Genomic DNA, 112859 nt, shown 5'->3' on the forward strand with positions numbered 1-112859 from the left:
CAAAGACATTCTCCAGCACCTTGCGGTCGGCGGCGGCCGGCGCGATGCCGGCCAGGCAATTGACCTGCTGGCAGCCGAGCGCCTGCGCGTAGGTGATCGCCTTGGCGATGCCCTGGCGGAATTCCGGCACACGGTCCGGCAGCACCGCAATGCCGCGTTCGCCGTTGCCCCAGTCGCCGGCTGGAAGATTGAACAGCACCTGGGTCAGGCCGTTCTTCTTCAACCGGGCCGCGACGACATCGGGGGCATGGTCATAGGGGCCGATATATTCGACGGCCTTGAAGCCGGCGCGGGCGGCGGCATCGAAACGGTCGAGGAACTCATGCTCGCCAAAGAGCATCGACAGATTGGCTGAAAAACGCGGCATTCTTTTTCTCCTAATCCAACATCACAATCGCCGTCGGCGCATCTTCCTGATGTTCGGCAAGCTCCTCGAATTCAGTGATCTTGTCGATCTCGGTACCCATGGAGATGTTGGTGACGCGTTCGAGGATGAATTCGAGAACGACCGGAACCCGGTGCTCCTTCATCAGCCGCTGCGCTTCCTTGAAGGCACCGGCGAACTCTTCGGGCTTGCGCACCCTGACCGCCTTGCAGCCCATCGCCTCGGCGACGGCAACATGGTCGACGCCGTAGCCGGCCTCGGGATCGCCTGACCGGTTGATGTTCTCGAAGGCAAGGTCGACCTCGAAATCCATCGAAAAACCGCGCTGCGCCTGGCGGATCAGGCCCAGATAGGCGTTGTTCACGACGACATGCAGATAGGGCAATTTGTGCTGTGCGCCGACCGCCAGTTCCTCGATCATGAACTGGAAATCATAGTCGCCCGACAGCGCCACGATGGTGCGGTCCGGGTCGGCGGCGCGAACGCCAAGGGCAGCCGGCAAGGTCCAGCCGAGCGGGCCGGCCTGGCCGCAATTGATCCAGTTGCGCGGCTTGTAGACATGCAGGAACTGCGCGCCGGCAATCTGCGACAGGCCGATCGTGGTGACATAGGTGACGTCGCGGCCGAACGCCTTGTTCATCTCCTCATAGACGCGCTGCGGCTTCAGCGGCACCTGGTCGAAATGCGTCTTGCGCTTCATGGTCTTCTTGCGGGCCTGGCATTCCTTCGCCCAGCCGGACCAGTCGCGCAGCTTTCCAGCCGTCTTCCACTCGGTGGCCACGTCGAGCAGCATCTTCAGTGCGGCACCGGCATCCGAAACGACGCCGAGATCCGGCGCGAAGACACGGCCGATCTGCGTCGGCTCGATGTCGACATGGATGAATTTTTTGCCCTTGGTGTAGACATCAACGGAGCCGGTGTGGCGGTTGGCCCAGCGGTTGCCGATGCCGAAGACGAAGTCGGCTTCCAACATCGTCGCATTGCCATAGCGGTGCGAGGTCTGCAGTCCGCACATGCCGGCCATCAGCCGGTGATCGTCGGGGATCGCTCCCCAGCCCATCAAGGTCGGGATGACCGGCACGCCTGAAATCTCGGCGAATTCGATGAGCAGATCCGACGCATCGGCGTTTATGATGCCGCCGCCGGCGACGATCAGCGGCTTTTCGGCGGCGTTGAGCATCGTCAACGCCTTTTCGGCCTGGGTGCGCGTCATGGCCGGCTTGAACGGCGTCAACGGCTCATAGGCGTCGATGTCGAATTCGATTTCGGCGAGTTGCACGTCGACCGGCAGGTCGATCAGGACAGGGCCCGGCCGCGAGGAACGCATCAGATGAAAGGCCTTCTGCAGCGCCATCGGGACGAGATAGGGCTCCATGACGGTGACCGCCCATTTGGCGACCGGCGCGGCAATGGCTGATATGTCGACGGCCTGGAAATCCTCCTTGTTCAGCCGCGCCCTCGGCGCCTGACCAGTGATGCACAGGATCGGAATGGAATCCGCGGCGGCCGAATAGAGCCCGGTGATCATGTCGGTGCCGGCTGGACCCGAAGTGCCGATGCACAGGCCGATATTGCCCGCCTTGGCGCGCGTAAAACCTTCCGCCATGTGCGAGGCGCCCTCGACGTGACGGGCAAGCACATGGCGGATCGTGCCCCTCGCCTTCATTGCCGAATAGAACGGATTGATCGCCGCGCCCGGCACGCCGAAAGCGCAGGAAATGCCTTCCTTTTCGAGAACAAGAACCGCGGCATCGACAGCGCGCATCCTGGCCATTCTCCAGCCCTCCACGGGTTTGTCATTGTTGGATTGGCCAAGGATGTCAGCACGCCGGTTATTTTTCAATTTTTTCAGAATATTTTTTCATTTCTAGAAAACGGCGTCATTTTTTTGATTTTATTTGATTTTCTGTTTTCCAGGAATCCGACCCGCGAACGCAGTGAAAAACTTTTTCATTGTGCATTTGGCGAAACCGGCCGAGATTGACTGCATGGAAACCGAAAAACGCCAGCGCGGACGGCCGCGCGCTTTCAACGGGCCATCGGAGGCCAGCTCGGTGCAGTCGCTCGACCGGGCGCTGCGCATCTTGGCCATTGTCGCGGAAGGCAGCGGCCTGTCGCTGAGCGAGATCTCTGCGCAGAGCGGCCTTGCCGCCTCCACCGCCTACCGCATGCTGACGACGCTGCAAAACCACGGCATGGTGGAATTCGACACCAGCGACCAGCTGTGGTCGATCGGCGTCGAGACCTACCGCATGGGCGCGGCGTTCCTGCGCCGCCGCAAGCTGGTCGATCGCGCCCGCGTCGTCATGCAGGAACTGATGGAGAGGTCAGGCGAGACCGCCAATCTCGGCGTCGCCGAGGATGATTGCGTGGTCTTCGTCAGCCAGGTCGAGACGCATCAGGCGATCCGCGCCTTCTTCCGGCCGGGCACGCGCAGCCCCTTCCATGCGTCCGGCATCGGCAAGGCGGTGCTGGCCCATCTCGAGCCGGAGCGCGTCGGAACCATCCTGCGCAAGGCCGGGCTGCAGCGCTTCACCGACCGGACGTTGTCCGACATTTCGGCGCTTGCCCACGATCTGGCGCGGATCAAGCTGCGCGGCTGGTCGGTCGACGACGAGGAGCGGCATCCCGGCATGCGCTGCGTGGCAGCCGCCATCTTCAACGAATTCGGCGAGCCGATCGGTGGCGTCTCGGTGTCCGGGCCAACGGTGCGGGTGACGCCGGAGCGGCTGGCCGAGATAGGCCCGCTGGTGCGCGATGCCGCGGCCGAGGTGACCAGGATGATCGGCGGCATCAGGGCGACCTGACGGTCCGATCGTTTCAAGCACAGCGAGAAGAGGGGCTGCGGGGCGCCCCTCTTCTGGCTGATTGAAACGCCACCTCCTCTCAGAGACGGCAGTAGTGGCGATAGCCGTCGTGGCCGAGATAAGTGTCGGAGTCCGCATCATAGCTCTGGTAGCGGTCATAGCAGCGGCGGACGTGCCACGAGCCGCCGCCTTCGTCGACATAGACGGTACGCGGCTGGGCGAGCAGGCTGCCGAGGACGAAGCCGCCGACGCCGGCGGCAATGCCGATGCCGATTTCGCGGTTGTGGTGATGGCTGTGGGCGGCCGAGGGCTGGACGGTGCCGGCCAGCGTGGCGGCGGCGACGGCGGTGGCGATAAGGCCGGAAACGAGTGTGTTCTTGAACATGACGATCTCCTTGCTTCGTTGACCGAGGCGATCCATCCGCCTCTTGATCATCTGTCGTCGCGGCCAGGAAAAAGGTTCGAATCTTTTTTCGATTTTTCTGGAACGGGGAAATCGGATCGACCGATGCTGACGGCGACCTTGCGAGAGCTTGGCGAAGAAGTTGATGCGGCTGATCTCCTCTCTTGCGGGGGAGATGCCCGGCAGGGCAGAGGGGGGTGCTGTCCCGCCAGCTTGTCAACCAATCAGGGCGAGGCAACCGCACGGACAAAATAGAGAAAGTTCATGGGGAAGCCGGTGATCCTTCACACCCCCCTCTGTCCTGCCGGACATCTCCCCCGCAAAGGGGGAGATCGGCAGCTTTGCCGTCCCCACTTCACAAAGTGATCGCCCAACGCAAAAAGGGCGGCCGAAGCCGCCCTTTTGGGAAATTGGGTCCCTCCATCAAAGGAAAATGATCACCCTGCCATGCCTGTGGTGATGGTTGTGGTGATGGTTGTAGTGCTTCCACCAGTACTTCTTGAAGTGCTTCTTGTGATGGTTGTAGTTGTGGTGATGGCCGTGCATGCCGTGGGCTGACGACGTGCCGACAGTGCCGGCGAGCGCGCCGGTGGCGACGAAGATGGCGACGAGGCCTGAGGTAAGAGTGCGCTTGAACATGATGATCTCCTGGATCTTTTGATCGAGGCGACCCATTCGCCTCTGACCATCAGTCGGCGCGGCGCGGCAAAAGGTTCGAAAGGTTGAGAAGATTTTTGTGGGCCGCCATTGATGCCAGCGCGGCGACGGCAAGGACACCAATGACCCGTCGCCCCCTATTCCCCTATTCCCCTATTCCCCTATTCCCCTATTCCCCTATTCCCTCACCCCATGCCCGTCACATGGCGCAGCCAGAAGGCCAGCGCGATGAAGCCGATGATGGTGGTGACGCCGGTCCAGTCGACATTGGCCTTCTTCACATCGCTGATGATCTTCACCAGCAGCATCCAGGCCACGAAGATGATCGGGAGAATGATGACAAATCTGATCACGCGACACCCCGGCTCGAAGCGATCGCACCTTCCCTAGATGTAGGAAGCGATCCGGCGTTTTTCAGGATGCCCCTCGCCGACGGCCCATGCGGCATGCCGGGAAAAATGGAGTTTTGTCTTTACTGGCGCAACAAATATGCTAACCGGAGCGCCGTGCCCTTGTAGCTCAGCTGGTAGAGCAGCGGTTTTGTAAACCGAAGGTCGGCGGTTCGATTCCGTCCGGGGGCACCAGCCTGCCAAGCCATAACCATTAGCATTACCTGATGTTCCATCAAGTAGGCCCGGACCACTTGGGTGAGTACCGATGCGGGTCCGACCAAGGTTGCTTTTCTTCGATCAGCAGCGCGGGGCGCGCTGCCGCTAAGAACCCCTAAATCATCGGGCAGCCCTCATGTCCCTTCATTGGTAAGCGGTCTCGGCCGCACAATGTTCAAATCAAACTTGGTTGGCAGGTCGGGTCTCGTATTGTGAATGGCGGTGGTCGTCATTCGATGGACGGGCGGGATGATTACCATCCGGACGTTTCGTTCAGGCCAGAGCGGCTTTCCGAAGATCAGGAACGCGACTGCTATCAGGACGGCGACCAAACCCGCTGCAAATGCGTTCGCAATGATCTGGCCAAGCTGCATGCGCTCTCCGTGAATGATTACCCGCCACGCCAAGCGAGCCGTGGCGGGTAATCAACGAACCGGCGATGAAGGGACGATGATCGACGGCCACGTTCCAAATGTCGAAAAGGCTGTGTTGTTTCAGGGGTCAGACCTTTGCGCCTCGGCATCGGGCTTTAGTCGGACCCAAACAAGGCCTTGGCGGTTGCGTCATTGGCAGAGGGTTGGCGTAGCAGCGTCAACGCGAAGGCCCGTCACTGATCAGCAATGACGGGCCCTGCCTCGAGACCACTTGGCCGGGGGGCTAAGCCAAGCTAACAACCAAACTTCATTTTCAGAACCAGGTTCCCTTGACCAAAAATCGGAGTTTCAGTGGGGCCGCCCCCACTTCCGGGCAGAGGCGGACCGGCCGGGGCTTGGGTGCCTCGACCGGCAGCGGGCACGCTGCCGCTTTTTCCAACCCGCATTGGCAGTTCGTCGAGCTCCCGCCTCCTGTCCTGGATGACATCGCGCTAAGGGCGCCCATCCACAGCGGACCGGAACTATGCCGAGTCTGCCGCGTTGCCGGTCATGACTGACTACAACGAAACCACAAACCCGATCCTGACCGGTTTCAAGGGCCAGTGCCCACGGTGTCAGCAGGGACACCTGTTCGCAGGTTACCTGAAGCTTGCTCCACGTTGTGATGTCTGTGGGCTCGATTTTTCCTTTGCCGACCCGGCTGATGGGCCTGCATTTTTCTCAATGTCGATAGTTGCATTCCCGGCCCTTGCCTTTGCTCTTTGGCTTCAGTTGCGGTTCGAGCCACCTTTCTGGATACACATTCTCACAAGCCTGCCCCTGACCATCGGGGCATGCATATTGTTGCTTCGACCCCTTAAAGGCTGGCTCGTGTGTTCTCAATATTTCCACAAGGCAGCAGAAGGTTCGATTGACCGAGATTGGCATGCCGCTGAGGCCGACCGCCAAAGGTTGGAGCCGCACGGTAAATAGATGAGGCATTGGCCCCTGCCGCGTGATATCAATCACCCGCCCCGCAGCACGCGCCACATATCCGCCCAATAGGCTGTGACAAGCGAGGCCGGCGCCGCCGCAGCCATGCCAGTGACGCCCAAGGCCCCCAGGCCCATCAACTTCCAACGGGTGACCTCGGCAGTTACCGGCTTCACGCCCGTAATATCCCGTTGAGCTTGGTAACAGCGGATTCCATGAGCGAGCGCGAGTGCACGTCTTGTTTGAACAGCTTACTCACGCCCGAATGCTCGTTAGAGACGCCGCCGCGATCCGCGCCCATCTGCGCGCGGCCCTTGCGTATCAAACCGTACGTTGAATCCTTCTTGGGTCACGCGTGAGAAGAGAGTAAATAAATCCCTTCGCAGCAAGGGAGGCCGCGATGGTTGAAACGCATATGGAAGTCGCACGCGCGGCTATCGAAACCAGCTTTCGGTTGCGGCACCATTCCCTGGCCGGAACTGCCTCGTTTCGCCGTGATATGGATCACTCCCGGCGCGCAATCGAGGCCTCGCGCGAACTGCTCAAGCGCCTCCGCCAACGTCACCGCGATGACATGGCCCGAGGTTGGGAAGATCCGGACCCGGCTCCTGCTTCCGTCTCCGCCTTCGATGCTGATATTCTTCGCTCTGCATTTCGAGCCCTGGTCAGGGATATGAGCGTACCTGAATGTCAATGGCGCGATTTGGCAGAGAGCCTGGTCCGCGAATATGTCGGGTGCGAGCAGATCGATGTTGGCTTGTTGGATTGGATCACCCACAAGTAGTCACCAACGCAAAACAGCCCGTCCCGCCCACATTGCCGGTGACACGAAACGGGCTGCAGAAGCCGGCATGCGGTGCTTCCTGCAATCCAACTTTGTGCGCGCACGGTTGTTCCGTCAGCTTCTGCTGAAAAGCGGGTACATTCTGCTGCCGTGGCCATTCGACAGTCGCTGGTAGAGTAGACCCGCCGCTCCATTTGCGAAGCGACGGGCTCTCGCCCACCCCATACCTGTCAGAGCAATTTAGATGCCAAACTTTTTGACCCGTTATGGGGCACAGCCGTCGCCTTTGCAGTCGGTTCTACCCCGCCGTAGGAGGCACCGGCCCAGTAATGTTCCACCGGATGAACTCGACTTCCTTCCCGGTGACTTCCCGCAACGCGTTTAACAGCACCTCATGCAGGACGCGCGTCTGCCTGAATCCGATTCTGCCTGAATCCGATTCTGCCTGCCGATCACCGCGCGCAGTTCGGGTTCTCCCCCCTCGCGCTTCACGGATTCGATGAACATCAGTTCGCCGAGCCCGTGATGCTCCAAATATTCCAAGTTTGCTGTCTTTTATGACACGCTCGCGACCTGGGTGGATGCCCCAACCCCGGTGAACGTGTTCCGGACCCTGACGGACTTGTAGACGTAGGCGACCCAGAGCCCTGTCAGCACAAACGAGACTATGGGGGCCACCAGCGCGTCGCCTGCGAGCACCAGGCTCACCGGAACGCCCAGAACTGACGCAACCCAGATCGTGTCCAGGATGAAAACGACAGGGATCGCCAGCCACTGGAGCAGAAACAATTGCGGAAAGCGGCGGCTTCGCCGCAACATCGAAACGAGCACGACCAGCTGAAGCGCCAGAAATGCCAGATTGAGGGCAACCTCGCCATACACCGCCAGGGGTCCGTTCGGGAGGGTCATGAGTTGCTGGTAGCCGTCGGCCGAATTGGCGAAGTCGGCGAGTGTGCGCAGCGGTGACAATGTCTGACCGATAGCCAGCAGCATCAGCCAGCCGCCGAAGCCCACAAGAGCCTCAGGGTTCTGTGATGGCTTCGCGGCCGATCGAACCGCAAAGAAAACAGGCACGCCGATCAACAGCAGCAGTATCGCCCAATGCCAGATGGAAAACGCCCCCATTTACCCCTCCCCCGTTTTTGCTCCTATAAGTTGTATCAGGTTTTAAATTCAACTCAAGAGCCGACCTGCATCTGAACCAGGTCTTATGCGGAAGCAACGCTTCTCCTGCCCTTTCCTGCCACTCACACCGCAATCGCCGCCACCAGAATCCTGTTCTGCCTCCGTACCGCCGCCCGCAATTCCGCAATCCTCGCCGCGTCGCGCTTCACGAATTCGATGAACATCATGTTCATATTGTTGAAGATCAGTTCGCCGAGCGCCGCCCCGTCTATGTCCTGCCGCACAAGGCCGAGCGCTTGCAGGCGGACGATCAGGGCGCGGATCTGTTCCGTTAGCGCGCGGTCGAGCGCGGTGTAGGCTTGGCCGAATGGGCTATCGGGCAGTTGCGTTGAGATCGCCATCGCCTGCCGCCACATCTCCTTGCTGAGATAGTGCAGCGAGTGCTCGATATAGATGCCGATCAGCGTGTCCAGCGCATCCCCGACATTGGCCGGCGGCCTGGCGACGACGCCCTGCCCGGCATTGAGCACCTCGTTGACCTCCAGCGAGACGATGGCGCCGAGGATGTCGCCCTTGTTCTGGTAGTAATTGTAGATCGTGCCGACCGAGACCTCGGCCTGCGCGGCGATCGCCTCGATCTTGGCGCCCTCATAGCCGGCCTCGCGAAACAGTTCCGCCGCCGCCTCGATGATGCGCCTGTGCCGGTCCGCCTTTTGCCTTGCCCGCAATCCGCTCATATCAGCCTCTTGCCATAAAAACAGAATTGACTCAATTTTAGAATTGGTTCAATTTTTTGCAAGAAGCCACAAAGGCAAGGGAGAACACTCGATGTCCGCTAAACCTACATCCAGGAATCCGCTTTCCATCCTGAAGAGCCATCTGCATGCAGCGTGCGCCGCCACGACGCTGCTGCTCGGAGCCGGCAGCGCCGCCCGGGCCGCCGACCTCAACGCGCTGATCTGGTGCGATCATGCCGATCCGGCATTGCTGCAGCCGTTCGAGGAGGCCAATGGCGTCAAGGTCAACGTCAAGGAATTCGAGGGCACCGGCGCCGGGTTGGCCATCGTCGAACAGTCGCAGCCGGGCGACTGGGACGTGATGGTGATCGACAGCATCGACATACCGCGCGGCGTCGAAAAGGGCCTGTTCGAGCCGCTGCCGGAAGACAAGCTGCCACTGGCCGACCTGTTTGCGCAGGTGAAGATGGACGGCTCCACCGTCGTCGGCGGCAAGCGCTACGGCATCACCGAAAAGTTCGGCTACAACACGATCGGCTACAACAAGACCAAGGTTGACCCCGCCGACATGCAGTCGATGGCAGCACTCACCGGCGACAAGTACAAGGGCAAGGTCGCCATCTACGACTACTACCTGCCGGTCATCGGCATGGCCGCGCTGGCGATCGGCAAGAAGACGGCCGAGCTCACCGAAGCCGACCTGCCTGCCCTCAAGGAAGAGCTCTTGAAGATGAAGGCTAATGCCAAACTGGTCGGCGAAGTGACCGCCAGCCAGACGGCGCTGGCGACCGGCGAGGTCGACATACTGGTCGGCGGCGGCGAATGGGTGACGGCGGGCCTGGCCAAGGAAAACCCGGCGCTCGACTTCTCCATCCCCAAGGAGGGTGCGGTGCTGTGGTCGCAGTCGCTGGCCATGTTCAAGGATTCCAAGAACAAGGACATGGCGCTGAAGTTCATCCAGTACATTATGAGCCCGGAAGGCCAGGCGCGGCTTGCCACCTCGTCCTGCTACTGGGGCATGCCGGCGAACACCAAGGCAGCACTGACCGACGACCAGAAGAAGGTTTTGCGCTTCGACGAACAGCCAGGCTTCCTGGCGCGCGCCCAGGCCTATCCGGCGCCGAACGCCGATCTCGACAAGAAGATGCAGGACATGTGGACCGAAATGCTGCAGGCGAAATGAGCTGTAACCGCTCATGAGCACCTCGGCAAACAACCTCCCCAGGGCGGGCTCTGCTCTGCCCAGGGCGGGCCGTGCTCTGCCCCGGGCGAGTTCTACTCTGCCCTGGGCGCTGGTCACGCCGGCGCTCGGCTGGACGCTGCTGTTCTTCGTGCTGCCTTTCGTCGCCATGGGGCTTTCCAGCCTGACGGCGCATGAGGGCGGCGGCTTCACGCTGTCCAATTACAGCCAGTTCTTCACCAACCCCTCCTACTGGCAGGCAATGGTGAACTCGCTGCAGGTGACCGCCATCGTCACCGTGGTCTCGGTGCTGCTCGCCTATCCCTTTGCCTGGATCCTCGCCGAACAGGTGCCGGAGCGCTGGCAGCGGCTGGCGCTGATGCTGGCCGTGCTGCCGTTCTGGACATCCTATGTCGTGCGCTCCTACTCCTGGCTGCTGGTGCTGGCGCAGAACGGCGTCGTCAACCGGGCGCTGACCGGCTCTGGCCTGATCAGCGAGCCGCTGCAACTCGCGAACACGCGTTTCGCCACCGTCACCGGCTTCGTGCACTTCTTCGTCATGCTTTTGACGCTGACGATCTTTGCCAATCTCAAGCAGCTCAGCCCGAGCTACCGCAAGGCCGCCGCCGATCTCGGCGCCGGGCCTGTGCGCACCTTCCTGCATGTCGTCCTGCCGCTGACCTTGCCCGGCATCATGGTCGGCGCCTTCCTCACCTTCGTGCTGTGCATCGGCGACTACATCACGCCGCAGGTCCTGGGCGGCAACAACGAGCTTCTGATGCCGCAGTTGGTGATGATGCAGATCGGCCGGCGCGGCGACTTTCCGCTGGCCTCGGCGCTGTCGATCATCCTGATGGCGGTGGTCACCATCGCCTACCTCGCCTGCGCCCGCTGGCTGAAGATCGAGCGGGCCTGACCATGTCTCGGATTGTCCGCGTCATTTCCTGGCTCTACGCGATCGCCGTCTACGGCTTCATCTTCCTGCCGGTCGTCGTGCTGGTGCTATTTTCGCTGCAGGCGACGTCGTTTCCGATCCCGCCCTTCACCGGGCCATCGCTGCGCTGGTACGATGCGGTTCTTTCGGACACGCGGCTGACCTCGGCGCTGGTGAACTCGCTGCTGGTGGCGTCCATCTCCTCGCTCGCCGCCGTCACGCTCGGTTTCCTATCCGCCTGGGGCTTTGCCCGTTTCGTCCTGCCGGGCTCCGGCCTGCTGCGCGGGCTGATCACGCTGCCGCTGACGGTCAGCTATCTCATCATCGGCATGGGGCTGCTGGTGCTGTTCAACTGGGCCGGCGTGCCGAAATCGCTGCTTGCGGCAGGGATCGGCCATGTCGTGATCAACCTGCCGCTGTGCTTTGCCATCATCTACAGCCAGATGGGCGATCACCAGATCAACATCGAGCGCGCCGCGCGCGACCTCGGCGCGCCGGAATGGAGGGTGCTGCTGTTGATCACCGTGCCGGTCATGGCGCCGGCCATCTTCGCCGGCTTCTTCCTGTCGATGACCTTCTCCTGGGACGAGTTCGTGATCTCCTTCCTGCTCACCCGCTTCGACACCACGCTGCCGGTCGAAATCTGGAACCTGCTGCGTTCCGGCCTCAACCCGAAGACCAACGCCGTCGGCTCGCTGGTTTTCGCCGTTTCCATCGTGCTGGTCGTGCTGTTCGAATTGACATTGCTGCGCAGGAGAAAGGCATGACTGCGCCTTTGGTCGATATTCGCTCCGTCTCGCATCGCTTCGGCCAGCATACGGTGCTGAAGGACGTTTCGCTGCAGATCGAGCCCGGCAGCTACACGATCCTGCTCGGGCCCTCGGGCTCCGGCAAGACGACGCTGCTGTCCATTCTGGGCGGCTTCGTCACGCCCAGCGAAGGCAAGGTGTTCATCCGTGGCGAGGACTGCACGTCCGTGCCGCCGGCCAAGCGCCCGACGACGACGGTGTTCCAGGACTATGCGCTGTTCCCGCATATGAGCGTAGGCAGCAATGTCGGCTTCGGCCTGCGCATGCAGGGGGTCGATGGCGCGACGCGGGCGGCAAAGGCGCGCGCGGCGCTGGCCCTGGTTGGTCTCGCCGCTGCTTTCGACAAGAAACCGCACCAGCTTTCCGGCGGCCAGCGGCAGCGCGTGGCTCTGGCGCGGGCGCTGGTGATCGAGCCGGCGGTGCTTCTGCTCGACGAGCCGCTCGGCGCGCTCGATCTCAAATTACGCCGGCAGATGCAGGACGAGTTGAAAGCAATCCAGAAGCGCGTCGGCACCGCCTTCATCCACGTCACCCACGACCAGGAAGAAGCGATGGCGCTGGCCGACCATTGCGTGGTGATGAATGACGGGCGCATCGAGGACGAAGGCCCGCCCGAGCGCGTCTACGCACGGCCGGCGACACGCTTTTCGGCGACCTTCATGGGCGAAAGCACGATCCTTGCCGGCACGGTCACGGAGGCCGGGGACCGGACAGGCACTGTCGCGACGCCGGTCGGGCCGGTCTCGGTACCCGGCGCCTTGCCGGTGGGCTCTGGCGTTGTGCTGGCCATACGACCGGAGCATCTTGTGCTCGGCGCGGCTGCAGGCAGCGTCAAACTCGGTACTGCCAGAGTGAGCGACATCGTTTTCCAGGGCAGCTTCAAACGCGTGCTCGCCGTCTCCGTCGAAGACCCCTCGCTTCACTTCATCGCCAGGCTGCCCGCGATAGCTACCGTCCGGCCGGGCGACACGGTTGCCGTTTCGTGCGATACCGACCAGATCATTCTGCTGACGGATTGAAATGGGCACGCTCGCGGTCATCGAGGCACCAGACTGGTACGAGACCATCCGCATGAGCGATGGCGTGACCTTGATCCACGAGCCATGGATAAAACCGTTCTTCCGCTGCAACATGTGGCATGTGCGCGGCCGCGACCGCGATCTCCTCTTCGACACTGGGCTCGGCCATTTCAGCCTTCGGCGTCATGTGCCGCTGGTCAGCGAGCGCAAGCTGATTTGCGTCGCCAGCCATACGCATTTCGACCATATCGGCTGCCATCACGAATTTCCCGACCGCTGCGTACACGCCGCCGAGGCCGACATCCTCGCCGATCCGCGCAACGAATGGACGGCAGCCGGCACCTATGCGACCGACGAGATGTTCGATCGCATGCCGCAAGGCTGGGACACGGCGCGCTACGGCATTTTGCCCGCACCCGCCGGCCGTCTGCTCGACCATGGCGATATCGTCGATCTCGGCGACCGGGCCTTCGAGGTGATCCACACACCCGGCCACTCACCCGGCGGCATCGCGCTTTACGAAAACAGGACGGGCATCCTGTTATCCGGCGACATCATTTATGACGGCCCGCTGATCGACGACGTCTACCACTCGGTTGTCGATGACTATGTCGCCACGCTGCTGCGTATGCGCGATCTCGATGTCTCGGTCGTGCATGGCGGCCATTTTCCCAGCTTCGGCAAGGTGCGCTACCGCCAGCTCGTCGATGAATATCTGGAACAGAAGCGGCAGGCCGGCTGCCATCTGCGGCAGCCCTGAAGCAGTTAGCGCATCAGTTCGAAATGCCGCGGGAACGCCTGATGCAGCAGGAGCAGCATGGTCTTGCGCAGCACGTTGGTGTCACGGCTGGACGGATTGAGATGATCCCAATACCAGGCGCCATGAACCAGATAATTCAGGCTCTCCGACAAGGTGTCGATGTCGACGCCGGTATAACCGCCGCTGCGCGAAATCTCGATCAGCAGCTCGCGCGCCTCGGCGGTGTAGGCAAGGTCGCTCGGCAGGCCGATCTCGTTGTAGATCTGCATGCTCTTGCGGTCGCTGGAGAACACGACGAAGACCGAAACCCATTTGGGATGCTGTCGGGCGAAGTTTTGCGCGCAGTTGACCGCTCCGAGCAGGCGCTCGACCGGCGACAGGCCGGGCGCCCGCACCAGCGCAACCCACAGCTCATCATATCGATCGCTGAGATACTGCAGGACGGCGCGAAACAGGTTCTCCTTGCTGCGGAAATGGAAGACGACCAGGGCATTGGACGAGCCGACATGTCCGGCGATGCGCTGCATGGTGACGCTTGCCAGGCCCTCCTCCGCGATGAGCTCGATGGTGGCATCGATGATCCGCTGCACGCTGGCTTCGCCGCGTTCGCGCCGACGGTCCTTGGGCGGCGCGGCATCGTTTGCCGCACTTCCACTCTTCGCCATTGCGCCTTTGCGTTTTGCCGCCGCGGCCTTTTGTTGCACCATCTTCGTCCAGTTCCTTTCGGACCTTCTGGCGGCGATCGCCGGCGCCGCCACTGATCCGTTTATTCGAGATGTCCGGCGTCGGCTCACCACAACCGAGACCGCGGATCAAGCACCGGTGCGGCAAGGGCCGCAGCGCCCTGTTATAGCGACGGACGCGTTTCGGCGTTTGTGTACCACTGCCCCTTGGCCGTCTCATAGGCCATGGCCGCGCGGAAAACATCGGCATCGCAATAGGTGCGGCCGACGATCTGGATGCCTGTCGGCACGCCGCTTGCCGCCCGGCCCGAAGGGATGGACAGAACCGGACAACGGCTCATCATGTTGAACGGCGTCGTCATCACCCAGCCAAGCGACGGGTTCACCTGCTTGCCGTTGATCTCGACCGTGCCCGTGGTCTGATCGAACTCCGCCGGCACGGAGGGAAGCGCGTTGGTCGGGCAGATCAGCACATCATAGGTCTCCAGCAGCGGCCCCAGCGTCTGGTACATCCTGGCCGCCACATCGAGGGTTCCGACAAAGTCCGTCGCCCTCGACTTTTGCCCGTCCTCGGCGAACTGCCTGGCATAGCTCGTCATGTCCTTGCCGTGCTCCTTGAGCAGTTGCGACAGCGATGCGCCGAACAGATGCTCGAGATAGGCCATGCCCGCCCTGAGCACTTCGTCGCCCCAGCCCAGATCGACTTCCTCGACCGTGGCGCCAAGGGAGCGGAACACATCGCAGGCGGCAAGCGTGTTCTTGCGCACATCGGGATCCACTTCGAAAGAACCAAGGTCCATCGAGAAAGCAATCTTCCAGCCCTTGATCGGCTTGTAGTCGAGCGGCAGCCGCAGTTTCGGGCGCAGCGTAGCGATGTCAAGCGGGCTTGGTCCGGCCATCACATTCTGCAGCAGGATCGCATCTCCGACGTTTCGCGCCAGCGGTCCAGTGTGGCAATAAAAATCGAGGTTGAACGGCGGCTCGTCCGGATTGCGCCCGTAAGGCGGCTTGAAGCCGACGAGACCGCAGGCCGACGCGGGAATGCGGATCGACCCGGCAATGTCCGAACCGGTGGCGATCGACGACGTGCCGGACGCCAGCGTTGCCGCCGCACCGCCGGACGAACCGCCGGGCGTGAAATCCGGGTTCCACGGATTTCGCGTCACGCCCCAGCGTTTCGACCAGGTGTAGCCGGCGCAGCTGAATTCAGGCGTCGCCGTGCGGGCATGGACAATGCCTCCGGCCTTGATGATGCGCTCGTTCATCGTCGAGGTATGGCCGCCTATCGCATCCCCAGACAGCAGCGAGCCATGCGAGGTCGGCTTGCCCTTGATGTAGCTCTCGTCCTTGATGCCGATCGGCAACCCCTCGAGCGCCCCGGTCCGGGCGCCCCTGGCGTATTTCGCCTCGGCCTTCCCAGCCAGGTCCATCGCCTCGTCGAAATGCGTGAAGGTGAAGCAGTTGATCGTCGCCTTGGTTGCCTCTGCGCGGCGGATGGTGGCCTGCATCAGTTCGACAGGCGAAAGCTTCTTCGCCTTGAACAGCCGCAGCGCCTCGCCGGCCGGCATGTAGCAAAGGTCGAGATCGGTCATGGGAAGTCTCCTGCGATCTGCGCATCGCGTTTGGCATGGACGGGAGATGACCGCGCCGCGTGCAGCGGCGCGGAAAACGCGGGTCAGGTCATTTCTGCAGGTCGGTCCAGATCTTCGTGTAGAGCGCCTGCACATCCGGCGGGCAGGCCTGCATGAACTGGCCCTTGGTGGCGAACTCAGCGGGGATGTTCACTTCCGGCGCGGTCTTCATGTCGTCGGGCATGAAGGCTTCCGAGCCCTTGATGCCGTTCGAATAACGCGCAAAGGCTGAGATCAGCGCCGCATTCTGCGGATCCATGATGAAGTTCTGGAACAGCTTGGCGTTGTCGATATTCTTGGCGTCCTTGAGGACAGCGACATTGTCCATCCAGATCGGATAGCCTTCCTTGGGATAGCCATAGACGATCTTGTCGTTCTCAAGCCGCTCGCGCAGCGATATGCCGTTCCAGTTGACGCCCGCGGCGATGTCGCCCCTGCCCAGGCCATCGACGGCCGCATAATCGAGCGAAAGCCATTTCGCCTTCGCCTCCACCAGCTTGTCATGCACCTTCTTCAGCATCTGCATGTCGCTGCTGCAATATTTGCCACCCTCGTAGGCGATGGCGAGGAACATGATGTCACCCATTTCGGGTACGACATTGATCTTGCCGACGAGTTCGGGGGGTGGGTCGAGGAAGATCGCCGATGTGTTCGGGTCGCCGGCATAAACCGACTTGTTCACCGAAATGCCGGTCGTGCCCCACTGCCATGGAACGGTATATTTACGGCCTGGATCGAATGGAACATCGACCCATCTGGGATCGACGTTTTTGAAGTTTTCCATCTTGTTGGGATCGGTCTCCAAGAGCAGACCTTCGCTGATCCAGACCGGCACGACGCTCGCCGAGGGCACGACGATGTCATAGCCGGAGGCGCCCTGCCGGACCTTGGCCAAGGCGGTGTCGTTGGAATCATAGTCGGTGACGGTGACCTTGACCTTGTAGGTCTCTTCGAACTTCTTGATCAGGTCGGGGCTGGTGTAGTTGCCCCAATTGTAGATGTTGAGCTCGCCTTCGGCACGGGCCACGCCCGTGACAGTCAGCAACGACAGGCCGATGGCCGTCGCGGTCAGTTTCCAGTTCATGCTGCATGCTCCCATTGTTGGGACCGGCGGCACTACGGCCCCAAGTCCGTTTCCTGCTGACGAAAAGATGGCCGCGACAATGCCGATCGACGGCACGAGAAAGGCCGTCGACATCGCATTTGCGGCGCGCCGGCAACGGCAAGCCGCATATGGCAGTCAAGATATTCCCCCCTTTATTGTGGCCATTCACCGGCTGGAACCCGGCTGTCCAACTCAATTCTCGACCTCAGGAATAACTATGACTAAACATACAGTCAATATCTTATCGTGGATACGGCCATGGCTCGCCCATTGATGCGCCCGATGCGGTGGTGACTCAGTGAGCAGCCAGGAAAGAGGTTTAGCCGCGATGGCGGACGCGTCAGGCCGTTGAGGCCGAAATGCTCGCGGCCGCAATTCGCGGTGGCCGACCGGCCACTGCTTTTAAGGAGAGAAACTGCCGCGCGATGTCGCGCACCGAAGCGGCCGCCAATGCCGCCGGTCATCCGAAAGGATGATCAGGTTACAGCGCTACAGCGCCCTTTGCGGGCATGGCGCTCCGGCTGCATCGCCACAGCGCGACGCCGTGGGCTGCGGCCGGAAGCTCGTCTCTTCGGACTGGCGCACCAGTTCGGCAAAGAGCAGCGCGAAGCTTCCCAGCATCAGAAAGACGATGATCAGGCGTGTTACCGGCAATATGTCGGCCTCGACTGGCTAGCCCCCACGCCACCCATCCACTGCCGGCTAACATGACCGATCCGGCTTTACGAGACTTTAAGGCCGGTCTTAACCATCACATTCGCGTAGCCTTTGACATGATACGCGAACGGCGAGTCCGCATCCGCCGTCCCGCGGTCGCCTTGCCATCCAGATGGCGTTGCCATCCGGGATGTCGTTGCCATCCGGCATGGCGGCTCCCTTTGCAGACGTACCCCGCCCATGCTACCCCGACGCTGGCGCGGCCCTGCCGCTGCCAATTGGTCGTCATCGGGGAGCCATGAGCAAAGCCGCCAGCCGCATCGCCTTCGTCTCGTCCGACACCGCCGACGCCAAGACGGCGCTGGAAAGCCTGTCGGCGCGCTATGGCCAGTCTTCCGTCGAGGAGGCCGGGATCGTCGTCGCCCTTGGGGGTGACGGCTTCCTGCTGCAGACCCTGCGCGACACGATGGGGACGGGCAAGAAGGTCTACGGCATGAACCGTGGCACCATCGGCTTCCTGATGAACGAGTATCGTTCCGGTGGCCTGACGGAGCGTCTCGAAGCCGCCGTCGCCGAAACGATCCGCCCGCTGGAGATGCTGGCCGTGACCTCGGAAGGCGAAACGATTTCGGCACTGGCGATCAACGAAGTGGCGCTGTGGCGTCAATCGTACCAGACGGCCAAGATCCGCATCACCGTCGACGAACAGGTCCGGCTTGAGGAACTGAACTGCGACGGCGTCATGATCGCAACCCCGGCCGGGTCCACCGCCTACAATCTTTCGGCGCACGGACCGATCCTGCCGCTCGACGCGCCGCTGCTGGCGCTGACCCCAGTCAGCCCGTTTCGCCCGCGCCGATGGCGCGGCGCGCTGCTCTCCAACAAGGCCACCGTGCGCTTCGACATCCGCGAGCCGGAAAAGCGGCCAGTGAACGCCGCCGCTGACCATACCGAGGTCAAGGCCGTGACCTCGGTAACGGTGCGAGAATCACCCACGGCGACAGCAACGTTGCTGTTCGATCCCAATCATTCCTGGAACGAGCGTATTCTCGCCGAACAGTTCCGCTATTGAGCCGGCGCTGCGACCGACAGGTCGATTAAGCATCCCGATTAAGGTTACAACTTCACAATCGTGCCATTGCTGCCCGTTTCTGTTGACAAATCGAGGGCTTGCTCCTAATTGCAATACCAATCTTGCAGGCGCGTGGCGCTTGCCGCGACAGACGCCATTAGACGCCGTTGCGCTTCCCCGAACCAGCCAAAGACAACAACACTTGTCCTCAGACACCACGACCGCTCAAGAAGCGTTGACCTTCGCAGACCTCGGCCTGTCGCCGAAGGTCCTTTCCGCAGTCACCGACGCCGGCTATACCCAGCCGACGCCGATCCAGGCTGGTGCGATCCCACACGCCTTGCTCGGCAAGGATATTCTGGGCATCGCCCAGACCGGCACTGGCAAGACGGCTTCCTTCGTGCTGCCGATGCTGACCCGCCTCGAAAACGGCCGAGCCCGCGCCCGTATGCCGCGCACGCTGATCCTGGAGCCGACGCGCGAACTCGCCGCGCAGGTCGAAGAGAATTTCATCCGATACGGCAAGAACCACAAGCTCAACATCGCGCTCTTGATCGGCGGTGTCTCATTCAACGAACAGAACAAGAAGCTGGAGCGCGGCGTCGACGTGCTGATCGCGACGCCCGGCCGCCTGCTCGACCACCGCGAGCGCGGCAAGCTGTTGCTCAACGGTGTCGAGATCCTCGTCATCGACGAAGCAGACCGCATGCTCGACATGGGCTTCATCCCCGATATCGAGCGCATCTGCGAGATGATCCCGTTCACCAGGCAGACGCTGTTCTTCTCGGCGACGATGCCGCCGGAAATCACCAAGCTGACCGAGAAATTCCTGCACGCGCCGGTGCGCGTCGAGGTCTCGAAGGCAGCATCCGCGGCGACCAACATTATCCAGCGGCTGGTCAAATCAGGCTCCAAGCCATGGGACAAGCGCGAGACGCTGCGCAATCTGATCAAGGCCGAAGACGCGGAGCTGAAGAACGCCATCATCTTCTGCAACCGCAAGGTTGAAGTGGCGGAGCTGTTCCGCTCGCTGCTGAAATATGATTTCGACGCCGGTGCGCTGCATGGTGACATGGACCAGCGCGCGCGCATGCAGATGCTGGCCAATTTCCGCGACGGCAAGCTGCGCTACCTCGTCGCTTCCGACGTCGCCGCGCGCGGCTTGGACATCCCCGATGTCAGCCACGTCTTCAACTATGACGTGCCGATCCACGCCGAGGACTATGTCCACCGCATCGGCCGTACCGGCCGCGCCGGACGCTCCGGAAAATCCTTCACCATCGCGACCAAATCGGACACCAAATACATCGATGCCATCGAACGTCTGATCGGCAACAAGATCGAGTGGCATGACGGCGACTTGTCGACGGTTGTTGCCAGCGAAGGCGGCGAGGATGATGCTCCGCGCCGTGGCAAGGGCGCACCGCGCCGCGCCGGCCGCAAGGACGACGATCGCGGCAGGGAAAAGGGCGGCGAGCGCAAACCGCGCGAACGCCACGCCAAGCGCAGCGAAGACACGGCACCGGAAACAGTCCGCGAGGATCAGCCGGTGGCCGAGGCCGCAGCCGCCGACGTCGGCGAACGGCGCTCGCGCAAGGAAGCGATCCGTTCGGAAAACACCGAGCGCAAATCATCCGATCGCAATGAACAGCGCGCACCGGAACGCGGCGACACGAGGCCGCAGCGCGACAACAGCCGCCCTGCCCGCCAACGACACCAGGAAGACAACGATTCCACCGTCGGCTTCGGCGATGACATGCCGGCCTTCATGCGGATCGTCGCCAAGGTCTGATTCCCGACCGCTTCAAAGGCAAGCCAGCCATCCGGCTTGTCTTCTCGGCAAAGGTTCCTGCCTGACTCGCCCGTTACATCGGCCCAGGCATCATCTTGGTCGGTTTTTCCAGCATCGGAAACTCGGCCTTGTTGCATTTCACGTTCGGATTCGTCGGACTGAACATGCCGTTCGGATTGTCCCCGAGCCAGGCATGCAGGTCGTAGTGGACGAACTCCTTCGGGATGAGAGGGTAGTGCCCCTCCATAGGCCCCATGAAGGTCTGGCCAAACAGCTTCGGGGGTTCCTTGATGTCCGGCGTCAGAGGCACCAGCCATTCCACGCCCACCAGCCGCAAGCCCTTCTTGGTCGGTTCATAGATCAGCACATTGGGGTGCATCGGGTCGAGCTTCTGGCCGACACTCGGGACATTGACGAAGTGGATACCCATGGCGCCCTTCGGGTAGTCCATCGCACCCGCTATCTTTTCTCCGCTGTAGTAGACGCAGCCGACCGTCGACAGATAGAGGTCGCGGACGGCGACGGTGTAATCGTCATATTTGGCGAGCGATTTTTTCAAGGCTTCGATGTCGGCCTTGTTGGCGTCCTCGGCCCGAGCCGAAGCAACGTTCAGCCACGCGCCCACCAAACCTGTCAAAACGAGGACGCCGCAGCGCCCAAGGCTGGCTGTTCTTGTCATGCATTCCTCCCAGATTTCTGATCTGGCCGTGCAAGACCGAGGCGGAAAAATGCTGATTGCGCGGCCAGTGACACCGCCTCATCCCCTCAGGAACAGCGATGATGCTATTCCTTTCCATAGCTGCGGGAAAGCTATATTTTAGCAATAGCTAATCCAACAACGCCAGTATCCGTGCAAACAAAAACGGCCCCCCATGGGAGCCGTTTCGCATTGGTTTGCCGTGCAAATCAGGTGAGCGGCGACAGCTGGATCTCGACGCGGCGGTTCTGGGCGCGGCCTTCGGACGTGGCATTGGATGCGACCGGGCGCGTCTTGCCGAAGCCGGTGACTGCGAAGCGGCGCTGATCCACGCCCTGACCGGACAGATAGTTCGCGACCGCCAGAGCACGACGCTGCGACAGATCGAAATTGTGCTGGTCGCCACCGGTCGAATCGGTGTGGCCGAACACGTCGACCGTGGTCTGCTTGAACTTCTTCAGCACCAGCGCGACAGAGTTCAGGACCTGGTAGAAGCCGGGCTTCACCGCATCCTGATCCGAGTTGAAGGTGATGTCGGACGGCATGTTGAGAATGATCTGGTCGCCGCTGCGGGTGACGCTGACACCGGTGCCCTCGAGCTGCCGGCGCAGTTCGGCCTCGTTCTGGTCCATGGTGGCGCCGATGGCGCCGCCAGCCAGCGCGCCGATGCCGGCGCCGATCAGTGCGTTGCGGCGGTCATTGCCGCCGGCAAGCAGGCCAAGGCTGGCGCCCGCTAGGGCGCCAAGGCCGGCGCCGGCCGCCGTGTTGGAAATCTTCTGGTCGCCCGTATACGGATCGGTGGTGGTGCAGGCGCTCACGAGCACAGCCGTCGCCACGACGACGAGCACAGTCTTTTTCATAGGATGGTCCCTCTCCAAGTCACGCCTTGCGGTGGCGCCAAATCAGCCCTTCCCGCGACTTGTACCACGAATTGCGGCGAAAAGCGGAATGGCGAAAGCGCCGCTCACGGCTTTTCCCGAGAGATAATACCCGGCGGTGGCGCCGCATCGCCGTGCCGGAATGGTCTGGATCAGGCTACCAGAGGTTCTTGCCGTCTATGACAACCACTTCGACCTGGTCGAGATCGAAATCATCGAACAGCCGCGCATTGACGCTGATCTTGGGATTGTCAAAATCCGGCTCGCCGGTCGACCAGTCCGGCGTTTCGGTAAAGGTGCCGCAGCCGCAGGTGGCGCAAAAACCGTGCTTTACGGTTTTCGATCCCCAGCGGTAGAAAGAGACGTTCTCCATCGGGCTGGTGAGCTTGAATTGCGAAGGCACGTAGTAGGCCCAGAGCGAGCCGCGCTTCGAGCAGAAAGAACAAGTGCATTGCGTCACCGTCTGCGGTGCCTGCGAAACCTCGAATGTCGTCGCCTTGCAATGACAGCTTGCCTTGATGGTCATCAACGAACTCCTCCTGTCGCCCGCCACCCTATGCGACAAAGGCACCATAAAGAGGTGCTCCTGACAACTGTCTGTCAGCAGGCATCACCCGAACCGCGCAAACCCGGCCTGCGGCCCCGGTCACACGCGACCGCGGACGTCCGACCGCCGTCCTGTCGTCAATAAGAACGCGGCGGCACGAACAGGCAGATTGTCTTGCCGGCGTCGAGGCCCGCTTGGTGCGCGCACCAATGGAACTCGCCGTCCGGGCTGTCCTTGACACGCTTGTCGGTCATTGGAACGATCTCACCCGTGCCGGCGATGACATAGCCCTCGGGTTTCTCCAGCACTTCGCCTGTATGGGTCGTGCGACAATCATAGTTGGCGCAGCATGCGAACGGATAACTCCAGCCCTGTGGCTTTGCCGCCGTGGGCGTGGCGTCATGCGCGAAGGCAGGTGCCGTCAGCATTGCCATCGCGCCGATCGCGAACAGGGAAAACAAAAGTCGGCCAGCCGGTTGAACGGCATTGGCCGATCTGAGTGTGGCAGCAGACATGACGCGTTCCTTTCAAACGAGCTCAAGCGTTTCGCTTGCCCGTTCCCGGAACGTATCTTCCCAGTGGCCGGATCGTCGGGTCGCAGATATGCCGCGTCCGGCCATAAATGCTTTTTCTCTCCCAGCCCTTGGATGCTGGGCTGATTCCTTGGTCGGCGCAAGACGATGCATTCCCGACATCGTTCTATGGACGTCAGGTATCCGCTACCGCCGACGAGATGAGGCCAAGGTCAATTCCCGGCAAACGGGCGTCGGATAAACGGAATAGGCCCGCTGTGGTTCCAGCCTACTGCTGGTCAGAGCCGGCAATCACGTGCTCTTGATACTGCGGCAGGTCATCGGTGATGGTGAACCAGCCCGCCTTCGAACCGACGAAGATGTGCGCGGTCGGGCGGATGGATGGGTCGTCGACGAGGGTTCCCATGGCGACATGGACATAGGCCCCGTCGCGCACGAGCGAATAAAGCAAGGAGCCGCACCGGCCACAATGCGCGTTATGGCCGCTTTCGTCGCCGAAGATCAGGAGCTTGTCCTCGCCTTCGGTGAGGACAAGCTTTTCACGCTCGATACCGGCGAAAGGCTTGAAGGCCGAACCGGTGGTGCGCCGGCAGTCCGAACAATGGCAATTCGCGGCATAGATGAATTCGTCAGTGACCTCGTAGTGAACCGCACCGCAGAAGCACTTTCCGGTGAGCTTGCTCGGCAACACACTCCTCCGTCGCTGTGGTGCGCAGGGGTATGTTCAGATTGAGGTCAGCTAAACTCACCTGAACATGGACATATCCTAATCCAGGTCTGCTACGGCTTCGCCCGCGCCGCCCTCGATGCGCTGCGACAACGAGGCTTCCATGAAATCGTCGAGGTCGCCATCGAGCACGCTCGACGGGCTGGTGCTCTCGACGCCGGTGCGGAGATCCTTCACCAACTGGTAGGGCTGCAGCACATAGGAGCGGATCTGGTGACCCCAGCCTATATCGCTTTTCGACGCTTCGGTGGCGTTTGCAACCGCCTCGCGCTTTTTCAGCTCTTCCTCGTAAAGGCGCGAGCGCAGCATCTCCCAGGCCTTGGCCTTGTTCTTGTGCTGCGAACGTTCAGCCTGGCATGCGACCGCGATGCCGGTGGCCAGATGCGTGATGCGCACCGCCGAATCGGTGGTGTTGACGTGCTGGCCGCCCGAGCCTGACGAGCGATAAGTGTCGATGCGGACATCGGATTCGGAGACGTCGATCTCGATCGTGTCGTCGATGACTGGATAGACCCAGACGCTGGCGAAGGACGTATGCCGGCGCGCATTGCTGTCATAGGGCGAGATACGCACCAGGCGATGAACGCCCGATTCCGTCTTCATCCAGCCATAGGCATTGTGGCCTTTGATCATCAACGTTGCGGACTTGATGCCGGCCTCTTCGCCGTCATGCATTTCCAGCACTTCGACCTTGAAGCGACGGCGCTCGGCCCAGCGCGTGTACATGCGCAGCAGCATCGAGGCCCAGTCCTGGCTTTCGGTACCGCCGGCGCCGGCATGGATTTCGAGATAGGTGTCGTTGGAGTCTGCTTCACCCGACAGCAGCGTCTCGACCTGGCGGGCCTTCGCTTCGCCCTGCATCGAGCGGATCGCGGCTTCCGCCTCTGCGATCACCCCCTCGTCGCGCTCTTCCTCACCGAGCTCGATCAGTCCGATATTGTCTTCCAGCGCCTGCGTCAGGCCTTTCACCGAGGCGATGCCCTCTTCAAGGCCCTGGCGCTCGCGCATCAGCTTCTGCGCTTCCAGCGGCTCGTTCCAGAGGCTGGCGTCCTCGGCGCGCACATTGAGGTATTCAAGCCGCTTTATGGCCTGATCCCAGTCAAAGATGCCTCCTCAGCAGGGTTATCGCCTGCCTGATCTCGTCGACAATATTCTGCGTTTCCGCGCGCATGGCTGGCTGTTCTGTCCTGTTTGCTGAAGTCGGTTGGCGCGATACATAGGCAGGCCGCCGCCGGCTGTAAAGCAAAATGGGCTGGCGCCAAGGCCAGCCCATCCGCTCCTGAAAATTGTCAGTAGAGGCCGCCGCCGCCGGACTGGATGGCTTGATTGGCCTGCGGCGACAGCGCGCCACCGGTGGCATTGGAGCCGTCGGCGCCCATGCCGATCACCCAATAGCTGTCGGCGGGACCGGTGCCCGGCTTGAAGGCTTCGATGATGGTTCCGGGATCGCCCGATGCGGCACGCATGCCGGTCTTGCGGTTGATGGCAACCAGGTTCATGCCTTCGGGCACCTTGAAGTCGACATTGGGCGTGCCATCCAGCGCCACCCGCATGAAGTCCTTGAAGATTGGTGCTGCGAGACCACCGCCGGTGGCGCCATGGCCGAGGCCGCGCGGCGTGTCGTAGCCCATGTAGAGGCCGACGACGAGGTTGGGCGTGTAGCCGATGAACCAGGCGTCCTTTTCGTCGTTGGTCGTTCCGGTTTTGCCGGCGATGTGGCGGCCGAGTTCATTGATGGTGGCGCCGGTGCCGCGCTGCACGACGCCTTCCATCATCGAGGTGATCTGGTAGGCGGTCATCGGATCGAGCACCTGCTCGGAATTGTCGACCAGTTCCGGCTCCGGCTGGTTTTGCCATTCAGGCGCATTGCAGCCCTGGCAGCCACGTTCGTCCTGCTTGAACACCGTCTTGCCGTAGCGGTCCTGGATGCGGTCGATGAGCGATGGTTTGATCGATTTTCCGCCGTTGGCCATGATCGAATAGGCCGACACCATGCGCATCACGGTGGTTTCGCCGGACCCCAGCGCCATCGGCAGGTAGGGCGCCAGATGGTCGTAGACACCAAAGCGCTCGGCATATTCGACGACCAGCTTCATGCCCATGTCATTGGCAAGCCGCACCGTCATCAGGTTGCGCGACTTCTCGATGCCGGAGCGTAGGGTCGCCGGACCGGCGACGGTGCCGTCATAGTTCTTCGGCGTCCAGCTCGTGTTGCCGCTCTGGATCGTGATCGGCCCGTCCATGATCACCGAGGCCGGCGTATAGCCATTGTCGAGGGCGGCCGAATAGACGATCGGCTTGAACGAGGAGCCCGGCTGGCGCATGGCTTGCGTGGCGCGGTTGAATTCGGACTGCGCGTAGGAGAAGCCGCCGACCATGGCCAGCACGCGGCCGGTGTGCGGGTCCATGGCGATCAGGCCGCCTTCCACTTCGGGCACCTGGCGCAGGCTGTAGGCGCCATCGGCACCATCGTTTTTCTGCACGAAGATGACGTCGCCCGGCTTCAGCACCTCCGCCGGCGACTTGGCCTTGACGGTCTTGCCGGCAACCACATGGCGCATGGCAAAACCCATGTCCTCCTTGCTGATGGTGCCTTCGACGCGCTCCTTGACGATCTCGCCCGACGCCTGCCGTGCCGGCTGCAGGCCGATCGACAGCCCGGTCGCCGAACTGTCGAGCACGACGGCGAGCGACCATTCGGGGACATCCTCCAGCCCCTTGACGGCGCCAAGCGGCACGCCCCAGTCGCCCGACACGTCGATCGATGTCACCGGCCCGCGATAGCCGCGCAGCGTGTCGTATTTCATCAACCCGTTCTGCATCGATTTGCGGGCAATGAGCTGGATCTTCGGATCGAGCGTGGTGCGGACGGAGAGACCGCCTTCGTAAAGCGCGTTCTCGCCGTAGCGGGCGATGATCTGGCGGCGCACCTCTTCGGTGAAGTACTCGCCGGCGAACAGATAGGTGCCGCTGCGCCGCGGCGTCACGCCCAGCGGCTCGGCCTTGGCCTTGTTGCCCTCCTCACGCGTGACGTAGCCGTTCTCGACCATCTGGTCGATGACCCAGTTGCGGCGCTCGATCGCGCGATCGGCATGCTTGAAAGGGTGGTAGTTGTTCGGCCCCTTGGGCAGCGAGGCCAGGTAGGCGGCCTCGGCCACGGACAGTTCGTTGACCGACTTGTCGAAATAGGTCAGGGCCGCGCCGGCGACGCCATAGGCGCCGAAGCCGAAGAAGATTTCGTTGAGGTAGAGCTCGAGGATGCGATCCTTGGGATAGGCCTGCTCGATGCGGAAGGCGAGGATCATCTCCTTGATCTTGCGCTCGTAGGTCTGGTCCGAGGACAACAGGAAGTTCTTCGCCACCTGCTGGGTGATCGTCGAGGCACCGACCTGACGCCGGCCCGAGCCGAAATTCTGCAGGTTGACGATGATGGCGCGGCCGAGGCCGGTCACATCGATGCCCGGGTGGTTGTAGAAATTCTTGTCTTCGGCCGACAGGAAGGCCGCCTTGACGCGGTCCGGTATGGCCTGGATCGGCAAATACAGGCGCCGTTCGCGCGCATATTCGGCCATCAGCGCGCCGTCCGACGCATGGATGCGGGTGGTCACCGGCGGTTCGTATTTGGCCAGCACCTCGTAATCGGGCAGATCCTTCGACAAATGGCCGATATAGATGGCAACGCCCGCCGCGACCAGAAGGGCCAGCGTCGTGCCGATGCCGAAAAAATAGCCAATGAGACGAATCATACCCGCTCCAGTCCTTGGTTCGGGAATTTCCTAAACGAAGCCGCCTTTCGCGCAAGCTTTCGAGCCGGTCCCAATCCGTAATCGAAACCCTTGTCGCCGCCATGTGGACAAAATACGGCAATGCCTGATTTCGCGGTCGCGAGCCGGAAATAAAAGCACTGGGTGTTGTCGTCGCGCAACGCCGCCTCTGGTTGCAGGCGCCGCCGGTCATGTCAACCTCCGGTTCCCGGTCCGGCCTTGGCCGACGCGAACAGCGCGACGGCGTTGGTTATGCTCTGGGCCGCCTTGCCGCGCCAGTCGGCGTTGAGCAACTGCGCCTCGTCCTTGGCGTTCGAGAGATAACCGAGTTCGACCAGCACTGACGGCACGTCGGGTGCCTTGAGCACCTTGAAGCCCGCAGAACGCTGCGGATTGTTGATCAGGCCGACGCTGGTCGACAACTGGCCGACCAGCGTGTGGGCGAAACTCATCGAGAAATTGTGCGTTTCGCGGCGGATCAGGTCGATCAAGATGTCGGTGACTTCCTTGTTGTCGTTCTTGATTTCCATGCCGGCGAACTGGTCGGAGAGGTTTTCTCGGTCGGCAAGCGCCTGCGCCTCGGGATCCGAAGCCTTGTCGGAGACGGTGTAGACGGTGGCACCGCGAATGCCTTTGACGCTGATCGTGTCGGCATGGATCGAAATAAGCAGGTCGGCCTCATGCTGACGGGCAATGCGCACGCGATCGTCCAGACGCAGGAATTCGTCTGTGTCGCGCGTCATGAACACATCATAATTGCCGACGGCTGCGAGTTTGTCGCGCAGCTCCGTGGCGAAGGCCAGCGTGACGTTCTTTTCGATGGTGCCGTTCAGGCCCTCGGCACCGCCGTCGATGCCGCCATGGCCGGGATCGATGACGACGGTGAACCGATGGCCTGGATTGGAGACCGGCCCGGTGCCGACCCGCCCTCCCTTGTCGGTCGAAACGGTCGATCCGGTGGTCAACGCCTGATTGGCCAGCGCCACATCGAACTCGCGCTCGGATGCCGCCGACATGTCGATGGCAATGCGGTAGCCGGGTCCGTCCTCGTTCTTGAGCAGGTCGAGCTTGTCGACCGCAAAGGGACCCTTGCCGGTGAGGACCAGCCGCGAAACGCCCTCGCCGAGCGCGCCCAGGCGCACGCTCTTGACCAGGCCCCGCGCCTTCAAATCCTTGGCATCAACGGCGAATCTCGTATTCGCGAGATCGATGACAAGACGGTTGGGGCCGCGCAGCAGGAACCATTTGATACCGGGTTCGCGATCGAAGTCCATGACGATGCGCATCTTGGTGGCATCGCCCGCCATCTTGTAACCTTTTGCCACGAACGGAGCGTCGGCGGCATTGGCATTTGAGGACAGGGCAGATGAGACCGCCAGCAGCAGCAAGAGGGCGAAAGCGGCCAGGATCCGGCCGCCGACACGACATCCCTTGTCTGTGAAGTCCGCCAATCCCATCTCTCTTCCAGTCGCTCCCGGTTTGGCGCCCGGCGCCCGGTCATTTCGTCCATATGCCAGTTAGGCCGCGAACTCGATTAACGATTGGTATCCAGAGAAGGTTAACCAAGCCTTTTCATGCAAGGGCGGCAAGCCTAGCTTACGCTACGGAACGGCTTTTTGCCGGCATCGGAAATCGGGGTTGCCTTCCATCCCGCCAAATCATAAAAGCGATGGTGGATCACTGCAATCCTGGAACCGCCCTCCTCCGCAGCTTCTTGCTACAGGGTCAGATGTAAAGGCGGCTCCTTTCGCTTCAGGCGAAAAGGGTTCAGGTGATCGCGACGAATTTCGCAGGCGTGCTCCCGTGGCGGGGGAATCGCCTGCGTGAGGAAAACGGCCGGGTTTGTTCCCGCGCCGGCTCTGTATGAGCAAACAAGCTGGTCCGGTTCATCCGGGCTTTGGTTCAAAAGGTTCTGTTGGTGACGATGGCTTCAAGCGCAATCATGGAAAGGTCCGCATCAAACCGCGCCATTATGGCTGCGGGCGGCACCGCCATGGCGCTCAAGCGGCGGCCGGCGGACGTTCAAATATCCGGCACCCACATTCCAGACACGCAGCAGCAGGCTTTGCCTCGCAAGCTGCGGCTGACGGCTGCCGGGGGGAAACGAAATAATGCCCAACAAAATGCTGATAGACGCCTCCCACCCGGAGGAAACACGCGTTGTCGTCGTACGCGGTAACCGTATTGAAGAATTCGACTTTGAATCCCAGGACAAGAAGCAGCTCAAAGGAAACATATACCTAGCCCGCGTAACGCGCGTAGAGCCCTCCCTTCAGGCAGCCTTTGTCGAATATGGCGGCAACCGCCACGGTTTTCTCGCCTTCAGTGAAATTCACCCCGATTACTACCAGATTCCGGTCGCCGATCGTCAGGCACTGCTACGCGCGGAAGCGCAGGAGGCCGAGGACGAGGAGAACGAGGACGGCGACGGCGATGACCGTCAGAGCCGCGATCGCGGACGGCGCGGCCGCCGGCGCGGCGGAAAGCCCCGTGACCGGGGTGAGCACAAGCGCGATGCAGCCGATTCCGGCGAGGCAAACGACGCTGCCGACGAGGCAGAAGAAGGGGCCGACGCTGGTTTCGAAGAGATCTCGCACACGTCCGAGATCATCGAACATGCGGCCGATACGTCCGAACATGCCGATGCGTCCGAACATGGCGAGGATTCCGCCGAGCAGGACGAAGGCGAAACCCGCGAAGGCGGCCCGACGTCGATCGCCGCCTCGGTCGAGGCCGATGTGGTTTCCGAAGCCGTTCCGCAGGCCGAACAAGGCAGCGAAGCGACCTCCGGCGACAATGATCGCGGCATGCTGGAAGAAGTGCAGTCCTCGCATCCGGACGATCACGAGGTCGAATCGGTCGGCGCCGAGGACGCGCTGGAGGAAGTGCGCAACCGCCGCAAGCCGGTGCGCCGCCAGTACAAGATCCAGGAAGTGATCAAGCGCCGGCAGATCCTCTTGGTGCAGGTCGTCAAGGAAGAGCGCGGCAACAAGGGTGCGGCACTGACCACCTACCTGTCGCTTGCCGGCCGCTATTCGGTGCTGATGCCGAACACGGCGCGTGGCGGCGGCATTTCGCGCAAGATCACCAGCGCGGTCGACCGCAAGCGCCTGAAGGAGGTCGTTGCCGATCTCGAAGTGCCGCAGGGCATGGGCGTGATCCTGCGCACCGCCGGCGAGAGCCGCACCAAGGCCGAGATCAAGCGCGATTACGAATATCTGATGCGGCTTTGGGAAAATGTCCGCAATCTCACCTTGCAGTCCACGGCCCCTGCCCTGGTCTACGAGGAAGGCAGCCTGATCAAGCGCTCGGTGCGCGACCTCTACAACAAGGATATCGACGAGATTCTTGTCTCCGGCGAGGAAGGCTACCGCGAGGCCAAGGACTTCATGCGCATGCTGATGCCGAGCCACGCCAAGGTGGTTCAGCCGTTCCGCGACACGACGCCGATCTTTGTGCGCAACGGCATCGAGGCACAGCTAGACCGCATGCTGCAGCCGCAGGTGACGCTGAAGAGCGGCGGCTACATCATCATCAACCAGACCGAGGCGCTGGTTGCCATCGATGTCAATTCGGGCCGCTCCACCAAGGAGCACTCGATCGAGGACACCGCGCTCCACACCAATCTGGAAGCGGCCGAGGAAGTCGCGCGTCAACTCAGGCTGCGCGATCTCGCCGGCCTAATCGTCATCGACTTCATCGACATGGAGGAGAACCGCAACAACCGCTCCGTCGAGAAGCGGTTGAAGGATCACCTCAAGAACGATCGTGCGCGCATCCAGGTCGGCCGCATCTCGCATTTCGGCCTGATGGAGATGTCCCGCCAGCGCATCCGCGCCAGCGTGCTGGAATCGACCATGAAGCCTTGCCCGCATTGCGGCGGCACCGGCCATGTGCGCTCCGATTCGTCGGTCGCGCTGATGGTGGTGCGGGCGATCGAGGAATTCCTGCTCAAGGATTCGCGCAGCCACATCACGGTACGGACGCCGGCGGCGACCGCACTCTACGTGCTCAACCATAAGCGCGGCACGCTGGTCGAACTCGAAAGCCGCTTCGGGCTGACGATCACCGTCGAGGCCGACGATTCGGCCGGTTCGCAGCACTATGCGATCTTCCGCGGCGCGCTGGCTGAAAAGCCGGAAGGCTTTGTCGAGGCGCGCAGCTTCCCGGCCTATGTCGAGCCGGAAGAGCCCGAGGACGAGATTGTCGTCGCCGAGGAGGAGGATGACGAGGCGCCGGTCCAGGCCGAACAGCCACGCCAGCAGCCGCAGCAACAACCCCGACCTGCTGCCGCCGGTGGCGAGGAAGGCGAAGGCCGCGACCGCAAGCGCCGCAAGCGCCGGCGTCGGCGCGGCGGCAAGGATCGCGATCGCGAACATGGCGCCCCGGCGGACGGTGCTTCCGTCTCGGCTCCGGCCGGCGAGTTTTCGGACCCAGACTCGGCCGCCAGCGACGGCGACACGGAAACGGACGACAACGCCCCTGTTGGTGTTGCCGAAACGTCCGAGACAGTTGAGGCTTCGGACGAAGGCCAAGGCAAAAAGCGCCGGCGCGGCAAGCGCGGCGGCAAGCGCAACCGCCGCGAAGACGGTGAAGGCGAGGCCGAGGCAAGTGCTGGCGAAGCAGCCGACGCGTCCAAAGGCGAAGTCTCGGCAACCGAGGTGATCGCCAGCGAGCCGGTCGTTGCTGCACCAGCCGAAGAGCCGGTGGCGCTTGCTCCGGCCAATGACGACGCGCCGAGCACGGAGAAGCCGAAGAAGCCACGTCGTGCCGCCAAGCCGAAGAAGGCCGCGGCCGAAATCGTCGCCGAAGAGCCGGCTGCCGAGGCGGAAGCACCGGTCGAGACGCCGGCCACGGCGTCCGACGAAGCAGCGGCTGTGGAGAAGGCACCGAAGGCCCGCCCGTCGCGGCGCAAGCCGGCGGCGGTGAATGCGCCGGTCGAGCCCGTGGTGTCTTCGACCGTAGCGGAAGAACCCGCGGCCAAGGCTGAGGACAAGACCGAGGACAAGCCGAAACGCGGCGGATGGTGGCAGCGGAAGGGCTTTTTCTAAGCCTTTCAATCGCATGAGCTAGTTCTTTGACAAAAAAATCCCGCGCCGTCTCGAAGACGGTGCGGGATTTTCTTATCTGGCGTTATGCTGGATCGCGAAAGGCTAAAACGCTTCTTTGATTCCAAGCATGTCGTTGTCCCAAAACCGCTGCGCACTTTTGGGCGACATGCATCACGGCGCGAAGATCGACCAGTTCATCATCCTGGCCAGCTTTTCCAGCGCGATCGACCCCAGCTTGGAGTTGCCGTTGGCATTGAGGCCCGGCGACCAGACGGCAAGCGACGCCACGCCCGGCACGATGCCCAATATGCCGCCGCCGACGCCGCTCTTGCCGGGAATGCCGACGCGGAAGGCGAAATCGCCGGAACCGTCATAGTGACCGCAGGTCAGCATCATCGCGCCGATGCGGCGCGCCCGTTCGGCCGACACCACGGAATGCCCGGTCGCCGGGTTCTTGCCGCCATTGGCGAGAAAACGGCCGGCGAGCGCCAATTGCCGGCAGCTCATGGCGATGGCGCAGTGGTGGAAGTAGACGCCCAGCGCCAGCTCCGGCGCGTGGTGGAGATTGCCGGAGGATTTCATGTAGTTGGCAAGCGCGAAGTTGCGATAGCCGGTGGCCCGTTCGGACGCCGCGACCTCGCGGTCGATGATAACAGTCTCGTCGTCGGCCAGGAACTGGATGAAGCGCAGGATCTCGCCGATCGCCTCGCGCGGCTGGTGGCCGGCAAGCAGGATGTCGGAAATGACGATGGCGCCGGCATTGATGAACGGATTGCGCGGAATGCCGTTCTCATGCTCGAGCTGCACGATCGAGTTGAACGGATTGCCTGACGGTTCGCGGCCGACCCGCTGCCACAGCGCGTCGCCGACATTGCCGAGCGCCAGTGTCAGGGTGAACACTTTCGAGATGCTCTGGATGGAAAAGGCCTGGTCGGCGTCCCCTGCCGTCAGCACGCGGCCGTCATTGGTGACCGCTGCGATGCCGAATTTCTTCGGATCGACCTTGCCCAACTGCGGAATGTAGGAAGCGACATCACCGCGATCGATGCGATCGGCCATTTCGGCGGCGACTTCGGCCAATGCCTGATCAAGTTTGGGGGCCTGATCAAGTTTGGAGGCCTGATCAAGTCTGAGGGGCTGTTCGAGTTCCGGCATGGTGCTACCTCAACCAGCGTTCGATGCGCGCCATTGCCTCGACCATGTCGTCGTGGCTGCCGGCATAGGAAAACCGCATCGTCCGGTGCCCAGCCTGAGTGTCGAAGTCGCGGCCGGGCGTTGCCGCCACATGCGCCTCAGCCAGCATCTTGCGTGCGAAGGCCATGCTGTCATTGGTATGCCTGGTGACGTCACAGAAGGCATAGAAGGCGCCGTCCATGGGCGCTGCCAGCGGAAAGCCGAGTTCCGGCAGGCGTTTCATCAAAAGCTCGCGATTCCAGGCGTAGCGGCCTTTTACCGCCTCCAGCTCCTCGGTCGCCCTGAACGCTTCGATCGCGGCGATCTGCGACAGTTCCGGCGGCGAGATGTAGAGGCTCTGGGCGACGCGCTCGACCGGCCGCACCAGCTCTTGCGGCAGCACCATCCAGCCGATGCGCCAGCCCGTCATGCAGTAATATTTGGAGAAGGAGTTGATCACCGTCACGTCGCCGCCATAGGCCAGCGCCGTGGTGTCGGGGGCGGCATAGGCCAGCCGGTGATAGATTTCGTCGGAGATGACGGCGATGCCGAGCTCTTGTGCCGTCCTCACCAGAACCGCCAGTTCATCGGCCGGTATGACCGCGCCGGTTGGATTGGCGGGGCTGGCGAAGAGAACGCCTTTCAGCGGCTTTTCACGATGCGCGGTCTCGAGATGGCCGGCATGCAGATAGGCGGCGTCGCCGAGCTCGATCTCGACCACCTCGATGCCGAGTGCGGCCATGATGTTGCGATAGGCGGGATAGCCGGGTGCCGCGATGGCGACCCGGTCACCCCCATCGAACATCGCCAGGAAGGCGAGGTTGAAGGCGGCCGACGATCCAGTGGTCACCGCGATCCGGCCGGGCTCGATATCAAGCCCGTAGTGATCGGCATAGTGTCCGGCGATCGCCTTGCGCAAACCTGCCAGTCCCAGCGCATCGGTGTAGCCGATGCGTCCATCCTGCAGCGCCTTGGCGGCTGCGGCGCGAACCAGAACCGGTGCGGGATCGGAGGGCTGGCCGACGGCCATCGAAACAACCGGCACGCCCTGGGACTTCAGCCGGTTTGCCTCTGCCAGAATGTCCATCGCATGGAAGGGCTCGACATTGCCACGGCGTGAGAGCGAAACGACCATTTAACCAGTATTCCCGATGACTGACGGCGCCACGCACTGGCGCATGTGCCGCACAAATGCCCGATTGATGTGAGGATCACAAGTTGAGGAAGTTTCCGGCGCCGACTTTTCATCTTTCGCCCGCTCGTCTACCAGTGGAGCCATCATGTTGAGCCGACCCAGATCGACGATTGCCCAGGCAGCGCGCGTCTTCGCGACGCTTTCGCTTGGCGTTGCCGTTGCAATGGCGAGCTCGGTCAGTGCCTTCGCCCAGAACGTGCCGGTGGTGCGCGACGCCGAGATCGAGGCGCTGGTGCGCGATTACGCGCGGCCGATCTTCAGGGCGGCCGGCCTGGCGAATGACGGCATCGACATCGTTCTGGTCAACGACCAGAGTTTCAACGCCTTCGTCACCGGGCGCCGGCTGTTCATCAACACCGGCGCGCTGATGACGGCTGAAACGCCCAACGAGATCATCGGCGTCATCGCGCACGAAGCCGGCCATATCGCCGGCGGCCACCAGCAGAAGCTGCGCGACCAACTCGAACGAGCCAAGACGATGGCCGTCATCGCGACATTGCTTGGCGCCGGCGCCATTGTCGCCGGTGCCACAACCAGCAGCCGCGGTCTCGCCGGCGCTGGCATGGGCGTGGCCGCTGGCGGCGGCGAGATGGCACAGCGCAGCATCCTCGCCTACCAGCGCACCGAGGAGATGACGGCCGACCGCTCGGCGATCACCTATCTCAATGCCACCGGCCAGTCCGGCATGGGCATGCTGAAGACATTCCGCCGCTTCCAGACCGCACTGTCGCTTTCGGGCGCCCAGGTCGATCCGTATCGGATCAGCCATCCGATGCCGCAGGACCGCATCGCCAATCTCGAAGTGCTGGTGAAACAGGACCCCAATGTCGACAGGCCGGACCCGCCCGCGCTGCAGCAGCGCCATGACATGATGCGGGTGAAGATCGCCGTCTACATGAAGCCGTCGTGCAGATCAACAATGGCCTCGGTCGCGACAAGGAAAATTCAGCCGGATATCGCTATCTGGCACAGGCCTATGGCGAGTTGGGCGACATATCCGGCGCTGAACTTGCCACCGCCGAAAGCCATTTTTATTCCGGCAGCTACAAGGATGCGAAGATTTTCGCCATGCGGGCGCAACAGCAGATGAAACGCGGCGAGCCGCGCTGGCTTCGCGCCCAGGATATCATAAACTACAGGCCGTCAACCAAGATCAAGTGAACCTTCCGGTCGCGCGCCACGACATAGCCAGACCGGAAAACAGGTAGAAGGAACAGGAACGATGAAAAAGGCACTGCTGCTGGGCACCACGGGGGTTGCGGTCGCCCTGGCCATGCTGGCTTTCGGATTCGTTGCCGGAAACCCGCAGATCGCCAAGGCCGGTACCGGGCAGCCGGTCGAGACGGCGGCGGCCAATACCAAGATCGACCGCACCGAGGTCGAAGGCATCATCCGCGACTATTTGTTGAAAAACCCGGAAGTCCTCCTGGAGGTCCAGGATGCGCTTGAGGCCAAGCAGAAGGAAGAGCAGCGCATCGCTCATCTCGGCGTGATCAAGGATGCCAAGGACCAGATCTTCAACTCCGCCTTCGACGGCGTCGTCGGCAATCCCAACGGCAAGGTCACCATCGTCGAGTTCTACGACTACAATTGCGGCTTCTGCAAACGCGCCATCGACGACATGCAGGCGCTGACCAAGACCGATCCGGACCTGCGTTTCGTGCTCAAGGAATTCCCCATCCTCGGACCGGATTCGCAGAAGGCGAGCGTGGTCTCGATGGCCTTCCACCTGATGCACCCGGAAAAGTACGGCGAGTTCCACAATGCGTTGCTCGGTGGCCAGGGGCGCGCCACCGAGGCGGCGGCCATGAAGGTCGCGCTATCGCTCGGTGCCGACGAAGCGGCGCTGCGCGAGAAGATGAAGGACCCGACGATCAACGAGGCCCTCGCCAAGACCTACGATCTTGCCAACAAGCTGGCGATCACCGGAACGCCGTCCTATGTCGTCGGCAACGAGGTGGTGTTCGGGGCGCTCGGGCAGGAAGTGCTGGCTGAAAAGATCGAGGCGGCGAAAGCCGCGCTCTGATCTTGCTCGCCAGCTATTTCTCACGGGCACATTTCCGCCTGTTGTGGACAGTGAAAGAACGCACTTGCGCTCTTTCCGCGGGCGGTTATGCCCATTATAGAGGGCCCAGCGCGCCGGCTTGATGACGGCGCCGGGAAAGGTCGGCTTTTTGAAAACGGTTTTCGTCCTGAACGGTCCCAATCTCAACGCGCTCGGCAAGCGCGAGCCGGGCATCTATGGCGGCAAGACGCTTGCCGCGATCGCCGACGACTGCAAGCAGGCAGGCACGGCGCTGGGGTTCGAGATCGATTTCCGCCAGTCGAACCATGAGGGCGACCTTGTCGACTGGATTCAGGAAGCCGGCGACAAGGCTGTCGGCATCGTCATCAATCCGGGCGCCTACAGCCACACCTCGATTGCCATCCACGACGCCATCCGCGCCGTCGCACCGTTGCCGGTGGCCGAAGTTCATCTTTCCAACATCCATGCGCGGGAACCATTCCGCCACGTCTCCATGGTCGCGCCGGTCGCCGTCGGCATGATCTGTGGCTTTGGGCCGCTCGGCTATACGCTGGCGCTACAGGCGCTGGCCGCACGCCTATGACCGGCCAACAAACAGAAGGCTCGAAAATGTCGATAAAGAAGACCGGTGTTGACCAGCAACTGATTCGCGATCTGGCGGGCATACTGAACGACACCAACCTCACCGAGATCGAGGTTGAACTGGGCGACCTGAAGGTGCGCGTCTCGCGGCAGGCGCCGGCTGTTCATGCAATCGCAGCGCCGCAGCAGGCCTATGCGCCGGCAGCAGCGCAAGCTGCCTCCGTAGCTCTGCCCGTTGTGGCAGATATTTCCAAGAACGCAGTCACCTCGCCGATGGTCGGCACGGCCTACCTGGCGCCGTCGCCGGACGCCAAGGCATTCATCGAAGTCGGCCAGAAGGTCAAGGAAGGCCAGACGCTGCTGATCATCGAAGCAATGAAGACGATGAACCAGATCCCCTCGCCACGCGCCGGCACGGTGACCGCGATCCTTTTCGAGGATTCGCAGCCGGTCGAATATGGCATGCCGCTCGTCGTGATCGAGTAGAGCGGGCCTGATGTTTCAGAAGATCCTCATCGCCAATCGCGGCGAAATCGCCCTCCGGGTGCTGCGCGCCTGCAAGGAACTCGGCATCCAGACGGTGGTGGTGCATTCGACCGCCGATGCCGACGCCATGCATGTGCGGCTCGCGGACGAGAGCGTCTGCATCGGTCCGCCGCCATCGCGCGACAGCTATCTCAACATCCATCAGATCGTTGCGGCCTGCGAAATCACCGGCGCCGACGCCGTGCATCCGGGCTACGGCTTCCTGTCGGAGAACGCCAAGTTCGCCGACATACTGGCCGCGCACAACATCACCTTCATCGGTCCGTCCGGCGACCATATCCGCATCATGGGCGACAAGATCGAGGCCAAGCGAACCGCCAAGCGCCTCGGCATTCCGGTTGTGCCCGGTTCGGACGGCGCCGTCACCGACCAGAAGGAAGCCAGGCGCATTGCCGCCGAGATCGGCTATCCCGTGATCATCAAGGCATCGGCCGGCGGTGGCGGGCGCGGTATGAAGGTCGCCCTCACCGAGGCTGACCTGGAGATCGCCCTGCAGACGGCGAGCACCGAAGCCGGTGCCGCCTTCGGCGACGATGCCGTTTATATTGAAAAATATCTGGAAAAGCCGCGCCATATCGAAGTCCAGGTGTTTGGTGACGGCTTTGGCCGCGGCGTGCATTTCGGCGAGCGCGACTGTTCCTTGCAGCGCCGCCACCAGAAGGTCTGGGAAGAGGCGCCCTCTCCCGCCCTCAATGCCGAAGAGCGCGCCCGCATCGGCGGCATCTGCGCCAAGGCGATCGCCGACCTCGGCTATTCCGGCGCCGGCACGATCGAGTTCCTCTACGAGAATGGCGAGTTCTACTTCATCGAGATGAACACGCGCCTGCAGGTCGAGCATCCGGTGACCGAAGCGATCACCGGCATCGATCTCGTGCACGAGCAGATCCGCGTCGCCTCCGGCGGCGGCCTCTCGGTGAAGCAGGAGGACATAAAGTTCAACGGCCACGCCATCGAATGCCGCATCAACGCCGAGGACCCGCGCACCTTCACCCCCTCGCCCGGCACGATCACCCATTTCCACACACCGGGCGGCCTGGGCATCCGCGTCGATTCCGGCGTCTATTCCGGCTACAAGATCCCGCCCTATTACGACAGCCTGATCGGCAAGCTGATCGTGCATGGGCGTAATCGCGTCGAGTGCATGATGCGCCTGCGCCGCGCCCTGGACGAGTTCGTCGTCGACGGTATCAAGACGACGCTGCCGCTGTTTCGCGATCTCGTCGGCAATGCCGACATCGCCAATGGCGATTATGACATCCACTGGCTGGAAAAATATCTGGCCAAGGAAGAGTAGCGCGGAGACGCGATGACCCGCCCCTACGCGCCCGGCTATCGCATCCCCACCGACCTGCTGCTCAAGGCCTACGCCTCGGGCGTCTTCCCAATGGCAGAAAGTGCCGGCGACCCGGAGGTGTTCTGGGTGCGGCCGGAGACTCGCGGCATCATCCCGCTCGATGGTTTTCACGCACCGAAGAGCCTGAGGAAAACGATCAAGAAGAACCCCTTCGACATCCGTTTCGATTTCGATTTCGAAGCCACGATCGACGGTTGCGCCGAGAAGCGGGTGGAACGGCGCTCGACCTGGATCAATGCGCCGATCCGCGAAGCCTATGTCGAGTTGCATCGGATAGGCCATTGTCATTCGGTCGAGGCGTGGCGCGAGGACCGGCTGGTCGGTGGCCTCTATGGCGTGTCGCTCGGCCGGGTGTTTTTTGGCGAGAGCATGTTCGCCAGGGAGACGGACGCTTCCAAGACCTGCCTTTTCTATCTCGTGGAGCGCTTGAAGGCACGCGGATTCGCGCTGCTCGATACGCAGTTCACCACCGAGCACCTCAAGCGCTTCGGCGCCGTCGACGTGCCGCGCGGCAAATATGAAAAGATGCTGGCCGACGCGCTGAAGGGCGAGGCCGTATTCTATCCCTGACGCCCAATTCTATCCCTGAAGATTGAGCCTACTTCCCAGTGGCGGCTTCCAATGGCGTCTGCGAATGGAACATCATCTTCCAGCCGTTGACGCGATGGACATAGCCGGTGCTGACCAGCGCGGCGTAAGGTTCGCCGTTCTCGCGTGTCGCATGTGCCTCGTAGGTCAGCATGATGATGTCGCTGCCCGGCTCGATAATACCCTTGAGGTCGATTTTCAGGTCGCGCCAGCGGTTGGGCTTGGTTGCGGTCTTGGCGAGATCCGCATTGTCCATCGCCTGTGCCATCTGCGGAAACGCCACCAAGCATTCGGTGTCGGCATTGGCCGCATAGTAGGCCGCGTCGCCCGTCCAGAATCCCTTTTCGAGTTCCAGCAACTCTGTCTTGCCGGCCGTGATCCGCTTGCTGTCTGACATCGGAAGATCCTCCCTGCGCATAAATGCGCGCTCATCCGTGCCCCAACGTATGGTGGCAAGGACGGTTCCGGAGGATCAGTTGGTGTCGGTCGTATCGGGGTCCGAAGCGTCCGGCTCCGTCACGCCAGGCTCTGTCACGTCCGGAGCGGTCGCGGCTTTCGGTTTGGCCGCGGCGGGCTTGGGCGCCTCGGCTTTGGTCGAGTCTGCCTTGGCGCCATCGGGCGCCGGCACATCCGACTTCTGCTTGCAAGCCTTCAGCCAGACGTCATAGACGGCATGCTCGACGGCATTGAGGCCGGGGCTTTCGGCAAACATCCAGCCGGTGAAGATGCGGCGGATCTTGCGGTCCAGCGTGATCTCGTCGACCTCGACGAAGGAATCTGTCTTCGGTTCTTCGGTCTGTGGCCGCGAATAGCAGACGCGCGGCGTCACCTGCAAAGCACCGAACTGCACCGTCTCGTCGATATAGACATCGAAGGTGATGATGCGGCCGGTGATCTTGTCGATACCGGCAAACTCGGCAACGGCGTTGGTAACCCGGTCCGATCCCGGGGCTGGCGCCGGCGCGGGGGCGGCGGGGGTCGGCGAAGCGGCAAACGCCGCGGTGCTGACGGCAAGACCGGCGGCTAGCGTCAGACCGCCCATCGATGTCAGGTTGAAAAAGCTCATGCAAGGATACCGGTGGTTCGCGCCCGGGTGATTCTGTCGATCGCCAAGGCTAGTCGCCGTTTTCTGATCAGCAAGCAGCTAAACACCAATTGTGGCGATAAAGCACCGGCCTGCACCCTACCATTACGACCCGGGCGTCCAGGCGTCGTAGTCGCCGGTAACCTGCGGACGATGCTGATTGGTCAGCACCGAGCCCTTCGGGCGATAGGCCGCCGGGCTGCCGGTCAGATTGGGCTGATGCGGCTTTTGCCAGTCGCGCGGCTTGTAGTCCTCGCTGGACGGCGCGACGTCGACGCGGTGGTGCATCCAGCCGTGCCAGCCGGGCGGTATCGCCGAAGCTTCCGAATAATTGCGGTAGATGACCCAGCGGCGCGTGCGGCCTTCCGAATCGATGCCGCCTTCGTAGTAGAAATTGCCGGTTTCGTCTTGGCCGACCTTCTTGCCGTACCGCCAGGTGTGCAGGCGCGTTCCAATCGTCTGGCTGTTCCACCAGGTGAAAAACTGCGTAAGGAAAGTCTTCATTTCAAAACCCTCGCGCCGGCAGCGCCCGTTTTCCTGCTTATGGCGTCAGGCCTTGCCGAAGGCAAGGCTTTTGCCACGGCGTGCGCGCAAATGGCTTGCCGGAAACCCGACACAAGCCTGTGATCCTGCCGGTCACTGCATGCACGCTTGCCAAGCCTTTACGGTATTTCTAAAGCTCTGCGCGCCCATGCCTGCATCCAGCCCGGCTTGAGGCCAAAGGAGGTGACGATTGGCCACGGAATTGCCGACCACCGACATTCGCATCAGCGCCGAGGCGATTCGCCACCGCAAGGGCGGCACGCCGATCGTTTGCCTGACCGCCTATACCTATCCCATCGCCCGTCTGCTCGATTACCATGTTGACCTGCTTCTGGTCGGCGACAGTGTCGCCATGGTCCTGCATGGCCACAAGACGACGCTGGGCGCCTCGCTGGAGATGATGATCGCACATGGGCAGGCCGTGATGCGCGGCTCGGCCAGGGCCTGCGTCGTCGTCGACCTGCCGGCCGGCAGCTATGAGGCAACGGCAGCGCAAGCCGTCGCCTCGGCGCGGCGGGTCGTCGACGAAACCGGCTGCCAGGCGGTGAAGCTCGAAGGCGGCCTCGACATGATCAGCCAGATCGAGGCCATCGCCGCCGCCGGCATTCCGGTCATGGGACATATCGGCCTGCAGCCGCAATCGGTGGAGAAGGATGGCGGCTACAAGATCAAAGGCCGCACCGAGGAGGCTGTTGCGGCATTGCTTCGCGATGCGCTTGCCGTCGAGAACGCCGGCGCTTTCTCGGTCGTCATCGAAGGCACGGTCGAGAGGGTCGCCGCCGAAATCACCCGCCGCATCGCCATTCCAACCATCGGCATCGGCGCCAGCGGCGACTGCGACGGCCAGATCCTGGTCATCGACGACATGGTCGGGCTGACCGTCGATCGCGTGCCGAAATTCGTCAAGGAATACGCGGATCTGCGCAGCGTGATCTCGCGTGCAGCTGAAAGCTACGCAGCCGAGGTGCGGGGCCGGACATTCCCCGGCCCCGGCCATGTCTTTTCGGCGACAAACAGCAGGGACGACGCATGAGCCAACCCGTCGTCGTCGACAGCGTGGCCGCACTTCGCGCGCAAATCCGGGACTGGCGGCGCGACGGCCTTCGTGTCGCCATGGTGCCGACCATGGGTGCTTTGCATGACGGACACATCTCGCTGGTCAGGATCGCGCTCCAAAAAGCCGAGCGCTGCGTCGTGTCGATCTTCGTCAATCCGACGCAGTTCGCGCCGAGCGAAGACCTCGACAAGTACCCGCGCCAACTCGCCCGCGACCTCGACCGGCTGGGCGCGGCAAAAGCCGACCTTGCCTTCACACCGACGGTTGGCGAGATGTATCCCGCCGGCTTCGCCACGAAAATCTCGGTCGGCGGCCCCTCCGCCGGGCTCGAATCGGACTTTCGGCCGACTTTTTTCGACGGCGTCGCCACCGTGGTGGCAAAGCTCCTCCTGCAGGCAACGCCCGACTGTGCGGTCTTCGGCGAGAAGGACTACCAGCAGCTTTGCGTGGTGAGGCAGCTCTGCCGCGACCTCGACCTGCCTGTCGAGATCATCGGCGCACCGACGATCCGCGACGCGCATGGTCTCGCCATGTCGTCACGCAACGCCTATCTCGATGAGGCCGAACTGAAGATCGCCCGCCAGCTCAACGTGATATTGCGCAATACGGCTGCGGCCCTGGCGGCAGGCGCCGGCCAGAGCGACGCAACCGAAGAGGCCAGCCGCGCCCTCATCGCCGCCGGCTTTCAGAAGGTCGACTATGTCGAGGCACGCCAAAGCCTGACGCTTGCGCCATGGCGTCGAAACCGCGAAGGGCGTCTTCTTGCGGCAGCATGGCTCGGCAAGACGAGGCTGATCGACAATGTGGAGGTTCCCGCTGCCTAGCGAGAAGGCTTCGGCCAGATAGACACGGGCCGCGACCAAGGTCGATGGTCCCGCACTCCCGGCGGATTGCCGCCGCGCCTAGCTCTCGCTCTTTTGTCCGCCGGCCCTGACGATCAGGTGTCCCGCCACGATCCCAACCACCCCGGCAAGGGCTTTCACCAATGCATCGATGAGGCGTGCATGGCGACCGGGATCAATGAGCTGAAGCAGTTCCAGCATGCCGGCGGTCACAGCCACAAAGATCACGACCTGATACAGTCGGTTGGGAAAGCCGATCGCCAGGGCGAAGCCCAGCAGGACATAAGCCAAGGCACGCTCGACATTCGCTTCAGCGAGGTGCGGCCGCATCTGGATCGGCGACAAGGTCGCGAAAATGATGATGGCGAGCAGCGCCAGCGCTGTAATGCGGGACAGTTTGGTCATGCCCTTGCATATCCGTCGTGAGCCGGCACAGCAAACGCCGCGATGACGCATGGCTTGATCGCTCTATTCATCCCGGTGGTCTATCCCAGCGGTTTCTCGAAACTCAGCGTCGTCGGCCTTGAGGTATCACGGGACTCTTCCGCGGCACTGACAGGCAAGAACCCTTTCGACCGATAGAAGGCGATGGCACCGCCATTGGCCTCCTCGACCTCGACGCGCAACGTTCGCGCTTCCGGGAAACTGGCTTCGACCTCGTCGAGCAGTGCTTGCCCGATCCCCCGCCGCTGACAGTCCGGATGGACGTAGAGCTGGTTCAACAGGATGATTTTCGCATCGGCGGTGGCGGCGGCGAAAGCCATGCCGCCGATCCGCTTGCCGTCATCGGCCACCAGGAATTCCGAGTTGGGCCGCGTCAGCCGCGAGCGGAGCGAAGCGATCGAGTGCCATTCGTCGGTGATCTCGGCGACTTTGGCAGCGCCATAAATGGCGTCATAGGTCGCATGCCACGTTTCCACCAGCAGCGTCCGCACAGCGGCAAGGTCGCGTTCACCTGCGGTGCGGACGAACACGGCGCTACTCGATGCCCAGCTTGGCCTTGACGAGGTCGTTGACGGCTTGCGGGTTGGCCTTGCCGCCGGTCGCCTTCATTACCTGGCCGACGAACCAGCCGGCCATGCTCGGCTTGGCGCGCGCCTGTTCGACCTTGTCAGGGTTGGCGGCGATAACGTCGTCGACGGCCTTCTCGATGGCGCCGGTGTCGGTGACCTGCTTCATGCCACGGCTCTCGACCAGTTGGCGCGGGTCGCCGCCCTCATTCCAGACGATCTCGAACAGGTCCTTGGCGATCTTGCCGGAGATGGTGCCATCCCTGATCAGATCGATGACCGCACCGAGCTGCTCGGGCGAAACCGGAGCGTTTTCAATGTCTTTTCCGGCCTTGTTCAATTGCCCGAGCAGATCGTTGATGACCCAATTGGCGGCAAGCTTGCCGTCGCGGCCGGCGGCCACCTTTTCGAAATAGTCGGCGATCGGCTTTTCCGAAACCAGGATCGAGGCGTCATAGACGGACAGGCCGAGCGACGCGATCAGCCGCGCCTTCTTGTCGTCCGGCAGTTCCGGCAATTCCTTGGCCAGCGCATCGACATAGGCCTGGTCGAATTCCAGCGGCAAAAGGTCGGGATCGGGGAAGTAGCGGTAATCATGCGCCTCTTCCTTGGAGCGCATCGAGCGCGTCTCGCCCTTGACGGCGTCGAACAGCCGCGTCTCCTGATCGATCTTGCCGCCATCCTCGAGGATGGCGATCTGCCTGCGCGCCTCGTAGTCGATGGCCTGGCCGATGAAGCGGATCGAGTTGACGTTCTTGATCTCGCACCGCGTGCCGAACTCGCCGCCCGGCTTGCGCACCGAAACGTTGACGTCGGCGCGCATCGAACCTTCGTCCATGTTGCCGTCGCAGGTGCCGAGATAGCGTACAATGGTGCGCAACTTGGTGACATAAGCCTTGGCTTCGTCGGCCGAGCGCATGTCCGGCTTGGAGACGATCTCCATCAGCGCCACGCCGGAGCGGTTGAGATCGACATAGGACATGGTCGCATGCTGGTCGTGCATCGACTTGCCGGCATCCTGCTCCAGATGCAGCCGCTCGATGCCGACCTCGATGTCCTCGAATTCGCCCTGGCGGTCCGGGCCCACCGAAACGATGACCGTGCCCTCGCCGACGATCGGCTGCTTGAACTGTGAAATCTGGTAGCCCTGCGGCAGGTCGGGATAAAAGTAGTTCTTCCGATCGAAGACCGACTTGTGGTTGATCTGCGCCTTCAGCCCCAGGCCGGTACGGATCGCCTGCTTGACGCATTCCTCGTTAATGACCGGCAGCATGCCCGGCATCGCCGCATCGACCAGGCTGACATTGGCGTTAGGCGGCGCGCCGAAGGCCGTCGAGGCGCCCGAAAACAGCTTTGCTTCCGAAGTGACCTGCGCATGGACCTCGAGGCCGATGATGATCTCCCAGTCGCCGGTTGCGCCGGGGATCAGGCGTTTTGCGTCAGGAGTACGGGTGTCGATAAGGGACATGGCGGCCTGCGAACTGGAATGATGGGAAGCTGCATTAATGCACATTCTGATTTGCAACTTCGCTAGTGCAAACCGCCAAAAGAGACAAGCGCAAAGCCACGGACTGGCCTTTTCAGCCGCGTTCGCCTATAGGACGCTCATTCCAATGGAGAGTGGATGTCCACTTACGCTCAGTCCCGGTAAGGCCCTGACCTCCTGGCGAGGCAGGGCAGAAAACCGAAACCCCGTGCCGCGAAGCTTCGCGGCGGCGGCATTTTTTGTTTTCCCGGAAAACTCTCACATGGACATTTCGCGCATAGAACAGCGCATCCTGCACCTGCTCGCGCAGGGTGGACGCATTGAAATCGAAAAGAACGAGAAAAAGCGGATCGCCTCCGTCAAATGCCTGACCCGCGACGGCTGGCATTATCCGGGCGTCGATCTCGATATGTTTCGAAAACTGAAGCGTAAGAAGGCGGTTTCTTCGTCGGGAGGCGGCCCTTACCGCATCACCCGGCGCGGGCTCGCGCTCGTCCGCTCCGAACTCGACAACAGGTAAACCACGGCTCCGCCGGTCGGTTCTCCGGCCGGCGGTTCGCCTCGCCGCTCAGGCGGTGGCGATATAGGCCCTGATCTCGTCGGCCTCGCGCTCGACATCCTCGATGCGGCGCTTGACCACATCGCCGATGGACACGATGCCATCGAGCATGCCGTCCTTCTCCACCGGCAGATGGCGGAAGCGGCCTCGGGTCATGATCTCCATCACCTCGTTGACGGTGTGATTCTCGTTGCAGATCTTCACCTTCGGCGTCATTGCCGAGCGCACGGCGATATCCAGCGCGGCTCCACCTTCGCGGGCGACAACCCGGACGATGTCGCGCTCTGACAGGATGCCGACGATCTTGCGATCGCCATTGGTGATGACCAGCGCACCGATCTTGTGCTCTGCCAGGATGCGGATGGCTTCGCTAAGCTTTTCGTTCGGCCCGAGCGTCAACACGTCATGGCCTTTTCTCTCGAGAATTGCCTTCACCGTCATGGCGTCCTCCTCTGCTTTGCCTGCCGGTTCCTGCCCTGACCGGCCTTCACGTAAGAGTGAACATCGTGCGCCGTGATCGGTTGCATTTCAAGTGCGGTGGTCGGTCGTCTCCCATTCAGGCGCCTGCCATCGCCTGTCGAACCAACGCAAGCCGAAGAAGCCCGCGAAAAAGCCGCCAATATGGGCCTCCCAGGCGATCTGACCATCTACCCCTGGGGCAAACCCGAGCAGGCCGGTGGCGAGATTGATGACCATCCACATGGCGAGGAAGATCACGACACCGCGCAAGCGCAATACGAATGCGATCGGCAGCACAGGGCCGGCGAAGGCGGCCTTGCCGGCCGAACGGTCGGTGCGGAAGCCGAAACGCGCCGCAGCCCCCATCATGCCTGATATCGCACCGGAAGCCCCGACCAGCGGCGCCTCACCATAAGGATGGATCGCCCAGAAAAGCGCGACCGAAGCCAACCCGGTTGCGGCAAAAAACAGCGCGAACCACAGCGTTCCCAGGCGGTTTGCCAATGGTGAACCAAACGCGGCGAGCCACACCATGTTGATGGCGATATGAGCAAAGCCGCCATGCATGAAGGCATAGGTGAAGGGCCGCGAAAACAGGAACCAGTCGAAGCCGTATTGCCCGGTGTAGAGAACGGGGATGAAGGCCCCGTCATACAGCAATGTCATCTGCTGGGATTCGCTCAACACATATTGCTGCAACAGGTAGACGACGACGCAGATGCCGATCACCGCCAACACGACGGGTGGCAGGTTGAACACCGGCTCGCGCCGTCGTCGCGGCGCGTCGTCCATCTGTTCCGTGTCCGAAGGGTTTACCGGTTCGTTCATGCGCATCTGGTCCAGGAATTCCTGCGCGTCCTTTAGAGCAAGGATGTCCGGGTTGGAACAATTCTGTTTTCTCAACAGCGAACGCCCGGCACCGCATCGTCTTCATTTGCTACGAAACCGAAAGGAAGCGAAGTGGAAATGCTCCGGGATTTGAAAAACTCGCAATGAGCGTTCTCGGAAGCGATGGGCCTCCCCCCTAGAATGCGGCCAATTTCAAAGGGGTCTCCACATGATCAAGCATATTCTTTCGCTGGCGGCAGCCGCCGGCATAGCCGGTCTCGCCACCGCGGCTTCGGCGCAGGGCATATCCGGCGCGCCGGCACCCTTCGATAAGGGCGGCGTCAAGATCGCCGTCGTCAGCTTCCTCGGCTCCGGTGACTGGCTCCAGGCATTCGAGGCCGGCGTGAAGCGCCAGGCCGATGCGCTCGGCATCGAGGCCAACATCTCGCAGGCGCGCAACGACATCAACACCGAGCGGCAGTTGATCCAGCAGGCGATCAATCTCGGCGTGCAAGGCATCATCATCAACAACGGCCAGCCAGAAGCCATCAAGGACGTCGCACAGGCAGCGCTTGACGCCGGCATTCCAGTGGTGGCCTACGACACCAACCTCGACAACCCCAAGATCCCGCAGGTCGAGCAGTCCGATGCCGACATGGCGCGCCTCGTGCTCGACCAGGCGGTCAAGGACCAGGGCGAGAAATTCGACGGCGGCGTCCTCTATGTCGCCGGCTTCGCACCGCTCGACCGCCGTTATGCGGTGTGGAAGGATTTCGGCAAGAAGTACCCAGGCATCAAGGAAGTCGCCACCTGGGGCGTGGTCAACGACACCGTTGCCGCTTCGGTCGCCGACCAGACCAAGGCTGTGCTCACCGCCAACCCGACGCTTTCGGTCGTCTTCGCCCCATGGGACGAGTTCGCCCGTGGCGTGAAGCTCGCCATCGACGAGCTTGGCGTGGCAGACAAGGTGAAGATCTACGGTGTCGATATCTCGACCTCGGACATCCAGGCCATCCTCGAACCGAATAGCCCGTGGGTGGCGACGGCGGCAACCAACCCGGCCGTCGTCGGCGAGGCTTCGGTGCGCGCGCTGGCCCAGCTGATCGCCGGACAGAATCCCGGCCATTCGGTGCTGATCCAGCCGACGCTCGTCACCAGAAAGGACCTCGTCGACAACAACATCAAGACGATCGAGGACCTGCAGGCGAAATTCCCGGCCTTCAAGGACAGCGATGCCGCAAAGGCACCGTGGATCCCGGCGACGAATTGAGCTTCAGCGCCTTCACAAAATCAGCGATCCAAACAATCATCCCCCGGCCTGCTGGGGGATGATTGCGCCTGCCTCCGCCACACCACCCGCTGCGACAGGCAAAGTACGCCGGACCGACCTTTTGAAAGACAATTATGGTTTCTGTCCCCACCCCCGACTATTCCAGGAACATGCGCCTGATCGGTCATTCCGACCAAGGCGGGCGGCCGGACGGATTGCAGGTGATGGTGCATCGCGGCTTCGCCTATGTCGCGCATCCCTGGTCACAAGGCTTTTCCATCATCGATGTACGGGATCCCAAGAATCCGGGCGGGACGGTGTTCGTGCCCGCGCTGCCGAATACCTGGACCATCCATCTGCAGACGCATGAGGATCTGCTGTTGGTCGTCCATGCACGCGATCTGTTCGCCGACGCCGCTTTCGCGTTCGACGAGAAGGTCTACTACACCCAGTCGATCGGCGAGACGATCGGCACCGCGTCTGGTTCGGGCGCGGCGCGGACCTGGTCGGCCGGCATGGCCGTCTATGACATCTCGAAGCCGACGCAGCCTCGCCAGATCGGCTTCTTCCCGGTCGACGGCATCGGCATCCACCGCATCTGGTACGTCGGCGGGCGCTACGCCTACGTATCGGCGCTTCTCGACGGCTACAGCGACTACATCCTGCTGACGGTCGACCTTCAGGACCCGGCACGGCCAGTCGAGGCCGGTCGCTGGTGGATTCCAGGAATGCATCTTGCCGGCGGCGAGACACCCGGCTGGCCCGACGGCCGCCGCTATGCGTTGCATCATGCGGTCGTCGAGGGTGATACCGCCTATGCCTGCTGGCGCGACGGCGGGTTGACCGTCCTCGATGTCGCCGACCCTGCCCTGCCGAGGCTGATCAGCCACAGGAACTGGTCGCCGCCCTATGGTGGCGGCACCCATTCGGCGCTGCCGCTGCTCAAACGCGGCTTGCTCGTTGTCGCCGACGAGGCCGTGCTCGACCATGAGGAGGATGGGCGCAAGCTCACCTGGATCTTCGACATACGCGATCCGGCGAACCCGATTTCGATCTCGACCCTGCCGACCCCGGACGAGACCGATTACACCGCCAAGGGCGGACATTTCGGTCCGCACAATCTGCACGAGAACCGGCCGGGCAGCTTTGTGTCAGACACCCTGATCTTTGCAACCTACCAGAATGCCGGCGTGCGCGTTTTCGACATCTCCGATCCCTATCGCCCAAAGGAGACCGGGGCGCTGGTGCCGCCGGCTCCCAGCCGCATGGTCGACAAACGTCCGAATCGGCCGCAAGTGATCCAGTCGACCGACGTATTCGTCGACGCCAACGGCATCGTCTATTCGCCGGATTACAATGCCGGACTGGCGATCATGGAATATGGCGGCTGACAATTACGACCGTGCCCCGTTGGCTTGCTTGCCTTTCCCAGTTCCCGCTCAACCTGTAACCGGCTGAACCAATTGTCCCTCACCGCCGCCCCCATTGCCGTCGCTGTCGCCGGGATCGAAAAATCCTTTGGCCCGACGCGCGCGCTCGCTGGAGCCGATCTTACCGTGGCAGCCGGGGAGGTCGTGGCGCTGATGGGCGCCAATGGCGCCGGCAAATCGACTCTGGTGAAAATCCTTTCAGGCTCGCATGTACCCGACGCCGGAACGATCACCCTGGGCGGCGGGATCGTCGCCCTCGCCTCGCCCAGCGCCGCCAAGGCCGCCGGCATCGCGACCGTCCATCAGGCGACGGATCAGGCGGGGGCTGCCGGACTGACGGTCGCGGAGAATCTTCTGCTCGATGAACTTTGCCAGCCGGGCGAGCGCTTCTTCGTCTCGGCCCGGTCGATCCGCAGGCGTGCGCGCGCCATCGCGGCGCTGATCGATCTCGACCTGCCGCTCGACCGCGACTTCATCGACCTGCGGCCGGCGGAGCGGCAATTGATCGCCATCGCCCGCGCCGTCGCGGCCAAGGCCTCCGTTCTAATCCTCGACGAGCCGACATCCAGCCTCTCGGCCACGGAAGCGGACCGGCTTTTCGCCATCATCCGGCGGCTGCGCGCGGGCGGCATGGCAATCCTCTACATCTCGCACAGGCTGGGCGACCTTGCCGCCATCGCCGACCGCGCCGTGATCATGCGCGGCGGTCGCATCGTCGGCGCCTTTGCCAAACCGATCGATTTCCCGGCCGCCGTTGCGGCCATGATCGGGCGGACGCTGGAAGCCGCCACCCATGACGGCAAGATTTCGGCGGCCCCAATCATCGCCTCCATCAAGGGTGCGCAACTGATTCCCGGTGCGAGGCCTTTCGATCTCGATCTGCGCTCCGGCGAGGTCGTCGCTCTGACCGGCACGCTTGGCTCTGGCAAGAGCCGGCTGTTGCGCGCGCTTTTTGGTCTGGAAACGCTGGCGCAAGGCAGCTTCGTGCTCGATGGAAAACCGTGGCTTTCCAACGGGCCGGCGCGATCGATCGAAAACGGCGTCTTCATGGTCGCCGAGGACCGCTGGGCATCGTCGCTGCTACCGCCCGAGGTTCCCGGCGCCTCGATTGCCGGTACTATCGCCCTGCCGCATCTGCGGCGCTGGTTTCCGGACGGCCTGCTGCGGGTCGCGCGCGAGCGCAAGGTTGCCGCCGAGGCGATCGCCCGGCTCGGCATCAAGGCGCGCGGCCCCGATGACACGCTCGACGAGCTTTCCGGCGGCAACCAGCAGAAGGTCGTGCTCGCCCGCTGGCAGGCGGCACCTTGCCGGCTGCTGCTGCTCGACGAGCCCTTCCAGGGTGTCGACGTCGGGGCGCGTGCCGACCTGATCTCCGCAATCCGCAACAGCCAAAGCGGTTCCGCCACGCTGATCGCGACCAGCGACACCGAAGAGGCGCTGGAGGTTGCCGACCGCATCCTCGTCATGCGCGATCACTCCCTTCACGAGGCCGGTGACGGCCATGGCCCGCTGACCGACCAGATCGGCAAGGTCGAGAGCGAAAAGGCCGGAGAGCATCGATGACGAACCCGACGACGGTCCAGCAGGCCGCCCCGCGCACATCGCTTTTCCGCGAAACGCGCCGTTACGCGCTGTTCGTGCTGCTGGCACTGATGGTGATCGGCTTCTGGTACGCGCAGCCCGCCTTCATCCGCTCGGCCAACCTGTTCTCCATCCTGCAGGCGGTTTCGGTCGTGGCGATCCTCGGCGTCGGGGTCTCGATCACGATGTCGGCCGACGGCTTCGATCTCTCGGTGGGCAGCATCGCCGCCTCGTCGGTGATGGCGGCAAGCTATGCCATGGTCGTATGGCAGCTGGATGCGGCCCAGACCATGGGTCTGGTCTTGCTGATGGGCGCCTTCATAGGCCTCCTGAACGGACTGCTGATTGTCCGCATCGGCGTCCCCGATCTTCTCGCCACGCTGGCGACAATGTTCCTGCTCGCCGGCCTGCAGCTGATCCCGACCGGCGGCCGCTCCATCACCGCCGGCATGGTGCTGCCCGACGGCTCGTCCGTTCCCGGTGCTTACGATCCGGCTTTCCTGATCCTCGGCCGGTCACGGCTCTTCGACACCGTACCCCTGTCTGTCGTGGTCATGGCGGTGGTCGCCATCCTCGCCTGGTTCCTGATGGAGCGTACGCGCTGGGGACGCGTCTTCTATGCGATCGGCGGCAACGAAACGGCCGCGCATCTATCCGGCGCGCCGACCAAGGCATATCGACTCTGGGCCTATATCCTGTCCGGCACGCTTGCTTCGTTGGGAGGGCTGATCGTCGCTTCGCGTGTCGGCCGCGGCGACGTCTCGGCCGGCAACTCGCTCCTGCTCGATGCGGTGGCGGCCTCGCTGATCGGCTATGCCGTGCTCGACAAGCGTCGCCCGCATGTGATCGGCACGGTGGCCGGCGCAATTTTCGTCGGCGTCCTCCTGAACGGCCTCACCATGCTGAACGCGCCCTACTACACGCAGGACTTCGTCAAGGGTGTCGTGTTGGTTGGCGCTCTGGCGCTGACCTTCGGCCCGGGGAAGAAGCGATAGTTCACACCAGCCGACCACGGAACGCAGATTTTTCGTCGCATAGCGATCGGACGATGCCGCCTTAGCGACCGCCGGGATGGTTGCCAGCACTTGTCGGCAGGTAGAAATACACGCCCGCCGTTAACCCCGAATCGCCTGGCGCGAATCAAAAAAGAAGCCGTTCAAGGTTTCCCCTGAACGGCTGGTCGAGCCCCCTGCTCCCCTAAAACTCTGACTGAAGTGCTGCCGATCGTCGCGAAACGACCGCTTCTGGAGTGGTTTTTGTGTGCCACGGGGCTCGCTTCGACGCAACGTAAACCACTTGTTAACCTTAACGGCCCCGACCCGTGAACAAGTGTTAACGACGCTGGCACGCTTCCTGCTCCGCAACGCATGTAGGTCATCGGAGGGCGCCCTTCTGTTCACCGATGGGACATCAGACGACAGAATGCGCGGAGCAGCATAGCATGAACCAGAATGGATCGATCACGCTGTTCCAATATTGGAACCGTCTGCGTGACGGACGCCCTGCCCCGAAGCGTTCAGAGGTCGAGCCGGCCGACATCAAGTCGCTGCTGGCCGACACCTTTATCCTGGAACGTGACACGCGCGGACAGGCCGTGTTCCGGCTCGCCGGCACCAGGCTTTGCGCCTGCTACGGCCGAGAACTCAAGGGGTTTTCCTTTCCATCGCTGTGGCGTGAGAAGGATCAACGGCTCGTCTCGCGGCTGATCCACGGCGTCTTCGAGCAGAAGTCGGTCGTGCTCATCAGCTATGAGGGCTTCAGCCGCAACGGGCGCTCCAACAAGTTCGAACTGCTTGCCCTGCCGCTTGACGGCGGCGTCGAAAATCCACGCTGCCTGGGCGTCATCAGCGCCGTGGAGAAGCCCTTCTGGCTGGGTGCCGACCCGATCACCGACGCGTTGATCGATTCGATCCGCGTCATAGATCCGGAGAAGGAGCTCCTCAACAACCGTCCGGCGATCGATGTTCCCTCGCTCGTTCCCGATGAACTTGGAGCACCCGAGACGATCTCGGCGCTCGGCCGGGCGCGCCGCATCCGCCATCTCGTCGTCTTCGATGGCGGGCGCGAGGAATAGTCCGTTTGCGGCCTGATGCACGTCGCCCAAAACCGCGCCGCTGTTTTGGCACCACGGCCTGCAAAAAGGAAACCTTGGAGCGCCCGCTTTTTCCCTTTGTTAACCCGCTTTGTTGTACTTCTCTGATGAAGTTCCTCGCATCGGCGCGCGGGATGCCAAACGGGGTGTAGGCAGTCATGAGGTCAGCGGCGGTCGACTATGCGCCGTCCCAAGCTGAAAGGCGTAACTTTCAGCGCGTCCGGGTCAAAATCTACGGACGCTTCATGCTGGAAGACCGCACCGAACACCCCTGCCAGGTCGTCGACATGTCACCGGGCAACGTCGCGTTTCGCACCGACCGCATCGGCATGCCCGGCGAAAAAATCATTGCCTACATCGATCATATCGGCCGCATCGAAGGTGTCGTCACGCGCACCTTGCAGGACGGTTTCGCGATGACCGTCATCGCGTCGGATCGCAAGAAGGACAAGCTGGCCGCGCAATTGACCTGGCTCGCCAACAAGCATGAACTCGACCTGCCGGAAGATCGCCGCCACGAGCGCGTCGCGCCGCGCAATCCGACCAGCGTGCTGCAGCTCACCGACGGTCGCCAGTACCAGTGCCGTATCATCGACCTTTCGCTCTCCGGCGCCGCGGTCGAGATCGACGTCAAACCGGCGATCGGCATCCAGGTCATGCTTGGCACCATGCGCGGGCAGGTCGTGCGTCATTTCGAGGACGGCGTCGCCATCGAATTCGCTGTGATCCAGCGCCCCGAAACGCTCGATTCCGAATTCAACACGCCACGCACCTGAGCAGGCCCGACAGCGACACTCCAGGAAACCGGCCCTTGTGGCCGGTTTTTTGTTTTCGACGCCATGACCGGCATGCTTAGCCCACTCTTGGCGGGCTTGGGAGCCCTCCGCGCGCCGAGATTCGCGCCTCAAGATCCAAACGAATTAATACTCAAATGATTCAAATTTTATTTTTATTCTACTGGAGTTTTACTCAATATCTACTTCGCGCTTTTGCGTCAAATAAATCCACATGTGGCAATGTCTCCTTCGAACGGGGAGACTACAACAATGAAGAAAACGAGGGGCAAGCTGTTGCTGGTGGCAATGGCGATGCAGCTTTCCGCTTGGGGATCAGCATATGCCGCGGGACCGGCCTATATGCACACCGGCGGACGCACCACCCAGCCTGTTGGTCATTATGAGTTCTGCCAGCGCAGTCCTGGCGAATGCAGCGAACGGACCCCGAAGGGTGCGCCGATCGAACTGACCCGCAAACTGTGGGCGACGATCGTCAACGTCAACAATTCGGTCAACACCCGCATCAAGCCGCGCACCGACATGGAAAACTACGGTGTCGAGGAATATTGGGCCTATCCGGCCAATGGCTATGGCGATTGCGAGGATTACGCGCTGGAAAAGCGCCGCGAGTTGATGGATGCGGGCATGCCGGCCGGCAATTTGCTGATGACGGTGGCGCGCCAGCCGAATGGCGACGGCCACGCGGTGCTGACAGTGCGCACCAGCCTCGGAGAATTCATCCTCGACAATCTCGAGACCAAGGTCCTGTCCTGGACGGACACCGACTACACCTATCTCAAGCGCCAGTCGGACCAGAATTCCGGCGTTTGGGTGACGATCAATGACGGCCGCTCCGACGCGGTCGCCAGCGTCCGCTAGAACAGAGCTCAAGCGCGCCGCGTGAATGCGAGGCGCTTCAGGAGAAACCCGGTCGAGTCCCCACCCTCCCCGTCCCCAACGACCGGGTGAAAGGAGCCGGCCCCGTCCCCGGGCCGGCTCCGCCATTTCTGGGATCAACTCGTTGAAATCCAGATGACAGCGATGATTCAAGAGCTCAGCTTATCTATTTTGACGGCCCAAATGGCTCTGCTTGGCCGGGCCGAACAAGGGACTTTCTCAAATGCTCAGAGCTTCATTGGATGCTAAGCCGACCAGTATGGAAACGACTTCGCCAAAACGATATACGACCAAGCAGATGGGCGATGCGTGCGAAATGATCGTTGCCGCTGAGTTAACGCTTGCCGGCATTCCCGCGTTAAAAGTCCCTGAAAACTGGCCCGGTTACGATGTGATCGCGCAACCATTCGATCGGCCAGCGCAACGTGTTTCGGTGAAGTCGCGCACATTTAAGCGGGGCTCTGCCTACGTCGGCTACAACGATTACGATCAATTCGACTGGCTTGCCATCGTGCTACTTGCATCACAGGACTTTGAAGATCGCGCAGCCTATGTGATCCCGCGCGAATTCGCGGAAGCCAAAGCCCGGCGGGACAAACTGACCAGCAAAACGGCTGCCGAGCGATACTTCCGGGTCGATCAGGTGCCCGAGATTTTTGCATATTATCGCAACAACTTCGCGCTTGAAGGCGCGGTGTCACGGTCCGCATAGTCAAGCTCCCCGCTTTCCCAGAGAAAACCGCTATCCTGCTTCGCGACATACTCACAAACAGTCACGCGCTAACGAACTGAAGGCATCCAATAGCTTCTGAGGTTTTCGACCTCCGGGCCGGCTCCGCCATTTCTGGCGGAGGCCGTTCGTCAGACCTTCCTCAACCCAACCTTGAAGCGCTTGCCGTTGGCGACATAGTGCGCCGCCGAGCCGCGCAACCTGGCCACGGCCGCGTCGTCCAGCACCCTGATCGCCTTGGCAGGTGAACCGACGATCAGCGAATTGTCCGGGAATTCCTTGCCTTCGGTGACCAGCGCGCCGGCGCCGACCAGAGAATTTCTGCCGATTTTCGCGCCGTTCAGCACGATGGCGCCCATGCCGATCAGGCTGTTGTCGCCGATCGTGCAGCCATGCAGCAAGGCGCGGTGGCCGATCGTGCAGCCTTCCCCGATCGTCAGCGGGAAGCCGGGATCGGTGTGCATGACAGTATGTTCCTGCACATTGGTGTCGGCGCCGATGACGACGGGCTCATTGTCGCCGCGGATGACGGCGCCGAACCAGAAGCCGGCATTGCGTCCGACCCTGACGTCGCCGATCAGCGTCGCATCGGGCGCGATCCAGTTCGAGTCCGCATCGGCGAAGCTGGGCTCTGTTCCATCGATCGCATAAAGCGGCATTTCTGGTCTCCGAATCGTCTCAGCCTGGCAGCTCGGACCCTAGGAGACGGACCGTCCCTGAGGCAATGGCAAGCACGACGACGCCCAGCGCCAAGGTCCACGCAATTGCCGTGCAGCCGCAGGACATCAGCGCCAACGTTGAAATGCGGCGCTGACGCCGAGCATCGATGGCATCGTTGACCAGCATGAAGGGTCCGGCACAGGCCGTGGCGAGCAACGAGCGCAAGACATGTGACGGCGACACATAGGGTTCGGTGAAGGCGACCTTGCGGCCCGACACCAGTTCCATGGCCGATCCGGCCAGCCCGCAGGCCGTCAACCCGACGGCAAAAGCAAAGAGTGTGAGTTCCAGCGGTCCCATCTTAACTTTCCATTTACCATGAAATTGCACAGTCGTTCCATGCAGGCTGCAAGAGCCGTGCCGTGCGATGTGTGCCGCCCAGGGACACTGGAGGCGGACGGGCCGCCCGAGATCCGAGGACTGAGATGAAGCAGGCAGCGCTCGCCAACGAACTTACTGTGGTCGATTCCACGCTGATGAAGCGGGTGCTCTACGGGTTCGCGGTGCTCGCCCTGTTGTCGGTGGCGATCAGCCTTGGCGGCAAATGGTTCGGCCACTCGATCGCCATGGCCGGATACACCGACGACGCAACGGTCCACCAGGTGGTGATCGGCAACAATGTCATCGCTGTCCCGGCCAACGCCATCCGTTTCGCCCAGGCCCGGCGCGACGGCATCGCCTCGCGGCTCGACCTCTATCTGCGCTATCCCCAGATGGACGGCTACAGCGAGCCGGCGCGCAACGATTTCAACCACACGGGCACAGTCAAGAACGTCGTCTTTCTGTCCTTCGAACAGCAGATGATGTCGCGTGACATGAGTGGCCGCTTCACGCCGATCTACAGCGCGTTGATCACCCGACCCGGCATTGCCGGGCCTGGCGGCACGATGATTTATGGTTTCAACGAGAAATCAGGCTATCTGAACGAGGTGCTGGTTGTCGGCAATCGCCCCGGCAAGGAGCCGTTCGTGGCCCGTTGCCTGAGCGGGCCGAGTGCCGAGCAATCGCTGGCGCCTTGCGAGCGCGACATTCAGGTCGGCGACGAACTCAGCCTCACCTATCGCTTCCCAAGGGAGTTTTTGGGCGATTGGCAGGCGCTCGACGCGGCAATCGCCACTGAAGCCGGGCGCGTTCTGAAGGCGGGACGCTAAGAACGCTTCGAGGGAACCGGCTGGCCGGCCGCATGAGCCGACCGACCGCAAGATTTGCTGGCTCAGGCCAGATCGATGTCGAGAATTGCCATCGAAAAATTGTAATCGCCGTCGTCCTCGTCCTTGAAGACGATGCCGAGGAATTCGTCGCCGACATAGACCTCGGCCGAATCATCCTTGCGCGGCCGTGCCTTGACCTCAAGCTTGGGGTTTTGGAAGACGCGCTTGAAATAGGCGTCCAGCTTTCTGATTTCGTCCGGCTTCAACAGTCTTCTCCGATCATCGGGCTTGCTCGTTCAACGCGCTTCTGGCACGTCGACAATGGCGATGTAAAGGCAAGCGGCCTGATAAGGCGAGACAACCGCCCGCTCCTGCCCGCGGCCGGAATTCGACAGCAGACGGCGGCGCCGTGAAAATCAGATGTCGAAACTGACGACCTGATCCATCGTCTGCGACGGCAGAAGCTGGTCCATCTGGCGCGACGGCTGATCGCAGCCGGTCTCGCCGACGACGCGGGCCGGCACGCCGGCAACCGTCTTGTTGTGCGGCACAGGCGACAGCACCACCGAGCCTGCCGCGATCTTCGAGCAATGGCCGATTTCGATGTTGCCGAGGATCTTGGCGCCGGCGCCGATCAGCACGCCATAGCGGATCTTGGGGTGACGGTCGCCGCCGGCCTTGCCGGTGCCGCCCAGTGTCACGCCATGCAGGATCGACACGTCGTCCTCGATGACCGCGGTCTCACCGACCACGAGGCCGGTGGCGTGGTCGATGAAGATGCCCTTGCCGATGCGGGCGGCGGGGTTGATGTCGGTCTGGAAGACCGAGGACGAGCGGCTCTGCAGGTAGAGCGCGAAATCCTTGCGCCCCTGGTTCCACAGCCAATGCGCCAGCCGATGGGTCTGGATGGCGTGGAAACCCTTGAAATAGAGCACAGGCATGATGAAGCGGTCGCAAGCCGGATCGCGATCGTAATAGGCCTGGATGTCGACACGCACCGTCGTCGGCCACTCCTTGTCGTCGGCCAGCATGGACTTGAAGGTCTGGCGGATGAGATCGGAGCCGATGTCCTGGTGCGCCAGCCGCTCGGCCAGCCGATGAATGACCGCCTCCTCCAGGCTGTCCTGGTTGAGGATGGTCGAATAAAGGAATGCAGCGAGCAGCGGGTCGCGGTTGACAGCCTCCATGGCCTCGTCGCGGATCGAACGCCAGATCGGATCGACCGGCTTCAATGCGCTGTGTCGGGAAATGCTGATGCTGTTCATCGCCGTCTGGTCCTGCGTCCTGCCTGGCTTGCCTGTAGTGCTTGCCTGTTGCCCGGCCGCACATATAAGCCAGATCATAGCACGATTGAACTCAATTTTCCTTAGTGCTTTGTCAAATGGATTTGGTTCGCGGGAATTCAAGCAGCCATGGAAAACGAACCCTTGATCGACGACGCGCTGAAAAGCGAGCTTTCGGCTCTCTACCGGGCGCCAGGCCGCCACTATCACAACCTTTCCCATATCGAGGCAATGCTGGCGCTCGCTGGCGACTGTCGAGGGTTGCTCGGCGACCCCGAGGCGATCGAAGCGGCGATCTGGTTCCACGATGCCATCTACGACAGCAAGGCCAAGGACAATGAGGCGCAAAGTGCGGCCCTTGCCGAGAAAGAGCTGGCGGGCCGCGCGGATTCTTCACGTCTCGACCGCATCTCGGCAATGATCGTCGCCACCGCCACGCATCAGGTGCCGCCGTTCGACGACGCGGCGGCCATACGGGACGCAAGTCTGTTTCTGGATATGGACCTGTCGATCCTGGGAGCCGCGCCGGACGCCTTCGACGCCTATGAGCGCGCCGTGCGGCGCGAGTATCACTGGGTGGAGGAGCCGATGTGGCGAGCCGGACGCAGTGCGGTGCTGAAGAATTTCCTCGCCCGCCCACACATTTTCCACACCGAGGAATTCCGGCAACGCTTTGAACGGCAGGCCCGGGAAAACATGGCGCGGTCGCTGGCGGCTCTCACCACAGGCTGAGGGCAGTCACGTCCCGCGTCCCTCGCCGTCCGCTCAGAGCGGATTCTCGGCATAGAACTCCAGCACGCGCTGCTTGAAGGTCTTGTCCCCGACGGCCAGCATATGGTCCCTGCCCTCGATGTGAAAGGCCCTGGCGTTCGGCATCAACGCCGCGAGTTCATCGGGCGAGCCGCCAATGTCGTCGGTCGTGCCGACAGCGACCAGCGTCGGCTGGGCGATACGGGCAATATCCTCTTCACTCAGCAGTTCGCGCGATTTGGCGATGCAAGCGGCCAATGCACGGCGATCGCTGCGGGTCTGGTCGGCGAAGGCGCGAAACGACCGGCCGCGCGGATGGCTGGTCACGGCCGGATCATCGGCAAGCAGGGCCGCGGCGATCGGATCCCAATCGCCGACACCATCGATCATGCCGATGCCGAGGCCACCAAAGACCAGCGTCGCCACCTTGTCCGGATCCGACAGCGCCATGAACGCCGCGATGCGGGCACCCATCGAATAGCCCATGACATGGGCGCGCTCGATGCCGAGATGGCCGAGCAACGCGGCGGCATCCGAGGCCATCTTGACCGGCGTATAGTCGGCCTCCTCATAACTCTTCGACGACGAACCATGGCCGCGGTTGTCGAAGGCGATGGCGCGGTAACCGGCATCGTTCAGCGTCTTGAACCAGCCGGGCGATACCCAGTTGACATAATGGCTCGAGGCGAAGCCATGGATCATCAGCACCGGATCGCCCTCGCCCGATGCCGGCTGGCGGTCGAGGAAGGCAAGCTCGAAGCCGTCATGGGTGAAAGACTGCATCTGCGATCCCGCCTGTGTGCTCAACCGCCACCGCCATTCGGCGCATCGCCATTGTCGGCTGGTGGCATGCCGGGGCCGGATACCGTGCCCACGGCCGGGTGGCGCAAAAGGTCGCCATACTCGATGCCGTTCCTGGCGGCAGTGCCGGCCTTGAGCTCGAGCACGAAGCGCACCGGCACGCCGGGCGAGATGACGGCGTCCGATTGCGGCTCGCCGTGCTTGACCGCCCGGATCTTGCCATCCTGGCCGACGAAAATCAGATCAAGCGGCATTGGCGTGTTGTGCATCCAGAAGCCAACCTGCTGCTGGACCTCGAAGACGAACAGCATGCCGTGGTTGTCCGCCATGTCCTGGCGGTACATCAAGCCGGCCTCGCGCTCCGCAGCGGTGTCGGCGACTTCGATGGAAAAAGAGCGATCACCGCCTTTCGTCACCACGACCAGTGGCGCCGGATCGGCCGGAAGGATCATCGCCCGGCTGTCCGCCGAGGTCGGCTTTTCGGAATAGAAATAACCACCGGCGGCGGCGATGAAGGCAATCGCGCACATCGCGCCCGCGGTCAGCCAGTTCCTGTAAGCCATTCGAGATCCTCGGCCGGAAACGCCCTAGTGCGAGACCGGCAAGGTCCCCATATCGGGGTGAATTTCGGCGGCCATAAGGCCTTTGTCGCCGCGCCCGAAACGAACCAGCACGACCTGTCCGGGCCGAAGCTCGGTGATACCGTAACGGCGCAAGGTCTCCATATGGACGAAGATGTCCTCGGTGCCGTCGCCGCGGGTGAGAAAACCAAACCCCTTGGTGCGGTTGAACCATTTCACCAAGGCGCGTTCGAGACCGCTCTCCGGCGTCACCGCGACATGGGTGCGCTGCTCCTGCATCTCGGCCGGGTGGACCGCGGTGGTGAGGTCCATGGAGAGCACCCGGAAGGCCTGCAATCCGCGGTCGCCATGTTTGACAAGGCAGACCACGCGCGCGCCCTCCAGGGCCGTCTGAAAGCCGTCCTTTCGAAGACATGTCACATGGAGGAGGATGTCGCCCGAAATGCCGTCATCCGGGAGGATGAAACCATAGCCCTTGGCCACATCGAACCACTTGATGGCGCCGGCAATTTCTCGCAGGTCGGCGGCGTCGCCGCCTTCGTCACGCTGCGGGGCGTCGCCAAGGGGTCCGTCCCGCCCCATGAAAGAGGCCTTTTCCCCCATAAGAATGCCCCCTCTTTTCAAGAACACCGCAACTGATTCTTGCCAACAGATTAACACTGCGGCTTCCGGTCTGTGCAAGACCTGCCGTGCCTTTTTTCACGGTTCATTTGGGCAATACCGGATTTGTTCTTTGCCGGCATTGCGCACCGCCGCACGATTGCCCTTTGACAGGGCCGACCCTATGTTGCGCCGCAACGCAATTTATCAAGGAAATCACATGCGCTATCTGCACACCATGATCCGCGTCACCGACGTCGATGCCTCGCTCGACTTCTACTGCAACAAGCTCGGCCTCAAGGAAGTGCGCCGCTACGAAAACGAGCAAGGCCGCTTCACGCTGATCTTCCTCGCGGCCTCCGAAGACGAACAAAGCGCCATCGCCGACAAGGCGCCGCTGGTCGAACTGACCTACAATTGGGACCCGGAAGACTACAAGGGCGGGCGCAATTTCGGTCACCTCGCCTATGAGGTCGACGACATCTACGCCACCTGCCAGCACCTGATGGACAATGGCGTCATCATCAACCGGCCGCCGCGCGACGGCAACATGGCCTTCGTCAGATCGCCGGACGGCATTTCGATCGAGCTTCTGCAGAAAGGCCCGGCCAAGGCCAAGGCCGAACCATGGGCTTCGATGGCGAACACCGGAAGCTGGTAGCCGATCACGCTGTCTTGAGCGGACAATGCCAGGCTGACGGCCCGGTACCGTTTGGTTTTTCAGGGACGGCGCCTATCTGTCTGGCTGAGGCGCCAGGCTTGGGCCGGTGCCCCGGCCACGCAACAGGCGCTTGCCCAGGAGAATTCATGCCGACCAGCCATGCCGACGTCGCCACCGAACATGCCAGCCGCTACCTGCAGCAGCTGTGCAAGCACTGGGCGCACAAATTCCCGGTCGAGTTCGATCCCACCCACGGCACCATCGATCTCTCAATGGGCCGTACCGTCATGGATGCCGATGCGGCAACGCTGCATATCACGGTGTCGACTGACGAAGCAGGATCGATCGAGCGCCTGGAAAGCGTTGTCGCCGATCACATCAAGCGCTTTGCTTTCCGCGAAGAGCTGACCTTCGACTGGAAACCCACCTCCGCCTAGGCAGTGACCTACTTCTCACCGGCGTGTGCGGCCATCTCCAGCAACGCCTGCACGGAGCGCCAATTGCGCGCGGTTCCCAGCACTTTCAGCGTGCGCGGGATCAGCCCGGCAAACACCGATTTGCCCAGCCCGTCCGGTGCGCTGAGGTAGAGCACATCGCCCTTGATCTCGAAGCGTTCGGGGCCGGTACACTTTTCGGTCAGCCGCGCCACCTCGTCCGCTGTCGGCTCGCGCTCCAGCACATAGGCGTGCAGCTTCGTGTGGTCCGCGGCAATTTCCGGATAGGGATTTTCGCTCACCAGCCGCTCGAACCACGAGAGATCACGCACCATGATGCGCGAATAAAAACCCCATTTCTTCTCGAAGGCTGCTTCGATCTGTTTCGTCAACGTGACCGCTTCGCCCTCTTTCGCCCGGAACACGGCATTGCCGCTCTGCACATAGGTGGCGACATCGGAGAAGCCGAGCCCCTCGAAGAACGACCGCAGCTCCGCCATCTTGACGATGCGATTGCCGCCGACATTGATGCCGGAAAACAGCGCGACGAAGATTTTTCCCGGCTCAATCATTTGATCTCCGATCGCTCATATGATGAACCCGGCCAGTGTCTCGTTGTCGGTGATGTCCTGATACTGGACGCCCTCGGCCTCGAACTTCGCCTTGAGCAGATCGAAATTGCGGCGGTCCCTGGTTTCGATGCCGATCAGCACCGAACCGAAATTGCGCGCCGATTTCTTCAGATATTCGAAACGGGCGATGTCGTCGTCGGGCCCGAGCAGTTCGAGGAAGTCGCGCAGCGCGCCGGGCCGTTGCGGAAAACGGATGATGAAGTATTTCTTCAGGCCCTCGAAGCGCAGCGCCCGTTCCTTGACGTCCGGCAGCCGCTCGAAATCGAAATTGCCGCCCGAAACCACGGCGACGATGGTCTTGCCCCTGATCTCCTTCTTGGAGAAATCCTTGAGCGCATCGATCGCCAGCGCGCCGGCCGGCTCCAGCACGACGCCTTCGACATTGAGCATCTCGATCATGGTGGCGCAGAGCCGGTTTTCCGGGATCAGTCGCACCGTGTCAGCTGGAAAATCCTTGAGATGACGTAACGGCTCGCGGCCGATCTCGGCCACCGCGGCGCCATCGACGAAATTGTCGACCTTGGCGAGTTTGAGCCGTTTTCCCGCCGCGAGGCTCTCGCGCAGGCTCGGCGCGCCGGCCGGTTCGCAGAAGACGAAGCGCGCTTCCCGGCCCTGATCGGCGAAATAATGGGTGACACCGGCGGCAAGCCCACCGCCGCCAACCGGCAGCATGATGATGTCAGGCATGCGGGCGCCCGGCATCTGGTCTGCGATCTCGTAGGCGACGGTTGCCTGGCCCTCGATGATGTCCTTGTGATCGAAGGGTGGCACCATATGGGCGCCGGAACTGCCGGTGAATTCCAAGGCAGCGCGATAGCAGTCGTCGAAGAAATCGCCGACCAGTCTGATCTCGATGAAATCGCCGCCGAACAGCCTGGTCTTGTCGATCTTCTGCTGCGGCGTCGTCACCGGCATGAACACAACGCCTCGCCTGCCGAAATGGCGGCAGACGAAAGCAAAACCCTGCGCGTGGTTGCCGGCCGACGCGCAGACGAACAGTTCAGCCTCGTTGCCGGCCGCCAGTGTCTTGCGGAAGAAATTGAAGGCGCCGCGGATCTTGTAGGAGCGGACCGGCGACAGATCCTCGCGCTTCAACAGCACCCGCGCACCGGTCTTTTTCGACAGATAATCGTTTTCCTGCAGCGGCGTTTCAGGGAAGATCTGGCGGATCGCGGCGGCAGCGGCAGCAACACGGGAAGAGAAACTGTTCATCGGAAACCACCCTTGGGAAAGCCGCCTTGCGTTGCACGCTGTCCGCGGACCTCTATCATTGATCGGGTCGCGCACGTCGGTTGTTGAGCGCCCGGACAAGGTGCGGCGCGAGCCCGCGTATTGCATATCCGGCTACGCGGCGCCATCGTCCATCATGTGCGTCCTTCCGGGCGGAAACTTTGCGGAATACTTTCAGCTACTTGCGGGTGCATTCTAATGCCCCCTCGCACCGGGCGGCTTGAAATCGCTATCTCTGCGGGAATTGGAAGGCCGGCGGCGACGGCGCTTATTGCGCGGATCACGCAGGCGTTTTCCGCCATTTTGGCTTTCGCGCAACACTGCGATGCCCGCAGCGGGGCGCCGATCACATTTCGACTGGACATGACTTAGTTCTGCCGCACTCTGCCTGTCCGGGAGGTATCGTGAGGATAGACAGGCCTTTCGGCCGGAGTTGGAAATTCAGGCGTGCCTTTGAAGAAGATTTTTACCGTTGTCCTGGCCTTGTTCGTCTCCGGCTGCGCCGGCCAGCAAACACAGGAATTGCTGGGCAGCGCCATGGTGTCCGCGCCGGTGACGGAGATTGCCGGCAACCACTCGATCTTCATCGCCACGACGCGCAAGAAATCCGACGATCCCAACAAGGTTTTCGACGGCGAACGCTCGGCGACGCTGAACTATGCCCGCGTCAACGTCACCGTTCCGGGGCTTCACAAGACAGGTCAGATCGAGCGCCGCTCGCGCGGCAAGTCGGACGACCCGGCGAAATATTTCATGGCTTCCGAGGTCGTCGGCTACGACACGCAGCCGAAATTCTCCAGCGCGCTCAACGCCGACATCGCGGCGCGTGGCGGCCGCGTCATGGTCTTCGTGCATGGCTACAACACCGGCTTCGATGCCGCCGTCTATCGCCTGACCCAGATCGTCCATGATTCCGGCTATCCCGGCACACCAGTGCTGTTTTCCTGGGCATCGGGCGCCAGGACCACCGACTACGTCTACGACAAGGAAAGCGCCAGCGCTGCCCGCGACCAGTTGGAGGTGACGCTCAGGATGCTGGAGCAGTCCGGCGCGCGGCGCATCGACATCGTCGCGCATTCGCTCGGAACCTGGGTCACCATGGAAACGCTGCGCCAGATGGCCATCACCGGCGACCGCGACCTCGGCGGCAAGCTCGGCGACGTGGTGCTGGCCTCGCCCGACATCGATGTCGACGTGTTCAAGAGCCAGATGCGGCGCTATGGCAAGCCCGACAAGCCATTCATCCTGCTGTTGTCGGACGACGACCGCGCGCTGCGGCTCTCCGGCCTGATCGCCGGTTCACGGCCGCGCGTCGGCGACTACAAGGATGCCGCCGATCTTGCCTCCTATGGCGTGACGGTCGTCGACCTGTCCAAGGTCAAGGGATCGGACAGCTTCAACCATACGAAGTTCGCCGACAATCCGACGCTGGTGAAGATGATCGGACAGCGGCTGCGCGAGGATGACGGCTTTGCCAGCGACCGTGACGTGACCGATCGTATCGGCCTGCTTGGACAATAGATGCGGTCCCGCGGTTTTCGCCGTGCCTGTTCACCACTGCGGATGTATCGATTCACTTTGAACTGGACCGCGCCGGTCTCCGGCCTTATCGGAATAGCCAGCGACGTCATGCGTTTGACGTCCCCCTTTGCGGGAGCCGGCGTATGACCATGCGTTCGAAGAGTTATCTCGTCGTTGCATTGACGCTCGCTGTCACCGGCTGCGCCGGCGGGAAAACGCACGACCTGCTCAACAGGACGACGGTCACGGTGCCCGCTTCCGACATCGCGGCCACGCATGAGATCTTCGTCGCCACGACACGCCAGAGGGCAACAAAAGACCCGCGACAGGTGTTCGACGGCGATCGCTCGCTGACCACCAGCTTTGCCCGTGTCGACGTCACCGTCCCGAAAAACCATCAGGTCGGCGCCATCGAGCGGGCCAAGGAATCCGCGAACAGCAATCCGGCCAAGGATTTCACCGCCAAGGACGTCACCTTCTATGAAGGCGCGCCGCAATTCGCCAAGGCGGTCGGCGCCGACATCGCCATGCGCGGCGACCGTGCGCTGGTTTTCGTGCACGGCTTCAACAACGGTTTCGACGACGGCATCTACCGGCTGACGCAGATCGCCCACGACACGAAATATCCCGGCACGCCGGTGCTGTTCTCGTGGGCTTCGAGCGGCAAGACCACGGGTTACATCTACGACAAGGAAAGCGCCAACGCAGCGCGCGACGACCTCGAGGCGACGCTCAGGATGCTGGCCAAGACCAAGGTCAAGAGCATCGACATCATCGCCCATTCGATGGGGACCTGGGTGACCATGGAGGCGCTGCGCCAGCTTGCCATCACCGGCGATCGCGATCTCGACGATAAACTCGGCTACGTCATCCTGGCCTCGCCCGACATCGATGTCGACGTGTTCAAGAAACAGATGATCCGTTACGGCAAACCCGACAAGCCATTCGCCATCCTGCTCTCGGCGGATGACCGGGCTCTCAAGCTGTCCTCCCTGATCTCGGGCGATAAGCCGCGCGTCGGGGATTACGGCGATGCGGCCGACCTCGCCAGCTATGGCGTGTCGGTGGTCGACCTTTCCCAGGCCAAGGGCGGTGACCGCCTCAACCACGCCAAATTCGCCGACAACCCGATGCTGGTGCAACTGCTGGGCGACCGGCTGCGGGCGCCTGCCGGCCTTGCCTCGGACGAGCCCGTCCCGACTCAGCTCAACAATCTCGGCCAGGGCCTCGGAAAGGCCGTCGGCTCGGTCGCCGAGATCGTCATCACCACGCCGTTCAAGGTGCTGACCATCGCCACCGGCGGGTGAACCGGCGGGCGACATTGGCCCTAGGATTGTTGAGATTCGGGTCAGGCCGAGCCGAAAGTGGTGGTTTTCGAGAACCGGAGCGGAGCGTACTTAAGTACGTGAGCACCGGAAGCGCAGAAAATCGCTACTTGCAGGCCGGCATGGCCTGAATATCAACAATCCTAGACGAACAGATCGACCTTCTGGAATGTCGTCACGTCGATCAGGCCGACATCGGAAATCCTGAGTTCGGGAATGACGACCAGCGCCAGCAGCGAGTGCTGCATGTAGGCGTTGTTCAGCGAACAGCCCATCTTGCGCATCGCCTCGGTGAGCTTCTCGGCCTTGGCCGCGACGATTTCCGCCCGCTCGTCCGACATCAGCCCGGCGATCGGCATTTCGACCAGCGCCAGTTCCTTGCCTTTGGAGAACAGCACGACGCCGCCACCGACCTCGCCCAGACGGTTTACGGCCAGCGCCATGTCCTGCTTGTTGGTGCCGACGCAGATGATGTGGTGGGCGTCATGCGCCACGCTGGACGCCATGGCGCAGTCGCCCATGTAGCCGAAGCCGGAGACGAAGGCGTTGGTGACGCCACCCGTGCCCCGGTGGCGCTCGACCAGCGCGATCTGGCAGATGTCGTTGCGGCGATCCATGGCGACCAGTCCGTCCTCGACCGGCAGATCGGCCTCCAGTGCCCGCGTCGGCGCCTGGTTCTCGATGACGCCGATGACACGCACCCGCACCTCGTTGGCGCCTTTGGGAGCAACGATATCGAAGTCGCCGCCCTTCAGCTTCTTGCCAAGCTTGACGGTGTTCTTCGCCGTCTTCGGGTAATCATAGGCCGGAATATCGATTTCGAGCTTGCCGCCCTTGGCCAGCCTGATGCCGCGTGCATAGACCTCGTCGATGGTCATTGCGGCGAGATCCGATACGATCAGCAGGTCGGCCAGCCGGCCCGGCGCGATCGAGCCGATCTCGCGCTCCAGTCTGAAATGCTGGGCGGTGTTGAGCGTCGCCATCTGAATCGCCGTCACCGGCTTCAACCCCTGTTGGATGGCGTGGCGCACCACGCGGTCCATATGGCCTTCCTGGACCAGCGTGCCGGAATGGCTGTCGTCGGTGCACAGGATGAAATTGCGCGGGTCGATGCCGCTCTCCGTCACCGCCTTGATCTGCGAGGCGACGTCGTACCAGGCCGAGCCGAGCCGCAGCATCGCCTTCATGCCCTGGCGCACACGGGCGATGGCATCCTCGGCGCGTGTGCCCTCATGATCGTCCTCGGGACCGCCGGCGGCATAGCCATGGAACGGCAGGCCGAGATCGCGCGAGGCGTAGTGGCCGCCGACCGTTTTCCCCGCTTTCACCGTTGCGGCGATCTCGCCCGACATGACAGGATCGTTGGCGGCGACGCCGGGGAAATTCATCACTTCGCCAAGACCGATGATGTTTTCCCAGCTCATTGCCTCCGCGACATCGGCGACCGTCAACTCGGCGCCTGCATGTTCCAGCCCGGGCGCCGAGGGCACGCAGGACGGCATCTGCACATGCACGTTGATGGGCATGGCGACGGCCTCGTCATGCATCAGCCGCACGCCGGGCAGGCCAAGCACATTGGCGATCTCGTGCGGGTCGATGAACATAGAGGTAGTGCCGTGCGGAATAACGGCCCGGCAGAACTCGGTCACCGTCACCATGCCGCTCTCGACATGCATATGCGCGTCGCAGAGGCCGGGCACCAGATAGCGCCCGCCGGCGTCGACCACCTTGGTGCCCTGGCCGATGGCATGGCTGGCGTTCGGCCCGCAATAAGCGAAACGACCGCCGGCGATGGCGATGTCGGTGCCGGCGATGATCTCGCCCGAATGGACGTTCACCCAACGGCCGTTGCGGACGACCAGGTCAGCGGGTTTGCGCCCCATGGCGACATCGACCAGATGTGTCGCCATCTCGGTCCACGGTCTGGGTTTTGCGGGCGTTGCTTTCGTCATTGGCGATTCCTTCGGTTGTCGCCAGTCTCGCAAATGTCGGCGGGCGCCGCCAGAGCCGTCGGGCCAACACACCGCGGCAGACTGAGCTTGTTGACTAATCTGGCCAAAGCGCGATTCTGGCTACGGACCGAGCCGTAAGGGGAAAACATGACCCGTTTTTGCAAAGTGTTCGCCATCGTCATCTTGTTCGCCGCCTCGAGCGCTTTTGCCGCCGCCGAGGAACGTTGGCAGACCTTGCCGGAGCCTGCAGCCATGCCCAAACCCGATCAGAGCGGATATGCGCCGGTGAACGGCATCCAGATGTACTACGCCGTTTTCGGAGTGGGTGACCCCGTGCTGCTCATCCATGGTGGCCTCGGCCACGCCGACATCTGGGCCAGCCAGGTGGCCACGTTTTCCAAGACGCACAAGGTGATAGTCGCCGACAGCCGTGGTCACGGCCGCTCCACCCGCACCGAGCAGCCCTATGGCTATGACTTGATGGCGTCGGACTATCTGGCGCTGCTCGATCACCTGAAGATCGACAAGACCGCGCTCGTCGGCTGGAGCGATGGCGGAATTATCGGTATCGACATCGCACTGCATCATCCAGAGCGGCTGACAAGGCTCTTTGCGCAAGCCGCCAACGTAACCACCGACGGCGTCGATCCGGGCGTGATGACCAACAAGACCTTTGCCGCCTACATCGACCGCTCCGGCCGCGAATACAAGAAGATGTCGAAAACACCGGACCAGTATGACGCCTTCGTGGCGCAGATGAGCCATATGTGGGAGACCGAGCCGGCGTGGACCAAGGAGCAGCTCGCTGAGATAACCACGCCGACGGCGATCGTTGCCGGCGACCATGACGAAGCGATCAAGCGCGAACACACCGAATATATCGCCTCCGTCATCCCGGGCGCGAAGCTGATTATCCTGCCCAACGCCAGTCATTTCGCCATGCTGCAAGCGCCGGACGAATATAACCAGGCTGTGCTGGACTTCATCGACGCCAAATAGAGGATTCTGTGCGGCGACAGGGGGATTGCGATTGCGGCGAATGCGGTTATCCTTCTGGCGAGGACCTTTCTGAATCGTCATTTGGGGAGTTCGATGCGTCGACTGATAGTCGCAAGTGCCGGTTTTCTTGCCGTTCTGGCCATGCCGGCTTTTGCAGCCGACCCAGCGGTCGACGTGCCTATGACCGCGCCCGGCTTCGACTGGACGGGCTACTACGCTGGTCTGCAGGCCGGCTATGGCTGGGGCCAATCCGATATATCGGTGACAGAAGGCGCGCCGTTTTCCATCGCGCCCGACATTGACGGCGGTTTTGTCGGCGGCCATGTCGCAGGCCTGTGGCAGTTCAACCAGGCGGTGCTCGGCGCCGAGGCGGACCTCAACTATTCCTCGGTCGGCGGCACGACGGTATCGGCGCTGGGAAGCACATTCGGCACCGACATCAAGTGGTTCGGGTCGGTCAACGCCAAGGCCGGCTACGCCATGGATCGCCTGCTGGTCTACGGCATTGGCGGCGTCGCCTTTGCCGGCATCGAAACATCGCAAGTCGCGGGTCCGGCGTTCGCCAGCACGCGCACGAATGTCGGCTGGACCGTGGGTGCCGGCGTCGACTACGCGTTGACCGACAAGTTCGTCGTCGGCGCACAGTATCGCTACTATGATTTCGGCTCCGAGCACTACGACGTGGCGGAACCCTTCAACGATCGCGATCAGAACGTGAAGCTCAACACGGTAGGCATCAATTTGAGCTACAAGTTCTGAGCAGGGCCACAATCGCGACGCTGCCGGACCAGGCAACCACTCAAAGGGCTCTTTCATGAAAGGGTGGCCGACGCTCCCAGTGGGCGGGGGGAATGGGTTGGGCCTGAGAGGCGCCGGCCTTGGCAGATCAAATCCACCACACAGGCATCCTACCACTACCCGCCGCGCCGATAATTCCGTGATCGCGCCAGTATCATCAAGCCGCCCCGTCTGTTTGCACGTTCGGCGAACGCTCAACAACACGACTTGACGGCCTGTGTCAGGCGTCTGAAAAGGGCTGGCCTGCGGACGTGGCGGAATTGGTAGACGCAAGGGACTTAAAATCCCTCGATCTCTGATCGTACGGGTTCGATTCCCGTCGTCCGCACCACCCTTCGCTCTTCGAGCTTCGGGTGGCAGGCCACCTGAAGCTCGGCAGGTTCGAATTTCATCCGTTCAGGCGCACCAATTTCACCAGCCAGGGCTTGTTGGCATCTCTACGCCTCGAACACTTTCTGTGTGAACCATTCCGCCAGCCTGGCAAGCTCAGGCCCCAGCACACGATCGGCACCGACAGGCGGCACGATAGCTCTGATTTGATCGACGAAGGAGCGCAGTGCCGGCGGCGGCGTCCGTTCGGTGACGTGCAGCGCCTGCGAGGCGATCATCGCCAGCATCGCCATGGCGGCATCGACGCAGCGGCCGGCGGTCGCTTCCTTGGTCCATGCGAAGAATGCCGTCGTGGCGACGTCGTCCTGCCCCGCACCGGCCGATTCCGTGCCCGGAATGAAGGTACGTTGCGCCGCCAGCTTGGCCTGCTCGAGATAGCCGGTGATCGCCATCGGCACGTAGCCGACATTGCCGTGGCCATCGCTGTCGGCCGAGTGTCGTCCGGTCATCAGAAGATCGGGCAGCAGCGACACCTTGCCGTTGAGCAGCTTGGAGGCGTGGCGATCACAAAGCAGGCAGATGTCGGCCCATATCGCCGCCAGATCATCCAGCGCCGGCGTCGCCATGGCGTTGTGATAGCCGCCGGTCGAGATGCAGCGGCCGAGCGGATGTGCATCTTCGGGCGGGATATAGACCGGATTGTCCGATATAGAGGCCAGCGACACATTGGCTGCCCGCTCGGCCGACGACAGCGCACGATGCGCCTGGCCGAGGACGCGCGGCACGATGCGGTAGCTGACCGGCGCCTGATAATTGCGTCGCCCATCGCCGGCGCCAACCAGAAATTCCCGCAAACCCTGCAGGGCCGCGGCCTCATGCTCATCACCCCAGAGCGTATCGAGGGCGGCGTCATAGTGTTCGAGCGGGGCGCGAAACGCCTCGATCGACAGCGCGAACACTTTTTGCGCCATGCGGATCCGGCGGCGCGCCGCGAGCGCCGCGTCCGCTACGAGGGCTGCAGCGCAGGGCGAGCCGTTGATCAGCGAGCCGCGTTCCTTGACCTCGAGATCGAAGCGCGTCGAAAGCTCGGCAAACAGCGGATAGAGCGCCAGGATTTCGCCGGCGCCGCCCTGGCCCGAGGCCGGCACTGTTGGCATCGGCCCACCATTGAGCATTGCGGCCACGGCAAGCGCGATGCGTGGCGAGGTGGCGGCGTTGCCCTCGATGAAGTTCGTCAGGCGGGCAAGCACGATCGCCCTGACCACGCGATCCGGCAAGGGATCGCCGAACGAGGTGGCGGCGGCAAACGCCTTGATGCGCGCATGGCGATCCCGCTCGTCGAGTTCGAGCTTGCGGCTCGCCAGCTCTCCCATGGCGGTGGTGACGCCATAGATGACCGGTGGCGGATCGGATTCAATCAGCCTGAGAAACGAGGCGCGGCATTCGGCGATGCGCTGCAAGGCCTTCTCGTCGATGTCCACCGTGTCCTTCTTCCAGGCGACGCGGAAAACAGTGTCGAGGTTGATGTCCTCACGCGTCGACAGGCTAACTGGCATGTTTCACACCACTGCAAATAAGGGACTTAGTAGAGTGGTTCCTCGAACAGCGTCTTGTCGCCGTCCACCAGCGCCTTGATCTGCGCGGTGCCGTCGCCGGCGAGCGCAAGACGGATGCCGAATGGCCGCACCCGCATGTCGTTCTGGATCGCCATCCCCTCGCCTTCCGGCAGATAGAAGCGTTCGATGCCATAGTCCGGCGCGATGGTCATCCCTTCGCCGCGAAGATCCCAGCCCTCGGCGATGTGGCCTAAAATATCGGCCTCGTCCGCAGCGGCCGGCTTCGGCGCCTTGCCGAACCAGGCTGTCGTCGGCTGCCAATAGCCGTCGGAGCCCTTCTTCAGGCGCACGACAATCGAGGTGTCGTCGCTGGAAAACTTGTCGGGCGGAATGTTGGCGATCATTTTCACCGGTATGCGCGAAATATCGTAGCCCAGGATAATATAATCGCCGCGCAGGAGGTCGCGCGGATCGACGGGCTCGATCTTCAGAAGCACCTCTTTGCCGTTGCGCAGGATCGCCGCGCGGCCGGCGATGATCCAGCTCAGGAAGCCGATCTGGACGAGCGCCAGCAGCAGTGCCGAGATGACAAGCCTTTTCCCGGTGATCATGCCGTGGCTCCTTTGGCATCTGGACCTTTCATACGCTTTTCCACGCGGATGATGACGATCGCAAGGATGCCGAGCAGCACTGCGGCGGCCAGGAAGAAGCCGGCTGTATCGAGCATCGATTGCAAGGTCACCACATAGATGATGGCGAGTTCGAAGGCGAAGCCAAGATAGGCAAACCAGCGCAGCCCACGGCTCTCCCGTCCCGCCAGCACGATTGCCCCGACGATGCCGCCCAGCGCGATCACCGAAGCGAGGGCAAAACCGCTGTTGTAGGTGCTCTCGTCGGCGAGTTCGAACTGGATCATCGCCAGGCCGGTGAGGAAGCCGAGCAGTGCGTGCAAGGGCAAGCGGCCGCCGAGCTGCACGACCCGGTCGACCGGATCCGGCACGAAGACCGAGGCCGCGAACAGCAGCGCCGAGACGACGACCAGCGGGATAGCCACCTGCAGCGTGTCGTGGTTGGTGACGAGCAGCACAAGATAAAACAGAACCGACAGGATGATCAGGTGGCGCGCCGCCTGGCTGCGGGTCCAGAACGAGACGGCAAACAGTACGATCGCCATGATCACGAAGGCATGCGGAAATTCGCTGCGGCTGTAGTAGTCGAAGCCTTTGAGGAACAGCCAGGCATCGGCGATGCCGACCGAAGCGACCGTCAGCGGATTCGAACGCAGCGCAACCGCCGCCAGCGCCGTGCCGGCGCCCCAGGTGACCAGAGCAGACGCCTCGTCGCCCGAGAGATGATACATCTGGCCGATCAGCGCGATCGAGCCGCCGAAAGCCGCGGCCGCCACGATCCACAGCGCTTCGCCGAGCGCCGCATGGTCGCGGGTCTTCAGCACCGCGCCGCCGACATAGCCGCCGAGGATGACGGCAAACAGTGCCACCACGCGTGCCAGCCGCGGGATGGCGTCCCAGTTGGCGGCGACGAAAATCAGGATGGCGGCGCCGAAAAGCAAAGCGGCCATCATTGCCAGGATAGAGCCGAAGCTGAGCGACTCGCGCGCGTTGGCCTCGACATTGCGCGAAAGCGAATCGGCTGTGGCGGCGTCAATCAGCCCGGCCTGCAGCCAACGCGCGATATCCGCCCTGACTCGCGACGAATACCCCGCCATGCTGTGTCTCCCCCACGTTTGGTCTTTTTTCAGCCGATCCGGTCAAATCGTTGACGCGGCGGCATTTTCCGATTCGGGTTTCTTTGTGTCAGGTCCGTGAACGCCCGTTAATGCTGCATTGCACAATTTGCATTGCTGCCATGCAGCCATAGCGCTTTTAAATCGATATGGGTCCGCCTATTTATAGTTCGTACACAAACGGAATGATCCGCAAGAAAGACGAAACGAGAACTACCATGAACCTGATCCGCAACTACCGCAACTGGCGCCGCTACAGGGACACCGTGTCCGAGCTGAGCCGCCTGAGCAACCGTGAACTGACCGACCTCGGCATCAGCCGCAGCGACATTCCTTACGTCGCTCGCAAGGCGGTCTAATTCTTCGGACCGCGAATGGTCCGAACCAGTTTTGAAAAAGAGAACGACAATGAACCTGATCCGCAACTATCGTAACTGGCGCGTTTATCGCGAGACGGTTACCGAGCTGGGTCGCCTTTCCAACCGCCAGCTGCATGATCTCGGTATCGTCCGCGACGAAATCAAGATCATCGCCCGCCAGGCGATCTAGACAGAATTTCGGCAGGGTCGACCTCCTCCCCGACCTTGACGAATACGGTCACCCCTTACCTCCTCCCAAGGGTTGACCACAAAAACGGCGCCCGCCGCACCTCCTCCCGCGGCGGGCGCTGTTTCCCCGGGCAAATCAAATTTGCCCAGAAGGGTTTCGCCCCTTTCAAAATTAGCGAAAGAGTTTTCGTCAAAGCCGACCTCCTCCCCGGCGATGACGAATATGGTCGGCCTTCACCTCCTCCCGAGGGTCGACCCCAAAAACGACACCCGCCGGACCTCCTCCCCCGGCGGGTGTTGTTGTTTTCAGGGGCGCTCCGATCAGCAGCTGTTTGCTCCGCACCGCGCACGGCAATTGCAATCGCCGCACCAAGCGATTATTCCGGCGTTCATGAGCAAAAACCCAATCCACATCATCGGCGGCGGCCTCGCCGGTTCCGAAGCCGCATGGCAGGCAGCCGAGGCCGGCGTGCCCGTCATCCTGCATGAAATGCGGCCCGTTCGCGGCACCGATGCGCACAAGACCGACAGCCTGGCCGAGCTGGTCTGTTCGAACTCCTTCCGCTCCGACGACGCCGACAACAATGCCGTCGGCCTGTTGCATGCCGAAATGCGGCTGGCCGGCTCGCTGATCATGAGCGCCGGCGACGCCAACCAGGTGCCTGCTGGCGGCGCGCTCGCCGTCGACCGCGACGGATTTGCCGACGCGGTGACGAAAAGGCTTGAAGCGCACCCGCTGATATCAATCCAGCGCGAGGAAGTGCCGGGCCTGCCGCCGGCGGATTGGGACCAGGCGATCATCGCCACGGGTCCATTGACCGCGCCCTCACTTGCCCAGTAGATCGCGGAAGCGACCGGCGCCGATGCGCTAGCCTTCTTCGACGCCATCGCGCCGATCGTCCACTTCGACACGATCGACATGGACATTTGCTGGTTCCAGTCGCGCTACGACAAGGTCGGGCCCGGCGGCACCGGTAAGGACTACATCAACTGCCCGATGGACAAGGACCAGTACCTTGCCTTCGTTCAGGCGCTGGTCGACGGCCAGAAAACCGAATTCAAGCAATGGGAAGGCACGCCCTATTTCGACGGCTGCCTGCCGATTGAGATCATGGCCGAACGCGGCGTCGAGACGCTCCGTTACGGCCCGATGAAGCCGATGGGGCTGACCAATGCACACAATCCGACGGTGAAGGCCTATGCCGTCGTCCAGCTGCGGCAGGACAATGCGCTGGGCACGCTCTATAACATGGTCGGCTTCCAGACCAAGCTGAAGCACGCCGAGCAGGTGCGCGTGTTCCGCACCATACCAGGTCTCGAAAACGCCGATTTCGCCCGCCTCGGCGGCCTGCACCGCAACACCTACATCAACTCGCCGACCTTGCTCGACGCTTCGCTGCAGCTGAAGTCGCGCCCCGGCCTGCGTTTTGCCGGCCAGATCACCGGCTGCGAGGGCTATGTCGAGAGTGCCGCGATCGGCCTGCTCGCCGGCCGTTTCGCCGCCGCGGAAAGGCTCGGCCATGCGCCGTCGCTGCCGCCGCTGACCACGGCCTTCGGCGCGCTGCTCAACCACATCACAGGCGGCCACATCGTTTCGGATGACGAGCCGGGAAAGCGCTCCTTCCAGCCGATGAATGTCAATTTCGGCCTGTTCCCGCCTGTGGAAGCGCCGAAGACCGAGGGCAAGCGCATGCGCGGCAAGGACAAGACCGTCGCCAAGCGCCACGCCATCACCTCGCGCGCACGCGCCGATTGTAGGGAGTGGCTGGGACTTCCGGCACAAACAGAAACGGCCGAAGCGGCGGAGTAGTCTATGGCTAAGCCTGCCCCAGCTTTTGCCGCCGGGGCTCCCGCCAAGTGAAGAACCGTTCACCGGTGAATATGAAATCATCTGGAGCGTCTACGTCAAATGCAACAACCTGCAGAAGTTGCGCGGCACACATATACCGGCGCTTGAAGCATTGAGCGGCCAGCCCACGGCGGGAAGGGCTGGGTGGTTGACAACGAGGGTAACAATGAGAACCGCGATAGAAGTTTGAAGAGGATTATTGCTGTAAAGCGCCTTCAGGGCCCCTACATGGAACAGTTCCTCCTCGATTTCATGAAGACGCTCTATTCGCTGGCGCCGTCTTGGAACATCCAAGCCCGGCTGAACCCGTTACATCCACATGGGGTGTATGTCTGCGCTCATTTCTCAAGGGAGACCGCCTCAGAGGCGCCGGCAGTCGTCGACGCGCTGGTCGGGACATGTTGACGTTTACGTCAAAGCGCAGGCCAGCCCTTGCTCGCGCGACGCAGCAGCAGCCAATGCCGGCGCAAGGCCGACAGCCGCGCCACGCCTTCGAGCGGCGAACCATTCTCCATCTTGCCGAGATAGGCACGTGACAGGGCGAGCGGCAGGAATGCCGGACGCAGCGATACAGGCAGAGCCGGAGCGCCTCGCTCGAAGGCGGAAAGATGTTCCCGTGCCAGCGCCATCATCGCCGCCACCGCGCGTTTGGCGCCGGGTCCGCCATCACCGGCAACGAACTCCTGCGGCGAAGAGCCGGCCGCTGCAAGGATATCGGCCGGGACAAAACACTGTCCGCGCCGGCGATGCAGCGGCAACAGCAGCAGCAGGCCGGTCATCGCCTGCGCACAGCCTGCCCTGCCCGCCAGATCGGCAAAGCGCGGCGCCTCGACAGGATCGAGCACCATCGCCGCAAGCTGGATGAGTGCTGCGGCCGTCTCGCCGCAATAGCCTTCCAGATCGATGCGCGACGGCATCGGGTCGTCGTAGAGGTCGAAGATGCGCGCATCGAGCATGTTCTCGAAGGCCGGCTCCGGGAGGCCGAACGTCGCTATCGTGGCGTTCAAGGCTTCGGCAGTGGGATGGCCGGCGCCGGCCTCGCCGCCGGCGGCAATGACATCGCGCCACCATTGCAGCCTCACCTCGCCCGGCAACGCTTCATGGATGCGATCGCGGATGCCTGCGATCTCGGCATTGAAGGCGTAGAGCGAAAACAGCGCGTCGCGCTTGTCGTCGGGCGCGTAGAGCGCGGTCAGATAGCGATCATGGTCGGCGACGCGCACCGCGTCCATGACGATTTCAGCGCTTCGAGACATGTCAATCGACGGCAATGAGCGCCGCGGCCACCGCGCGCTCTTCCGCCAGAAGGACATTGTAGGTCCGCACCGCGGCCCCCGTCGACATCGGGTCGGATGCAATGCCGGCGGCCTTCAGCGCGGCCCGCAATGCGGCGGGCAATGGCCTGAGATCCCTGCCCATGCCGACCAGCAGGATTTCGACCTTGTCGGCCTCAGCCAGCAGCCTGTCGAAATCCGCCACCGTCAGCGCCAGGGGATCAGCCGGTTCCCAGCCATGGATGCCGGATGGCAGGCACATGAGCGAACCGCGATGCGACATGTCGGCAAAGCGGAACCCGCCATTGCCATAGGCTTCGATCGGCGCGCGGCCCGGAAAATGCGCCTCGCGGACGACGATGCCTTTGCTGGTCACCGTTGTACCCCTTCGGGGCGGCGCGTCAGGTCGCGACCGCCTTGCCGCCATTGACCGGCTTCTCCTCGTCGGCCGTAGCCTGCGGCCGCAGCTTGAATAGGATCAGCAGCGGTGCGGCGATGAAGATCGAGGAATAGGTGCCGAAGACGACGCCGAACAGCATGGCCATGGTGAACGAGCGGATCACCTCGCCGCCGAACAGCACCAGCGCCAGCAGCGCCAGGATCGTCGTCACCGATGTCAGTGTCGTCCTCGACAGAGTCTCGTTGATGGCGTTGTTCAACAGTTGCGGCAGCGGCATCCGCTTGTATTTTCGCAGATCCTCGCGAACACGGTCATAGACCACGATCGTGTCATTCAGCGAATAGCCGATGATGGTCAGGATCGCCGCCAGTGACGACTGGTTGAACTCCAGCCCGGTGATGACGAAGAAGCCAAGTGTCATGACCACATCGTGCACCGTCGCCACGATGGCGCCGACCGCGAACTGCCATTCGAAGCGGAACCAGACATAGACCAGGATGCCGAGCAGCGCGATCAGCATGGCGATGGTGCCTTGCTTGGCGAGTTCTCCGGAGACTGTCGGTCCCACCACTTCCACGCGGCGGAAGTCATAATTGTCCTGCAGTTCGCCGCGCACCTTGTCGATGACGGTCTGCTCGGCATTCTCGCCGCCATCCTGCGTGCCGACGCGGATCAACACGTCGTTGGGCGTACCGAACTGCTGAACCTGGACTTCGCCGATGTTGAGCTCGGTCAGGCGCGAGCGGAGGTCGGCGAGGTCGGCATTGCCGCTCTTGGCCTGTACCTCGATCAGCGAACCGCCCTTGAAATCGATGCCGTAATTGATGCCGACGGTCATGAACATCACCACCGAGAGGATCGACAGTGCGCTTGACAGCGTGAACGTCCAGCGACGGATGCCCATGAACGGAATTTTCGTGCCGGGCGGAACGAAGGTCACCGGCGCGCGCGGCAGTTCCTTCGGGCGAGCCCGGCGCAGCCAGATCGAGACCAGCAGCCGGGTGAAGGTGAAAGCGGTGAACACGGTCGTCAGGATGCCGATGGCATAAGTGATGGCAAAGCCCTTCACCGGCCCGGTACCGAGATAGAACAGCACCACGGTGGCGATCAGCGAAGTGATGTTGGAATCGACGATGGTCGCCAGCGCCTTGGTGAAACCGGTATCGATCGCCTGGATCACGGAGCGGCCGGCGCGTCGCTCCTCGCGGATTCGTTCGTAGATCAGCACGTTGGAATCGACCGCCATGCCGATGGTCAGCACGATACCGGCGATACCAGGCAAGGTCAGCGTCGCGCCAAGCAACGAGAGCACGCCGACGATCATCGCCACGTGCACCGCCAGCGCGATGTTGGCCAGGAAGCCGAGGAAGCCGTAGGCGACGAACATGAAGGCGACGACGAGGATAGAACCGATGATGCCGGCGACCTTGCCGGCATGGATCGAATCCTGGCCAAGGCCCGGACCCACCGTGCGTTCTTCGATGACCGTAAGCGTTGCGGGCAACGCACCGGCGCGCAGCAGCACCGCAAGGTCGTTGGCGCTCTGGGCGGTGAAGTTGCCGGATATCTGGCCGGTGCCGCCGAGGATCGGCTCGCGGATCTGCGGCGCCGAAATCACCTGGTTGTCGAGGATGATGGCGAACAGCTTGCCGACATTCTGCGCAGTGGCCTGGCCGAAGCGCGCCGCCCCTTTCGAATCAAAGCGGAACGACACCACCGGCTCGTTGTTCTGCGAATTGTATGTCGCCTGTGCGTCAACGAGGTTTTCGCCCGAGACGATGACGCGATTTTCGATCAGATACGGAACCGGCGGATCGTCCTGCGAGTACAGCACCGACGAGCCGGCTGGCGGACGGCCGTTGAGGGCATCCTGCACCGGCATCGACTGGTCGACCATCTGGAAGGTCAGCTTGGCGGTCTGGCCGAGGATTTCCTTCAGCCTTTGCGGGTCCTGAAGACCCGGCACCTGGACAAGGATACGGTCGTCGCCCTGTCGCTGCACGATAGGTTCGGTCGTGCCGAGTTCGTTGACGCGGCGCTCGACCACCTCGATCGACTGCGTCAGCGCCGTCGATGTGCGATATTTGATGCCGGCGTCGGTGACGTTGAACTTGAGCAGGCCGGGCTCGGAATCATCGAGCGTCATTTCCTGGATGGAGCCGCCGGTGAACAGGCCGGCAGCGACCGGATCGGTCAGCGTCTTCAGCGCCGTCTTGGCGGCATCGATCTGGGCGGGATCGGTGATACGGACCTGCAAGACACGTCCGGTGCCGGCGAGGCCGGTGTAGCCGATCTTGGCGTCACGCAGCAGCGTGCGGATTTCGTCGCGCGTCGTCTCCAACCGGTCCTTGATCAGATCGTTCTGATTCATCTCCAGCAGGATGTGCGAGCCGCCCTGCAGATCGAGGCCGAGCGTCATCTGCCGCTTCGGCACCCAATCGGGAAGCTTGGCCAAAGTGCTTGCGGGGATGAGATTGGGCGCGGCGAGGATCACCGTGATGGCCACGGCCACCCAGATCAGGATCATCTTGAAGCGCGAAAAATACAGCATATGGCGTCGTCCGTCAGAGCGTGTCCGCGGATCGCTCCGCCTAAAATTCGGTTATTTCTTGGCATTCTGGTTCGCCACCGGCTCACCATTCATCCGCGCATCTGTGGTTGTCGAGCACAAGGCGGTCACTTTGGTGCTGCCATCGGACTTTCTTCAACTATTGTCAATCGTGCGGGTAAGCGGCCATTGCGTAATAGCACGGCGAGATCGTTAGCGTCCTCGACAGTGAAATTGCCCGATATCTGGCCGATGCCGTCAAGGATGGGCTCGCGGATTACCGGTACTGAAACCACCCGACCGTCCAGCACGACTGCAAACGAACTGCCGACATTCTGCGAGGTCTCCCGGCTTAGCCGTGCGGTTCCTTTTGAATCGACCCGAAACAGGACAATCGGCTTGTTACTTTGCGGGCTGTAGGCCGGCTTCGCATTGATCAGGTTGTCATCCGAAACGATGACACGGTTCTCGATCAGGTAGGGGACCGGCGGATCGTCGTGTGAATAAAGCATGCTGGACGAATTGGGCAGCGGCCCATTAAGCGCGTCTTTCACCGGCATCGATCCATCAATCATCTGGACAGTCAGCTTGGCGGCACGAACAAGGATATTACTTAGCCTATGCGAATCCTTGAGGCCCGACACTTGGACCATAATCCGATCATCGCCTTGCTGCCGCACGATCGGCTCCGAAATGCCCGATTCAACCCTCCTGAAGTCATGGATGCGATGCTTGATGACCTCCACTGACTGCTTCAAAGCCGCGGACGTTAGGTATTTGATGCCGGCGCCCGTGATGACGAATTTGAGCAAGACTGGTCCGGACTCATCCAGCACCAGCTCCTGGACTGCGTCATCATCGGCAGACGGATCGGTCAGTGTCTTTAGCGTTACTTTGGCCAAAACAAGCTGAGCGGCATCCGAAATGTGTACCTGAACCGCGCGACCCGATACAGCCAGACCGGTATAGCCGATGTGAGCGGAACGCAGCAGTGAGCGGATTTCGTCTTGGGTCGTCTCCAGCCTGCCTTTGATCAATTCGTCCAGATCCAGGCCGAATACGAAGCGCGAAATGCCCTTTTGATCGAGGCCAATCGCCGTCTGGATTTTTGGTGCCCAATAAGGCTGCTTCGCGAGCGGACTTGCCGCGAAAAGGATGGACACATCAAGCACTGCTGTAATGACCGCAGCCACACAGATCAGAACTATCCTGAAGCGCGAAGAAGGCGGCAAATGGCGTCCTCCGTCAGGCATGCTGGCGGATCCCTCCGCCGACAATTCGGTTATTTCTTGGCGTTCTGGTTGGCGACCGGCTCGCCCTTGACGCGCACATCGGCGATCGTGGAACGCAGCGCCGTCACCTTCATGCCACCGCCGAGGTCGATCTCGAGCTCGTTGTCGTCGATCACCTTGGTCACCTTGCCGACGAAGCCGCCGCCGGTGACGACCGTGTCGCCGCGACGGACCGCGGCCAGCATCTCGCCGCGCTTCTTCAGCTGCGTGCGCTGCGGCCTGATGATCAGAAAATACATGATCACGAAAATCAGGACAAACGGCAAAATGCTGATGAACATGTCTGGAGAAGCGCCGACGCCTTGGGCGTATGCCGGTGTCACGAACATCGAGGTACTCCTGAATTTTGAAAACAGCCGCCAATCTGGCGGCCCCTTGAAATTTGGCCGGAATATAGTCGGTAAAGTTGTCAATGCAACTGCGCGGCCGCCCAAATCGGCTGCTTTTCCGGCCTGTTGAGCCGTGTTAGAGCAGGATCGCGAAAAGCGCGAGCCAGTTTTTGGAAAAGATCACGCTCGAACAAAAGGTTGCAGCCGGTTTTGTATCAGACGGAATCGGCCAGCTTCACGCCCCCACACGTCAAAACGCGAAACAAAAGACAGCCATGACCGACAGCAGCATTGAAGCCCTGAACCAGAAACTCGACCGGCTGATCGAGGCGGTGAGCCGTCTTGCCCCGCCGCCGGTACCCCAAACCGACATCGGCGCGGCCGATTGCTTCGTCTGGCAGGCCGATCCGGGCTATCTGGAACCGGTGCGCAGGGTTAACCGCGTCGACATCGGCCTGATCCGTGGCGTCGACCGCGTCCGCGACATCCTTGTCGACAACACCGAACGCTTCGCTGGCGGCTATCCGGCCAACAACGTATTGTTGTGGGGCGCGCGCGGCATGGGCAAATCGTCGCTGGTCAAGGCCGTGCATGCCCAGATCAACGCCAGGACCAAGTCCGACCTGCCGTTGAAGCTGATCGAAATCCACCGCGAGGACATCGACACGCTGCCGAAGCTGATGGGATTGCTCAAGGCGGCGCCCTTCCGCTTCATCCTGTTTTGCGACGACCTCTCCTTCGACCATGACGACACCTCCTACAAATCGCTCAAGGCAGCGCTCGAAGGCGGCGTCGAGGGCCGCCCCGCCAATGTCATCTTCTATGCCACCTCGAACCGCCGGCATCTTTTGCCCCGCGACATGATCGACAACGAGCGCTCGACCGCCATCAACCCGTCCGAGGCGGTCGAGGAAAAAGTGTCGCTGTCCGACCGGTTCGGGCTGTGGCTCGGCTTCCACAAATGTTCGCAGGACGAGTATCTCGACATGATCGACGGCTATGTCAGGCACCATGGCCTTGTCGTGGATCCCGAGCAACTGCGCGCCGAAGCACTGGAATGGGCGACCACCCGCGGCAGCCGCTCAGGTCGCGTCGCCTGGCAGTTCACCCAGGACCTGGCTGGCCGGCTCGGCAAGCCACTGAGGGACTGATACGTTGGGTGGCGTCGCCAACGCCATCCAATGACAAGATCATTTGGGCTGCGACCGCCGCAAGTCACGCGGCGTTTGGCCGATCTCACGACGCATCCAATGCGCCAGGTGTGACTGGTGCGCAAAGCCCGTCAATTCCGCAACCTCGCTTGTGCTGAGATCCCCGCGCCGGAGCAGGACGCGTGCGCGTTCGACCCGGCGTCGCAACACGTACCGGTGCAGGGTGAAGCCTGTCGCCGCCTTGAACCAAGCCCGCAAGTGCGAGCTGCTCGCCCCGGCAACTCGGCTCAGTCGGAGGATCGAAAGGGGCTCGTGCAGGCCAGCCTCAATATGCTCCAACACACGCTTGAGCTGGGCATCTGACAACCGGTTTCTTCGGTCGACATCGAGATTGTCAAGACCGAGCAGCCTCACCGCAAGAGCTGCGCCAATGCTGTCGGCAAACAAAGGTCCACTCGGTGAGTTTGCGTTGACATCGCTCTCGAGTGCTCGGGCGAGATGTTGGATGCGCTGATCACGAAGCAGGTGACGTGTGTCGAGCGGCAATGCGCGCGCCTTGCCGCCAAGCTCAGCCGCCACCCTTTCCATCAGGGCTGGTTGTAACGCGATCTCGATCGTGTCGAACGGGGTTTCAGTCTCGAAACCGCCCTCTTGGCCAGCGGGCACCAGGTCAATATCGCCGGCGCGCCTCACGAAATATCGACCAACCTCATTGCAGTAGGAACGCGTCGCCGCGCTTGCATGCACCATGATGCGATGATGGGCCGCTTTGGAGAGACGATGGACGCCCGCTTCAATATGCCAGAAGGCCATTGTGACGTCGGGCGGAAATCGAGCCGGAACAGACTGCGAATGCATGCTTTCTCACTTCATGGCAAAACCTGTCCAAGAATTGGCAATTTCCGCGCGATTTTCAATGCCGGGGACATGTACCTACGCCTCTCCATAGAGTTTGGACGAGAGGTTGCCATGGGTTTTTATGTAGTTGTCGGAGCAGGCCCGGTCGGGCACGAGACCGCGCGCCTTCTGGGAGAAGAAGGACATGATGTCGTTCTCACGAGCCGGAGTGTCGGCTCAAACGGGTTGCGGAACGTCCGGGCGGTGCAGGCCGATGCCACCGATGGCGTTGAACTGGCGCGTATCTGCCGAAACGCCGACGCCGTTTTCATGTGTGCCATGGCCGCCTATCACCGGTGGCCGACCGACTTTTTCCCAATCATCGACGGCACCGTGCGGGCCGCGGAAGCGGTCGGCGCGAAGCTTGTGATACTCGGAAACCTCTATGGCTATGGCGAACATGCCGATAGTCCGCTTCACTCCGACCTGTCTCTGGATCCGACTTCGAAGAAAGGAACCGCCCGGACGATCATGTGGCAGCGCGCGGTCCGTGCGGACGTGCCGGCAGTCGAAGTGCGGTCCAGCGATTATCTTGGACATGGCGCGATCAGCTCTTTCTCACTGGTCGCGCTGCCCTCCATAATCGAGGGGAGGCCGACTGCTTTCATTGGAAACCTCGACGCGACTCATGCCTGGTCCTTCACGAAGGACGTGGCCAGGACACTGGTCGCCGCTTCCCGCTACACGGGCGAATGGGGACGAGCATTCCATGTTCCATCGCAACACGCCTCACCCCGGGAACTCATCCTAACGACGGCGGCAATGCTTCACCGTGAAATTCCAGAGACACGTTCCTATTCCATCCCCGAAATGGAGGCATCGGGCATGCATGAGCTCATCGAAATGAGCTACCTCTTCGACAATCCCTTGCTGGTCGATTCCTCCGACGCGGAGACGCTTCTCGGCATCAAGGCCAGCAGCCTTGGCGTCATGATCGCCGACACCCTGCGTGATCATCTTTGAAGCTTGAAGACTGGCGCGTCGCGTTGAAGCTGAAAAAGCCCGCTCCTTTCGGAACGGGCTGAGCCGGCGGGCCGGACTGGAGGTCAGACGGCCCGCAAAATTGCTTTTTTTCTTCTATTCGAGATAGCCTCGACTATTCGAGATAGCCGGACGGATCGACCGGGGCGGAGTTCTTGCGCACTTCGAAGTGCAGCTTCGGCGAGTCCGTCGTGCCGCTCATGCCCGACAGCGCGATTTCCTGGCCGCGCTTGACCTTCTGGCCGCGCTGGACCTCGATCGAGCTGGCGTGGCCGTAGACGGTGACCAGGCCATTCTCGTGGCGCACCAGCACCGTGTTACCGAATTCCTTGAGGCCGTCGCCGGCATAGATGACGACACCGTTTTCGGCTGCCTTGACCGGTGTGCCTGAGGGTACGGCGATGTCAACGCCGTCTTTGCCGGAGCCGAAACCGGAAATCACGCGGCCGCGCACCGGCCAACGCATCTTGCCTATGCCGGTGGCGTCTGGCGCGACGGCATCGTCGGCCTCGGCCTGCTGGATGACCTTGGAATCCTTTTTCGGCGGCGTGTAGGACGCCAGCGTTTCCGACGGCGTGGTCTTTGCCGCGGGCTGCGTCGTGGCCGTCGTCACCGGATCGACCTTGGCCGGCTTGGCAGCGGCGGCGGTCGCGGTTCCACCGGCCGGCACCTTCAGCGTCTGGCCGATCTTGAGCAAGCCATCCTTCATGCCGTTGGCCTGCTTCAGCGCAGTGGCGCCGACGCCGGTCTTCCTGGCAATCGAGGAAAGCGTGTCGCCCGACTGCACCGTGTAGGTGCCAGCAGCGCCAGTCGCCTTGGCCACCTGCGGCTTGGGTGCCTTGGGCTGGCTTGCTGCGGCCGGCGTGTCGACCTGAGCGGCGGATTTGCCTTCCTTGAGTTTCGGCTGCTGCGGCAGGACGGCGACCTTGTCGGGCGCGGTGGCCGGCAGGTTGTGCTTGGTGTCTTTCGCCGGCTTGGCATCCGCGAGCTTCGGCTCGCTCTTGCTCGAATAGGCGTAGGCCGGGATGACCAGCTTCTGGCCTGTCTTCAGCCCCTTGGTCGCGCTCAGCCCGTTGACCGTCATGATCACGTCGGACGGCACCTTGTAGCGCTGCGCAAGGCCGCCGATCGTTTCGCCGTCCCTGACGACGATCTCGGTTGCATGCGGAGTGCCGGAAGCAGCCACGCGGGGTTCGTCAGGTTGCGAAACCTTGAAAGGCGACGCCACTGGGGCGACGGTGCCGGTCGTGGTCCTGTCGACATGCGGTGCCGGGGCCAATGCGGTGCGCACCGGCTTCGATACCGGCGCCACTTCGGGAGCCTGGGCAGCGGGCGGCGGCAGCGGCCGCGTCGAGACCGGCTCGAGGCTGGAGCGGCTGACCGACTGTGTATGGCTGCCATCGAGTGGAGCGGCCGCGACATCGCCCGGATAGGGCTGCTGTACGGCATCCCGCTTGTTGATGATGGCGCGCTGATTGTTGGTCGAGGATGTAAAGACATCGTCGACGCCATTGAACCGCGAAACCTGGGAACTGCACCCCGCAGCAGCACCCGCGACCATCAGTATGGCGCAGCCTCGCGCCAGATTGCGACCGTTTGTCTTCAAAACACTGAGTTGCATCGCACTAACCCGCACATACCCGGTACAAACTAGGCATGATTAAAGCGCGTTAATGTTACTCGACGGTTAACCCCATGGAATCCGACGCAATTTTTCTTAAAATATTAGAGAGCGAGCCCAGGGGAGATTTTCAGGTCATGCCGGCCGGGGTCGAAGACGGCGCGCGCACCCGACGCGGCGCGGCCTGAACATCGACATACGCGCTAGATGACAGCGGCGACACCGCGCAGGATCGGCTGCAGGCGAACGAGGCCGATGTCTTCACGCTCGAAGCGGCTGCCGACCTTGGTCAGCTTGGCCAGCACCTGTTCGCCCTCTTCGGGGCCGATCGGAGCGATGACGATACCGCCGCTCGACAACTGGTCGAGCAGGAAGCGCGGCAGGCTGTCGAAGGCAGCCCAGGCGACGATACGGTCAAATGGCCCTTCATTCGGCAGCCCGCCGGAACCATCGGCGTGGCGCACGATCACATTGCCGATGCCGAGCGCCTCGAAGCGCTGCCGCGCCTGCTCGGCGAGCGTCTTGTAGCGATCGGTGGTGATGACCCGCGCCGCCAGCCGCGACATCACCGCCGAAGTGTAGCCCGAGCCGGTGCCGATCTCGAGCACGCGGTTGCCCTGCTCGATAGCGAGCGCCGCGATCACCGCCGCCTGCATGTCGGCACCTTCGATCGCCTCGCCGCATTCGATCGGCAGCATACGGTCCGACCAGGCGATCTGATGGAACTGGGCCGCCAGGAAGCCGCGCCGCGGCGTCGCCTCGAAGGCCGCGATCAGCGCCTTCGGCACAGTCCCCCGGCCGCGCAGGCGCAGCAGAAAGGCAGCAAAACCTTCGCGGTCATCGATCGGGAGGCCTTGGTTCATGCAAGCGCCTTGCTCAATTGGTCACGGATTTCATGCGCGGTCAGGTCGAGCTGCAGCGGCGTCACCGACACCAGCCTGTTGCGCAACGCGTAGAGATCGGTGCCTTGCTTGCCCTCGACCGGCTCGCCGCCGAAGCGCAGCCAGTAGTAAGGCAGGCCGCGCCCGTCGCGGCGCTCGTCGACCCACAGGGAGTGCACGAGCTTGCCTTGCGTGGTGACCACCGTGCCCGCGACCTCTTCGGGCGTGCAGTTGGGAAAATTGACGTTGAGCAGCACGCCGTCCGGCAACGGCGTCGCGACAAGTTTCTTCAGCAGCGCCGGCGCCAGCACTTCTGTCGTCTCGTAGGGCACGACGCGATCTTCGCCGACATAGCTGTAGCCCTGGCTGAGCGCGATCGAGCGGATACCGAGCAGCGCGCCTTCCATGGCGCCGGCGACGGTGCCCGAATAGGTGACGTCATCGGCGATGTTGGCGCCCGAATTGATGCCGGACAGGATCAGGTCGGGTGCGCCAGGCAGAATTTTCTTGACGCCCATGATGACGCAATCCGTCGGCGTGCCGCGCACGGCAAAATGCTTCTCGCCGATCTTGCGCAGCCGCAGCGGCTCCGAGATCGACAGCGAATGCGCGTAGCCGGACTGGTCCTGCTCGGGCGCCACCACCCAGACATCGTCGGACAACGTACGTGCGACGCGTTCGAGCGACGCCAGGCCCTCGGCATGAATGCCGTCGTCGTTGGTCAGGAGGATACGCATTATTTCGCTTCGATCTTTTCCAGACCGCCCATGTAAGGCCGCAGCACTTCAGGAATGGTTACGCTGCCATCTTCATTCTGGTAGTTTTCGATGACAGCGATGAGCGCGCGGCCAACGGCTGTGCCCGAGCCGTTGAGCGTGTGGACGAAGCGGTTGCCCTTGCCGTCCCTGTCCTTGTAGCGGGCGTCCATGCGGCGCGCCTGGAAATCGCCGCACACCGAGCAGGACGAGATCTCGCGATAGGCGTTCTGGCCGGGCAGCCAGACCTCGATGTCGTAGGTCTTGCGCGCGCCAAAGCCCATGTCGCCGGTGCACAGCGTCATGGTGCGGAACGGCAGGCCGAGCCGCTTCAGCACTTCCTCGGCGCATTGCGTCATCCGCTCATGCTCGGCGAGTGACGATTCCTGGTCGGTAATCGACACCAGCTCGACCTTGTAGAACTGGTGCTGGCGCAGCATGCCGCGCGTGTCGCGCCCGGCCGAACCCGCTTCCGAGCGGAAGCACGGCGTCAGCGCGGTATAGCGCAGCGGCAGTTTTTCATGCGCGGTGATTTCTTCGCGCACAAGGTTGGTGAGTGGGACCTCGGCGGTGGGAATCAAGCCAAGCCTGCCCTCCCCGTGCGGCGTGAAGAACAGATCTTCCTCGAACTTCGGCAATTGGTTGGTGCCGAACAGAACATCGTCCTTGACCATCAACGGCGGGATGACTTCCTCGTAGCCGTGTTCGGTCGTATGCAGGTCCAGCATGAACTGGCCGAGCGCACGTTCCATCCGGGCCAGTCCGCTTTTCAGCACCGTAAAGCGCGAGCCCGACAGCTTTGCCGCGCGCTCGAAATCCATCATGCCGAGCGCTTCGCCGATCTCGAAATGCTCCTTCACCCAGTTCGGCCGCGTCGGCACCTTGCCGACGATGTGCTTGACCACATTGTCGTGCTCATCCTTGCCGACTGGCACATCGTCGAGCGGCACGTTGGGAAGCACTGCCAGCGCGTCGTTCAGCGCCTTGTCGAGTTCGCGTTCACGCGCCTCGCCGTTCTGGATGAAGACCTTGATCTCGCCGACTTCGGCTTTCAGCTTTTCGGCCAAGGCGGCATCGCCCGAACGCATGGCGTTACCGATCTCCTTCGACGCGGCATTGCGGCGCTCCTGCTTGGTCTGCAGTTCGGTAACGTGCTCGCGCCGCGCCTCGTCCGAGGCGATCAGCCCGTCGACCATGGACTGCGCCTCGTCAGCCGACCACGAGCGCTTCACCAGCGCCTCGACAAGGGCCTTCGGGTTGTCGCGAATCCATTTGATGTCAAGCATGGTTTGAACGCTCCTGGGTAGCATGTCGCCCAAAAGTGCACAGCGATTTTGGGACAACGATATGCTCAAAACAAAACTGAAACGCATCGCTTTGAGCGCGATGCGTTTCAGCCAGAGGGCGTAAACCGCATCCGAGATCGATGCAAGATGGGCGGGGCGACGACTATGTTTTTCCGCCGCTGCAGCCGCTCTGTTGCCTATGAGGAGGCAGGTGCCGGGGGCTCGTCCGGTGCTTTGTCCGCCACCTCGTCCGCCGCATCCTGCTTCTCGCGTGCCACGCGCTGCTTTTCCCGATCGCGCTCGATCAGCCGGGCAGCCCAGATGGACACCTCGTAGAGAAGGATGGTCGGGATGGCCAGGCCGATCTGACTCATCGGATCGGGCGGCGTCAGTATCGCCGCGACGACGAAGGCAATGACGATCGCCCATTTGCGCTTCTCGGCCAGTCCCTTGGACGACAGCATGCCGACCCGTGTCATCAGGCTGGTCACCACCGGCAGCTGGAACACCAGGCCGAAGGAAAAGATCAGCGTCATGATCAGGCTGAGATATTCCGACACTTTCGGCAGCAACGAAATCTGCACCTGATCGTCGGTGCCGGCCTGCTGCATGGCGAGGAAGAACCACATCACCATCGGCGTGAAGAAGAAATAGACCAGCGACGCACCCATCAGGAACAGGATCGGCGACGCGATCAGGAACGGCAGGAAGGCATTCCGCTCGTTCTTGTACAGGCCGGGCGCGATGAACTTGTAGATCTGCGTGGCGATCAGCGGAAAGGCGATCACCATGCCGCCGAACATGGCGAGCTTGACCTGAGTGAAGAAGAATTCCTGCGGCGCCGTGTAGATCAGCTCGACCTTGTGCGGATCGAGCCCTGCCCATTGCGTCGCCCATTTGAACGGCACGACCAGGAGGTTGAACAGTTTCTTGGCGAAGAAGAAACAGACCAGGAAGGCAACGAAGAAGCCGCCCAGCGACCAGATCAGCCGCCGGCGCAACTCGATCAGATGCTCCATCAGCGGCGCCGACGATTTCTCGATCTCGTCCTTTTCGGTGTCCGAAACGCTCACTTGGCGGCTCCAGCCGTCTTCTTGGCCACCGGCTTCTTCACCGCTGCAAGCTTCGGTTCGGCTTTCGCCCCCGTCTTGGTCGCTACAGTCTTGGCCGCGACAGCGTTGGCCGCAGCGGGCGTCTTGGCCCTGAGCGTTTCAGGCTGTGCCGTCGTCACGGCCTTCGCCGGCGTCTTGGACGCAGACGCTGCCTTCGCGGCTACCTTTGTACCATTTGCCGAAGCTTTTGCAGCCGGCGTCGCTTTTGCCGATGCAGGCTTGGTTAGTTTCTTCGCCGCGGATGCCTTCGGTGCCGCAACGGGTTCCGCCGGCGCTGACGAGGTCACCACCGATTCGTCGGTCATCGCCGGAAAAATCGGCGCTGCTGGCGCTGCTTCCGGCCCGTTGACGCCAGGCATGGTCGTTGCACCGTTCTTCAACGGCTCGGCCGCCTGCGGGGTCGAAGCGACAGAGCTTGCCGGACCGGCTGCCGGCTTCGGCTTCATTGCCGCATCGACGCCGGAGCGAACGTCGGCCGCGGCCTGTTCGAACGGATTGAGCTGCTTCCTGATCTCGGCCATCGGGCTGAGGCCCCTGAGCTCGTCGACTGACTTCTTGACGTCGTCGAGCTCGGCTTCCTTCAGCGCCTCGTTGAACTGTTTCTGGAAATCGGACGCCATGGCGCGCAGCTTCGCCGTCGTGCGGCCGAAGGTGCGCAGCATATTGGGCAAATCCTTGGGTCCGACGACCACGATCATGACGATCGCGATGACCAGCATTTCGGTCCAGCCGACTTCAAACATGGCACTCTGTTCCGACTAGAACCTTGGGCTCAGCTCTTGCTGGCTTTTTCCTTCGCGGCCGCAACGGTCTCGTCGGCACGGTGTTCGACGGTGCGCTTGTCTTCGGCAACCTCGTCGTCGGCCATGCCCTTCTTGAAGCTCTTGATGCCCTTGGCCATATCGCCCATCAGCTCGGGAATCTTGCCGCGGCCGAACACCAAAAGCACGATCACCAGCACGATCAGCCAATGCCAAATCGAAAATGAACCCATAGCAAATCTCTCTCGAATGTTTTCCCTGGCGATGATCTATGCGTTTTCGCGTTGGGATTCAAACACAACTGCGACAGAGTTTATGAAAGGGTGACGGATGTCACGCATTTTCGACGGGAACGCCCGCTACGAATCCGCGCATCCTCATCAAGTTCGCCGCCAATGCCAGTCAATCTTCCGTGACGCGCGGCGTCAGCAGGCCGAGTTCCTCGAGATCGATATCGGTCAGCGCATCCTCGTCGTCGGTCAATGCGTCGGGATCGGCCGGCGGCTGCGGAATGGAGAAATTCGACGGCATGCGGCCCGAAAGCAGTCCGGCCCCCTTCAGTTCCTCCATGCCAGGAAGATCGCGAATCTCTTCCAGCGCGAAATGGTCGAGGAAGGTCTCCGTCGTGCCGTAGGTCACAGGGCGTCCGGGCGTCTTTCGCCGGCCGCGCATGCGCACCCATTCCGTTTCCAGCAGCGTGTCGAGCGTACCTTTTGAGGTCTCCACGCCCCTGATGTCCTCGATCTCGGCACGCGTCACCGGCTGGTGATAGGCAATGATCGCCAGCACTTCGAGAGCCGCGCGGGAGAGCTTCCTTTGCTGGACGGTATCGCGGCTCATCAGGAAAGCCAGGTCGCCGGCGGTGCGGAACGCCCAGGCGTCGCCCACACGCACCAGATTGACGCCGCGCCGCGCATAGATCTGCTGCAGCTCGGCCATGGCCAGGGCAATGTTGATGCCGTCAGGGAGGCGGGCCGCAAGCTGCTTTTCGCTGACGGGTTCAGCGCTGGCGAACACGATCGCCTCGGCCATGCGCACGGCCTCGGCCAGATGCAGCCGTTCGGCCGGGTTCTGTAGCTGCTGCTCGGCCGGATCCTGGGAAAGCAACTCCTCTTCGGGTTCATCGCCGACCTTGAACGGGACAACCGAAGCGTTGAAGCGTTCGCTCATGATGCCACCTCGACTGCCTTGATTGCCTGCGTGCGGCCGCGCAGGTAGATCGGCGCGAACGTCTGATCCTGCCGCACGTCCATCGTGCCGTCGCGCACCAGCTCCAGCGTGGCCGCAAACGAACTGGCGATCGCCGTGCGCCGCTCCTCGGGACTGGTCATGTATGCGATCAGAAAACTCTCCAGCGCCGTCCAGTCGCTTGCAGCCCCGACCAGGCGGGTCAGGATGTCGCGCGCGTCCTTGAGCGACCAGACACCGCGCCTGGCGATGGTCACATTGTTGATCGCCTGCTTCTGGCGCTGCTGGGCATAGGCGGTCAAGAGATCGTAGAGCGAGGCCGAATATGCGTTACGCTTTTCGACGATGACCATTTCCGGCATGCCGCGCGCAAACACGTCTCGGCCGAGCCGGTTGCGGTTGACCAGACGCGCCGAGGCGTCGCGCATGGCTTCCAGCCGCTTCAGGCGGAACTGCAGCACCGCCGCCAGTTCCTCGCCGCTTTCGCCCTCGTCGCCGGGCTGCTTGGGGATCAGGAGCTTGGACTTGAGGAAGGCCAGCCACGCCGCCATCACCAGATAGTCGGCGGCAAGCTCCAGCCTGAGCGCCCTCGCCGTCTCGACAAAGGTCAGATATTGCTCGACCAGCGCCAGGATCGAAATGCGAGCCAGATCGACCTTCTGGGTGCGGGCAAGATGCAGCAGAAGATCGAGCGGACCTTCGAAGCCGGCCACGTCGACGACCAGCGACGGGTCGCCGGTAACGCGTGAATCGTCATTCTCGGCCCACAGACGGTCCATCGGTGCGGCCTTCGCGGCCTTGCTTTCCAATGTTTCCGCCACTGCCTGTCGCTTTCCCTTTGCTATGCCACCGCATCGAAGTAGGTGGCGAATTCGGCACGTATTTCGGTTTCTTCAACCGTGTCACGGTTCTTTATATAGGTCAGCGCCCGCTTTGCGCGCTCCAGCGACGTGCCCTCAAGCCCCATGGTGCGCGATGCGATGCCGGCCATCTCCTCAAAAACGCCGTTGCAGTGAAGGACCAGATCGCAGCCCGCCGCAAGGATCGAGGCCGCCTTTGTCGGGAAATCCCCAGAAAGTGCCTTCATCGAGGTGTCGTCGCTCATCAGCAGTCCGTCGAAGCCGATTTCGCGCCGGATGATCTCGTCGATGACCTTGCCGGAGGTGGTCGCCGGATTGTTGGGGTCGATCGCGCTGTAGACGACATGGGCTGTCATCGCCATCGGCAGATGGCTAAGCTCCTTGAACGGGGCGAAATCATGCCGCTGCAGATCGCTGAGCGAGGCATTGACCACCGGCAGTTCGAAATGCGTGTCGGCAAAGGCACGTCCATGACCCGGAATATGCTTCATGACCGGCAGCACGCCGCCCGACATCAGCCCTTCCGCGGCTGCGCGGCCGAGCTCGATCACCGGTCGCGGATCCTTGCCATAGGCCCGCGCGCCGATGACATCGCTGGCGCCTTCGATCGGCACATCGAGCACCGGCAGGCAATCGGCTGTGATGCCGTAGCGCAGCAGGTCGAAGGCATGCAGCCGCGCCATCAGCCAGGCCGCTCGGGCGCCGGCATCATGATCGTCGCGCCACAGCGCGCCGAGCGCGCCGCCGGCGGGATAGTTCGGTGCCAGCGGCGGTCGCAAGCGCTGCACACGGCCGCCTTCCTGATCGATGAACACCAGCGCGTCCGGACGCCCTAGGCAGTCCCGCATCTCGGCGACCAGATCGCGGATCTGTTCGGTCTCGCCAATGTTGCGCGCAAACAGGATGAAGGCCCACGGGCATTCATTGCGATAGAAATTGATTTCTTCGCGGGTAAGCGATTTCCCGGCACAGCCGAGGATCATGGATTTTGATTCGGTCATGTCGGCAGTTTAGGGCTTTGTGCGATCAAAGGGAATCGCCAGGGATTCATCCGGGACAATGCCGGATCTGCTTTCCCCATGAAAAAGCCGGCGCGGTGGACCGCGCCGGCTTTTGATGGTTGGCTCCGGCTTTAGCGCGAGACGAAGCAGTTGCCGCCGGCGGCCTTGTAACTGGTGCACAAATTGATCGCGTCATTGCGTGACTGGGCCGGAACGCGCACGCGGTAGAACGTGCCTTTGCCGGCGATCTCGGCCTTGACGATGTTGGCGGTACGCCCGGCAAGCACGCTGCCATAGCGGCGCTGCAGATCCTGATAGCTGGACTGGGCGCTTTCGACGGTCGGCTGCGAGGCGATCTGCATCGACCACGAGCCACCGCCGGCCGCGGTCGATGCCGGATCTATGGACGCAACCTGATCGGGCTTGACCTCGCCGACAACATCGACCGGCTGGTCGGACGGACGCTGCGGCGCGAGCGGAACCTTTGCCGGCGTGTTCGCCGATTGGGCCTCGGCTTTCGGCTTGGCGACCGGCTTGAGGGCCGGCTCGTCGTCCGTCTGGGCGGCGGCAGGCGCCACGGTGCCGGTCTGGTCCGCATCGGCTTGCGCCGCCGGGGCGACATGCTGCGGCGCCGGATCGACCGGCTCGGTAGCGGCCATTTGCGGAGCGGCGGGCGCTGCCGGATCTTCACGCGGCACCAGCGAACCGTCCGACTTGACCACCATGGTCCTCACCTTGCGCGGCGCAACGGCGACGACATCGGCATTGGTGCTCTTGTCGGCATCCTGCAGCACCTGCGCGATGCGATCCTCGGACTTGGGCGCCGGCGCAGTGCTATCGGCAGAAGCGTTGTCGGCCGAAGCGGCGCCGGACATCGGCGCGGCATTGCCGACATCGGTTCCAGCGGCAGCTGCATTCTGGTCCGGCGAAAGATCGATGGCGCGGGCCGGGTCCTTCGCCTGCACGTCCACCGGCTCTTCGACGTTGGTGACCAGCTTTTCCTGGACCGGCTCGGCTGGCTTGGCGCCCCTGACCGCGTCGTAGACCTTGTTGTCTTGGTTGGGCACCACGGCGCCGCCCGGATTCTCCGGCTTGACCTTGATCGGCGCGTTGTCGGCCTTGACGATGACAGGCGCTTCGCTGGCGCCCTTGCCGCCAAAGGACAGCGCAAAGGCACCGAGACCGCCCGCGACGGCGACCGCGCCGACAATCGCGGCGATGAACAGGCCGCGTCCGCGCGACGGCCTCGCGGCCTCACGCTCGCCGAGCACCGGAACAGCCATAGCCTCGTCGAGTTCGGGATCGTAGTCGAGTTCATCGACGGTGAAATCATGGGCTTGCGAAACCGGCTGGCTCCCTGGCAGACTGTCGAGGTCGAAGCCGGAGGCGTCGGCATAACCCGTGGGCGCCGCCGCGCGGGCGGACATGTCCATCGGCCGCGCGGCATAGGTCCGCGCTTCCGGCTCATAGCCCTGCTTGATCCCATCATAGCCCGGCTTGACCCCGTCATATGCCGGCTTGAAGCTGTCATAGCCCGGCTTGAAGCCCGCGGCATAGGAGTCATCATCGTAAGACGCGCCGGCCAAATTGCCTGTGGGAGCGGCAGCGACCTCCACCGCGTTCATCTCGGAGAGAAGGCTGGAGAACTCCGCATCGAGATCGTCGTAGCCAGGCGACGCTGGCTGGTCTTCCTCGAAGTGCAGTTCGGGAATATCGAGATCGTCCGCCAGCGCGACGACACGCTCGGGTACATCGACCGTTTCGACGTCGGGCATGTCTTCGTAATGCGCCGGCTGGCGCGATTGCGGCGCCGATACCGGGGCAGCGGGAGCCACGGCCTCGACCGGCTCGGACGAACGGTAGGATGTCATGGCGGCGACTGCCGGCGCGGCGGCCACGGATGCCACCGAAGCGGCCGGCTGAGCACCAAACGCAGGCTGAGCGCTGAATGACGGCTGCTGCGGAACCGGCGTCACGCGGCTCCACGAACGCGGCGGCTTTGCCGGTTGGGAACGCTCCGCAAGCCAATCGAGAGAATCCGCCGAATTGTCCCGGTCAGCGGCTTCGTCACGCGGATCAAGATCCTTGGGCAAAGCCGCGTCGAACGCATCATCGTCGAAATCGACATCGCCAACCGTGTTCCAGGTCGTATCCTGGAGTTCATCAAGCATAAGGTCGTCAATATCCGCATCGGCCGCTTGGGCCGTGCCAACATGCCGGTCCTGCTCAGGCGCGGGTCCGTCAAGATCCCAGTCGAGGTCGCCGACAAGGTCGGCCGGCTCCTCGGTGGTCTCGGCAACAGGCGGCAGGGCGGCGACAGCCGGCTGAGCCGTGACGGGCTCACTGGCCACCGGCACTGTGCGCGCCGTCATGGCACCCAGCAGCGCATTTAACTCGTCTTCCAGGCTCCGCTCGTCCGCGGTCGGGGCATGCGCCGCGGCTGCGATGTAGGCTTCCGGCGCCGCCGGCTGGGCGGCAACGGCGGCAACCTCTGTGACCGGCTCTTCGACCGTTTCGGCAAACGCGTCGTCCAAATTCAGGTCAAAAGCATCGTCCGGCACGCCCTCAGGGCTGGGAAGCTCGCCCTTCGCATCAGCGACATCGGCAAACGCATCATGCGTTGGCGGCTCGTCGAAGGCATTCGGCTCATCCGCGCGAACGTCGAAATCCATGTCGACATCAGCCATGGCGTCGTCGAAATGGCCGGCAAAGCTCTCATCGGAGATTGCATGGCCGTCACGCGCCGCCGCCTGCTCCGGCATGGGATACTCGACGGGCTCGGCGGCCACGAATGACTGTTCGGTCGCCGAATGGCCGTCGAGCATCAGCTCGTCTTCAAGCGAGACTGCCACCGCATCGTCGAATTCGTCATCTGAGGCAACTGGCTCGACAGAAGCGTGCGTGTCGGCAACGGCGTATTGGGCCTCTTCGGCTTCCTCATCGATCCGGAGGTCCTGGTCGAGCGAAGTGGCAAGCTCGTCCGCCATCGACTGATCGTCCTCGAAGGGGGAGACGTCCTCAAGCGAACCGGCGACGGCATCGTCAAAATCAGACGCGAAAGCCGGCTCGACGGACGGCGCGGCTTCAGCTGCGACCGCATGGCTGGTGCCGGCGACGTGGCCGTCGATCTCAGCCATGTCCAGTTGGAAATCGTCGTCGAGCGACACCGAAAGCTCGTCGTCCATCGCGCTGGCGTCAGCCGCTTGGAATGCCGGCTCATGCTCGAAGGTCGGCTCATGAGCCTGGACAACCGGAGCGGCGTCGCTGTCGTCAGCGCCGAACTCGCCCATCATTTCTTTCTCGAGATCGATATCGAAATCGCCCTCTTCGAGCCCGCGATCGGCGGCTGGGGCCTGCGGCTGGGCGGGCGATTGCGGCCTGACCGGCTGGCGCGGGTCGAATCCCATGATCCTAGTCAGTTCCGCGAACGGATCATCGTCAGCGATGTCGTTGTTGTCGGCTACTCTCAGCTGGGTTCTGTCTGCCATTATTGTTCCCGAACTCGCACTCATTCGGACGCCATGGACGTCGCGTAGGGTTGGCCCTTACCAGCGCAATGTGGGCAAAAGGTGACAGGTTATTTAGTCAAACCTAACGCATTTCGGTGGGCGCGGCGGCCCCGATCAACGTCAGGCCGGACGTCAAAACGTCCGAAACAGCCTGCACCAGCCCTAGTCTGGCATGCGTCAATTGTCGGTCGTTAACCTTAACAAAACGTAAGTCCGGATTATCCGTGCCACGGTTCCAGTGTCCGTGGAAGCTGGAAGCCAGATCATAGAGGTAAAATGCCAGCCGATGCGGCTCGAGCGCAAGGGCGGCGGACTCGATCAGGCGCGGATATTCGGCAAGCTTGCGGATCAGGCCGATCTCGCCCTCATCGGTCAGCAATGCCGCGGCCGACGCCAGGCTGTTGCGGTCGAAATTGGCTTCGCCCAGCTGCTCGCTCGCCTGCCTGAACACCGAATGGCAGCGCGCCGAGGCATACTGCACATAGAACACCGGATTGTCCTTGGACTGCTCGGTCACCTTGGCGAAATCGAAGTCCAGCGGCGCATCGTTCTTGCGGTAGAGCATCATGAAGCGGATCGCGTCGCGGCCGACCTCCTCCACCACTTCGCGCAGCGTCACGAAATCGCCCGACCGCTTCGACATGCGCACCGGTTCGCCCTCGCGAAACAGCTTGACCAGATTGCACAGCAGGACAGTGAGCTTCACCTCGTCGCCGGCAATCGCCCGCGCCAAGGCCTCCAGCCGCTTTACGTAGCCGCCATGGTCGGCGCCGAGCACATAGATCAGGTCGACGAAGCCGCGATCGACCTTGTCCTTGAGATAGGCGACGTCGGCGGCGAAATAGGTGAACGAGCCATCGGACTTGACCAGCGCCCGGTCCATGTCGTCGCCGACCGCGGTCGAGCGGAACAGCGTCTGCTCGCGGTCCTCCCAATCGTCGGGTTTCTCGCCCTTGGGCGGCGGCAGCTTGCCCTTGTAGATATGGCCCTTCAGCGTCAAATCGTTGATCGCCGAGCGGATCTTCCTGGCATTGTCGGCATGCAGCGTGCGCTCGGAGAAGAACACGTCGTGATGCACGTTGAGCATCGCCAGGTCCTCGCGGATCATCGCCATCATCGCATCGATGGTGCGATCCTTGACGATGGCGAGCGCCTCGTCATCCGGCATCTGCAGAAGCGAGCGGCCGAATTCCGCGACCAGCGCCTGGCCGACAGGCACCAGGTAATCGCCGGGATAGAGACCGGCGGGTATTTCGCCGATATCGTCGCCCAGCGCTTCGCGGTAGCGCAGGAATGCGGAACGGCCGAGCACGTCGATCTGCGAGCCGGCATCGTTGATGACATATTCCTTGGTCACATCGTAGCCGGCGAAGGCCATCAGATTGGCAAGCGCGTCGCCGACGACAGCACCCCGGCAATGGCCGACATGCATCGGCCCGGTCGGATTGGCCGAGACATATTCGACATTGGTCTTCCTGCCGCCGCCAACCGTCGAGCGGCCATAGTTGCGGCCCTCGCCGAGCAGTGCGGTCAGATGTGTCTGCCAGAAGCCGTCCTTGAGCCTGAGATTGACGAAACCGGGCCCTGCCACTTCCGTCGCCGCGACATCCTTGTCGTCACGCAGCGCCTGCGCCAGTCTTTCGGCCAGCGCGCGCGGGTTCTGGCCGGTCGGCTTGGCCAGCACCATCGCCGCATTGGTCGCCAGGTCGCCGTGGCTGGCGTCGCGCGGCGGCTCGACGGCAATGCGCGACAGGTCAGGCGAAACGCCGTCTTTGTCTTTCAGATCAAGCGCTTCGACGGCTTTTATGATTCGCGCGGTGAAATCGGCGAAGATGTTCATTTGTGTGACTCTGGGGTCTGGCTCTGGCGGCTTTGCAGCGAATCCGGCTCGTTGGCCGGCAAAATCGAGCCCGCCCTAGCCCAATTCAGGCGTATGGTCAAACAAACGCCGGTGTTCCTTGAGCGCGTAGGTGTCGGTCATACCCGCCAGGAAGTCGGCGACGCTGCGCGCCTTGATGCGGTCGTCGGCCCGATCCAGCCCCTCGCGCCAGCCGTCCGGCATGGCGCGCGGATCGGCGAAATAGGCGTCGAACAGATTTTTGACGATCTGCTCGGCGTCCGCGCGCACCCGCATAACCTCCGCGTGCCGGTAGAGGTGCTTGTACAGGAAGGCCTTCAGTTCTTTCTCCAAGGCAGCCATTTCGGCCGAGAAAACTACCATCGTCTCGCCAGCTGCCCTCACTGCATCGGCGCTCCGCGGCTTGATGCGATCGAGATTGGCGGTCGTCGACTTGATCACGTCCTCGACCATGGCGGTTATCTGCCGCCGCATCAGCTCGTGGCCGGTGCGCACATCATCGAGGGAGGGATAGCGTGAGCGAACGCCTTTCAGGATCGTTCCCGGCAGCGAAACCGTCTCCAGCATGTCCAGCGTCAGTAGCCCTGCCCTCAAGCCGTCATCGATGTCATGCGTGTTGTAGGCTATATCGTCGGCGATCGCCGCGCATTGCGCCTCGATGCCGGCGAACCGGTCGAGTTCGAGATCGTGCAGTTCAGAGTAATCACGGATCGCCTGCGGCACCGGCCCTTTCAGACCCTTGCCGTTGGCGTCCGTCAGCGGTCCATTGTGCTTGACCAGGCCTTCCAGCGTTTCCCAGGTCAGGTTGAGCCCATCGAACTCGGCGTAGCGCGCCTCCAGCCTCGTCACGATGCGCAGCGATTGCGCGTTGTGGTCAAAGCCGCCCCAGGTGGCCATCTTTTCGTTCAGTGCGTCCTCGCCGGTGTGGCCGAAGGGCGTGTGGCCGAAATCATGCACCAGCGCCACCGCCTCAGCGAGATCCTCGTCGCCGCGCAGCGCCCGTGCCAGGGCGCGCGCGATCTGCGCCACTTCGATCGAATGGGTCAGCCGGGTGCGGTAGTGGTCGCCTTCATGGGCGATGAAGACCTGCGTCTTGTGCTTCAGACGCCGGAAGGCCGTCGAATGGATGATGCGGTCACGGTCACGCTGGAACGGCGTGCGGGTCGGGCTTTCCACCTCGTCGAACAGCCGTCCGCGCGAGTTCGCCGGATCGCAGGCATAGGCGGCGCGTGGCCGATAGCCGAATCCGATGTCGCCCAACTCATTGGTCATGGCTGATGCTGCCGCGTTTGACTTAGCCAGGTTGACTTGGCCCCTCGCGCTTCATACCTATCATGTGAAACCGAAAGCAAGGTGACGCCCATGGGCGCTGATGCCAAGACTGCCATGAAAGTCGATATGACCGAGGCCGCTGCCAAGCGGATCGCCAGGATTGTCTCGAACGAGGCCGGCAAGACGGCGCTGCGCGTGTCGGTCGAAGGCGGCGGCTGCTCGGGCTTCTCCTACAAGTTCGATCTGGTCGATACGCGCAATGACGATGACGTCGCCATCGAGAAGGACGGCGCCACCGTGCTGATCGACGACCTGTCGCTGGTCTATATGGGCGGCTCTGTGATTGATTTCGTCGACGATCTGATGGGCCAGTCGTTCCAGATCCGCAACCCGAACGCCGTCGCCTCCTGCGGCTGCGGCACGAGTTTCTCCATATAGAATGCCTGCCATTGGTGCGGTCCGTCAGATCGCGCTGTCGGCCGGCCGTGATCTCGACGCCACGCTGGCTTTCTGGCGCGACGTGCTCGGCATGGCGGTTCATGCGCGCTTTGACCCGCCAGGCATCGCCTTCATCATGGCCGGCGATATCAGGCTGCTGTTCACCGACGGCATACCGGCCGGAACCGTCTATCTCGACATATCGGGCCTCGATGACTTCCATGCCTCTGCGGTCGCGGCCGGCGTACCCTTCACCGCGCCGCCAACACTTGTCCATCGCGACACAGAGGGCCAGTTCGGTCCAGCGGGGGAAAGCGAATGGATGGCCTTCCTAAAGGACCCGGCTGGCAATACGATTGGCCTCGTCGAACGCCATCCGCCGCAAGAATCCAACTGAACAGCATCGAGACCGCCATGAAAATCGTCACCTGGAACATCAACGGTGTCCGCGCCCGCATTGGCAACCTCACCCATTGGCTGACCGAGAGCGCACCCGACATCGTCTGCCTGCAGGAGATCAAGTCGGTCGACGAGCAATTCCCGCGCGCCGAGATCGAGGCGCTTGGCTACAATGTCGAAACCCACGGCCAAAAGGGTTTCAACGGCGTCGCCCTGCTGTCGAAGCTGCGCTTCGACGAGGTGATCCGAGGCCTGCCCGGCGACGATGCCGATGAACAGGCGCGTTTCATCGAAGGGGTTTTCTCGACTGACAAGGGCGCGCTGCGCGTCGCCTCGCTCTATCTGCCGAACGGCAATCCGATCGATGACGAGAAGAAGTTTCCTTACAAGCTGTCCTGGATGGCGCGGCTGGAGCGCTGGGCCGAAGAACGGCTGAGACTGGAGGAGGCTCTGGTGCTCGCCGGCGACTACAACGTGATTCCCGAGCGGATCGACGCGCGGTTTCCGGAGAACTGGCTGGGCGACGCGCTGTTCCAGCCGCAGACGCGACAATCCTTCCGGCGGCTGCTCAACCTTGGTTTCACCGAGGCGGTGCGCGCGGTCACCGACGCACCCGACACCTACACATTCTGGGACTATCAAGCCGGCGCGTGGCAGAAGAACAACGGCATCCGCATCGACCACCTGCTCTTGTCGCCGGAAGCCGCCAACCGGTTTTCTTCCGCGTCGATCGAAAAGCACGTGCGCGCCTGGGAAAAACCGTCCGATCACGTGCCGGTGGCGATCGATCTCGCACTTCAGCCGGCCTGAGAGAACCCTCGCCGGGCACGTCTGCGCTGGACCTCATATCGCCACATTTCGCGCCGCTCATTGCGGGCCAGCATGGCGGCTGGGGTTCCATGAGCACACGATTTCATCTTTGTCCGATCGGCCTGGCATTTGCCATGGCCGCTCCCGGTGCGGCATTTGCCGACCAGGAATGCCTGGCCAATGGAAAATCCTACCAGCTTGGCCAGGTCGCCTGCCTGACGCTTGCCGACCGGAGCCATCTGGCTCGCTGCGACATGGTGCTCAACAACACATCGTGGACGAAGATCGGGGATAGCTGCCCGGAAAACACGCTGGCGCCACAACCCCATGTCACGCCGATCTCGACGCCGGCGCCCAGCATGGTGCCGACGGAGCCGATCGAGAACTGATCACGATCGAAAATCGAGTGCTGCTGGTGAAGCTGACGCGGCCGCGAGATTACTGATCCGCGTTGTTGCCCTTGGTGAGGATATCATCGGCCAGCGAGATGGCGGTGCGGCGGTCGGCCTCGCCGGCGGTGGCAAATGCCTCTTCCTGCATGCCGCGGATCCAGGGCTGGTCAGCCGGCGAAGCGCGTTCGAGCGCTGCCGTCATCATCGCCAGGCCACGAACGATCTTGCCGCTCTGGAACAACAAATGGCCCAGTGTCGCCTGTGCGCCGGCATGGCCTTTCTCGGCGGCGAGTTGGAACCAGCGCCCGGCCTGCTTGACGCTGGCCTTCACGCCGCCCTCGCCCTTCAGGAACATCTGCCCCATTTCGAACTGCGCGTTCGGATTGCGGTAGTTGGCGGCGGCGCGCATGTAATATTCCTGGGCCGCCACCTCGTTCTCGGCGACCGGGCTGCCGGGAATGCCCGTGCGCAAATAGTCGCCAAGCGCCACCAGCGCGTCGGAGACATAGCTTTCCTCAGGCGAGCCGGGCTCGACGTCCTGATCGACGATCTCGGAGAAGAACTTGAACGCCTCGTAGTCGTCACGCGCCACGCCGTCGCCCTCGGCATACATGCGGGCAAGCTTCCAGGTGGCGCCGATCTGGCCGTTTTCGGCAGCGTATTTATAGGCCTCGGCAGCCTGTTCCTTGTGGCCGTTCTTGTAGGCGGAGAAGCCGAACTGGAAGACCGCCCAGGGGCTCGATTGCGGCTTCACCCCGGTCTTGTCGTCGAACACCTTGTCGTCGAAGGCCATGGCCTGGCCCACGGCGCCAAAGGTCGCGCCAAAAGTGGCGATCACGACCAGTGCCGAAAAGACAGACGACCTCAACAACTCTGGTGTTGACTTCAACAACTCAGATGTCCGCATAACAGTGTGTTTCTTTCGCACCGCCTGGATGGGTCACCGCGCCATCGCGCGCCGGCCCTACCGTCTGTGCATATTTCCATATCGCGCCCGACTGATAATCGGTCGCGCGCGCCTTCCATGTCTTTGCCCTCGCCGCCAGTTCGCTATCGGACAACGCCACGTCGATCGTGCCGTTCACCGCGTCGATCGAAATCACGTCACCATCCCTGAGCAGTCCGATCGGGCCGCCCACGGCTGCCTCGGGGCCGACATGGCCGATGCAGAAACCGCGCGTCGCGCCCGAAAAGCGCCCGTCGGTGATCAGCGCCACCTTGCCGCCCATGCCCTGGCCGTAAAGTGCTGCCGTCGTCGACAGCATCTCGCGCATGCCAGGGCCGCCGCGCGGCCCTTCGTAGCGGATGACGAGAACCTCGCCTTCCCTGTAGTTGCGATGCGTCACCGCCTCGAAACATTCCTCTTCCGAATCGAAGCAGCGTGCCGGGCCGGAGAACTTCAACTCCGCCATGCCCGCGACCTTCACGATCGCGCCTTCGGGGGCAAGGTTTCCCTTCAAGCCCACGACACCGCCGGTTTGGGTAATGGGTGTGTTGGCCGGGCGGACCACATCCTGATGCTCATTCCAGACAACGTGCTGCATGTTTTCGGCCAAAGTGCGGCCAGTCACGGTCATGCAGTCGCCATGCAGATAGCCGTGGTCGAGCAGCGTCTTCATCAGCAGCGGAATGCCGCCGGCCTCGAACATGTCCTTGGCGACATATTTGCCGCCCGGCTTGAGGTCGGCGATGTAAGGCGTCTTCTCGAAGATCTTGGCCACGTCGAACAGGTCGAACTTGATGCCGGCCTCATGGGCGATCGCCGGCAGATGCAGTGCCGCGTTGGTCGAACCGCCGGTAGCCGAGACCACGGTCGCCGCATTCTCCAGCGCCTTCAGCGTGACGATGTCGCGCGGCCGGATGTTTTTCGCGATCAGTTCCATGATCTTTTCGCCGGAGGCGAAATTGAACCGGTCGCGCATTTCATAGGGAGCCGGCGCGCCGCAGGAATAGGGCAGCGCCAGGCCGATCGCCTCGGCGACGGTGGCCATGGTGTTGGCGGTGAACTGGGCGCCGCAGGAACCGGCCGAGGGACACGCGACCTGCTCGATCTCAAGCAGTTCGTCGTCGCTGATCGTGCCGACCGAGTGCTGGCCGACCGCCTCGAAAACATCCTGCACGGTGATCTGGCGGCCGCGATAGCTGCCGGGCAGGATCGAACCGCCATAGATGAAGATCGACGGCACGTTGAGCCGCACCATGGCCATCATCATGCCGGGCAGCGACTTGTCGCAGCCGGCCAGCCCGACCAGCGCGTCGTAGCAATGGCCGCGCATGGTGAGTTCGACCGAATCGGCGATGACCTCGCGCGACACCAGCGATGACTTCATGCCCTGGTGACCCATGGCGATGCCGTCGGTGACGGTGATGGTGCAGAATTCGCGCGGCGTGCCGCTGGCCGCAGCGACGCCCTTCTTGACCACCTGCGCCTGGCGCATCAGCGAGATGTTGCAGGGCGCCGCCTCGTTCCAGCAGGAGGCGACCCCGACCAGCGGCTGCGCAATCTCGGCCGCCGACAAACCCATCGCATAGAGATAGGAACGATGCGGCGCACGCGCCGGACCGACGGTCACATGGCGGCTGGGGAGCTTAGCCTTGGAGATGACTTTGGCGTCCATACTCTTCCTTGCCCCATCTTCCCTGCAAATGGGGCGGAGCGGCCTGCCCCCTCGCCGAGCCTTTTGGCGCGTGTCCCGAGACAAGATCGAGGTGCGCCGGGTTTATGGCGGGAAATGGGCAATTTCCTCAGCCCGGCTTCCAGCGCAGGGGTTGTTCAGAAAGTGTTGCCAAAACGTCACAACCGCACGGGGCGAAAGAGGTGCGGCTAATATGCAACGCAGCTTGGATACGGGGCGCACGGGCGATGCCGGCTCAAACGAAAAAGGCCGAGCAACGCCCGGCCTTTTGCTTAGAATTTTCAGTTGCTTAGAACTTGATCTTGATACCGCCGGAAATTGCCGTGACCAGATCGTTGCCGAAGTCATAGCTGTCATCGGTGCCCGCGATATAGCCGTTCTCGCCAGCCAACTCCCCTGAATGGCCGCTGGTCAGCACACCGACCGCACCTGCCAGACGAACCTCGATATTCGGCCTGGGCGTATAGGCAACGCCACCACCCAGCGTCCAGGTATCGGTCTGTGCACCATAGCCATGCGACGTGCCACGATCCCAGGAAAGCTGCCCAGCGGCACTCCACTGATCATTGAACTTGTGACCGATACCGCCCGTGACAGTCCAGCCATCACGATACATCAGGTCGAGTGAAGTTAGTTGGCCCAGACCATTCGTGACGCAGAATGAGGAGGGTGTACCCTGGGCACAGATCGGAACGCTTTGCAGGACGCTCCAATTGACCCACTTGATCGAACCGAAAGCGAGCCAGCCAGGTGCGATGCCCGACTGCAGTTTCAATTCGAGCGAATCCGGCATTGACTCCGTCGCACCATAAATCGGTACAGAGACGACGCCGCCGATGTTCAGAGTACCAGAGATATTGTCGAGCTTCACTTGCGAATTGTAGACAAGGCTGGCGCGCAGCGCGATATCTGGAATTTCATAAGCGACGCCCGCACGCCAGCCCCAGCCATCGGCCTCCAGATCGACACGACCGACCATCGTGCCGAAGCCAATATCTGTGTAGTTCTCCTTGAAGCCATAGATCTTCTGGTAGAAAACACCGCCTATGAACCGAAGCTGGCCTTTGCCGGCGTCCATCTTGTAGGAGCAGGTAGCCGCGTAGTTGTCGCTCTTGATGTCGGTTTCGATATTCGAAAACGCGCCGTTCCACGCATTTCCCGGCGCGGTATGTGCACCCCAGGGCTGCGAATAATCGACCATGCAATCCACGCCTTGCACGACCTGGACCTTGGCTCCAATGCGTGGAACCCAATAGCCCTCGGCTCCGTCGGCCGAGGTGCCCAAACCGAGATCGGCTCCGCCCGGGCCGCGCGCATTCTTGTACTTGCGGTCCGGCATCACATAGGTCGCTTCCGCTTCGGTCGCGAACGGAGCCGGATCAAACAACAGGTCGATATCGTAGCCAGCACGCTCCAGGCCGCCGGCATGTGCCGGGTTCATCGCCGTCCCGATCAAAGCCAGCGAAAAGCAGCCCGCCCCAAGCAGCGCTTTCAGTCGCAGAATAGTCATGAAATGTCCTCCCCGAATTCGAGTGCATCAAGCTAGAACCAATTCGGGTTAACGGTGCAACAACGAATTCAAGAGCGTACATGTACACATTCGCCAGGCGCATTTTCGAGGAAATGCAACCGGATGCGGCAAGGCCGAAAACGGTCCGTGATGGCGGATCTGCTTCCAAAAAACAGAGGAAACCCATCCAAAAAGGTTCGAAAACAGCGTTTTTTGCGGTCCGGGAGCCCCATTGTTACATTATGGCAACAATGGGGCTAAAACTTCCGTTTACGTCAAAATTAACGCAACGGCATGCTGATTTTCGAGGCGGAAAACCAGCAGTTTAGAGAGGGCTAAAGTCTCGCGAATCTATCCTTAGCCGGCGTCGCGAACCCTGGCCAACGCGACTGACAGCTTGCCCTGCGCATCGCGGTATTCGGCGAGCTTTTCACGCTCGGCATCGACGATCTCGGCCGGCGCGCTGGCGACGAACCTTTCGTTCGACAGTTTCTTGTGCAGGCGCGCGATCTCCTCGGTCACCTTGGCCAGTTCCTTCTGCAGCCGTGCCGCCTCGGCGGCGAGGTCGATCAGGCTGCCAAGCGGCAGGCAGACCGTCGCCTCATTGAGCACGATCTGCGCCGAGCCCTTGGGCGCGACATCGGCAAGCGAGATGTCGCCGACCCGCGCCAGCCGCTTGATCGCCGAATCCTCGCGAACGAGGCGCTCGCGTGTCACATTATTGGCGCCGACCACGACGAGCGGTGCAATGGCTGCCGGCGGCACGTTCATCTCCGAACGCACGGAGCGAATGCCGGAGACGAGTTCGACCAGCCAATTGATGTCCGCTGCGGCCTCGGCGTCTTCGAAATCCGGTGACGGCCATGCCGCATGACACAGCAGCGAGAGGCGTTGCTTGCCTTCGCCAGCGGTCTGCGCCCACAGTTCTTCGGTCATGAACGGCATCATCGGGTGCAGCAGCTTATAGATCTCATCCAGCACGAAGGCGACGCAGGCGCGGCTTTCGGCCTTGGCCGCCTCGTCGGCGCCCATGAACACCGGCTTCAGCAATTCCAGATACCAGTCGCAGAACAGGTTCCAGACGAAGCGGTAGGCGGCACCCGCCGCCTCGTTGAAGCGGTATGAGGTGATGCCGTCCGTGATTTCGCGCGCCGCGCGCGTCAGTTCGGTCAGGATCCAGCGGTTGACCGCCAGCTTCGCGTCATTCAGCCAGAACTCGTCATTGCGCGCGACCTCGTTCATTTCGGCGAAGCGCGTGGCGTTCCACAGCTTGGTGCCGAAATTGCGATAGCCGGCGATGCGCGCCGGGTCGAGCTTCACGTCGCGGCCTTGCGCCGCCATCACCGTCAGGGTGAAGCGCAGCGCATCGGCCCCGTATTCGTCGATCAGGTCGAGGGGGTCGACGACGTTGCCTTTCGACTTCGACATCTTCTGCCCGTTCTTGTCGCGCACCAACGCGTGCATGTAGACGGTGTGGAACGGCTCCTCGTCCATGAAGTGCAGGCCCATCATCATCATACGGGCAACCCAGAAGAAGATGAGGTCGAAGCCGGTCACCAGCACGTCGGTCTGGTAGTAGGTCTTCAGCTCCGGCGTCTCATCAGGCCATCCCAATGTCGAGAACGGCCACAGCGCCGACGAAAACCAGGTGTCGAGTACATCCTCGTCGCGGGTCAGGATCTCGCCCGGCTGGAAATTCTCCAACTTGTCCTCGACCCAGCCCTTCCAGGGTCCTTCCAGAGCCAGGTAGTATTCGATCGCGGCGCCGAGCGCCTCTTCCTCGGTCTTCTCGACGAAGACGCGCCCATCCGGCCCGTACCATGCCGGGATCTGATGACCCCACCACAGTTGGCGTGAGATGCACCAGGGTTCGATATTTTCCATCCACTGGAAATAAGTCTTTTCCCAATTCCCGGGTATGATCTTGGTGCGCCCCTCGCGCACCGAAGCGATCGCTGGCTTGGCCAGTTCCGCCGCATTGGCATACCATTGCTCGGTCAGGAACGGCTCGATCGGCACGCCCCCGCGATCGCCATGCGGGACGGCGTGGCGATGCGGCTCGACCTTTTCGAGGAAGCCGCCCTCTTCCATCAGCTCGACGATCTTCTTGCGCGCGACGAAGCGGTCGAGGCCGTCGAGTTCGTCCCAGACAATTTGGCGCTCCGGCGTCACCTCGAGGCCGGCAAGGAAATCCTCATTATCCCTGAGACTTACCGCCGCCTCCGTGGTCAGGATGCTGATCGCCGGCAGCTTGTGGCGCTTGCCGACCTCGAAGTCATTGAAATCGTGCGCGGGCGTGATCTTGACCGCGCCCGAACCCTTTTCCGGATCGGAGTACTCGTCCGCCACCACAGGAATCCTGCGACCGACGATCGGCAGGACGATGTTCTTGCCGACCAGATGCCGGAAGCGCTCGTCGTCAGGGTGCACGGCGACGGCCGTATCGCCCAGCATCGTCTCCGGGCGCGTCGTCGCCACGGTGATGAAGGTTGTTGGGTTTTCCGGGTCGAAGACCTGGCCCTCTACGGGGTAGCGGAAGTGCCAGAGATTGCCGTTGACCTCCTGCTGCTCGACCTCGAGATCGGAGATCGCGGTGAGCAGCTTGGGATCCCAGTTCACAAGGCGCTTATCCTTGTAGATCAGCCCTTCCTTGTAGAGCGTGACGAACACTTCGAGCACGGCCTTGGACAGGCCTTCGTCCATGGTGAAGCGTTCGCGTGACCAATCGGCCGAGGCGCCGAGCCGCTTTAACTGGTTGAAGATCGCGCCGCCGGATTCGGCCTTCCACTCCCACACTTTCTCGATGAACTGCTCGCGGGTCAGGTCGCGGCGATGGATCTGCTTTTCCATCAGCTGCCGCTCGACCACCATCTGCGTGGCGATACCGGCATGGTCCATGCCCGGCTGCCACAGGACATTCTTGCCGCGCATGCGCTCGAAGCGCACCAGTATATCCTGCAGCGTGTTGTTGAGCGCGTGTCCCATATGCAGCGAGCCGGTGACGTTCGGCGGCGGGATGACGATGGTGAAGGCTTCCGCCCCCTCCTCGGCCCCGGCACCGGCGCGAAACGCGTCGGCCTCTTCCCAGACTTTGGCGATCTTCGGCTCGACGGTTTTGGCGTCGTAGGTCTTTTCAAGCATGGGAAAATGGTCCGCGCTGTCGGGAGTTTTGCTGGTCCGCTGTAAATCGGAAGGCTTTGACCAAGTCAACCGCAAGGGCTGTCTCGGACCCTCACAACCAGATAGGCGCGGCCTTGGTCATTTCAACGGAAAGCGATCCGTCGTCCTGCCAACAAGCTGACCTCACCAAAGGAAACGGCGCCACGAGGGCGCCGCTTCCTTTGGTGATCGGCATGGGGAACTACTGCGCCCCGCGCGCCACGCGCTCGATCTCCTCGCGCACCAGCCTTTCGACCAGTGTCGGCAGATTGTTG

The 112859-nt window shown here is 62.3% G+C and carries 111 protein-coding genes, 2 tRNA genes and 2 pseudogenes (2 of these 115 cut by a window edge); 47 read left to right on the forward strand and 68 right to left on the reverse strand.

Annotation, left to right across the window (positions count from 1 at the left end):
- On the reverse strand, window positions 1–367 hold the 5' portion of the coding sequence (gene otnI / locus NKI69_RS02490; protein WP_352719938.1) for a 2-oxo-tetronate isomerase. The gene continues 431 nt to the left of window position 1, outside the view; 367 of the gene's 798 nt are visible here — the first part of the coding sequence; the start codon lies at window positions 365–367; the stop codon falls past the left edge of the window.
- A gap of 10 nt (window positions 368–377) precedes the next feature.
- Window positions 378–2159 carry a glyoxylate carboligase gene (gene gcl, locus NKI69_RS02495; protein ID WP_352719940.1) on the reverse strand — a complete coding sequence of 594 codons (1782 nt, stop codon included), beginning with the start codon at window positions 2157–2159 and terminating at the stop codon, window positions 378–380.
- Between the two features lie 214 nt (window positions 2160–2373).
- Between gcl and bhcR the strand changes: the two genes are divergently transcribed.
- The gene (bhcR, locus tag NKI69_RS02500; RefSeq protein WP_352719941.1) at window positions 2374–3192 is read left to right on the forward strand and encodes an HTH-type transcriptional regulator BhcR; all 819 of its coding nucleotides are present in this window, start codon (window positions 2374–2376) and stop codon (window positions 3190–3192) included.
- Window positions 3193–3271: 79 nt separating this feature from the next.
- Here bhcR and NKI69_RS02505 read toward each other — a convergent pair whose 3' ends face one another.
- The 3 genes from NKI69_RS02505 to NKI69_RS02515 form a co-directional block, all read right to left on the reverse strand.
- Window positions 3272–3577 carry a BA14K family protein gene (locus tag NKI69_RS02505; RefSeq protein WP_352609700.1) on the reverse strand — a complete coding sequence of 102 codons (306 nt, stop codon included), beginning with the start codon at window positions 3575–3577 and terminating at the stop codon, window positions 3272–3274.
- Window positions 3578–4018: 441 nt separating this feature from the next.
- Window positions 4019–4234: a hypothetical protein gene (locus NKI69_RS02510; protein WP_023812096.1), complete on the reverse strand. Its 216-nt coding sequence runs from the start codon at window positions 4232–4234 to the stop codon at window positions 4019–4021.
- Between the two features lie 203 nt (window positions 4235–4437).
- On the reverse strand, window positions 4438–4605 hold the full coding sequence (locus NKI69_RS02515; RefSeq protein ID WP_013531392.1) for a hypothetical protein: 168 nt from the start codon (window positions 4603–4605) through the stop codon (window positions 4438–4440).
- Between the two features lie 155 nt (window positions 4606–4760).
- Here NKI69_RS02515 and NKI69_RS02520 point away from each other — a divergent pair.
- Window positions 4761–4836, forward strand: a tRNA-Thr gene (locus NKI69_RS02520).
- A gap of 158 nt (window positions 4837–4994) precedes the next feature.
- Here NKI69_RS02520 and NKI69_RS02525 read toward each other — a convergent pair.
- Window positions 4995–5234 carry a hypothetical protein gene (locus tag NKI69_RS02525; protein WP_352719943.1) on the reverse strand — a complete coding sequence of 80 codons (240 nt, stop codon included), beginning with the start codon at window positions 5232–5234 and terminating at the stop codon, window positions 4995–4997.
- A gap of 549 nt (window positions 5235–5783) precedes the next feature.
- Here NKI69_RS02525 and NKI69_RS02530 point away from each other — a divergent pair.
- Window positions 5784–6206: a DUF983 domain-containing protein gene (locus NKI69_RS02530; RefSeq protein ID WP_127291340.1), complete on the forward strand. Its 423-nt coding sequence runs from the start codon at window positions 5784–5786 to the stop codon at window positions 6204–6206.
- Between the two features lie 32 nt (window positions 6207–6238).
- Here the strand turns inward: NKI69_RS02530 and NKI69_RS02535 are convergent, their stop codons facing one another.
- Window positions 6239–6382 carry a DUF1515 family protein gene (locus NKI69_RS02535; RefSeq protein ID WP_352609697.1) on the reverse strand — a complete coding sequence of 48 codons (144 nt, stop codon included), beginning with the start codon at window positions 6380–6382 and terminating at the stop codon, window positions 6239–6241.
- A 224-nt stretch (window positions 6383–6606) separates the two neighbouring features.
- Between NKI69_RS02535 and NKI69_RS02540 the strand changes: the two genes are divergently transcribed.
- Window positions 6607–6990 carry a hypothetical protein gene (locus tag NKI69_RS02540; RefSeq protein ID WP_352719946.1) on the forward strand — a complete coding sequence of 128 codons (384 nt, stop codon included), beginning with the start codon at window positions 6607–6609 and terminating at the stop codon, window positions 6988–6990.
- 555 nt (window positions 6991–7545) lie between these two features.
- Here the strand turns inward: NKI69_RS02540 and NKI69_RS02545 are convergent.
- A complete protein-coding gene (locus NKI69_RS02545) occupies window positions 7546–8115 on the reverse strand; it encodes a DUF2569 family protein (RefSeq protein WP_352719948.1) in 570 nt (189 codons plus the stop codon).
- Window positions 8116–8237: 122 nt separating this feature from the next.
- Window positions 8238–8852: a TetR/AcrR family transcriptional regulator gene (locus NKI69_RS02550; protein WP_128305853.1), complete on the reverse strand. Its 615-nt coding sequence runs from the start codon at window positions 8850–8852 to the stop codon at window positions 8238–8240.
- A 91-nt stretch (window positions 8853–8943) separates the two neighbouring features.
- Here NKI69_RS02550 and NKI69_RS02555 point away from each other — a divergent pair, with 91 nt between their 5' ends.
- Genes NKI69_RS02555 through NKI69_RS02575 form a run of 5 tightly spaced genes read left to right on the forward strand, consistent with a single transcriptional unit; the run spans window position 8944 to window position 13554 of the window.
- Window positions 8944–10035 (forward strand): polyamine ABC transporter substrate-binding protein, encoded by a 1092-nt coding sequence (locus tag NKI69_RS02555; RefSeq protein WP_352719952.1) that lies wholly within the window; start codon window positions 8944–8946, stop codon window positions 10033–10035.
- A 13-nt stretch (window positions 10036–10048) separates the two neighbouring features.
- Complete coding sequence (locus NKI69_RS02560; protein ID WP_352679420.1) at window positions 10049–10948, forward strand: ABC transporter permease; 900 nt, start codon at window positions 10049–10051, stop codon at window positions 10946–10948.
- A 2-nt stretch (window positions 10949–10950) separates the two neighbouring features.
- The gene (locus NKI69_RS02565) at window positions 10951–11733 is read left to right on the forward strand and encodes an ABC transporter permease (protein WP_352679418.1); all 783 of its coding nucleotides are present in this window, start codon (window positions 10951–10953) and stop codon (window positions 11731–11733) included.
- Entirely contained in the window at window positions 11730–12794 is a 1065-nt protein-coding gene (locus NKI69_RS02570; RefSeq protein ID WP_352679415.1) for an ABC transporter ATP-binding protein, read from the forward strand. Before NKI69_RS02565 ends, NKI69_RS02570 begins: the two co-directional genes overlap by 4 nt.
- Before the next feature lies 1 nt (window position 12795).
- Window positions 12796–13554, forward strand: coding sequence for an MBL fold metallo-hydrolase (locus NKI69_RS02575; protein WP_352719954.1), 759 nt, complete (start codon window positions 12796–12798; stop codon window positions 13552–13554).
- A gap of 5 nt (window positions 13555–13559) precedes the next feature.
- On the opposite strand, the gene NKI69_RS02580 is transcribed toward NKI69_RS02575, so the two are convergent.
- The 4 genes from NKI69_RS02580 to NKI69_RS02595 form a co-directional block, all read right to left on the reverse strand.
- Window positions 13560–14219 carry a TetR/AcrR family transcriptional regulator gene (locus NKI69_RS02580; RefSeq protein ID WP_352719956.1) on the reverse strand — a complete coding sequence of 220 codons (660 nt, stop codon included), beginning with the start codon at window positions 14217–14219 and terminating at the stop codon, window positions 13560–13562.
- A gap of 182 nt (window positions 14220–14401) precedes the next feature.
- The gene (locus NKI69_RS02585; RefSeq protein ID WP_352719958.1) at window positions 14402–15829 is read right to left on the reverse strand and encodes an amidase; all 1428 of its coding nucleotides are present in this window, start codon (window positions 15827–15829) and stop codon (window positions 14402–14404) included.
- Window positions 15830–15917: 88 nt separating this feature from the next.
- Entirely contained in the window at window positions 15918–16952 is a 1035-nt protein-coding gene (locus NKI69_RS02590; RefSeq protein ID WP_128305861.1) for an extracellular solute-binding protein, read from the reverse strand.
- Between the two features lie 510 nt (window positions 16953–17462).
- The gene (locus tag NKI69_RS02595; RefSeq protein ID WP_164748845.1) at window positions 17463–17627 is read right to left on the reverse strand and encodes a hypothetical protein; all 165 of its coding nucleotides are present in this window, start codon (window positions 17625–17627) and stop codon (window positions 17463–17465) included.
- 301 nt (window positions 17628–17928) lie between these two features.
- On the opposite strand from NKI69_RS02595, the gene NKI69_RS02600 reads away from it, so the two are divergent.
- Both NKI69_RS02600 and NKI69_RS02605 read left to right on the forward strand, forming a co-directional pair.
- Complete coding sequence (locus NKI69_RS02600; protein ID WP_023812117.1) at window positions 17929–18702, forward strand: NAD kinase; 774 nt, start codon at window positions 17929–17931, stop codon at window positions 18700–18702.
- Between the two features lie 202 nt (window positions 18703–18904).
- On the forward strand, window positions 18905–20494 hold the full coding sequence (locus NKI69_RS02605; RefSeq protein WP_352719960.1) for a DEAD/DEAH box helicase: 1590 nt from the start codon (window positions 18905–18907) through the stop codon (window positions 20492–20494).
- 73 nt (window positions 20495–20567) lie between these two features.
- Here the strand turns inward: NKI69_RS02605 and NKI69_RS02610 are convergent, their stop codons facing one another.
- The 8 genes from NKI69_RS02610 to NKI69_RS02645 form a co-directional block, all read right to left on the reverse strand.
- Entirely contained in the window at window positions 20568–21173 is a 606-nt protein-coding gene (locus NKI69_RS02610) for a hypothetical protein (protein ID WP_352629451.1), read from the reverse strand.
- Between the two features lie 227 nt (window positions 21174–21400).
- Complete coding sequence (locus NKI69_RS02615; RefSeq protein WP_023812120.1) at window positions 21401–22051, reverse strand: YiaD family glycine zipper/OmpA-like lipoprotein; 651 nt, start codon at window positions 22049–22051, stop codon at window positions 21401–21403.
- A gap of 175 nt (window positions 22052–22226) precedes the next feature.
- Window positions 22227–22595, reverse strand: a complete 369-nt coding sequence (locus NKI69_RS02620) for a GFA family protein (protein ID WP_352719963.1) — start codon at window positions 22593–22595, stop codon at window positions 22227–22229.
- 158 nt (window positions 22596–22753) lie between these two features.
- A complete protein-coding gene (locus NKI69_RS02625; protein ID WP_023812122.1) occupies window positions 22754–23131 on the reverse strand; it encodes a hypothetical protein in 378 nt (125 codons plus the stop codon).
- 286 nt (window positions 23132–23417) lie between these two features.
- The gene (locus tag NKI69_RS02630) at window positions 23418–23837 is read right to left on the reverse strand and encodes a GFA family protein (RefSeq protein WP_127291381.1); all 420 of its coding nucleotides are present in this window, start codon (window positions 23835–23837) and stop codon (window positions 23418–23420) included.
- Window positions 23838–23915: 78 nt separating this feature from the next.
- Window positions 23916–25047 (reverse strand): peptide chain release factor 2 gene (prfB, locus tag NKI69_RS02635; RefSeq protein ID WP_127272597.1). Its coding sequence is split into 2 segments (ribosomal slippage): window positions 23916–24980 and window positions 24982–25047, totalling 1131 coding nucleotides; the frame shifts between segments, so codons are not numbered across the junction.
- A 118-nt stretch (window positions 25048–25165) separates the two neighbouring features.
- A complete protein-coding gene (locus NKI69_RS02640) occupies window positions 25166–27622 on the reverse strand; it encodes a penicillin-binding protein 1A (RefSeq protein WP_352609667.1) in 2457 nt (818 codons plus the stop codon).
- Between the two features lie 212 nt (window positions 27623–27834).
- Window positions 27835–29097 carry an N-acetylmuramoyl-L-alanine amidase gene (locus NKI69_RS02645; RefSeq protein ID WP_352719965.1) on the reverse strand — a complete coding sequence of 421 codons (1263 nt, stop codon included), beginning with the start codon at window positions 29095–29097 and terminating at the stop codon, window positions 27835–27837.
- Window positions 29098–29751: 654 nt separating this feature from the next.
- On the opposite strand from NKI69_RS02645, the gene NKI69_RS02650 reads away from it, so the two are divergent.
- Window positions 29752–32691, forward strand: a complete 2940-nt coding sequence (locus tag NKI69_RS02650; RefSeq protein ID WP_352719967.1) for an Rne/Rng family ribonuclease — start codon at window positions 29752–29754, stop codon at window positions 32689–32691.
- A 171-nt stretch (window positions 32692–32862) separates the two neighbouring features.
- On the opposite strand, the gene NKI69_RS02655 is transcribed toward NKI69_RS02650, so the two are convergent.
- Both NKI69_RS02655 and NKI69_RS02660 read right to left on the reverse strand, forming a co-directional pair.
- Window positions 32863–33846, reverse strand: a complete 984-nt coding sequence (locus NKI69_RS02655) for a glutaminase (protein ID WP_352719969.1) — start codon at window positions 33844–33846, stop codon at window positions 32863–32865.
- A 4-nt stretch (window positions 33847–33850) separates the two neighbouring features.
- Entirely contained in the window at window positions 33851–34999 is a 1149-nt protein-coding gene (locus NKI69_RS02660; protein WP_023812129.1) for a pyridoxal phosphate-dependent aminotransferase, read from the reverse strand.
- 145 nt (window positions 35000–35144) lie between these two features.
- On the opposite strand from NKI69_RS02660, the pseudogene NKI69_RS02665 reads away from it, so the two are divergent.
- From NKI69_RS02665 to aat, 6 genes and pseudogenes are all read left to right on the forward strand, one after another.
- A pseudogene (locus tag NKI69_RS02665) lies at window positions 35145–36220 on the forward strand (M48 family metallopeptidase).
- Between the two features lie 61 nt (window positions 36221–36281).
- Window positions 36282–37085: a DsbA family protein gene (locus NKI69_RS02670; RefSeq protein ID WP_023812131.1), complete on the forward strand. Its 804-nt coding sequence runs from the start codon at window positions 36282–36284 to the stop codon at window positions 37083–37085.
- 148 nt (window positions 37086–37233) lie between these two features.
- Window positions 37234–37668 carry a type II 3-dehydroquinate dehydratase gene (gene aroQ / locus NKI69_RS02675; RefSeq protein WP_013531359.1) on the forward strand — a complete coding sequence of 145 codons (435 nt, stop codon included), beginning with the start codon at window positions 37234–37236 and terminating at the stop codon, window positions 37666–37668.
- Between the two features lie 26 nt (window positions 37669–37694).
- Window positions 37695–38153: an acetyl-CoA carboxylase biotin carboxyl carrier protein gene (gene accB, locus NKI69_RS02680; protein ID WP_023812132.1), complete on the forward strand. Its 459-nt coding sequence runs from the start codon at window positions 37695–37697 to the stop codon at window positions 38151–38153.
- A gap of 10 nt (window positions 38154–38163) precedes the next feature.
- Window positions 38164–39507, forward strand: coding sequence for an acetyl-CoA carboxylase biotin carboxylase subunit (accC, locus tag NKI69_RS02685; protein WP_023812133.1), 1344 nt, complete (start codon window positions 38164–38166; stop codon window positions 39505–39507).
- 12 nt (window positions 39508–39519) lie between these two features.
- A complete protein-coding gene (gene aat / locus NKI69_RS02690; RefSeq protein ID WP_023812134.1) occupies window positions 39520–40137 on the forward strand; it encodes a leucyl/phenylalanyl-tRNA--protein transferase in 618 nt (205 codons plus the stop codon).
- 28 nt (window positions 40138–40165) lie between these two features.
- Here the strand turns inward: aat and NKI69_RS02695 are convergent, their stop codons facing one another.
- The 3 genes from NKI69_RS02695 to NKI69_RS02705 form a co-directional block, all read right to left on the reverse strand.
- Window positions 40166–40552 carry a hypothetical protein gene (locus tag NKI69_RS02695; RefSeq protein WP_023812135.1) on the reverse strand — a complete coding sequence of 129 codons (387 nt, stop codon included), beginning with the start codon at window positions 40550–40552 and terminating at the stop codon, window positions 40166–40168.
- 75 nt (window positions 40553–40627) lie between these two features.
- Entirely contained in the window at window positions 40628–41221 is a 594-nt protein-coding gene (locus tag NKI69_RS02700; RefSeq protein ID WP_023812136.1) for a DUF2155 domain-containing protein, read from the reverse strand.
- Window positions 41222–41344: 123 nt separating this feature from the next.
- Window positions 41345–41743, reverse strand: a complete 399-nt coding sequence (locus tag NKI69_RS02705) for an NADH:ubiquinone oxidoreductase subunit NDUFA12 (protein ID WP_013531353.1) — start codon at window positions 41741–41743, stop codon at window positions 41345–41347.
- A gap of 229 nt (window positions 41744–41972) precedes the next feature.
- Here NKI69_RS02705 and panB point away from each other — a divergent pair, with 229 nt between their 5' ends.
- Both panB and panC read left to right on the forward strand, forming a co-directional pair.
- Window positions 41973–42815 (forward strand): 3-methyl-2-oxobutanoate hydroxymethyltransferase, encoded by an 843-nt coding sequence (gene panB / locus NKI69_RS02710; RefSeq protein WP_352719973.1) that lies wholly within the window; start codon window positions 41973–41975, stop codon window positions 42813–42815.
- Window positions 42812–43663 carry a pantoate--beta-alanine ligase gene (gene panC, locus NKI69_RS02715; RefSeq protein ID WP_352439929.1) on the forward strand — a complete coding sequence of 284 codons (852 nt, stop codon included), beginning with the start codon at window positions 42812–42814 and terminating at the stop codon, window positions 43661–43663. Before panB ends, panC begins: the two co-directional genes overlap by 4 nt.
- Before the next feature lie 78 nt (window positions 43664–43741).
- Here panC and NKI69_RS02720 read toward each other — a convergent pair whose 3' ends face one another.
- The 3 genes from NKI69_RS02720 to gatB form a co-directional block, all read right to left on the reverse strand.
- Entirely contained in the window at window positions 43742–44086 is a 345-nt protein-coding gene (locus NKI69_RS02720) for a VanZ family protein (protein ID WP_023812139.1), read from the reverse strand.
- A gap of 80 nt (window positions 44087–44166) precedes the next feature.
- On the reverse strand, window positions 44167–44655 hold the full coding sequence (locus NKI69_RS02725; protein ID WP_023812140.1) for a GNAT family N-acetyltransferase: 489 nt from the start codon (window positions 44653–44655) through the stop codon (window positions 44167–44169).
- 4 nt (window positions 44656–44659) lie between these two features.
- Window positions 44660–46159 (reverse strand): Asp-tRNA(Asn)/Glu-tRNA(Gln) amidotransferase subunit GatB, encoded by a 1500-nt coding sequence (gatB, locus tag NKI69_RS02730; RefSeq protein WP_128304038.1) that lies wholly within the window; start codon window positions 46157–46159, stop codon window positions 44660–44662.
- A gap of 280 nt (window positions 46160–46439) precedes the next feature.
- Between gatB and NKI69_RS02735 the strand changes: the two genes are divergently transcribed.
- The gene (locus NKI69_RS02735) at window positions 46440–46697 is read left to right on the forward strand and encodes a YjhX family toxin (RefSeq protein ID WP_128304037.1); all 258 of its coding nucleotides are present in this window, start codon (window positions 46440–46442) and stop codon (window positions 46695–46697) included.
- A 48-nt stretch (window positions 46698–46745) separates the two neighbouring features.
- Here NKI69_RS02735 and NKI69_RS02740 read toward each other — a convergent pair whose 3' ends face one another.
- Both NKI69_RS02740 and NKI69_RS02745 read right to left on the reverse strand, forming a co-directional pair.
- A complete protein-coding gene (locus tag NKI69_RS02740; protein ID WP_023812142.1) occupies window positions 46746–47177 on the reverse strand; it encodes a CBS domain-containing protein in 432 nt (143 codons plus the stop codon).
- Between the two features lie 87 nt (window positions 47178–47264).
- Complete coding sequence (locus NKI69_RS02745) at window positions 47265–48023, reverse strand: rhomboid family intramembrane serine protease (RefSeq protein WP_023812143.1); 759 nt, start codon at window positions 48021–48023, stop codon at window positions 47265–47267.
- A gap of 229 nt (window positions 48024–48252) precedes the next feature.
- Between NKI69_RS02745 and NKI69_RS02750 the strand changes: the two genes are divergently transcribed.
- The 8 genes from NKI69_RS02750 (at window position 48253) to NKI69_RS02785 (ending at window position 56781) form a co-directional block, all read left to right on the forward strand.
- On the forward strand, window positions 48253–49293 hold the full coding sequence (locus tag NKI69_RS02750) for a substrate-binding domain-containing protein (RefSeq protein ID WP_023812144.1): 1041 nt from the start codon (window positions 48253–48255) through the stop codon (window positions 49291–49293).
- Window positions 49294–49427: 134 nt separating this feature from the next.
- Complete coding sequence (locus NKI69_RS02755; protein ID WP_023812145.1) at window positions 49428–50684, forward strand: LVIVD repeat-containing protein; 1257 nt, start codon at window positions 49428–49430, stop codon at window positions 50682–50684.
- 72 nt (window positions 50685–50756) lie between these two features.
- Window positions 50757–52286 carry a sugar ABC transporter ATP-binding protein gene (locus tag NKI69_RS02760; RefSeq protein WP_023812146.1) on the forward strand — a complete coding sequence of 510 codons (1530 nt, stop codon included), beginning with the start codon at window positions 50757–50759 and terminating at the stop codon, window positions 52284–52286.
- Window positions 52283–53299 carry an ABC transporter permease gene (locus tag NKI69_RS02765; RefSeq protein ID WP_023812147.1) on the forward strand — a complete coding sequence of 339 codons (1017 nt, stop codon included), beginning with the start codon at window positions 52283–52285 and terminating at the stop codon, window positions 53297–53299. Before NKI69_RS02760 ends, NKI69_RS02765 begins: the two co-directional genes overlap by 4 nt.
- 446 nt (window positions 53300–53745) lie before the next feature.
- Entirely contained in the window at window positions 53746–54378 is a 633-nt protein-coding gene (locus tag NKI69_RS02770; RefSeq protein ID WP_023812148.1) for a PAS domain-containing protein, read from the forward strand.
- A gap of 176 nt (window positions 54379–54554) precedes the next feature.
- On the forward strand, window positions 54555–55172 hold the full coding sequence (locus NKI69_RS02775; protein WP_023812149.1) for a PilZ domain-containing protein: 618 nt from the start codon (window positions 54555–54557) through the stop codon (window positions 55170–55172).
- A 270-nt stretch (window positions 55173–55442) separates the two neighbouring features.
- Window positions 55443–56051: a transglutaminase-like cysteine peptidase gene (locus NKI69_RS02780; protein WP_352439927.1), complete on the forward strand. Its 609-nt coding sequence runs from the start codon at window positions 55443–55445 to the stop codon at window positions 56049–56051.
- A 277-nt stretch (window positions 56052–56328) separates the two neighbouring features.
- A complete protein-coding gene (locus tag NKI69_RS02785) occupies window positions 56329–56781 on the forward strand; it encodes a hypothetical protein (RefSeq protein ID WP_352719978.1) in 453 nt (150 codons plus the stop codon).
- 149 nt (window positions 56782–56930) lie between these two features.
- Here NKI69_RS02785 and NKI69_RS02790 read toward each other — a convergent pair whose 3' ends face one another.
- Window positions 56931–57458, reverse strand: a complete 528-nt coding sequence (locus NKI69_RS02790) for a gamma carbonic anhydrase family protein (RefSeq protein ID WP_352719980.1) — start codon at window positions 57456–57458, stop codon at window positions 56931–56933.
- A gap of 19 nt (window positions 57459–57477) precedes the next feature.
- Window positions 57478–57819 carry a DUF6949 family protein gene (locus NKI69_RS02795; RefSeq protein WP_352719983.1) on the reverse strand — a complete coding sequence of 114 codons (342 nt, stop codon included), beginning with the start codon at window positions 57817–57819 and terminating at the stop codon, window positions 57478–57480.
- Window positions 57820–57944: 125 nt separating this feature from the next.
- On the opposite strand from NKI69_RS02795, the gene NKI69_RS02800 reads away from it, so the two are divergent.
- Window positions 57945–58670 carry a hypothetical protein gene (locus tag NKI69_RS02800; protein ID WP_352677333.1) on the forward strand — a complete coding sequence of 242 codons (726 nt, stop codon included), beginning with the start codon at window positions 57945–57947 and terminating at the stop codon, window positions 58668–58670.
- Between the two features lie 62 nt (window positions 58671–58732).
- On the opposite strand, the gene NKI69_RS02805 is transcribed toward NKI69_RS02800, so the two are convergent.
- Both NKI69_RS02805 and cysE read right to left on the reverse strand, forming a co-directional pair.
- Window positions 58733–58936 carry a DUF3126 family protein gene (locus NKI69_RS02805; protein WP_013531334.1) on the reverse strand — a complete coding sequence of 68 codons (204 nt, stop codon included), beginning with the start codon at window positions 58934–58936 and terminating at the stop codon, window positions 58733–58735.
- Between the two features lie 150 nt (window positions 58937–59086).
- Complete coding sequence (gene cysE, locus NKI69_RS02810) at window positions 59087–59935, reverse strand: serine O-acetyltransferase (RefSeq protein WP_013531333.1); 849 nt, start codon at window positions 59933–59935, stop codon at window positions 59087–59089.
- A 147-nt stretch (window positions 59936–60082) separates the two neighbouring features.
- Between cysE and NKI69_RS02815 the strand changes: the two genes are divergently transcribed.
- Window positions 60083–60685, forward strand: coding sequence for an HD domain-containing protein (locus NKI69_RS02815; RefSeq protein ID WP_352719986.1), 603 nt, complete (start codon window positions 60083–60085; stop codon window positions 60683–60685).
- A gap of 33 nt (window positions 60686–60718) precedes the next feature.
- Here the strand turns inward: NKI69_RS02815 and NKI69_RS02820 are convergent, their stop codons facing one another.
- From NKI69_RS02820 to NKI69_RS02830, 3 genes are read right to left on the reverse strand one after another with little or no spacing between them, the layout of a single operon-like run.
- Window positions 60719–61486 carry an alpha/beta fold hydrolase gene (locus tag NKI69_RS02820; RefSeq protein WP_352719988.1) on the reverse strand — a complete coding sequence of 256 codons (768 nt, stop codon included), beginning with the start codon at window positions 61484–61486 and terminating at the stop codon, window positions 60719–60721.
- Between the two features lie 20 nt (window positions 61487–61506).
- Entirely contained in the window at window positions 61507–62067 is a 561-nt protein-coding gene (locus NKI69_RS02825; RefSeq protein ID WP_027160409.1) for a DUF192 domain-containing protein, read from the reverse strand.
- Window positions 62068–62091: 24 nt separating this feature from the next.
- The gene (locus tag NKI69_RS02830; protein WP_502897956.1) at window positions 62092–62688 is read right to left on the reverse strand and encodes a cold-shock protein; all 597 of its coding nucleotides are present in this window, start codon (window positions 62686–62688) and stop codon (window positions 62092–62094) included.
- Window positions 62689–62905: 217 nt separating this feature from the next.
- Between NKI69_RS02830 and gloA the strand changes: the two genes are divergently transcribed.
- Window positions 62906–63346, forward strand: coding sequence for a lactoylglutathione lyase (gloA, locus tag NKI69_RS02835; RefSeq protein ID WP_127291474.1), 441 nt, complete (start codon window positions 62906–62908; stop codon window positions 63344–63346).
- Between the two features lie 146 nt (window positions 63347–63492).
- Window positions 63493–63783 (forward strand): DUF2218 domain-containing protein, encoded by a 291-nt coding sequence (locus NKI69_RS02840; RefSeq protein WP_352719991.1) that lies wholly within the window; start codon window positions 63493–63495, stop codon window positions 63781–63783.
- A gap of 8 nt (window positions 63784–63791) precedes the next feature.
- Here the strand turns inward: NKI69_RS02840 and NKI69_RS02845 are convergent, their stop codons facing one another.
- Both NKI69_RS02845 and ilvA read right to left on the reverse strand, forming a co-directional pair.
- Window positions 63792–64352: a DUF1697 domain-containing protein gene (locus NKI69_RS02845; RefSeq protein WP_352719993.1), complete on the reverse strand. Its 561-nt coding sequence runs from the start codon at window positions 64350–64352 to the stop codon at window positions 63792–63794.
- Between the two features lie 15 nt (window positions 64353–64367).
- The gene (gene ilvA / locus NKI69_RS02850) at window positions 64368–65624 is read right to left on the reverse strand and encodes a threonine ammonia-lyase IlvA (RefSeq protein ID WP_352719995.1); all 1257 of its coding nucleotides are present in this window, start codon (window positions 65622–65624) and stop codon (window positions 64368–64370) included.
- A gap of 465 nt (window positions 65625–66089) precedes the next feature.
- Here ilvA and NKI69_RS02855 point away from each other — a divergent pair, with 465 nt between their 5' ends.
- Window positions 66090–67163 (forward strand): alpha/beta hydrolase, encoded by a 1074-nt coding sequence (locus NKI69_RS02855; protein ID WP_352609631.1) that lies wholly within the window; start codon window positions 66090–66092, stop codon window positions 67161–67163.
- 143 nt (window positions 67164–67306) lie between these two features.
- Window positions 67307–68470 (forward strand): alpha/beta hydrolase, encoded by a 1164-nt coding sequence (locus tag NKI69_RS02860; protein WP_352719997.1) that lies wholly within the window; start codon window positions 67307–67309, stop codon window positions 68468–68470.
- A 161-nt stretch (window positions 68471–68631) separates the two neighbouring features.
- Here NKI69_RS02860 and ade read toward each other — a convergent pair whose 3' ends face one another.
- Window positions 68632–70440, reverse strand: a complete 1809-nt coding sequence (gene ade / locus NKI69_RS02865) for an adenine deaminase (protein ID WP_352719999.1) — start codon at window positions 70438–70440, stop codon at window positions 68632–68634.
- A gap of 147 nt (window positions 70441–70587) precedes the next feature.
- Between ade and NKI69_RS02870 the strand changes: the two genes are divergently transcribed.
- From NKI69_RS02870 to NKI69_RS02880, 3 genes are all read left to right on the forward strand, one after another.
- The gene (locus NKI69_RS02870; protein WP_352720001.1) at window positions 70588–71439 is read left to right on the forward strand and encodes an alpha/beta fold hydrolase; all 852 of its coding nucleotides are present in this window, start codon (window positions 70588–70590) and stop codon (window positions 71437–71439) included.
- A gap of 93 nt (window positions 71440–71532) precedes the next feature.
- On the forward strand, window positions 71533–72198 hold the full coding sequence (locus NKI69_RS02875) for an outer membrane protein (RefSeq protein WP_352720003.1): 666 nt from the start codon (window positions 71533–71535) through the stop codon (window positions 72196–72198).
- A gap of 284 nt (window positions 72199–72482) precedes the next feature.
- Window positions 72483–72568, forward strand: a tRNA-Leu gene (locus tag NKI69_RS02880).
- Between the two features lie 106 nt (window positions 72569–72674).
- Here NKI69_RS02880 and NKI69_RS02885 read toward each other — a convergent pair.
- From NKI69_RS02885 to NKI69_RS02895, 3 genes are read right to left on the reverse strand one after another with little or no spacing between them, the layout of a single operon-like run.
- Window positions 72675–74123 carry an aromatic amino acid lyase gene (locus tag NKI69_RS02885; RefSeq protein WP_023812169.1) on the reverse strand — a complete coding sequence of 483 codons (1449 nt, stop codon included), beginning with the start codon at window positions 74121–74123 and terminating at the stop codon, window positions 72675–72677.
- Window positions 74124–74149: 26 nt separating this feature from the next.
- Window positions 74150–74734 (reverse strand): GDYXXLXY domain-containing protein, encoded by a 585-nt coding sequence (locus tag NKI69_RS02890; protein WP_352439912.1) that lies wholly within the window; start codon window positions 74732–74734, stop codon window positions 74150–74152.
- Window positions 74731–75849 (reverse strand): DUF2157 domain-containing protein, encoded by a 1119-nt coding sequence (locus NKI69_RS02895; protein WP_352720006.1) that lies wholly within the window; start codon window positions 75847–75849, stop codon window positions 74731–74733. Before NKI69_RS02895 ends, NKI69_RS02890 begins: the two co-directional genes overlap by 4 nt.
- A 236-nt stretch (window positions 75850–76085) precedes the next feature.
- Between NKI69_RS02895 and NKI69_RS02900 the strand changes: the two genes are divergently transcribed.
- The 3 genes and pseudogenes from NKI69_RS02900 (at window position 76086) to trmFO (ending at window position 78225) form a co-directional block, all read left to right on the forward strand.
- Window positions 76086–76226, forward strand: coding sequence for a DUF1127 domain-containing protein (locus tag NKI69_RS02900; protein ID WP_013531315.1), 141 nt, complete (start codon window positions 76086–76088; stop codon window positions 76224–76226).
- A gap of 49 nt (window positions 76227–76275) precedes the next feature.
- Window positions 76276–76416 (forward strand): DUF1127 domain-containing protein, encoded by a 141-nt coding sequence (locus tag NKI69_RS02905; RefSeq protein WP_013531314.1) that lies wholly within the window; start codon window positions 76276–76278, stop codon window positions 76414–76416.
- A 390-nt stretch (window positions 76417–76806) separates the two neighbouring features.
- A pseudogene (gene trmFO / locus NKI69_RS02910) lies at window positions 76807–78225 on the forward strand (methylenetetrahydrofolate--tRNA-(uracil(54)-C(5))-methyltransferase (FADH(2)-oxidizing) TrmFO).
- A 452-nt stretch (window positions 78226–78677) separates the two neighbouring features.
- Here the strand turns inward: trmFO and NKI69_RS02915 are convergent.
- The 5 genes from NKI69_RS02915 to yajC form a co-directional block, all read right to left on the reverse strand.
- On the reverse strand, window positions 78678–79520 hold the full coding sequence (locus NKI69_RS02915; RefSeq protein ID WP_352720008.1) for a phytoene/squalene synthase family protein: 843 nt from the start codon (window positions 79518–79520) through the stop codon (window positions 78678–78680).
- Window position 79521: 1 nt separating this feature from the next.
- On the reverse strand, window positions 79522–79914 hold the full coding sequence (locus NKI69_RS02920; RefSeq protein ID WP_352720010.1) for an Mth938-like domain-containing protein: 393 nt from the start codon (window positions 79912–79914) through the stop codon (window positions 79522–79524).
- Window positions 79915–79939: 25 nt separating this feature from the next.
- Window positions 79940–82489 (reverse strand): protein translocase subunit SecDF, encoded by a 2550-nt coding sequence (secDF, locus tag NKI69_RS02925; protein WP_128304016.1) that lies wholly within the window; start codon window positions 82487–82489, stop codon window positions 79940–79942.
- Between the two features lie 125 nt (window positions 82490–82614).
- Complete coding sequence (locus tag NKI69_RS02930) at window positions 82615–83739, reverse strand: SecDF P1 head subdomain-containing protein (protein WP_155930585.1); 1125 nt, start codon at window positions 83737–83739, stop codon at window positions 82615–82617.
- A gap of 29 nt (window positions 83740–83768) precedes the next feature.
- Complete coding sequence (gene yajC, locus NKI69_RS02935) at window positions 83769–84107, reverse strand: preprotein translocase subunit YajC (RefSeq protein ID WP_023812178.1); 339 nt, start codon at window positions 84105–84107, stop codon at window positions 83769–83771.
- Window positions 84108–84382: 275 nt separating this feature from the next.
- Between yajC and NKI69_RS02940 the strand changes: the two genes are divergently transcribed.
- Complete coding sequence (locus NKI69_RS02940; RefSeq protein WP_023812179.1) at window positions 84383–85258, forward strand: ATP-binding protein; 876 nt, start codon at window positions 84383–84385, stop codon at window positions 85256–85258.
- Between the two features lie 39 nt (window positions 85259–85297).
- On the opposite strand, the gene NKI69_RS02945 is transcribed toward NKI69_RS02940, so the two are convergent.
- On the reverse strand, window positions 85298–86116 hold the full coding sequence (locus tag NKI69_RS02945) for an AraC family transcriptional regulator (protein ID WP_023812180.1): 819 nt from the start codon (window positions 86114–86116) through the stop codon (window positions 85298–85300).
- Between the two features lie 111 nt (window positions 86117–86227).
- Here NKI69_RS02945 and NKI69_RS02950 point away from each other — a divergent pair, with 111 nt between their 5' ends.
- A complete protein-coding gene (locus NKI69_RS02950; RefSeq protein WP_023812181.1) occupies window positions 86228–87118 on the forward strand; it encodes an NAD-dependent epimerase/dehydratase family protein in 891 nt (296 codons plus the stop codon).
- 133 nt (window positions 87119–87251) lie between these two features.
- On the opposite strand, the gene NKI69_RS02955 is transcribed toward NKI69_RS02950, so the two are convergent.
- From NKI69_RS02955 to NKI69_RS03015, 13 genes are all read right to left on the reverse strand, one after another.
- Window positions 87252–88757 (reverse strand): peptidoglycan DD-metalloendopeptidase family protein, encoded by a 1506-nt coding sequence (locus NKI69_RS02955; RefSeq protein ID WP_352720013.1) that lies wholly within the window; start codon window positions 88755–88757, stop codon window positions 87252–87254.
- Window positions 88758–88960: 203 nt separating this feature from the next.
- Window positions 88961–89620 carry a protein-L-isoaspartate(D-aspartate) O-methyltransferase gene (locus tag NKI69_RS02960; protein ID WP_023812183.1) on the reverse strand — a complete coding sequence of 220 codons (660 nt, stop codon included), beginning with the start codon at window positions 89618–89620 and terminating at the stop codon, window positions 88961–88963.
- Window positions 89617–90375 carry a 5'/3'-nucleotidase SurE gene (gene surE / locus NKI69_RS02965; protein WP_023812184.1) on the reverse strand — a complete coding sequence of 253 codons (759 nt, stop codon included), beginning with the start codon at window positions 90373–90375 and terminating at the stop codon, window positions 89617–89619. Before surE ends, NKI69_RS02960 begins: the two co-directional genes overlap by 4 nt.
- Entirely contained in the window at window positions 90375–91679 is a 1305-nt protein-coding gene (serS, locus tag NKI69_RS02970) for a serine--tRNA ligase (protein WP_023812185.1), read from the reverse strand. The genes surE and serS overlap by 1 nt, the downstream gene beginning before the upstream one ends.
- Window positions 91680–91876: 197 nt before the next feature.
- Window positions 91877–92752, reverse strand: coding sequence for a twin-arginine translocase subunit TatC (gene tatC, locus NKI69_RS02975; protein ID WP_023812186.1), 876 nt, complete (start codon window positions 92750–92752; stop codon window positions 91877–91879).
- Window positions 92749–93534 carry a Sec-independent protein translocase protein TatB gene (tatB, locus tag NKI69_RS02980; protein WP_023812187.1) on the reverse strand — a complete coding sequence of 262 codons (786 nt, stop codon included), beginning with the start codon at window positions 93532–93534 and terminating at the stop codon, window positions 92749–92751. Before tatB ends, tatC begins: the two co-directional genes overlap by 4 nt.
- A gap of 29 nt (window positions 93535–93563) precedes the next feature.
- A complete protein-coding gene (locus NKI69_RS02985) occupies window positions 93564–93785 on the reverse strand; it encodes a twin-arginine translocase TatA/TatE family subunit (protein ID WP_023812188.1) in 222 nt (73 codons plus the stop codon).
- Between the two features lie 169 nt (window positions 93786–93954).
- Window positions 93955–94722, reverse strand: coding sequence for an SMC-Scp complex subunit ScpB (scpB, locus tag NKI69_RS02990; RefSeq protein ID WP_128304011.1), 768 nt, complete (start codon window positions 94720–94722; stop codon window positions 93955–93957).
- Window positions 94719–95519: a segregation and condensation protein A gene (locus NKI69_RS02995; protein ID WP_050596706.1), complete on the reverse strand. Its 801-nt coding sequence runs from the start codon at window positions 95517–95519 to the stop codon at window positions 94719–94721. The genes scpB and NKI69_RS02995 overlap by 4 nt, the downstream gene beginning before the upstream one ends.
- A gap of 62 nt (window positions 95520–95581) precedes the next feature.
- Complete coding sequence (gene nagZ / locus NKI69_RS03000; RefSeq protein ID WP_128304010.1) at window positions 95582–96601, reverse strand: beta-N-acetylhexosaminidase; 1020 nt, start codon at window positions 96599–96601, stop codon at window positions 95582–95584.
- 131 nt (window positions 96602–96732) lie between these two features.
- Window positions 96733–100089: an SPOR domain-containing protein gene (locus NKI69_RS03005; RefSeq protein ID WP_352720017.1), complete on the reverse strand. Its 3357-nt coding sequence runs from the start codon at window positions 100087–100089 to the stop codon at window positions 96733–96735.
- Between the two features lie 103 nt (window positions 100090–100192).
- On the reverse strand, window positions 100193–101950 hold the full coding sequence (gene argS, locus NKI69_RS03010) for an arginine--tRNA ligase (protein WP_127291529.1): 1758 nt from the start codon (window positions 101948–101950) through the stop codon (window positions 100193–100195).
- 75 nt (window positions 101951–102025) lie between these two features.
- Complete coding sequence (locus NKI69_RS03015; RefSeq protein WP_352720019.1) at window positions 102026–103240, reverse strand: deoxyguanosinetriphosphate triphosphohydrolase; 1215 nt, start codon at window positions 103238–103240, stop codon at window positions 102026–102028.
- Window positions 103241–103330: 90 nt separating this feature from the next.
- Between NKI69_RS03015 and erpA the strand changes: the two genes are divergently transcribed.
- The 4 genes from erpA (at window position 103331) to NKI69_RS03035 (ending at window position 105276) form a co-directional block, all read left to right on the forward strand.
- Window positions 103331–103678 carry an iron-sulfur cluster insertion protein ErpA gene (gene erpA, locus NKI69_RS03020; RefSeq protein ID WP_013531288.1) on the forward strand — a complete coding sequence of 116 codons (348 nt, stop codon included), beginning with the start codon at window positions 103331–103333 and terminating at the stop codon, window positions 103676–103678.
- 1 nt (window position 103679) lies between these two features.
- Window positions 103680–104075 carry a VOC family protein gene (locus NKI69_RS03025; protein ID WP_128304007.1) on the forward strand — a complete coding sequence of 132 codons (396 nt, stop codon included), beginning with the start codon at window positions 103680–103682 and terminating at the stop codon, window positions 104073–104075.
- Window positions 104076–104092: 17 nt separating this feature from the next.
- Window positions 104093–104887, forward strand: a complete 795-nt coding sequence (gene xth, locus NKI69_RS03030) for an exodeoxyribonuclease III (protein WP_023812197.1) — start codon at window positions 104093–104095, stop codon at window positions 104885–104887.
- A gap of 89 nt (window positions 104888–104976) precedes the next feature.
- Window positions 104977–105276, forward strand: a complete 300-nt coding sequence (locus NKI69_RS03035) for a hypothetical protein (RefSeq protein WP_023812198.1) — start codon at window positions 104977–104979, stop codon at window positions 105274–105276.
- Window positions 105277–105325: 49 nt separating this feature from the next.
- Here the strand turns inward: NKI69_RS03035 and NKI69_RS03040 are convergent, their stop codons facing one another.
- From NKI69_RS03040 to NKI69_RS03060, 5 genes are all read right to left on the reverse strand, one after another.
- A complete protein-coding gene (locus NKI69_RS03040; protein ID WP_031213511.1) occupies window positions 105326–106186 on the reverse strand; it encodes a tetratricopeptide repeat protein in 861 nt (286 codons plus the stop codon).
- Window positions 106173–107897, reverse strand: coding sequence for a dihydroxy-acid dehydratase (gene ilvD, locus NKI69_RS03045; RefSeq protein WP_352720021.1), 1725 nt, complete (start codon window positions 107895–107897; stop codon window positions 106173–106175). Before ilvD ends, NKI69_RS03040 begins: the two co-directional genes overlap by 14 nt.
- A gap of 307 nt (window positions 107898–108204) precedes the next feature.
- A complete protein-coding gene (locus tag NKI69_RS03050) occupies window positions 108205–109425 on the reverse strand; it encodes an OmpP1/FadL family transporter (protein WP_128304005.1) in 1221 nt (406 codons plus the stop codon).
- Window positions 109426–109782: 357 nt separating this feature from the next.
- On the reverse strand, window positions 109783–112566 hold the full coding sequence (locus NKI69_RS03055; protein ID WP_128304004.1) for a valine--tRNA ligase: 2784 nt from the start codon (window positions 112564–112566) through the stop codon (window positions 109783–109785).
- Window positions 112567–112786: 220 nt separating this feature from the next.
- Window positions 112787–112859: the 3' end of a PopZ family protein gene (locus NKI69_RS03060; protein ID WP_128304003.1), read on the reverse strand. The gene runs 746 nt beyond the window's last position; only the last 73 of its 819 coding nucleotides appear in the window; the start codon falls outside the window, past its right edge — the gene reads right to left on this strand; the stop codon is at window positions 112787–112789.

It is taken from the genome of Mesorhizobium sp. M0491 (genome assembly GCF_040321265.1).
Classification (GTDB): domain Bacteria; phylum Pseudomonadota; class Alphaproteobacteria; order Rhizobiales; family Rhizobiaceae; genus Mesorhizobium.

Coding starts and splice junctions, on each gene's coding strand:
- NKI69_RS02890 (WP_352439912.1), bottom strand. CDS start 74,734: ATGATCACCGGGAAAAGGCTTGTCATCTCGGCACTGCTGCTGGCGCTC.
- ade (WP_352719999.1), bottom strand. CDS start 70,440: ATGACGAAAGCAACGCCCGCAAAACCCAGACCGTGGACCGAGATGGCG.
- NKI69_RS02620 (WP_352719963.1), bottom strand. CDS start 22,595: ATGACCATCAAGGCAAGCTGTCATTGCAAGGCGACGACATTCGAGGTT.
- NKI69_RS02645 (WP_352719965.1), bottom strand. CDS start 29,097: ATGGGATTGGCGGACTTCACAGACAAGGGATGTCGTGTCGGCGGCCGG.
- nagZ (WP_128304010.1), bottom strand. CDS start 96,601: ATGACCGAATCAAAATCCATGATCCTCGGCTGTGCCGGGAAATCGCTT.
- serS (WP_023812185.1), bottom strand. CDS start 91,679: ATGCTTGACATCAAATGGATTCGCGACAACCCGAAGGCCCTTGTCGAG.
- NKI69_RS02930 (WP_155930585.1), bottom strand. CDS start 83,739: ATGCCTGACGGAGGACGCCATTTGCCGCCTTCTTCGCGCTTCAGGATA.
- NKI69_RS02895 (WP_352720006.1), bottom strand. CDS start 75,849: ATGGCGGGGTATTCGTCGCGAGTCAGGGCGGATATCGCGCGTTGGCTG.
- NKI69_RS03025 (WP_128304007.1), top strand. CDS start 103,680: ATGCCTGCCATTGGTGCGGTCCGTCAGATCGCGCTGTCGGCCGGCCGT.
- NKI69_RS02820 (WP_352719988.1), bottom strand. CDS start 61,486: ATGCAGTCTTTCACCCATGACGGCTTCGAGCTTGCCTTCCTCGACCGC.
- gatB (WP_128304038.1), bottom strand. CDS start 46,159: ATGTCCCTTATCGACACCCGTACTCCTGACGCAAAACGCCTGATCCCC.
- NKI69_RS02550 (WP_128305853.1), bottom strand. CDS start 8,852: ATGAGCGGATTGCGGGCAAGGCAAAAGGCGGACCGGCACAGGCGCATC.
- NKI69_RS02600 (WP_023812117.1), top strand. CDS start 17,929: ATGAGCAAAGCCGCCAGCCGCATCGCCTTCGTCTCGTCCGACACCGCC.
- NKI69_RS02900 (WP_013531315.1), top strand. CDS start 76,086: ATGAACCTGATCCGCAACTACCGCAACTGGCGCCGCTACAGGGACACC.
- NKI69_RS02915 (WP_352720008.1), bottom strand. CDS start 79,520: ATGTCTCGAAGCGCTGAAATCGTCATGGACGCGGTGCGCGTCGCCGAC.
- NKI69_RS02940 (WP_023812179.1), top strand. CDS start 84,383: ATGACCGACAGCAGCATTGAAGCCCTGAACCAGAAACTCGACCGGCTG.
- accB (WP_023812132.1), top strand. CDS start 37,695: ATGTCGATAAAGAAGACCGGTGTTGACCAGCAACTGATTCGCGATCTG.
- NKI69_RS02960 (WP_023812183.1), bottom strand. CDS start 89,620: ATGAACCAAGGCCTCCCGATCGATGACCGCGAAGGTTTTGCTGCCTTT.
- NKI69_RS02740 (WP_023812142.1), bottom strand. CDS start 47,177: ATGACGGTGAAGGCAATTCTCGAGAGAAAAGGCCATGACGTGTTGACG.
- NKI69_RS02775 (WP_023812149.1), top strand. CDS start 54,555: ATGAGGTCAGCGGCGGTCGACTATGCGCCGTCCCAAGCTGAAAGGCGT.
- NKI69_RS03035 (WP_023812198.1), top strand. CDS start 104,977: ATGAGCACACGATTTCATCTTTGTCCGATCGGCCTGGCATTTGCCATG.
- gcl (WP_352719940.1), bottom strand. CDS start 2,159: ATGGCCAGGATGCGCGCTGTCGATGCCGCGGTTCTTGTTCTCGAAAAG.
- cysE (WP_013531333.1), bottom strand. CDS start 59,935: ATGAACAGCATCAGCATTTCCCGACACAGCGCATTGAAGCCGGTCGAT.
- NKI69_RS02765 (WP_023812147.1), top strand. CDS start 52,283: ATGACGAACCCGACGACGGTCCAGCAGGCCGCCCCGCGCACATCGCTT.
- NKI69_RS02640 (WP_352609667.1), bottom strand. CDS start 27,622: ATGATTCGTCTCATTGGCTATTTTTTCGGCATCGGCACGACGCTGGCC.
- NKI69_RS02545 (WP_352719948.1), bottom strand. CDS start 8,115: ATGGGGGCGTTTTCCATCTGGCATTGGGCGATACTGCTGCTGTTGATC.
- NKI69_RS02995 (WP_050596706.1), bottom strand. CDS start 95,519: ATGGACCGTCTGTGGGCCGAGAATGACGATTCACGCGTTACCGGCGAC.
- NKI69_RS02650 (WP_352719967.1), top strand. CDS start 29,752: ATGCCCAACAAAATGCTGATAGACGCCTCCCACCCGGAGGAAACACGC.
- NKI69_RS02655 (WP_352719969.1), bottom strand. CDS start 33,846: ATGCCGGAACTCGAACAGCCCCTCAGACTTGATCAGGCCTCCAAACTT.
- NKI69_RS02660 (WP_023812129.1), bottom strand. CDS start 34,999: ATGGTCGTTTCGCTCTCACGCCGTGGCAATGTCGAGCCCTTCCATGCG.
- NKI69_RS02830 (WP_502897956.1), bottom strand. CDS start 62,688: ATGGGGGAAAAGGCCTCTTTCATGGGGCGGGACGGACCCCTTGGCGAC.
- NKI69_RS02735 (WP_128304037.1), top strand. CDS start 46,440: ATGGACATTTCGCGCATAGAACAGCGCATCCTGCACCTGCTCGCGCAG.
- NKI69_RS02575 (WP_352719954.1), top strand. CDS start 12,796: ATGGGCACGCTCGCGGTCATCGAGGCACCAGACTGGTACGAGACCATC.
- panC (WP_352439929.1), top strand. CDS start 42,812: ATGAGCCAACCCGTCGTCGTCGACAGCGTGGCCGCACTTCGCGCGCAA.
- NKI69_RS02790 (WP_352719980.1), bottom strand. CDS start 57,458: ATGCCGCTTTATGCGATCGATGGAACAGAGCCCAGCTTCGCCGATGCG.
- NKI69_RS03050 (WP_128304005.1), bottom strand. CDS start 109,425: ATGACTATTCTGCGACTGAAAGCGCTGCTTGGGGCGGGCTGCTTTTCG.
- scpB (WP_128304011.1), bottom strand. CDS start 94,722: ATGAGCGAACGCTTCAACGCTTCGGTTGTCCCGTTCAAGGTCGGCGAT.
- secDF (WP_128304016.1), bottom strand. CDS start 82,489: ATGCTGTATTTTTCGCGCTTCAAGATGATCCTGATCTGGGTGGCCGTG.
- NKI69_RS02560 (WP_352679420.1), top strand. CDS start 10,049: ATGAGCACCTCGGCAAACAACCTCCCCAGGGCGGGCTCTGCTCTGCCC.
- NKI69_RS02745 (WP_023812143.1), bottom strand. CDS start 48,023: ATGAACGAACCGGTAAACCCTTCGGACACGGAACAGATGGACGACGCG.
- NKI69_RS02800 (WP_352677333.1), top strand. CDS start 57,945: ATGAAGCAGGCAGCGCTCGCCAACGAACTTACTGTGGTCGATTCCACG.
- surE (WP_023812184.1), bottom strand. CDS start 90,375: ATGCGTATCCTCCTGACCAACGACGACGGCATTCATGCCGAGGGCCTG.
- NKI69_RS02705 (WP_013531353.1), bottom strand. CDS start 41,743: ATGAAGACTTTCCTTACGCAGTTTTTCACCTGGTGGAACAGCCAGACG.
- bhcR (WP_352719941.1), top strand. CDS start 2,374: ATGGAAACCGAAAAACGCCAGCGCGGACGGCCGCGCGCTTTCAACGGG.
- NKI69_RS02525 (WP_352719943.1), bottom strand. CDS start 5,234: ATGCAGCTTGGCCAGATCATTGCGAACGCATTTGCAGCGGGTTTGGTC.
- NKI69_RS02875 (WP_352720003.1), top strand. CDS start 71,533: ATGCGTCGACTGATAGTCGCAAGTGCCGGTTTTCTTGCCGTTCTGGCC.
- NKI69_RS02530 (WP_127291340.1), top strand. CDS start 5,784: ATGACTGACTACAACGAAACCACAAACCCGATCCTGACCGGTTTCAAG.
- ilvA (WP_352719995.1), bottom strand. CDS start 65,624: ATGAACAGTTTCTCTTCCCGTGTTGCTGCCGCTGCCGCCGCGATCCGC.
- tatB (WP_023812187.1), bottom strand. CDS start 93,534: ATGTTTGAAGTCGGCTGGACCGAAATGCTGGTCATCGCGATCGTCATG.
- yajC (WP_023812178.1), bottom strand. CDS start 84,107: ATGTTCGTGACACCGGCATACGCCCAAGGCGTCGGCGCTTCTCCAGAC.
- NKI69_RS02670 (WP_023812131.1), top strand. CDS start 36,282: ATGAAAAAGGCACTGCTGCTGGGCACCACGGGGGTTGCGGTCGCCCTG.
- NKI69_RS02720 (WP_023812139.1), bottom strand. CDS start 44,086: ATGACCAAACTGTCCCGCATTACAGCGCTGGCGCTGCTCGCCATCATC.
- accC (WP_023812133.1), top strand. CDS start 38,164: ATGTTTCAGAAGATCCTCATCGCCAATCGCGGCGAAATCGCCCTCCGG.
- gloA (WP_127291474.1), top strand. CDS start 62,906: ATGCGCTATCTGCACACCATGATCCGCGTCACCGACGTCGATGCCTCG.
- NKI69_RS02955 (WP_352720013.1), bottom strand. CDS start 88,757: ATGCAACTCAGTGTTTTGAAGACAAACGGTCGCAATCTGGCGCGAGGC.
- NKI69_RS02695 (WP_023812135.1), bottom strand. CDS start 40,552: ATGTCAGACAGCAAGCGGATCACGGCCGGCAAGACAGAGTTGCTGGAA.
- NKI69_RS02770 (WP_023812148.1), top strand. CDS start 53,746: ATGAACCAGAATGGATCGATCACGCTGTTCCAATATTGGAACCGTCTG.
- xth (WP_023812197.1), top strand. CDS start 104,093: ATGAAAATCGTCACCTGGAACATCAACGGTGTCCGCGCCCGCATTGGC.
- NKI69_RS02510 (WP_023812096.1), bottom strand. CDS start 4,234: ATGTTCAAGCGCACTCTTACCTCAGGCCTCGTCGCCATCTTCGTCGCC.
- NKI69_RS02795 (WP_352719983.1), bottom strand. CDS start 57,819: ATGGGACCGCTGGAACTCACACTCTTTGCTTTTGCCGTCGGGTTGACG.
- NKI69_RS02580 (WP_352719956.1), bottom strand. CDS start 14,219: ATGGCGAAGAGTGGAAGTGCGGCAAACGATGCCGCGCCGCCCAAGGAC.
- NKI69_RS02540 (WP_352719946.1), top strand. CDS start 6,607: ATGGTTGAAACGCATATGGAAGTCGCACGCGCGGCTATCGAAACCAGC.
- NKI69_RS02750 (WP_023812144.1), top strand. CDS start 48,253: ATGATCAAGCATATTCTTTCGCTGGCGGCAGCCGCCGGCATAGCCGGT.
- NKI69_RS03005 (WP_352720017.1), bottom strand. CDS start 100,089: ATGGCAGACAGAACCCAGCTGAGAGTAGCCGACAACAACGACATCGCT.
- NKI69_RS02905 (WP_013531314.1), top strand. CDS start 76,276: ATGAACCTGATCCGCAACTATCGTAACTGGCGCGTTTATCGCGAGACG.
- NKI69_RS02845 (WP_352719993.1), bottom strand. CDS start 64,352: ATGATTGAGCCGGGAAAAATCTTCGTCGCGCTGTTTTCCGGCATCAAT.
- NKI69_RS02985 (WP_023812188.1), bottom strand. CDS start 93,785: ATGGGTTCATTTTCGATTTGGCATTGGCTGATCGTGCTGGTGATCGTG.
- NKI69_RS02615 (WP_023812120.1), bottom strand. CDS start 22,051: ATGAAAAAGACTGTGCTCGTCGTCGTGGCGACGGCTGTGCTCGTGAGC.
- NKI69_RS02585 (WP_352719958.1), bottom strand. CDS start 15,829: ATGACCGATCTCGACCTTTGCTACATGCCGGCCGGCGAGGCGCTGCGG.
- NKI69_RS03015 (WP_352720019.1), bottom strand. CDS start 103,240: ATGACCAATGAGTTGGGCGACATCGGATTCGGCTATCGGCCACGCGCC.
- NKI69_RS02870 (WP_352720001.1), top strand. CDS start 70,588: ATGACCCGTTTTTGCAAAGTGTTCGCCATCGTCATCTTGTTCGCCGCC.
- NKI69_RS02700 (WP_023812136.1), bottom strand. CDS start 41,221: ATGAGCTTTTTCAACCTGACATCGATGGGCGGTCTGACGCTAGCCGCC.
- NKI69_RS02625 (WP_023812122.1), bottom strand. CDS start 23,131: ATGTCTGCTGCCACACTCAGATCGGCCAATGCCGTTCAACCGGCTGGC.
- NKI69_RS02505 (WP_352609700.1), bottom strand. CDS start 3,577: ATGTTCAAGAACACACTCGTTTCCGGCCTTATCGCCACCGCCGTCGCC.
- NKI69_RS02785 (WP_352719978.1), top strand. CDS start 56,329: ATGGAAACGACTTCGCCAAAACGATATACGACCAAGCAGATGGGCGAT.
- NKI69_RS02780 (WP_352439927.1), top strand. CDS start 55,443: ATGAAGAAAACGAGGGGCAAGCTGTTGCTGGTGGCAATGGCGATGCAG.
- NKI69_RS02570 (WP_352679415.1), top strand. CDS start 11,730: ATGACTGCGCCTTTGGTCGATATTCGCTCCGTCTCGCATCGCTTCGGC.
- NKI69_RS02610 (WP_352629451.1), bottom strand. CDS start 21,173: ATGACAAGAACAGCCAGCCTTGGGCGCTGCGGCGTCCTCGTTTTGACA.
- ilvD (WP_352720021.1), bottom strand. CDS start 107,897: ATGGACGCCAAAGTCATCTCCAAGGCTAAGCTCCCCAGCCGCCATGTG.
- argS (WP_127291529.1), bottom strand. CDS start 101,950: ATGAACATCTTCGCCGATTTCACCGCGCGAATCATAAAAGCCGTCGAA.
- NKI69_RS02950 (WP_023812181.1), top strand. CDS start 86,228: ATGGGTTTTTATGTAGTTGTCGGAGCAGGCCCGGTCGGGCACGAGACC.
- NKI69_RS02860 (WP_352719997.1), top strand. CDS start 67,307: ATGACCATGCGTTCGAAGAGTTATCTCGTCGTTGCATTGACGCTCGCT.
- NKI69_RS02590 (WP_128305861.1), bottom strand. CDS start 16,952: ATGAACTGGAAACTGACCGCGACGGCCATCGGCCTGTCGTTGCTGACT.
- NKI69_RS02815 (WP_352719986.1), top strand. CDS start 60,083: ATGGAAAACGAACCCTTGATCGACGACGCGCTGAAAAGCGAGCTTTCG.
- NKI69_RS03055 (WP_128304004.1), bottom strand. CDS start 112,566: ATGCTTGAAAAGACCTACGACGCCAAAACCGTCGAGCCGAAGATCGCC.
- aat (WP_023812134.1), top strand. CDS start 39,520: ATGACCCGCCCCTACGCGCCCGGCTATCGCATCCCCACCGACCTGCTG.
- NKI69_RS02885 (WP_023812169.1), bottom strand. CDS start 74,123: ATGCCAGTTAGCCTGTCGACGCGTGAGGACATCAACCTCGACACTGTT.
- erpA (WP_013531288.1), top strand. CDS start 103,331: ATGGGCGCTGATGCCAAGACTGCCATGAAAGTCGATATGACCGAGGCC.
- NKI69_RS02555 (WP_352719952.1), top strand. CDS start 8,944: ATGTCCGCTAAACCTACATCCAGGAATCCGCTTTCCATCCTGAAGAGC.
- NKI69_RS02755 (WP_023812145.1), top strand. CDS start 49,428: ATGGTTTCTGTCCCCACCCCCGACTATTCCAGGAACATGCGCCTGATC.
- NKI69_RS02565 (WP_352679418.1), top strand. CDS start 10,951: ATGTCTCGGATTGTCCGCGTCATTTCCTGGCTCTACGCGATCGCCGTC.
- NKI69_RS02825 (WP_027160409.1), bottom strand. CDS start 62,067: ATGGCTTACAGGAACTGGCTGACCGCGGGCGCGATGTGCGCGATTGCC.
- NKI69_RS03040 (WP_031213511.1), bottom strand. CDS start 106,186: ATGCGGACATCTGAGTTGTTGAAGTCAACACCAGAGTTGTTGAGGTCG.
- NKI69_RS02840 (WP_352719991.1), top strand. CDS start 63,493: ATGCCGACCAGCCATGCCGACGTCGCCACCGAACATGCCAGCCGCTAC.
- NKI69_RS02945 (WP_023812180.1), bottom strand. CDS start 86,116: ATGCATTCGCAGTCTGTTCCGGCTCGATTTCCGCCCGACGTCACAATG.